Source organism: Pseudomonas sp. B33.4 (genome assembly GCF_034555375.1).
Lineage (GTDB): Bacteria > Pseudomonadota > Gammaproteobacteria > Pseudomonadales > Pseudomonadaceae > Aquipseudomonas.
This window is the reverse complement of record NZ_CP140706.1, coordinates 6,015,344-6,130,027: the sequence shown is the minus strand read 5'-3', so window position 1 is coordinate 6,130,027 and position 114,684 is coordinate 6,015,344. Positions and strand designations below refer to the sequence as shown.

Below are 114,684 nucleotides of genomic sequence, written 5' to 3'. Positions count from 1 at the left end.
GCAATCGTGATCGGCGGTGGCCTGTCGGGTCTGACTGCCGCTTATGAGCTGCAAAACAAGGGCTGGCAGGTCACTTTGCTGGAAGCCAAGCCGAGCATGGGCGGGCGCTCGGGCATGGCCACCAGCGAGTGGATCGGCAACGACAAGACGCAGCCGGTGCTGAACAAGTACGTTTCGACGTTCAAGCTGGGCACCACGCCGGCACCGGAATTCGTGCGTACGCCGGGTTACCTGATCGACGGCGAGTATTTCTCCGCTGCCGATCTGGCAACCAAGCAGCCAGCCACCGCCGATGCCCTGAAGCGCTACCAGAAAACCCTCGACGATCTGGCGCGTTCGATCGACGACCCGCAGAACCCGGCGGCGACCAGTACCCTGCACGCGCTGGACCAGATCACCGTATCGAGCTGGCTCGACAAGCAGAACCTGCCAGCCACTGCGCGCCAGTTGATCAACCAGGACATCCGCACCCATTACGACGAGCCTTCGCGTCTGTCGCTGCTGTATTTCGCTCAGCAGAACCGTGTCTATCGCGGCGTTTCCGACCGTGACCTGCGTGCTTCGCGTCTGGTCGGCGGTAGCCAGGTGCTGGCGCAGGCGTTCGTCAAACAGATCAAGACGATCAAGACCAATTCGCCAGTGTCGGCGATCAATCAGGACAAGGACGGCGTGACCGTCAAGGTCGGCAGTGTTGGCTACCAGGCTGATTACGTCGTACTGGCCGTGCCACTGCGCGCACTGAACAAGATTGCGCTGACCCCGGCACTGGATGCGCAGCATCTGGCCGCGATCAAGGGCACCAACTACGGCTGGCGCGACCAGATCATGTTGAAGTTCAAGACGCCGGTGTGGGAAAGCAAGGCGCGCATGTCCGGCGAGATCTACAGCAACACCGGTCTCGGCATGCTCTGGATCGAGCCAGCGCTGAAGGGTGGCGCCAACGTGGTGATCAACCTGTCCGGCGACAATGCCCGCGTGATGCAGGCGTTTGGCGACAAACAGATGGTCGATCAGGTGCTGATCCGTCTGCACGCGTTTTATCCACAGGCCCGTGGCTCGTTCACCGGTTATGAAATCCGTCGCTACAGCACCGACCCGTCGATGGGCGGCGCTTACCTGGCTTATGGTCCGGGTCAGATCAGCAAGTTCTGGCGCCTGTGGGAGCGTCCGCTGCAACGCGTGACGTTCGCCGGCGAACACACCGACACCTTGTACCCGGGCACTCTGGAAGGCGCGCTGCGCACCGGCCAGCGTGCGGCGAGTCAGGTTGAAGATCTGGCGGCAGGCAAATCGTTCGAGCCAGCCAAAGTGGTTCCGGCCGCTGCAGCGGCAGGCGCGGCGGGTGCCGTGGCAGCGAAGAAGGGCAACTTCTTCAGCAACCTGTTCGGTGGTTCGGATGACGAGAAGAAACCTGAGCCTGTGAAGGCGCCAGAGCCGGCTCCTGCTCCGGTTGCTCCAGTGCCTGCGCCGACTCCGGCACCTGCGCCAGCTCCGGTGGAAGCGCCGAAACCAGCGGCCCCGGTGAAAGCTGAACCTGCGAAGAAAGCAGCAGCCAAGCCTGCGGCGAAGAAGCCTGCTGCGAAAACCGAGGCGAAAAAGCCTGCGGCCAAACCAGCAGCGAAAAAGGCTGAGCCGGCGAAGAAGCCAGCGGCCAAGCCGGCAGCCACCTCTGAGAGCAAGGCGCAGTAAACCTTCGCTCCAGTAAAAAACGCGGCCATACGGGCCGCGTTTTTTTTTGCCAGAAGCGCACTTCAATCCTTCCCGGTGCAGTCTCAAGGCTTACCTTTGTGCAGGACACTTCCCACAAAACAATCGGAACGAAATGATAGCGGGTGCCAGAGCTCCAACTTTATGCTTGAAAAAAATTGGAGGCGTTTGATGAAAACACTTACGGCGATACTTTTATTAGTGACCATTTCCGGTTGTGCCAATGGGCATTTCTTTCCGGGCGGTTATAACGCTGAACTTGCCCATCAATGCAAGATAGATCCATATAGCGCGGATTGCTTGCAACCGCCGTTAGTTTTCACCAACTAATCAATAAAAATAACTATGGCTTGTTAAAAATCCCATTTGAAGAACTCCGTGCCGTTCGGCAACTTTCTGAGCCATCGCTGCTTGGGTTTTCGAATCCGCCCGGGGACAAAACCGAAGCGAGCCCAACGCAGGTTGCCGTTGCGCTGATCGTAGATGACCAGGTTGCCATCGTCTTGCATCGTCAGGTAAGTGTTGTACCACAGCGACTTTTCGAGGCTGTGGGTACTTTCGGCAATCCATAGTCGGCGTCTGGACGGGTCGAAGAGAAATCCGTTATTGCTGACGACAAATTGTAGTGGCTCCCGCATCTTCTTTGGATGCAAAGTTGCACTGTAAGGTTGATTGTTGTCGGCAATCCAGACTACTGCTTCACCTTCTTTTATCACCAGATTGCCATCGCTCTGCAATAACAACCGATATCGACCGTTCTCGGATTGCAGGTATTGGCCCGGAGACATTGTCTGGTTTGGTGGTAACTCGCAAGTGCCACTTGCTTGAAATTGGGTATAACGAAGCGCCATGTTTTTCACCTATTCAATGAATGATTGAGTCATCATTTGATCAGGGGAAAACGGTCAACTAGCGATACATAGTTATTAAATGAATTTTCTTTTTCTGCGAATTTTTTGTGATCACTGCCTGCTCCGCGGCGCGCCGGAGCAGAAGGAGAATCGCGCCCCGTGGTCCGAGCGCCGCGCGCGAAAATCGCCTTTAATCTTTCCTTAACGCGTCACTTCCAGACTCTTGATCGTATTTCTCGATATTTCAAAGCGAAATTTTCCGCTTTAATTCGATAGATAACTCGCTAGTCTTGGTTCGCAGTTCTCACAGGATTTGGGCAATGCAGCTACGTAACTCTTCTTCGCGCTATGGTTGGGTCAGCATCTTCATGCACTGGGGTGTGGCGCTGGTGGTCTTCGGACTGTTCGCGCTGGGCCTGTGGATGGTCGGGCTGGATTACTACAGCAGCTGGCGCAAAGAAGCGCCGGATCTGCACAAGAGTATTGGCCTGGTGTTGCTGGTCGTGATGGTGTTGCGGGTGCTGTGGCGCTTTATCAGCCCACCACCGCCGACGCTGCAAAGCTACAGCCGCATGACCCGGATCGGCGCCAAATTCGGCCACGGGTTTCTGTACCTGGCGCTGTTCGCTGTGATGCTTGCCGGTTACCTGATTTCCACCGCAGACGGTGTCGGGATCCCGGTGTTTGGCCTGTTTGAAGTTCCTGCACTGGTTTCCGGGCTACCGGATCAGGCAGATACCGCTGGGGTGATTCATCTCTGGCTGGCGTGGGCACTGGTAATTTTTTCCGGCCTTCATGCGTTGGCAGCATTGAAGCACCACTTTATCGATCGTGATGCGACCCTGACGCGAATGCTCGGTCGCAAAGCCTGAAATTCAACCTCGACTCAAAGGAAAAGAAAGCATGTTGAAAAAGACTCTGGCCGCTCTGGCAATCGGTTCTGCACTGCTCTCGGCTGGTCAGGCCATGGCTGCGGACTACAAAATCGACAAGGAAGGCCAGCACGCCTTCGTTGACTGGAAAATCAGCCACCTGGGTTACAGCTTCATCCACGGTACTTTCAAAGATTTCGACGGTACTTTCTCGTGGGATTCGGCCAAGCCTGAAGCCAGCAAGATCTCCGTTGATGTGAAAACTGCCAGCCTGTGGTCGAACCACGCTGAACGTGACAAGCACATCGCCAGCAAGGATTTCCTCGACGTGGGCAAGTTTGCTGATGCCAAGTTCGTCTCCACTGCCGTTAAATCGACCGGTGAAAAGACTGCTGATGTGACTGGCGATCTGACCCTGCACGGCGTGACCAAGCCGGTGACCTTCAAAGCCACGTTCAACGGTGAAGGCGAGGATCCATGGGGCGGCGAGCGTGCTGGCTTCAATGCCAAGACCACCCTCAACCTGAAAGATTTCGGGATCAAGGGCCCAGGCCCTACCTCGCAAACTGCGGATCTGGACATCTCGCTGGAAGGCGTGAAAGTTAAGTAACTTTCGCTCGCCACACAAAAACGCCCCCGGTCGAAAGGCCGGGGGCGTTTTTTATTGCCCGTCACAACACAATTCCCCCTGTAGGAGCTGCCGAAGGCTGCGATCTTTTGATCCTGGCTTTTTGCAGATCAAGATCAAAAGATCGCAGCCTTCGGCAGCTCCTACAGAAAGCGGGTTTGAGTCGCCCATAAAAATGCCCCGGCTCTTTCGAGGCGGGGCATTTTTCACTGCAGCGTGAAATCAGCGATTGCGGGTCAGCAAGGCTGGTTTTTCGCCACGCGGGCGGCTTGGCAGTTGATCGAGCTGCTCAGGCGTCGGGAAGCGGTCGGCTTTCGATTCCTTGTGCATGATCTTCGGCCCGGTGCTGCGCGGGTTCTGTACGGCTGGCTCGCTGCGTGGCTGATCGTCACGGGCCGGGCGACGGTTGCGCGACGACGAGGAGGACTCGTCGCGACGACCCGACTGACCATCACGCGGTGCGCCGTTGCGCGGGCCGCTGCGTTTTGCCGGCGGCGTGCCGGTGCTCGAACCGTTGCTGTTGCGCGGACCGTTCTGGCGACCTTGCGACTGACCGCCGCGTGGTGCGCCGGAACCTGCGCCTGCGCCCTGAGCCGGTGCGCCTGGACGACGACCACGGCCGCCAGCAGGAGCCGGCTTCGGTACGTAATCAACGCGGTTACCGAAGTTATCGATATCGTCGTCGAGGAACTCGTCCGGTGCGCGATCAGCTGCCGCACGTGGCGGCTGGCTCGGACGCTGTTCGCGGGCTGGGGTGCCTTCGCGCGGTTTCTGCTGACGGGCAGGACGCTCGCCGCGTTCACCGGCCGGTTTTTCCTTGCCCTTGTCTTTGCCTTTGTCTTTACGACCGCCGCCACCGCCGCCGCCATTCGGGCCGTCGCCGCGTGGGCCACGTGGATTGCGCGGGTTGCGCACGTCCGGACGCTCGCGCACTTCCGGCTTCTCGGCTTCAATGGTGCTCGAATCGAAGCCCATCAGGTCGCCGTCGGCGATTTTCTGCTTGGTCATGCGTTCGATGCTTTTCAGCAGTTTTTCTTCGTCCGGTGCGACCAGCGAAATCGCCTCGCCCGAACGACCGGCACGGCCGGTACGGCCGATACGGTGGACGTAATCTTCATCGACGTTCGGCAGTTCGAAGTTGACCACGTGTGGCAATTGATCGATGTCCAGACCGCGTGCGGCGATGTCGGTGGCAACCAGAATGCGTACCTGGTTGGCCTTGAAGTCGGCCAGCGCTTTGGTGCGCGCGTTCTGGCTCTTGTTACCGTGGATCGCCACAGCCGGCAGGCCGTGCTTGTCCAGGTACTCGGCCAGACGGTTGGCGCCGTGCTTGGTGCGGGTGAACACCAGCACCTGTTCCCACGCGCCAGCGGTGATCAGGTGTGCCAGCAGCGCACGCTTGTGGCTGGCCGGCAGACGGAACACGCGTTGTTCGATGCGCTCGACCGTGGTGTTCGGCGGCGTCACTTCGATGCGTTCCGGGTTGTGCAGCAGCTTGCCGGCGAGGTCGGTGATGTCCTTGGAGAACGTCGCCGAGAACAGCAGGTTCTGACGCTTGGACGGCAGGCGCGCGAGCACTTTCTTCACGTCGTGCACGAAACCCATGTCGAGCATGCGGTCGGCTTCGTCGAGGACGAGGATTTCCACGTGAGACAGGTCAACGCTGCCCTGGCCACACAGATCGAGCAAACGACCCGGGCAGGCAACGAGCACGTCGACGCCACGGGACATGGCCTGAACCTGCGGGTTCATGCCGACGCCGCCGAAGATGCAGGCGCTGACGAATTTCAGGTCACGGGCGTAGATCTTGAAGCTCTCGTGTACCTGGGCCGCGAGTTCGCGGGTCGGGGTCAGGACCAGTACGCGCGGTTGGCGCGGGCCATGACGCTGGGATTTGTCCGGGTGACCGTTGGGGAACAACCGCTCCAGGATCGGAAGGGCGAAACCGCCGGTTTTACCGGTACCTGTCTGTGCCGCAACCATCAGGTCGCGACCTTGCAACACGGCGGGAATGGCCCGCTGTTGCACCGGAGTAGGCTCGGTATAGCCCGCATCTTCGATGGCGCGGACTAAAGCCTCGGAGAGACCGAGGGAAGCAAAGGACATGAGTAATCCTGTTTTAGTTAGGGCTTGGCCCAATGGGAGTCTTGCCTGGCGCGAATGGCGTTTAAGAGGACGCAATCCCGTCCGGTCCTGCTGCGGTTCCGAAGGCACGTCTGGAGCGCTCGCGCGGGCTGCAAAGCTGCGCTGTAGCGGGTCGAGAGGCCTGTTACGGTTCCGGGCGTCCGGGCGTGAGCCTGGCGGGAACGCCGGAGTATAACAGAGCAATCACTGCGCGCTGCTTTCCTGCTGCTCAACGGTTTTGCTGTTGGCGGTGGCTGAATTCATTGAAGGGCTGCTGGCGGGGGCGGCGCCGTAGCGTGCGCTCAGCTCGGCGTAGGCTGGTTCGCGCTTGAAGCGCTTGAGTTCGGCGCCAAACCGCTGCACCAATAAATCCATGCCGGCATTGCGCCGAACCGCCAGAAACTGGCTTTGGCGGCTAATGACGGTAGGGTTTTCAGTGATCTGATCGCGAATGTTCAGCTCATCGAGCAAATGCTGGCCGACGCGGCGATCAGTGATCAGCAAGTCGATACGTCCGCGCACCAATTTGCCGAAGTTGGCTTCGTGGGTCGGTGCCGGTTCTCGGTTAAACAGCGTCGACTCGCGAAAATCCGGGCTGTATAGATAGCCCGGCGAAGTGCCGATGGTCAGGCCTTTGAGTTCTTCCAGTTTGCTGAACGGGTGCGGCCTGTCGTTGGCGTAGAACATCACGAACTCGACGTCCGACAGCGGCTCGCTTGGGTAAAGCAGGGTCGCGTCGCGTTCATCACTGTGAAAAATATCCAGTGCACCGTCGGCCTGACCGGTTTCAAGCATCGACAGGCAGCGCTTCCACGGCAGGAATTGCCATTCGACTTCAATGCCCAGTCGCTTGAAGACGATGGCTGTGGTTTCGTAGTCGAGCCCGAGGTTCTTGCCGCCTTCTTCATACACGTACGGCGCCCACGGCTCGGTGACAATACGTAGCTTCTCGCCCCTAGCGGCGAAGCTCAGGCAAGCAAAAACCAGCACGGCGAATAACTGCGTGATCAAAGGCATGGCTTGAGATTACGACGAGAAACGCGAAAGAGCCAGAAAGTGCCTGCACAAGCTCTGTTTCGGGCCTTTAAACGCAAAAAATCGCAACTTCAACAACCCTTGTAGGAGCTGCCGAAGGCTGCGATCTCTTGATCTTGCTTGTTGCTTTCAGCTTGAAGCTTGCAGCTGCTTCAACGCGGTAACTTCAGGTTATTCCAGATCGCCAGACTAGGCTCAGCCTGGTTCATGGAATAAAAATGCAGCCCCGGTGCGCCGCCCTGCAACAGACGCTCGCACATCTCGCTGACGACTTGCTCGCCAAAGCGCTGAATGCTTTGCGTGTCATCGCCGTAGGCTTCCAGTTGCTTGCGGATCCAGCGCGGGATTTCCGCACCGCAGGCATCGGAGAAGCGCGCGAGTTTGCTGTAGTTGGTGATCGGCATGATCCCCGGCACGATCGGCAGATCGACACCCTGCGCCTGCAAACGGTCGACGAAGTAGAAGTAACTGTCGGCGTTGAAGAAGTACTGGGTGATCGCGCTGTCGGCGCCAGCGCGAGCCTTGCGCACGAAATTGGCGAGATCGTCTTCGTAGTTGCGTGCTTGCGGATGCATCTCCGGGTAAGCGGCAACTTCGATGTGGAAATGATCGCCGGTTTCTTCACGAATGAATTCCACCAGTTCATTGGCGTGACGCAGCTCACCGCTGGTCATGCCCATGCCGGACGGCAGATCACCGCGCAGGGCGACGATGCGCTTGATGCCAGCAGCCTTGTACTCGTTCAGCAGGCCGCGCAGGTCGTCCTTGCTGTCGCCGACGCACGACAGGTGCGGTGCGGCCGGTACTTTGACTTCGCTTTCCAGTTGCAGAACGGTGTTGAGGGTGCGATCACGGGTCGAACCACCAGCGCCATAGGTGCAGGAGAAGAAATCAGGGTTGTAAGTGGCCAGCTGACGGGCAGTGGCGAGCAGTTTTTCATGCCCAGCATCGGTCTTGGTCGGGAAGAACTCGAAGCTGTAGCGACGGTCTTGAGACATCGGAGGGGACCTCCAGCCACAAGCTGCAAGCTACGAGCTGCAAGAGGAGCGGAGGTGCGCTGATCTCTTGTGCAAGTAGCCTGTAGCCTGACGCTGTTTTGAAATGATGGCAGAGCCTCAGGCTTCGCACGGCAAGTCCGGCTTTTGACCTCGCTTGCCGCTTGAAGCTAGAAGCTCGCAGCTGCTCTTAACTTAGTAGCGGTAAGCGTGCGGCTTGAACGGACCTTCGACGGTGACGCCGATGTAGTCAGCCTGTTGCTTGGTCAGTTGCGTGACCACGCCGCCGAAGCCGCGAACCATTTCCAGAGCTACTTCTTCGTCGAGTTTCTTCGGCAGTACTTCAACGGTCAGACGCTCGGCTTTCTGGGCTGGCGACAGGTCGGCGTACTTCTGGCCGAACAGGAAGATCTGCGCCAGAACCTGGTTGGCGAACGAGCCGTCCATGATGCGGCTTGGGTGACCAGTGGCGTTGCCCAGGTTGACCAGACGGCCTTCGGCCAGCAGGATCAGGTAGTCATCGTTCTGAGCGTCGAAAGCGCCAGCGCCGGTACGGTGGATCTTGTGTACCTGTGGCTTCACTTCTTCCCATGCCCAGTTCTTGCGCATGAAAGCGGTGTCGATTTCGTTGTCGAAGTGACCGATGTTGCAGACAACAGCACGCTTCTTCAGCGCTTTGAGCATGTTCGCGTCGCAAACATTGACGTTACCGGTGGTGGTCACGATCAGGTCGATCTTGCCCAGCAGCGCTTTGTCGATGCTCGCTTCGGTGCCGTTGTTGATACCGTCGATGAACGGCGAAACCAGTTCGAAACCGTCCATGCAAGCTTGCATGGCGCAGATCGGGTCAACTTCGGAGACCTTAACGATCATGCCTTCCTGACGCAGGGACTGAGCGGAGCCCTTGCCCACGTCACCGTAACCGATGACCAGCGCTTGCTTGCCGGACAGCAGGTGGTCGGTACCGCGCTTGATCGCGTCGTTCAGGCTGTGACGGCAGCCGTACTTGTTGTCGTTCTTGGACTTGGTCACCGAGTCGTTGACGTTGATGGCCGGGATTTTCAGCTCGCCCTTGGCCAGCATGTCCAGCAGACGGTGTACGCCGGTGGTGGTTTCTTCGGTCACGCCGTGTACGCGGTCCAGTACTTGTGGGTACTTGTCGTGCAGCAGCTGAGTCAGGTCGCCGCCGTCGTCGAGGATCATGTTGGCGTCCCATGGCTGGCCATCCTTCAGGATGGTCTGCTCCAGGCACCACTCGTACTCTTCTTCAGTTTCGCCTTTCCAGGCGAAAACCGGGATGCCGGCAGCAGCGATAGCGGCAGCAGCCTGATCCTGAGTGGAGAAAATGTTGCAGGACGACCAGCGTACTTCGGCACCCAGGGCAACCAGGGTTTCGATCAGCACGGCAGTCTGAATGGTCATGTGGATGCAGCCGAGGATCTTGGCGCCTTTCAACGGCTGTTCGCCGGAGTACTTGCGACGCAGACCCATCAGAGCCGGCATTTCCGATTCGGCGATGATGGTTTCGCGACGGCCCCAGGCAGCCAGGGACATGTCGGCAACTTTGTAATCGTTAAAATCTGCAGGCGTGATAACAGCGCTCATGAAGAGCCTCCATTCGTAATGTATGCGAATGGGCGCCGTTGTGCGTTTAGTGTCTGGCCTGAGCCAGTCAACGCCCCATCCGAGCCTGACAGGTTGAACCTGCTGCAGCGCCCCTCGGACAGGTGGCGGGAAAACGGTATCAATTGAAGATGACCGTTTTGAAACGGTGGCGATTATAGCTTTCTTTGAGCTGCGAGTGGCAAGCCGCAAGCGACAAGTAACAGCGGCTCGGCTTTTACTTGCAGCTTGTCGCTTGCAACTTGAAGCTGGGGGAGTAAACCTAATGCCCAAACACCTCGGAGTCCGTCCCCCATGAATTTCCACACCCGCAAATGGGTAAAACCCGAAGACCTCAACCCCAACGGCACCCTGTTCGGCGGCAGCCTGCTGCGCTGGATCGACGAAGAAGCGGCGATTTACGCCATCGTCCAGTTGGGCAATCAGCGCGTGGTGACCAAGTACATTTCCGAAATCAACTTCGTCAGCGCCTCGCGCCAGGGCGACATCATCGAACTGGGCATCACCGCCACCGAGTTCGGCCGCACCTCGATCACCCTGACCTGCGAAGTGCGCAACAAGATCACTCGCAAAAGCATTCTGACGGTTGAGAAAATGGTGTTTGTGAACCTCGGCGAAGACGGCTTGCCGGCGCCGCACGGCCGCACTGAAATCAAATACGTCAAAGACCAGTTTCAGGAAGATGAATTAGTTACCAAGTGACATTGGCGGCGCGCCCTTCGCGAGCAGGCTCGCTCCCACAGGTATAGCGTGAACCTGTGGGAGCGAGCCTGCTCGCGAAAGCGCTTTCAAAATCACCGAAGAATCATCTGACCACTGAACAGTCGTGAGCCGCGGGAGTCGTAGCTAAACACCACCCCCCACGGTTGCCACGCCATGACCACCCCCACCGACGGCAAAACCCCCGACCTCTCGGCCAAAGAACAGCACGAAGTCGAGAAAAGCCAGCCGCCCCGCGCGGCCGTCCTGCATGAAATCATCCGCTCTCAAGGCGATCAGGAACTGGAGCGCAGCATCGCCGCACTCTGGTGGTCGGCGCTGGCGGCCGGGTTGACCATGGGCCTGTCATTGATGGGCATGGGTTTACTCAATTCACGCCTGCCCGAGGGCGACGAATTCAAGGTGATCGCCAGTTTCGGCTACTGCGCAGGCTTTCTTGCGGTGATCCTCGCACGCCAGCAGTTGTTCACCGAAAACACGCTGACCGCCGTGCTGCCGGTCATGACCAAACCAACGATGCGGAATTTCGGCCGCCTGATCCGCCTGTGGACCGTGGTGTTGGTCGGCAACCTGTGTGGCACGATTCTGGTGGCGTACGTGATGCTCGAGTTGCCGATATTCGACACCAAGACTGACCACGCCTTCCTCGAGATCGGCCGCAAGGTCATGGAAAACCATGCCAGCCAGATGTTCGCCAAGGGCATCGTTTCCGGCTGGATGATCGCCACCATGGTCTGGATGATCCCTTCCATGGAGAGCGCGAAGATGTGGATCATCATCCTCATCACCTATTTCATGGCACTCGGCGATTTCACTCACATTGTGGTGGGTTCGGCGGAAGTGTCGTATCTGGTGTTCGCCGGCGAACTGCCGTGGAGTGATTTCTGGATGGTCTTCGCCGGCCCCACGCTGGCCGGGAATATCATTGGCGGTAGTTTTATCTTTGCGCTGATCAGCCACGCGCAGATTCGCAGTGAAAGCGGGAAGCCGAAATCCAGCGGCCCTGATGAGGATCAAGGCGAGTCGAAGAAGGATTCAGAACGTTGAGGCGTGGCCGTTGAAAGTGCCGCGCACAATGCGCTGATCATGTTTGGCCGATCGGTCTGGGCCGGGCTGATCAGCGCAATCTCCCGGTCATAGCGATCACTGCCAATCTGGCTCACCGCGCATTGATGGCCCCATTGCTCAAAACCGGACCAATAGGGCACCAGGCTCACGCCCATGCCGCCCGTCACGAGCATGGCAATGGTTTCCAGTGCATCCAGATCGACCAGCGACGTGGGCGTCAGTTCATGGTCCGCCAGATACTGCTCGGCGTGCCGTCCGCCCCATGCGTCCGGGTCGTAGCGGATGTAGGGCTGGCTCGTCAGTTGTGCGGGGATGCTCAGCGCGGACTTTTCCTTTGACAGAAACACCAGCGGCTCCTTGCGCAGGGACACCGCTTGCAGCGCTTTGGGCAACTCGAACGGCGGCATCACGAGGATCGCCGCATGCACTTCCCCTGAGAGCAGCGCCTGATACAACGACCGCGATGTTCCCGGAACGATCACTGGCGTCAGCCCAGGCGCCAACTCGGTCAATGTGCGCAGTGTTCCCGGCAACAGCCCGGTCAAAACGGTGGAAATCGCGCCTATGCGCAACTGTCCCGTCAGCCCTGCGACGTCGGCATCTCCCGCCAGTAACGCCACTTCGCGAACGATGCGTTTGGCCCGGGGCAGTAAATCGAGGCAGGCCTGGCTCGGCTTGGCAGCATGGCCCACACGGGACAACAGCTCAAAGCCGAGTTGCCGTTCGAGCGCGAGAATGCGCTGACTGATCGCAGCAGCCGTCAGTCCTTCAAGGCGCGCAGCATGGGCGATCGAGCCGCATTCGACGACGGTGATCAGGCTCTTTAAATATCGCGTGTCCATAAATAATGCTTTCGATAGCAGTAAGAATTACAGGCTATCTCTTTTGATCGAAACCGCACAGTCTTCAACCATCCCGCTGTTTCCGTCGTCCGGTGATCGTCAGGAGTTCCTTATGCAGTCGATTTTTCATCTCGCTATGCACGTCCGTGACTTGCAGGCTTCCCGCGATTTTTATGGAGGTTTGCTGGGGTGTAAAGAAGGTCGCAGTACCGACACGTGGGTCGATTTCGATTTTTTCGGCCATCAATTGTCGTTGCACTTGGGCGAACCCTTTGCGGTCAGCAATACCGGGAAAGTCGGCGAGCATGACGTGCCGATGCCCCATCTCGGCGTGATCCTCGAGATGTCGGACTGGGTCGCGTTAAAGGAGCGCTTGATCGAAGGCGGAGTGCAATTTGTGCTTCGTCCACACATTCGTTTTCCCGGAGAGCCCGGTGAGCAGGCAACCATGTTCTTTCGCGATCCTGCCGCAAACCCCATCGAGATAAAGGGCTTCACTGACTTGCAGGCAGTTTATGCACAATTTTAATCAGGCAGACGCCACCGCCATTGCTGAGCGGGTTCGTTCGCAGGCCGTGAGCCCCGAGACCGTCGCCGAGCATTTCCTTGACTGTGTCGACGCGCATGAACAGGACATAAAAGCGTTTGTTTCGTTCGACCCGGACGCAGTTCGCAGCCAGGCCCGGCATCTGAAAAACAGCGGCGCAAAAGGCTTGCTGGCGGGTGTGCCCGTGGGCGTCAAAGACATCTATGACAGTGCGGATCATCCCACTCGTTTTTACTCGCCGATCTATGAGGATAACCGTCCTTCGCGTGACGCCCATGTCGTCACGCTTCTGCGCCAGGCCGGGGCGGTGATCATGGGCAAAACCCACACCACCGAATTCGCTTACATGCACACCGGGCCAACCCGCAATCCGCATCATCTCGACAGAACTCCGGGAAGTTCCAGTGCCGGCTCGGCAGCGGGGATGGCGGCCGGTTTTTTTCCGCTCGCATTGGGCACGCAGACCGCCGGGTCATTGATCAAGCCGGCCTCCTACTGCGGTCTGTACGCGTTCAAACCCTCGTACGGGCTGGTTTCACTGGAAGGGGTAAAGCCATTGGCGCCGAGTTTCGACACGGTGGGGTGGTATGGCCGCTCGGTGCGCGATCTGGAGCTGATGGCGCAAGTCTTGATCTCCGGTCTCCCGCCGCTTGCTCACGAACAGAGCGTTTGCACGTTCGGCTTCTGTCGTACGGCGCGTTGGGATCAGGTCGATGAAGAGGTGGCCGCAGCGCTGGAAGCTGCTGTTGAAGATTTGCGCTCGGCGGGTCATCAAGTGAGCGAGGTGGTGCTGCCTGAGGCGTTTGCGTCGGTATTCGATGATCATCTGTTGATCAACGATTGCGAGGGCGCCCGATCACTGGCCAAAGAGCTGCAAGCGCACCCTGACCAACTCAGTGAGGAATTGTTGGCCATGATCGAGCGCGCCCGTCTGACGACGTGGGCGCAAGAGTCAGCGGCGAAGAAGCGCTTGGCAACGTTAGCCGCTGTGCTGGAGCCGATATTCCAACCGTTTGACGCCTTGTTGGGTGCGAGCTGCGGCATCGTCGCGCCGTTGGGCCTTGGGGCGACCGGGCCTTCGGATTTCAGCAAGTTGTGGATGGCGTTTGGCTTGCCGCAAATCAACCTTCCGCTCGTCCGCAAAACCGGGGCGTTGCCCATTGGCCTGCAAATGATTGGCGCGTTCAGAGCCGACAGCGATCTGTTACACGCTGCCGGGCAGGTTGAGGCAGTGCTGAGCACTGCCCGCCAGACGGCGCCGCAGTGATACGTCAGTGCGCAGATTCAGTCGCAGCTTTCGGCTCATGGCGCGTTGCATGCTTGACCAGTTTGCCGATGGTCAGGCCCTGCAACAGGATCGATGACAGCACCACGATGTAGGTGATGCTCAGCAGCAGGTCACGCTCCGGGCCCAGCGGCAGGGCCAGCGCCAGTGCCACCGAAACACCGCCGCGCAAACCACCCCAGGTCAGAATGCGAATGGTGCCGGCGGGCACTGTGCGCCAGCGCCGTAGCAGCACAATCGCCGGGGCCACGGTGAGCAGGCGCGACAACAGAATCGCCACCGCCAGCAAACCTGCCGCGGCCATGTGCAGCCAGTTGAACGGCAGCAGCAACAGCTCCATGCCGATCAGCGCGAACAGCAGCGCGTTAAGCATGTCGTCGAGCAACTCCCAAAAACCGTCGAGATAACGGCGAGTCATCTCATTCATCGCCAGATTGCGCCCGACGTTACCGATGATCAGACCAGCAACCACCATCGCAATCGGTGCTGACACATGAATCTCGGTGGCCATCGCCGAACCGCCAATGACCAGCGCCAGGGTCAGCATCACGGTGATCTGGTGCTGCTCGATGCTCTTGATCATCCGATAGACCAGGTAACCGATCAGCCCGCCAAACAGCACACCGCCAATCGCTTCGTGAACGAATAGCATCGCGGTGGCACTGATGGTCGGGGTTTCGCCGAGCTGGGCGATACCGAGCAAAACGGTGAACACCACTACGGCGGTGCCGTCGTTGAACAGCGATTCGCCGACGATGGTGGTTTTCAACGGTTTCGAGGCATTGGCGGTACGCAGCACACCAAGCACGGCGATCGGGTCAGTTGGCGAAATCAGTGCGCCGAACAACAGGCAGTAAAGGAAGCTTACGTGCCAGCCGAACAGGGCAAAGATGTAATAGGCGAGGCTGCCGATCACGGTAGTGGCGATCAACACACCGAAGGTTGCCAACAGTCCGATGGGCCAGCGATAGCTGCGCAGGTCGTTGAGGTTGACGTGCAGGGCGCCGGCGAACAGCAGGAACGACAGCATCCAGTTCATCAGCAGATCGCCGAAGTCGATCTGGCCGATCAGTTGCTGTACGCGTTCTTCGAGGCCGGGGTAGCCGAGTACGCTCAGGCCTTGCAGCAGCAGGGAAAACATCAACGCGGTAACCATCACGCCGATGGTCGGCGGCAGGCCGATGAAGCGGAAGTTGACGAAGGTGAGGAGGGTGGTGAGGCAGATGAAAGCGGCGACAAGTTCAAGCATCCGGGGTCCTTTGGATGAGGGGTGAAAGATAGCGCACCGAATCTTTGGTGCAGGGGTTGGATGGGTTGAGTCAGGATCGGGACACAGTTGATGCTGTGATGAGATCAAGAGCCCCCTCACCCCAGCCCTCTCCCTTGGGGAGAGGGGGAAAGGGAGCAGATCTTCAAGTCTTTCAGGGCCTGAGTTCGGCTCTGAAATTTCAGGTCGATGTAACTCGAACATTCAACACGGTCAGTTCCCTCTCCCACTGGGAGAGGGTGAGGGCTAGCCGGACACATTGACCGCAGCAGCGCTGCGACGTTGCAGATAGATGAAAAACAACGCCGTCAGCACCGTCAACACACCGACCAGCGCACCAGTCCAAGGCAAGTCCGCCAGATCCGCGCCACTGGCAACCACCAGTCCACCAATCCACGCACCGGCCGCGTTACCGAGATTGAAGGCGCTCTGGTTCAGCGTCGACCCCAGATTCGGTGCTTCATGGGCCTGATCGATAATCAAAAGTTGCAGGATCGGGCACAGCGCAAAAGCAAAAATCCCCCACAGCACCAGCGTGATCGCTGCCGGTACCACCGAACGGCTGGTCTGGCTGAACGCCGCCAGAATCACCACCACCGCCAGGGCAACACCCACCAGCGAAGGCAACAAACGGCTATCGGCCAAGCGTCCGCCGAGCATGCTGCCGCCGGTCAGACCGACGCCGAACAACAGCAACATCACCGTCACGCCATGCGGACTGACGCCGGTGATGTCCTGCAGGATCGGCGCGATGTAGGTGAACACGCTGAACAGGCTGGTCGAAGCCAGCACGCTCATGCCCAGCGCCAGCAACACGTTGATCTTGCCCAGTACCTTGAATTCGCTGGCGAGGTTGGCCTTGTCCATCGGGATGTGTTTCGGCAGCCACAACCACTGCGCCAGAGCTGCGATCACACCGATTACCGAAACCGCCCAAAAGGTCGAACGCCAGCCGGCATACTGACCCAGCGCAGTGCCCAGCGGCACGCCGAGGACGTTGGCCAAAGTCAGGCCGGTGAACATCATCGCAATCGCCTGGGCTCGTTTGTTCGGTGCCACCAGCCCGGCGGCGACCACCGAACCGATGCCGAAAAACGCGCCATGGCACAGCGCCGTGACCACTCGCGCGGCCATCAGCGTTGCGTAGTTGGGGGCGAGGGCGCAAAGAATGTTGCCGAGGATGAACATCAGCGTCATGCCCAGCAGTGTCGCTTTGCGTGGCATGTTGGCGGTGCCGATCGCCAGAATCGGCGCGCCGAACACCACGCCCAGCGCGTAGCCGGTGATCAATAGACCAGCCTCGGGAATGCTCACGGCAAGGTCGCGGGCAACATCGGGCAGCAGGCCCATGATGACGAATTCGGTTGTGCCGATGCCGAATGCGGCAACAGCGAGGGCAAGCAAGGCGAGTGGCATGCGCAAGGTCTCTGTCGGTAGTCTTGACGCTTTGATCAGGCATACGCAGGCCGACAACCGATCTCCGAGGAGAGCAGGGCAGGCAGGAATTATTGGTATTTTTCTGTGCGCAACTGAGTGCGGCGTGGTCGCTTGCAGTATAAACAGCTGCTGACACATCGCGAATCAATAATCTGACTATTCGGATTTTCACTGTAGGAGCTGCCGCAGGCTGCGATCTTTTGATGTCGCTGTTAAAAATCAAAATCAAAAGATTGCCGCCTGCGGCAGCTCCTACATGGGGACTATAAAAACAAGGGGTGAGACGTGCTGGCGACGGGGTTGGTATTGGTGGCGGCGCTGTTGCATGCGGCGTGGAATACGTTGATCAAGTTCAGTGCCGAACGATTGTTGGTGGTCGCGTGCATGGACACTGTGGCATTGCTGGTTGTCGCTATCGCATTGCCGTTCGTGAATCTGCCGCCGGTGGAAATCTGGCCGTGGATTTTGGCTTCAGCTGCGTTTGAACTGCTCTATCGCTATCTGTTGATTCAGGCATATCGGGTCGGCGATCTGGGCCTGGTGTATCCACTGATGCGCGGATTGTCGCCGTTAGTGGTGCTCGCACTGACTTTGATCTTCGCCGGTGAAGTACTCACCACGCAGCAGATCTTCGGGATCATGCTGATTCCGTTCGGCATGGCCTGTCTGCTTTGGCAGGGTGGCGGTGGCAAACACTTGCCTTGGTCGATGCTGCCAGTGGTGGCGCTCATCGGCCTGTGCATCGGCTGCTACACCTACATCGATGGCCAGGCGCTGAGGCGCTGGTCGCATCCGCTCGATTATCTGGTCTGGGTCACGCTGCTCAGTGCCTGGCCGTTCCCGTTGCTGGCATGGGTCGCCAAGCGTCCGGCGTTCATGCAGTTCTGGCGTGAGCAATGGAAGCTGGGGTTGGCCGTCGGGTTTTGTGTGTTGTTCAGCTATGCTCTGGTGCTATGGGCGATGCAGTTGGGCTCGATTGCCGAAGCGGCAGCGTTGCGCGAAATCAGCGTGATTCTGGTGGTGCTGTTCGGTATGCGCTACTTGAAAGAACCTTTCGGCCGACCGCGGCTCTTAGCCTGTGGGTTGGTGCTGATCGGCATGCTGGTGATGAAGTTCTGACCGCTCGCGAATTCTAAAACCCGAAAAAAGGACGGCGTTATGACGGTGGCTCTGTGGTGTGTGTTGATTGCGATTTTTCTGCCGTATGTCTGCACTGGCGTGGCGAAAACCGTGGGCGGCTACCGGTTGAGTGACAACCACGATCCGCGCGACTTTCTTGAAAGTCTCAACGGTGTGGCCCGTCGGGCGCACGCGGCGCAGCTGAACAGCTTTGAGGTGATGCCGGCGTTTGCAGCGGCGGTGATCGTCGCGCACCTGGTGGGAACCGCGCAGTTGGTGACGGTCAATGTGCTGGCGGTGATGTTTATTACCAGTCGCCTGCTTTACATCATTTGCTACCTGGCGGACTGGGCGATCTTGCGGTCGCTGGTGTGGTTTGTCGGGATGGGGCTGATTGCTTCGTTCTTCTTTGTGTCGGTCTGATTATTTTACTGGTGTTGCTGATGGCCTCATCGCGAGCAGGCTCACTCCTACATTTTGGAATGCGTTCTCCTGTAGGAGTGAGCCTGCTCGCGATAGCTATCTGATTACCTCAGCAGATTCCAAGGCTTACTTCTTCTCTGTATCCGCCACCTGCGGCACTTGCGGCAACGCCGCGCCTTTTGGCCAAAGCATCCAGATCTGCCCTTGCTGTTTCATGTCTCCGGCCAGTTGCCCGGCCGCTTCACCGGTGCCCCAGAACAGATCCGCGCGAACCTCGCCGGCAATCGCGCCGCCGGTATCCTGCGCCGCCACCGGGCGCACCAGTGCAGTGCCATCCGGTTTAGTGGTTGATAGCCACAACAGACTGCCCAACGGAATCACTTTGCGATCCACCGCCGCGCTGTAGCCGGCAGTTAGCGGCACATTCAACGAGCCGCGCGGGCCTTCGTTGCTGTCCGGGTTGCGGGTGAAGAACACGTAGCTCGGGTTACTGCCGAGCAGTTCGGGGATGCGCGACGGATTGGCCTTGGCCCAATTGCTGATCGCGTTCATGGTCACGTCTTCTTTCTTCAGCTCACCCTGCTCGACCAGCCAGCGGCCGATCGGGCGATACGGGTGCCCGTTCTGATCGGCGTAGGCGATGCGCAGCTGTTTGCCGTCCTCGGTCTGAATCCGCCCGGAACCCTGGATCTGCAGGAATTGCAGGTTCATCGGGTCGGTCAGATAAGCCACCACTGGGGCTTTAACTCCCTTCGATTCGATAGTTGCGGCATCGTCGTACGGTTTGAGTACCCGACCTTCAAGGCGACCGCGCAGGCGTTTGCCTTTGAGTTCGGGATAAATGCTGTCCAGCGAGACGATGATCATGTCTTCCGGCACGCCATACACGGGCACATTGGCCGTGTCGGTCGGCGTCAAACTGCCGGGGTAGACCGGTTCGTAGTAACCGGTGATCAAGCCGTTGGGGTTGTCGTTTTCAGCGCGCAGGCCGTAGACGTCGAGATTTTGTTTGAGGAAGGCGCGAATCTCGTCAGCACTTTGCGGCACGTTGGCTGCAGCGGCGCAGGTGTTGCCCCAGACTGCATCAGCCTTGAGCCGGGTGCATGCGCTGCGCCACGAACCGAAGCCAGCGACCAGATCGCTGTCGGACACTGTCGGCAGGGCTTCCCATGTGGCGCTGGAATAAGTGGCCAGCGCGTGGGTTTTTGGCTTGGCAGTATCGCCACCGGTGCAGCCGGCGAGGATCGCCAGCAGTGGAAGCGTGACGAGCAGCGGGTGTCGCCAGGCCTTGAGACGGCTGTTCATGGAGTAGTTCCTGTGTCGGTCGCCCGATTGCTCCATGCGCTCGAACAACCCGTATTTTTAATAGGGCTATTGGTGTTTGGTGGTGACGCGAGGATACTGGCCGCCGAATTCCGTGACCTGAGGCCACCATGACTCTTAAACGCATTTCTGTTGTATTGCTGGCCTGTCTGACCTTGTCCGCCTGTGGCGGTGTCGATCCGAATTCTCCGCTGGGCCAACGCAAAGCGATCTTCAAGCAAATGCTCAAAACCGGCGAAGACCTGGGCGGCATGTTGCGTGGGCGCATTCCGTTCGACGGGCCGAAGTTCGCCGAAGGCGCGGTCAAGCTCGATGCGTTGTCCCATGAACCGTGGAAGCATTTCCCGCAAGTTCGCGAGGAAGATCACACTAGCGCCAAGGACGATGTCTGGAAGCAGCAGGCCCGTTTTCAGGAAATGGCCCGCAACCTTGAAGCGGCCACCGGTGAATTGGTGATCGCCAGTCAGGTTCAGCCTTACAAGGCCAGCAATCTCGGGCCGGCAGTGCAGAAAGTGGAAGATGCCTGCAGCGCTTGCCATAAACAGTTTCGCGATCATTGATGTTTAAAAGATCGCAGCCTGCGGCAGCTCCTGCATTGATCAGGTTAGAAGCTGCCGCAGGCTGCGATCTTTTGATTTTTACTTATCGATTTCGTCCAGCGCGTCCTGCAATTCCTTACGCGACTCGGCGAGTTTGTCTTTGCGCTTGTTGATCTTCTCCGGGTCGCCTTTTTTCATCGCCTTGTCGAGATCAGCCTGACGCTTGCTCACTTCGTGCTTGGCTTCAAGCACCTTGTTTTCGCGTTCTTTCTTCAGGCCGGCGTCGGTGCAGTGCTCAGTCACTTCACTCAGAGCCGTTTCCAGACCCGCCTGCTGGTCGGCATTGCCGCGCGACTTGGCCTGTTCGATCTGGTTCATGATGCCCTGCTTTTTCGCAGCGCAGCCGGTCAGGCCCGGAGCATCTTCGTCGGCCATTACGGGGGCGGCCATCACGCCGCAAAGGGTCAGCATGGCGAGCGGTGCAAGAAATTTCATAAAAGCTCCATGTGCAAAGGCAATCGGGTCGGTCAGGCACTGCGCTGTTGGAGCGCTTGGGCTACCGATGGGTTCCCGGCGCACCGGGATTGCGTAGTCAGAAACCGTCGATTCCGGCGGCACGTAAGGTTTCGCTCAAGGCCAGTACCTGCGGGTCGCGAAAGAATGCGCTCAATTGCGCTGCGCGTCCCGGGCCGATACCGGCTTCGGCCTGCCATTGTTCGGTGTCGCGTTGTGCCAGCGCCTGCCACGAGTCAGGCAGGTGTGCCTGACCGCTTGGCGGTAAGCCCAAGGCTTTGAGCCACTGGGCGAAGGGCCGTTGGCGGGCGCTGTGAAAACTGTGCATCAGGCGTTCGCTGCTGCGCTCGCCGAAGCCGGCAATGTTAGCAAGCTCTGGCGCGTCGAGGGTCAACCAATCCAGCAGGTTGTTCACACGGCGTGTTTCGAGAAGTTTCTCCCAGGTTCCGCGACCGACATGTTGCATTGCCAGTCCTTGTTTGCCACTGAGCCAGGTCAGGCGCGCGAGAAACTGGTTTTCGCAGCCGGGGGTGGGTTGCCAGCAGCTCAAGCTGTGAAAGTGGTCGGCGTTGGGGATGTTGAGGTTTGTGCGTTCGGCGGCGCGCAGCACCACGCTGTCGAGCCGTGGAATGGTCAGGCCGGCGAGGCTGATTGCCACTTGGTCACCGGGGCGGATATCCAGGTCTTGCCAGCGTTTGAAGGAACTGGCGCTGACCCGTTTGATTTCCCGGTCATCGAGCATGACGGGTTTGAGTTCGAGTACTGGCGTGATACGCCCGGTGCGCCCGATCTTGAAGGTGACCTTGCGCACTTCGGCCAGCGCTTGAGCAAAAGGATACTTCCACGCAACTGCCCAATACGGAGCGCGAGCCTGCCAGCGCTCGGCGGGTAGTCGTTGGCTCTGGCGCAATACCACGCCGTCAGTGGCAAAGGGCAGGGGTGAGCGATACCAGTGATCGCGCCATTTCTGTGCGGCAGCAAAGTCGGCGACAGGATGGCTGTACGGTTCAATCGTGGCGAAACCCAGCGTCGCCAACGTGCCGACTCGTTCGGGCAATTGCGCTGGGCCTTGTGGCCAGTCCCAGACAAACAGTCCGATACCGCAGGCTTGCGCGGCATCCAGGGTTTTGCGTCCCATCAGTCCTGCGACGGTGGAGCGAGCGTTAACGCTGCCGGATCGAGCTTGCACGTGCTCATTCAAGCGCCAGTAGAGTTCGCCCTGCACCAGCATATCCAGCGGTTGTGTCAGGCGTTGAGGAATGGCGCCGATCTTCTGCGCTGATGGCGTCCAGTCTTGCCCACGAACCCCGTCACCGCGACTGATGACCTGTTGCAAAACGCCCGCGCGATAAATCAGCGTCACTGCGACGCCGTCGACTTTGGGTTGTATCCAGACGTCCTTGCGATCACGTAGCCAGGCCCCCATGGCCTCATCTTTGTGGATTTTATCCAGGCCGGTATGGGCGATGGGGTGCGCGTTTGAGCCTGAAACTGTGCGCAAAGGATCGGGTGGCGAGGGCAATTTGAAACACGCTCGCCATTCGTTCAGTTGCGCAAGGGATTGGTCGTAGAGTTCGTCGGCAATCAGTGAGCGGCCTTCGCGGTGATAGGCGTCGTCCCATTGGTCTATCTGTTTTTGCAGGGTGGCGATTTCGCTTTTTGCTTGAGTGGCTGGCCGTTGCGGGCAATCGGCGTAGGCATTGAGGGTCGTACAGGCGACGAGGAAAACAGACAGCAGGCGCAGCGTGGCAAGCATCGTGAGCGTCCTTGCTCAAGGGGAATGCTTGAAGGTTAGGCGAAGATATTTACTTCGCCGGATGGGTGTTTTACGGCTTGTTTCTGTGCAGTAAAAAAGCCCCTCACCCTAACCCTCTCCCTGAGGGAGAGGGGACTGACTGAGTGGTTTGTTGAATGTGCATCGACCTGAACGTTCTGAGTTGAACTCTTTGATGCTGGCATGAAAAAGCCCCGCACGGCGCGAACCGTGCGGGGCTTTTTGTACCGCCGGGGGAAGTCTTACAGGCCAGCAGCAGAACGCAGGGCGTCGGCGCGGTCGGTTTTTTCCCAGGTGAACGTGGTGAAGGTGTCTTCGCCAACGGTCTTGGTCTCTGGCGTGCGACCGAAGTGGCCGTACGCTGCAGTTTCCTGGTACATCGGGTGCAGCAGATCGAGCATGGTGGTGATTGCGTATGGACGCAGGTCGAACACTTCACGTACCAGTTTGACGATCTTGTCATCGCTGATCTTGCCGGTGCCGAAGGTGTTCAGCGAGATCGACGTAGGCTGAGCTACACCGATCGCGTAGGACACCTGAATCTCGCAACGCTCGGCCAGGCCGGCTGCGACGATGTTCTTGGCAACGTAACGGCCAGCGTAGGCAGCCGAACGGTCAACCTTCGATGGATCCTTGCCGGAGAACGCACCGCCGCCGTGACGGGCCATGCCGCCGTAGCTGTCGACGATGATCTTGCGACCAGTCAGACCGCAGTCACCTACCGGGCCGCCAATGATGAACTGGCCGGTCGGGTTGATGTGGAACTGGGTGTCTTTGCTCAGCAGTTCGGCAGGCAGCACGTGCTTGACGATCAGCTCCATCACGCCTTCGCGCAGGTCTTTGTACGACACTTCAGGGTTGTGCTGAGTCGACAGAACCACAGCGTCGATACCGACAACCTTGCCGCCTTCGTAACGGCAAGTCACTTGCGACTTGGCGTCCGGACGCAGCCAAGGCAGCAGACCCGATTTACGGGCTTCGGCCTGGCGCTGTACCAGCTGGTGCGAGAATGTAATCGGGGCTGGCATCAAAACGTCGGTTTCGTTGCTGGCGTAGCCGAACATCAGGCCCTGGTCGCCAGCGCCCTGATCTTCAGGCTTGGCACGGTCAACACCCTGATTGATGTCCGGGGACTGCTTGCCGATGATGTTCATCACGCCGCAGGTCGCGCCGTCGAAGCCGACGTCGGAGCTGTTATAGCCGATGTCGAGAATCACGTTACGCACGATCTCTTCCAGATCGACCCAGGCGCTGGTGGTGACTTCACCGGCAACGATAGCCACGCCGGTCTTGACCAGAGTTTCCACGGCAACGCGTGCGTGTTTGTCCTGGGTAATGATGGCGTCCAGCACCGCATCGGAAATCTGGTCGGCGATTTTGTCCGGATGTCCTTCGGACACGGACTCGGAGGTGAAGAGGGAGTATTCGCTCATCTCGATGTTTTCCTGAATTTACCGATGGTGAGTGTCGCCAGCCGGTCGCTGAAAGTGGCGGACCTGGATCTGGAAACCATTACGTAAGCCTACATAGAGGCTGTCCCCGGGAACGAGTCCCGCAGCGGTGGCCCAACGGGCCAAATCGTCCTGTTCAAACCCCAACCACAGATCACCGCAGGCCTCCCTGGCCCAACTCTGGTTGTGGCTACATAACTCTGTCACGAGCAGACTACCGCCCGGTTGCAGCAGGTCGGCCATGTGCTTGAGCGCATCGGCCGGCGCGGCGAAATGGTGCAACACCATGTTCAACACTACGCAATCAGCCTTGAGGCTTGTGCCGTTCAATGCATCGGCCAATTGCAGGCTGACGTTAGCCAGCTGTTCACGTTCACATACCTGACGCGCCAGTTCGAGCATCGCCGGGCTGTTGTCCAGCGCGGTGACGGTGCCGAAGCGCCGCGCCAGTTCCGGCAGAAAAGCACCATCGCCGGGGCCGACTTCAATGGCCGTGGCTGCACCATTGAAGTTCAGTTTGTCGAGCAGGGCCAGCACGCTCTCGCGGTACTGCGGCAGGCCTGCGATCAAGTCTTGCTGGGCACGGAATTTCTCCGCCACCCGGGCGAAAAAGTCCTGGCTGGCGGCGGCACGTTGGCCGTGAACCTGCTCGATGCGCGCTTGCACGTCGTCAGGCAGTGCCAGGTTGTCGACTTCTTCTAACAATGCCGCGTGCAGCTTGCCGCCGAGCAGTTCGGTGTGGGGCAGGGCGCGGCGATAGAAAATCGCGTTGCCTTCACGGCGGGTCGCCACCAGGTCGGCTTGAGCCAGTACCTTCAGGTGATGACTCATGCCGGACTGGCCAATGCCGAAAATCTGCGCCAGCTCCAATACGCCGAACGAGTCGTTGGCCAGCGCGCGCAAGACATTCAGCCGCAACGGATCACCGCCGGCCTTGCACAGGGCCGCCAGCTCGTCGCAATCGTCATGGCGAATGGAAGGCACGCGTAAATTCATAGGGCCGCAGTCTAGAGACGGGGGGAATTCATCGCAAGGCCAATATCAAAAAGTTTTGATATTGCTCGATAAATGGCACTTCTCACGAGACGGTCAACTCTACAAACGAGTAGCGGAAAGGTTTCACCAACAGAAAGCGCCGCTATCCATTGGAAAAACGCCCCCCGATGACTATCTGTCATTGCCCCGAGGCGCTCCGGTGAGGGAAAATGCCCTCCTTTTTTCCGTTTCAATCTATTCACACCCAGGAGATCAGCGATGCCTAGCCGTCGTGAGCGTGCCAACGCCATTCGTGCCCTCAGCATGGATGCCGTGCAAAAAGCCAACAGCGGCCATCCCGGTGCCCCAATGGGTATGGCAGATATTGCCGAAGTGCTTTGGCGCGACTACCTCAAGCACAACCCGAGCAATCCATCGTTCGCCGACCGTGACCGCTTCGTGCTGTCCAACGGCCACGGCTCGATGTTGATCTACTCGCTGCTGCACCTGACCGGTTATGACCTGTCGATCGAAGACCTCAAGCAGTTCCGTCAACTGCACAGCCGCACCCCGGGCCACCCGGAATTCGGTTACACCCCGGGCGTTGAAACCACCACCGGCCCGCTGGGTCAGGGTCTGGCCAACGCCGTCGGTTTCGCCCTGGCTGAAAAAGTCCTGGCGGCGCAGTTCAACCGTCCGAACCACAACATCGTCGACCACCACACCTACGTGTTCCTGGGTGATGGCTGCATGATGGAAGGCATTTCCCACGAAGTCGCTTCGCTGGCCGGTACGCTGGGTCTGGGCAAGCTGATTGCGTTCTACGATGACAACGGCATCTCCATCGACGGCGAAGTCGAAGGCTGGTTCACCGATGACACCCCGAAGCGTTTCGAAGCCTACAACTGGCAAGTGATCCGCAACGTTGACGGTCACGACCCGGAAGAGATCAAGACCGCTATCGAAACCGCGCGCAAGAGCCCGCTGCCGACCCTGATCTGCTGCAAGACCACCATCGGTTTCGGCTCGCCGAACAAACAGGGCAAAGAAGACTGCCACGGCGCCCCACTGGGTGACGCGGAAATCGCCCTGACCCGTCAGGCGCTGAACTGGAACCACGGTCCGTTCGAAATCCCGGCTGACATCTATGCCGAGTGGGATGCCAAGGAAAAAGGTCGCGCGGCCGAAGCCGAGTGGGATCAGCGTTTCGCTGCTTACTCCGCTGCGTTCCCGACCGAAGCCAACGAACTGGTGCGTCGCCTGAGCGGCGAACTGCCGGCCGACTTCTCCGAAAAAGCTTCGGCTTACATCGCTGAAGTCGCGGCCAAAGGCGAAACCATCGCCAGCCGTAAAGCCAGCCAGAACACCCTGAACGCGTTCGGCCCGTTGCTGCCGGAACTGCTCGGCGGCTCCGCTGACCTGGCCGGTTCCAACCTGACCCTGTGGAAAGGTTGCAAAGGCGTCAGCGCTGAAGATGCCAGCGGCAACTACATGTATTACGGCGTGCGCGAATTCGGCATGACCGCAATCATGAACGGCGTCACCCTGCACGGCGGCCTGGTGCCTTACGGCGCGACCTTCCTGATGTTCATGGAATACGCCCGCAACGCCGTGCGCATGTCGGCGCTGATGAAGAAGCAAGTGATCCACGTCTACACCCACGACTCCATCGGTCTGGGCGAAGACGGCCCGACGCACCAGCCGATCGAGCAACTGACCAGCCTGCGTACCACACCGAACCTCGACACCTGGCGTCCAGCCGATGCCGTTGAATCGGCCGTGGCCTGGAAAAACGCTCTGGAGCGTAAGGACGGCCCTTCGGCACTGATCTTCTCGCGTCAGAACCTGCAACACCAGGAACGTGATGCCGGCCAGATTGCCGACATCAGCCGTGGCGGTTACGTGCTGAAGGACTGCGCAGGCGAGCCTGAGCTGATCCTGATTTCGACCGGTTCGGAAGTGGGTCTGGCGGTTCAGGCGTACGACAAGCTGACCGAGCAGGGCCGTAAAGTGCGCGTGGTTTCCATGCCGTGCACCAGCGTGTTCGATGCTCAGGACGCGGGCTACAAGCAAGCCGTGCTGCCGCTGCAGGTCAGCGCCCGTATCGCGATCGAAGCGGCGCACGCCGACTTCTGGTTCAAGTATGTGGGTCTGGAAGGTCGCGTGATCGGCATGACCACTTACGGCGAATCGGCTCCGGCTTCGGCACTGTTCGAAGAGTTCGGCTTCACCCTGGAAAACATCCTGGGTCAGGCTGAAGAACTGCTGGAAGACTGATCCGGAAAAGATGTCGCCTGAGCTGACGTCTTCGCGAGCAGGCTCGCTCCCACTTTGGAATGCATTTCCCTGTAGGAGCGAGCCTGCTCGCGAAAGCGTTGGTTCGGGCAACATCGCACTGCCTGATTCACCACGGTAATCGAGAACCCCATGCCTCAACCGCGTCCCTACAAAGTTGCACTCAACGGCTACGGCCGGATTGGTCGTTGCGTCTTGCGTGCGTTGTTTGAGCGAGGCGAGAAAGCCGGGTTTGAAATTGTCGCGATCAACGATCTGGCGGACATGGCCAGCATCGAATACCTGACACGCTTCGACTCCACCCACGGCCGTTTTCCCGGCGAAGTGCGAGTAGAGGGCGATTGTCTGCATATTAATGGCGACTGCGTGAAGGTTTTGCGCAGTGGCACTCCCGAAGGCATCGATTGGGCGTCGCTGGGCGTCGATCTGGTGCTTGAGTGTTCCGGTGCCTACAACACCCGTGAAGACGGCCAGCGCTTTCTCGACGCCGGTGCGCCACGGGTGTTGTTCTCGCAGCCGATGGCCAGCGAGGCGGATGTCGACGCCACCATCGTTTATGGCGTCAATCAGGATTGCCTGACCGGCAACGAATTGCTGGTGTCCAACGCCTCCTGCACCACCAACTGCGGCGTGCCGTTGTTGCGTTTGCTCGATAAGGCGATCGGTCTCGATTACGTGTCGATCACCACGATTCACTCGGCGATGAACGATCAGCCAGTGATCGACGCCTATCACCACGAAGACCTGCGCCGCACGCGTTCGGCGTTCCAGTCGGTGATCCCGGTGTCCACCGGTCTGGCGCGTGGCATCGAGCGCCTGCTGCCGGAACTTGCCGGGCGAATTCAGGCCAAAGCCGTACGCGTGCCGACGGTCAACGTGTCCTGCCTCGACATCACGATGCAGACCGCCACCGCGACCGACGCCAATGAGGTCAACCGGATCCTGCGCGAGGCCGCCACCAGCGGTCCGCTCAAAGGCCTGCTCGCCTACACCGAGCTGCCGCACGCCAGTTGTGATTTCAACCATGACCCACATTCGGCCATCGTCGATGCCAGTCAGACCCGTGTTTCCGGCCCCAAGCTGGTGAACATCCTGGCCTGGTTCGACAACGAATGGGGTTTTGCCAACCGAATGCTGGACGTTGCAGAACACTATCTGCAAACAGCAACTTCAAAAAAACCGTAGGAAGTGCGACCCATGACCGTGTTGAAGATGTCCGACCTCGATCTGCAAGGTAAGCGCGTATTGATCCGCGAAGACCTCAACGTCCCAGTCAAGGACGGTGTTGTCACCAGCGACGCGCGTATCCTGGCTTCGCTGCCGACCATCAAGCTGGCCCTGGAAAAAGGCGCGGCCGTGATGGTCTGCTCGCACCTTGGCCGTCCGACCGAAGGCGAGTTCTCTGCCGAGAACAGCCTCAAGCCTGTCGCCGACTACCTGAGCAAGGCCTTGGGCCGCGAAGTGCCGCTGGTGGCTGATTATCTCGGCGGCGTTGACGTCAAGGCCGGCGACATCGTGCTGTTCGAAAACGTGCGCTTCAACAAAGGCGAGAAAAAGAACGCCGACGAACTGGCCCAGCAATACGCCGCCCTGTGTGACGTGTTCGTCATGGACGCATTCGGCACCGCTCACCGCGCCGAAGGTTCGACCCATGGCGTGGCCAAGTTCGCCAAAGTCGCCGCTGCTGGCCCGTTGCTGGCCGCTGAGCTGGACGCGCTGGGGAAAGCGCTGGGCGCCCCGGCTCAGCCAATGGCAGCCATCGTTGCCGGCTCCAAGGTGTCGACCAAGCTCGACGTACTGAACAGCCTGAGCCAGATCTGCGATCAACTGATCGTCGGCGGCGGCATCGCCAACACTTTCCTCGCGGCAGCCGGTCACCCGGTTGGCAAGTCGCTGTACGAACCGGATCTGCTCGACACCGCACGTGCCATCGCTGCGAAAGTCAGCGTGCCATTGCCGGTGGACGTAGTAGTCGCCAAAGAGTTCGCCGAAACCGCTGAGGCCACCGTCAAGCTGATCGCTGACGTCGCGGCTGACGACATGATTCTCGATATTGGCCCGCAAACCGCGGCCAACTTCGCTGAACTGCTGAAATCGTCGAAAACCATTCTGTGGAACGGTCCGGTCGGCGTGTTTGAATTCGACCAGTTCGGCAACGGCACCAAAGTGCTGGCCCAGGCCATCGCTGAAAGCTCGGCGTTCTCCATCGCTGGCGGTGGCGACACCCTGGCTGCGATCGATAAATATGGCGTGGCTGAGCAAATCTCCTACATTTCCACCGGCGGTGGCGCGTTCCTCGAATTCGTCGAGGGCAAAGTGCTGCCAGCCGTAGAAGTCCTGGAAAGCCGGGCCAAGGCCTGAGGCCGCCCGTTTGGCCAGGCAAAGGAGTGTTTACATGGTCAAGTCGTTAGCGCTGTTGTTGCTGACCGGTACGCTGGCGGCCTGCGGGAGTAACCCGAAGGCCGAAGCCACGCCGGCGCCGAGCGAGTCGCAGAAGGGCTGCTATCAGGCCGACTGGCAGGCCGAAACCAACCCGGTGCTGAACAAGCGCTCGGGGCCGGACGGCCTGGACAAATACGAGACGCAAACCCCGGCCAAGGAACATGGTTGTCCTTGACGGGTCTGACTCTTTAACTCAGGGCTGGCGGCATGCGCCGTCAGTCGAGGAACACGGATGAAAGGCTTGATCGCCATTGCGGCGTTGGCATTGTTGGGCGGTTGCGCGCAGTTGAACCTGTTTCAGTCGTCTGCCCCGGCGGACAACTGGACCAACTGGACCTGCGACAGCCAGGCCAAGGTGCTGTGGCGTTACGCCGATGCCGGTCAGAAGGAAGTCGACGTTCGACTGGGTGGCGGTGATCAGGTCTATCGCCTGAAAGAAGAGCCGGGCGCCTCGGGCACGCTGTACAGCGACGGCATGCTGGCATTTCACGTCAAGGGAGAGGAAGGCCTGGTGTACTGGGTCGCCACCAATGACCTGATCGGCCGCGGCTGCAAAGCGCAGTAATTGACACACCACAGTTCTAATGTGGGAGCGAGCCTGCTCGCGAAAGCGGTCTGACAGGCACTGCATCAGCGACTGCAAGATTGCTTTCGCGAGCAAGCTCGCTCCCACAGGGGATCTGTGCAGTTCTCAGGATTTTGCTTTATCGAATCACCAGACCGGGCCTCAACCCCCGATCTGCAATCACTTGAATAGCCGCCGCCGCTCCGGCAGGCTGGCACGATTAACGACCCTCAACCGGGAGAGACACACACAATGGCACTTATCAGCATGCGCCAGATGTTGGACCACGCAGCCGAATTCGGCTACGGCGTTCCAGCCTTCAACGTCAACAACCTTGAGCAGATGCGCGCCATCATGGAAGCCGCTGACAAGACTGACTCCCCGGTGATCGTTCAGGCTTCGGCCGGCGCTCGCAAATACGCCGGCGCGCCTTTCCTGCGTCACCTGATCCTCGCCGCGATCGAAGAATTCCCGCACATCCCGGTGTGCATGCACCAGGACCACGGCACCAGCCCTGATGTCTGCCAGCGTTCGATTCAACTGGGCTTCAGCTCGGTGATGATGGACGGCTCGCTGGGCGAAGACGGCAAGACCCCGACCGACTACGACTACAACGTCCGTGTTACCCAACAAACCGTGGCCATGGCGCACGCCTGCGGCGTTTCGGTAGAAGGCGAGCTGGGCTGCCTGGGTTCGCTGGAAACCGGCATGGCCGGTGAAGAAGACGGCATCGGCGCCGAAGGCGTTCTGGATCACAGCCAGATGCTGACCGACCCGGAAGAAGCCGCTGACTTCGTCAAACGCACCCAGGTCGATGCCCTGGCCATCGCCATCGGCACCAGCCACGGCGCCTATAAGTTCACCAAGCCTCCAACCGGTGACGTGCTGGCGATCGACCGCATCAAGGAAATCCACAAACGCATCCCGAACACTCACCTGGTGATGCACGGTTCCTCGTCGGTGCCACAAGAATGGCTGGCGATCATCAACCAATACGGCGGCGACATCAAAGAAACCTACGGCGTCCCGGTTGAAGAAATCGTCGAAGGCATCAAGCACGGCGTGCGCAAGGTCAACATCGACACCGACCTGCGTCTGGCATCCACCGGCGCCATGCGTCGCCTGATGGCCACCAACCCGAGCGAATTCGACCCACGTAAATTCTTCGGCGCGACTGTGACGGCGATGCGCGATGTTTGTATCGCTCGTTATGAGGCGTTCGGCACTGCCGGTAATGCTTCGAAGATCAAACCGATCTCGCTGGAAGCGATGTACCAGCGTTATCTGAAGGGTGAGTTGAACGCCAAGGTTAACTAAGCCTGAGTGTTGAACTGCTTTAAAAGAAACCCGCCGTGAGGCGGGTTTTTTGTGAGCGGTTATGTCGCCTGACGAAGTCATCTAAAAGTAAGAGCAACCCATAATGCTTCGGATATTAAGCTGATCTCGCTGGAGGCTATATACCAGCGTTATCTGAAGGGGCGGCTAAGTGTAAGGTTAACTGATTCATCCTGTTTCATAGGTAATGAAGGATGTCAGCCTTTTGTGAATTTGATTCCATAGGTCTGGCCTGCATTCTGCCCGCCTGCTTTAACGGTAACTGTACCTTCCAAGTAACTATCGGTTCCATCAGATGATTTCATGGCAATAGTCAGAGAACTCGGGCCATGGTTGAGCTCATCTCTATTTTTGGCGTCTGATTTCGCTTGGAGAGTAAAGGCCCTGGTGGGCTTTGTATAGGTGCCAGTGACGACGAAGTCAAGTCCCCAATAGTCCATGTAGCCTTTGCTTATGTTGCCATTTTGCTGGACTAAATCGTCGAATTTGAGTGTGGCGGCATGCTCCTCGCTGGCGTTAAATACGAAGCCATTGTAAGTTTTCATGATGTTTACCTTCTGTGTGTTCAAGTATTAAAGTCAAATAGGTTGTCTCGTATTACGTCGATGAGATTAGGTGAGAAGTTGTTGCAGGTAACCTGTAATAAATGACAGGTTTTAATATTTTTCGCTATAAGGGTTCTGGTTTTTTAATAAAGTAAGGAAGTGGCAAAAGGAGGCAATGTCAAATTGGTCGATTTGTTTGATTAAGATCTCGGTGAAATCGCAAAAAAAAAGGGGCGGATTTATTTATCACGATTCCGTTCCCTTTTTTGTGTCTTTGTCCCCTTTTATTCGCTTGTATCGTGTCAGTCCCGCTAGATCGGCAAGCTGCGCCTGCGTCAGGCCACGATTTATACGTTTTTCGTGTAGTTGAATACCGAGACGGGTGATTAAAGGAGAGTCATTCCATGTTGCGCTCGTCACATTTTGATGTCGATGTTGCGTATGCGGAACATTTAGTCCATTTGGCTTAAGAAACCCGCCATGAGGCGGGTTTTTTGTGGGCGGTTATTCCTTTAGTTCGACATGATCCAGTGCCTGATTCACCGCCAGTTCTCCAAGCATGACCACCTGCGCGATGCCCAGTGCGGTCTTGCGGTGTGAGGTGTCGAGCATGGCGGCGAAGTTGTTGAGCATTTCGCTGGCTGAGCCCAGGGTTTCGCTGGCGTTGGCCAGCAGCGATTCGGTGTTGTACTTCGGGTTGGCGAGGTACATGGGCTCGGGTTTATGCGTGCTGGCCATGATGAAGGCGGAGGGTTTGAGGTAATGGTCGAGGGCGCGTTCGGCGGCGTCGTTGAGTTTTTTGGAATCGAGGGATTCGTAGGGGGATGCGGGATCTGTTTCTGGCGGGTGTGGCGTTGATTTTGTCATTTGCTCGAAACCTGATTGGAGTGCCCCCGCTTTGGCTACTAAATCAAAGTGGAGGCAACTGTACGCAGGTTAGTAGACCGGGGTTTCGAGCAAGCCGGCGCACCCGAAGGTGCCCTGCGCACAGCTACCATCAAGCGCAGGTATGGGAATACCTGACTGACAGATGCTTGTGCACAACGCTTGAAACCACGGGCTACTAAACCCGATCACTGGAAATCAGTGACGCGAATCAAGTTACCGATGGCCCGCCAGGCGCACAAGCCGGCGGATTCTGGCGTAGCGGTAGGCAACGACGCAAGGTGTTGTAGGCATCCGGAAGTAACCGCCGACAGATCTAAACAGCACTGTTTAAAGGTAGGAGCTGCCGAAGGCTGCGATCTTTTGATTTTGTCTTTTCAGAATCAAGAACAAGATCAAAAGATCGCAGCCTTCGGCAGCTCCTACCGTGGGGATTGGGTTATTTGTCGTGATCGATGTCGAGTTTGGAGAAGGTCACTTGCCCACCCTCACTCGTATACCCGGTGTTGTCCTGCACATAAACCCCAGCCTTGAAGTACAACGGCTTGTTGCGCCAGGTCGCACTTATCTGTGAATCCCACTGATATCCCGCCGCACTGACACCCAACGCACCGCCGGGGCTGAGGTGGATGAGGTAGTTGAATTCGCGATCCAGTTTGATCCCGGTGGCGAGGGTGATGACGCGGCTCTCGTCGTCATCCGGATGCATGCGTACCTTGATAACCAAGTTGCCGGTCTCGGTTTTGGTCTTGTACTGGTATTCAAGTTTGACCATCGGCTTCTGGCTTTCATAAGCATGAATCTGGCCGATGACGATCTTGCCGGAGCTCGGCACTTTGTTCACCGTGAGGGTCGCGCGCAGCAGGTTGTCGGCGTCCGGGTAGTACCAGTTGCGCAGGGTGCCGTTGCTGTAGGTTTCACGCAGTTCGGTGCGCGGATAAATGGCGTTTTCGGTTTTTGACCCGGTAACCGGTGACCAGAAGAACAAGGTGCCGGTGTCGGAATGGAAGTACTGATCTTTGAAGCCGTTCACCAGTTTGGAGGTTTCGACGGTGTATGGCGGGCTGCCAACGGGAACGCTGAGGTTCCAGGTTGCGAGATCGATCATGTCGGTTCTTCCACTCAAGTTTCACTGCACGTACGTGCCAGAAGCTCTAGCCCGCACGTTTGGGGGCGGCCTTTATAAGCGCAGAGGGATTTTTTGTTAACGCCCGTTTGGCAGATGATTGACGTCAACATCCTGTCGAAATGCCATCTCTACCGGTTTCCGGGGGCTTCAGCGGTGACCGTTAGTCGGCAAATTCACCCTTTGGTTAAATGATGGCCTGATGACAGCTTCTGCTTTCTTGGATCCAGTACTAGAGTGAAGGCTCAGTATGTGTGCGGTTTTTACTGGAAACCGACCAAAAGTCCCGACAAGAGAAGCAGCATGGAATGCGCGCAACCCCCGCCAGGTGAAGGCAGCTCTGTCCTTTTGATCGTTGATGATTACCCTGAAAATCTGATCAGCATGCGCGCGTTGCTGCAGCGTCAGGATTGGCACGTCCTCACCGCTGCCTCCGGTTTCGAAGCGCTCAATATTTTGCTCTCGCATGATGTCGACCTGGTGCTGCTGGATGTGCAGATGCCCGGCATGGACGGCTTTGAAGTGGCGCGCCTGATGCGTGGCAGCCAGCGCACGCGCCTGACGCCGATTATCTTTCTGACCGCCAACGAGCAATCCCAGGACGCCGTGATCAAGGGCTACGCCAGTGGCGCGGTGGATTACCTGTTCAAACCGTTCGACCCACAGATCCTCAAGCCCAAAGTGCAGGCGTTGCTGGAACACCAGCGCAATCGCCGCGCGCTGCAGCGCCTGAGTCATGACCTGGAAGTGGCGCGCGCCTTCAATGCTTCGGTACTGGATAACGCCGCCGAGGGGATATTGGTGGTGGGCGAGGATGGTTTGATCCGTTTCGCCAACCCGGCGATTTCGCGGTTATTGAATGCTCCGGTAAAGGAGTTGGAAGGTCAGGAGTTTCTCGATTTTCTACAGAAACCGCACATTCCGCTGTGGGCCGATTCCGAGTTTTATGCCAGCTACAAGCGTGGCGAAACGCTAAGGCTGCACGATGCCTTGCTGCGCACCGCGCCCGGCCAGCAGGTGCCGGTGGCCCTGTCCTGCGCGGCGTTGCCCACCGAACAACACGCGATGGTGGTGACCGTGCTGGACATGTCGGTGGTGCGTCACTTGCATCAGCAACTGGAATTTCAAGCAGTGACCGACCCACTGACCGGGTTGCTCAACCGTCGTGGCTTCTACCAGACCGTGGAAAATCTGCTTCTGCGTGGTGAGCGCAGTGATAGCAGTTGGGTGTTGCTGTATCTGGATCTCGACGGCTTCAAACGGGTCAACGATTCACTCGGTCACGACGTCGGCGATCGGGTGTTGCGCTGGGTCTCCGAGCAATTGAAGGCCTGTCTGCGGCCATTCGACATTCTGGCGCGCATGGGCGGCGATGAATTTACCGCGCTGCTGGATCTGGAATTCCCCGAGCAAGCGGCGAAGATTGCCGAAAAACTCATTGAGCGGGTGTCGATCTGTCAGCAGATCGAAGGGTTGGACATCGCCTTGGGCGCCAGTATCGGCATCGCCACTTATCCGGACTGCGGTTCGAACCTCGACGGATTGCTGCGCGCATCCGACATCGCCATGTATGAAGCCAAGCGCGCTGGCCGCCAGCAATACCGTTTCTACGATCACGAAATGAATGGCCGTGCGCGCTCGCGGCTGATGCTCGAGGAAAGCGTGCGCAGCGCCATTGAGAACCGTGATTTCAATCTGGTCTATCAGCCGCAAGTGGCCATCGACACGGGGCAGATTCGTGGTTTCGAAGCCTTGCTGCGTTGGCAGCACCCGAGCGTCGGCGATGTGCCGCCGGGATTGTTTTTGCCATTGCTGGAGGAGGCGCGGCTGATCAGTCGTCTCGGCAGCTGGATCTATCATCGCGGCGCCGGCCAGCGCAAAGCCTGGGAAACCCTGTTTGCCGAAGATCTGGTGCTGGGCGTGAGTTTGAGCAACACCCAGTTCAGTCTGCCGAATCTGGTCACAGAGTTGCGGCAAGTCATGGAGCGACATGCCTTGCAGCCTCGGCAGCTGGAAGTCGAGGTTACCGAAGAAGCGTTGATGCAAAACCCCGACGAGACCCGCAAGCAGTTGCGCTTGCTGCGCAATCTCGGCGTGCGCGTGGCGCTGGACGATTTTGGCTCCGGGCCGTGTTCGCTGGCGCATCTGCGCGATCTGGAGCTGGATACGCTCAAGCTTGATCGCCATCTCATTGCGCGATTGCCGGACTCGAAACGCGACGCCTCACTGGTCAGCACGGTGATCAGTCTGTGCAAACAATACGGTTTGCTGGTGATCGCCGAAGGGGTGGAAACCATCGAGCAATACCAGTGGCTGCAAGCTCACGGCTGCGAGTACGTGCAAGGCTTCCTTGTGGCGCGGCCATTGGTTGCCGAAGACGCCGCAAGTTTTGCCGAACCGTTTGACTGGAGCGCGCTGCCCGGTTGAATTCGCTACACTGGCGGACCTTTTTCGAACCGTGTCGCTTGTCCATGACTGTGTTGAAGTACCTCCAGGCCTATCCCGCGCCATTGCAGGATCAGGTGCGCCAACTGATCGCCGAAGGGCGTCTGGGTGAATACCTGAATCAGCGCTATTCGGGGCGACACGACGTGCAGAGCGACAAGGCCTTGTACAGCTACGCGCTGGACCTGAAACAGGAATACCTGCGCAACGCGCCGGCCATCGACAAGGTGCTGTTCGACAACCGCCTCGACCTGACCCACCGCGCCCTCGGTCTGCACACCACGGTTTCACGGGTGCAGGGCGGCAAGCTCAAGGCCAAGAAAGAGATTCGTATCGCCTCGTTGTTCAAGGACGCCGCGCCGGACTTTCTGAAAATGATCGTCGTGCATGAACTGGCGCACTTCAAGGAGTCGGATCACAACAAGGCGTTCTATAAATTGTGTGAGCACATGCTGCCGGGGTATCACCAGGTCGAGTTTGATCTGCGCGTGTACCTGACCTGGCGGGATATGCAGGCTTAACAGTACGCAACCAGGAAGGTGTGGATGGACGTCAGCAAGACCAAAAGTAGTTTCTACCGCCGCTTGTATGTGGCGTACCTGATCGACAGCGGTCTGGCGCCGAGCGTGCCGACGCTGACCGAAGTCACCGGCATGCCGCGGCGCACGGCGCAGGACACGATTGCGGCGTTGGCGGATCTGGATATCGTCTGTGAGTTCGAGCAGGAAGAGGGCGCGCGTAATCACGCCGGGCGCTATCGGATTCGTGAGTGGGGGGCGATTGATCGTGGGTGGATCGAGCGTAATTTGCGGCAGATCAAGGCTGTTCTTGAGTATCCCTGAAAAGAGCCCCTCACCCTAGCCCTCTCCCGGAGGGAGAGGGGACTGATTGGGGGATATTGGAGAGATACGCCGACGTGAGCGAATTGCTGTGAATCCATAATCGACGCGGTTTTTCAGGTCGATGTCTGACGCAAGACGATAAGGTCAGTCCCCTCTCCCACTGGGAGAGGGCTAAGGTGAGGGCTGTTCAGGCACGACGCATCCCAATGTGTGGAATGTCATCCTCCAGATATTCCTCACCCGCCACGACAAACCCATACTTGCCGTAATACCCCTGCAAATGCGCCTGCGCCGACAGATAGATCGGCACCTGCGGCCAATGCTTTTCGGCCTGCTTCAGCGCCTGCTCCATCATTTCGTGCCCCAGCCCTTTGCCACGCCCCTGCGGTGCGGTAATGACGCGGCCAATTACCACATCACCGCCCTGGGATTCCGGATCCAGCAGGCGCAAATACGCCATCAACTGGTCATCCTCCCAACCCATCAGGTGATAGGTATCGCCTTCCAGATCCTGACCGTCGAGGTCCGGATAAGCGCATTTCTGCTCGACGACGAACACGTCCGAGCGCAGCTTCAACAGCGCGTACAGCTGTTCCTTGCCCAGATCACTGTGATGTTTGCAGACCCATTCGATTGTCATGTGCCGATTCCTTGAACGTGTCGCCCGATACTAAGCGCCTGCGGCAAAGATGTCTTTATGGCGTAAGAGTCTGTGACAAAGGTCAAAATGCCATCATTCCTTTCTCGCAGCCTCGGCGACTTTGTGTAATCTGCAGGAGAGCGCTGTGCACTGGCTGCAATGAGCTAATGTTAGGGCCTGGGTTTTGCCGGTAAGGGGCCTTGGGGTTTTGACTGAAAACATGCTGGGCAACTTGCCCGCTAAGGATTTTCAAGCATGCCGCGTTTGCATCGAGCCTTTGCTTTGATCGGATTGCTCTTGCTGGCTCAGACCGCCGCAGCGGAGAAGCTGCGGCTGGTGTTTGATATCTGGCCACCCTTTACCGACGACACCCTGGTCAACGGCGGACTGGCCACCGATATTGTCAGCACCGCGCTGGCCCGGGCCGGTTATGCCAGCGGTTACGAGCAGGTGCCTTGGGCGCGGGCGCTGCTTGGCGTTGGCGAGGGCCGTTACGATGTGTTAGTCAACGCCTGGTACAACGACGAGCGGACCAGACTCGGGCAGTTTTCCGGGGAATACCTGCTCAACCGCATCCGCTTTCTCAAGCGCAAAGACACACCACTCGACTATTCCAATCTGCAGCAACTGCACACTTATCCGATTGCGGTGGTGCGCGGCTACGCCTATTCGGCGCCGTTCGATGCCGACACGGCGCTGCAGAAAGTCCCTGTGCATAACTTCGCCATGGCCGTGCGCATGCTCGCGGCGGATCGGGTCAAGCTGACGCTGGAAGATGAGTATGTGGCGAAGTATTACCTGGCGCGAGAATCAGCCAGGGTGCGCAACTCGGTGGAGTTTTTGCCCAAGCCGTTGAGTGAGAACAGCCTGCACATTCTGGTCAGCCTGAAGAATCCGCAGCATGAGCAGATTGTCGCGGGGTTTGATAAGGCGATTGCGGCGATGAAGGCGGATGGGAGTTATGACAAGTTGCTTCGCCAGCATGGGATGTGAAGGCTGATCCAGAATCCTCTGTGTGGCTGATGTCCCTATCGCGAGCAGGCTCACTCCTACAATTTGAAATGCGTTCCCCTGTAGGAGTGAGCCTGCTCGCGATGACGCCCTGTCAGCCGCCGCTGATTTCTGAGCTGTCCTTGATCAGATGCGCCGCCAACGTGCGCAACGGTCCGAGTTGCCGGCAGATCAACGCCAATTGCGTCTGCACCAATCGCTGACCCTCATCGATCTCATCAGGCATCTGTTCCAGTTCATTGGCCAGCGCTTCTTCTTCATCACTCTGAATCGCCACCGGCTGCTTGTTCGCCAGCCCTTGGGCGATTTCGTCGATGCTCGTTGCCAGCTTCACCCCGGCACCATCAATCAAATGCTCACGCACATCCGCCGGCAACTGGGTCTCGCGATGCGCGCCCAGCCCTGACAGATAACTCAACAAGGTGTGCGACAACACCAGAAAGCGGAAGCCGACATCCGCTTCCTTCCGGAAATGCCCCGGCTCCATGAGCATGTTCGCCAGCGTCGTCGACAGCGCTGCATCGGCGTTGTGCGCGTTGCGCCGGGCCAGACGATAGGCGAGGTCATCGCTTTTACCAGCGGCGTATTGCTGCATGATCTGGCGCAGGTAGATGCTGTTGCAGGTCAGGGTGTTGGCCAGCACTTTGTTCAGCCGTCGGCCCTGCCAGTCCGGCAGGAACAGGAACACCGTCAGGCCGGCAATCAGGCTGCCCAGCAGCGTATCGAACAGGCGTGGCAGGAACAGTCCGTAACCGTCGCCCACCTGGTTGAAGCAGAACAGCACCATGATGGTGATCGCTGCAGTCGCCAGGGTGTAGCGCGTGGTGCGGTTGGTAAAGAACACCACGCCGGCGGCGATGGCGAAACACGACTGCACCAACGGGCTCGGGAACAGATCGAACAGCGCCCACGCCACGGTCAGGCCGATGGCGGTGCCGAAGATCCGTTGGCCGAGCTTGCGCCGGGTCGCGCCGTAGTTCGGCTGGCAGACGAACAGGGTGGTGAGGATGATCCAGTAACCCTGCGACGGGTGAATCAAATGCACCATGCCGTAGCCGATACTCAGCGCCAGTGGCAGGCGCAGGGCATGACGAAACAGCAACGACGTTGGCGTCAGTTGCGTGCGCAAACGAATCCAGACGTCCTTGAGGTTGCGCGGTGAGCGGTCGAGCAGGCTGCTGTCTGTCGCATCGGCCAAGGCATCCGGATTGCTCGCGTCGCTGAGCAAACGGTCGAGGGTGCCGAGGTTGGCCGCCAGTGCGCGCAACGAACGCAGCAGTCCGCGCCACGCCGGGTTGCTCTGGATACGCAAGTGTTCGAGGGAGGCGTCGAGGTCGCTCAGGGCTTCGGCGAAACTCGCGTCATAAATAAATGGCTGGCGCATCTGGATCGATTCGGCCAGTGCGCGGCAGGCTTTGCCTTGCTGGCGCAGCAGACGCTGGCAGCGGAACAGCACGTCACTGTGGAAGAACGCTTCGGCCAGCGCGTTGTAGGGATAGTGCGAGGAGCTGGCGCGCTCGTGGATATCTTGAGCGAGGAAGTACAGCTTCAGGTAGCGGCTGACTTTCGATCCGGGGCGGCCGTTGCCGACCCGATGCAGAATGATTTCCTTGGCACTGTTCAGCGCCGCCACCACGCGACCGTTTTGCTGGGCCAGTTCCAGCCGCCGGGCTTCGACGTCCATCTGCCGGATCGGCTCGAACAGCGAGGATTTCAGCTTCAGGTAAAACCCCAGCTCACGGAACAACCGCGCCAGACTCTGCTGCACCGGCTGGTTGGAAAACAGCGCCTGCCACACTACCGAGAGCAAGCCGTACCACGCCGCACCGGCGACCAGCAGCATCGGTTCGTGCCAGAAATCGGTGACCGCGCCACCGCGCTGATCAACGCCGATCATCGTGTACACCGACAGAATCAACGTTGCCGAAGCAATCGCGCCATAACGCTCGCCGAGCGCACCGAGCATGGTCAGGCCGAAACTGGCCAGCGCCAGGGCGATGGCAAAGACGATGGGGTAGGGGAAGAGCAATTCCACCGACAGCGCGGCGATGCTGAAACACACCAGCGTCACCGCGAGGGCGTTGAGGCGGCCCTGCCAACTGTCGTCGGTCTCGGCCAGGGCGCTGGCGATAATCCCCAGGAACAACGGGATCAGCAGGCCCATTTCATCCTGATACCAACACAGCGCCATGCTGCCGGTCAGGGCGATGAACACCCGCACGCTGTAGCTGAATTTATCCAGCGCCCACAGGCGCCGCAAAGACTGACGAAACGAGGTCGAGGACATGAAGTGCGAAGGCCTTCCGAGGCGATGCCGCTAAATTGAGCCAGTAATGACGCCGACGCAATGGCGCCGATCACATCTGACAGCAAAAAGTGTTCCTTACTGCATCACACATAACAACTGTAGGAGTGAGCCTGCTCGCGATAGCTGTGTGTCTGTCACCAAATTAGTGGCTGACACACCGCTATCGCGAGCAGGCTCACTCCTACAGGGTTTTGTATTTGGCCTTGAGTTAAGCGTACTGCGCGGCGGCGTAGCCGGAGGCCCAGGCCCACTGGAAGTTGAAGCCGCCCAAGTGACCAGTGACATCGAGCACCTCGCCGATGAAGTACAGGCCAGGGCTTTTCAGCGATTCCATGGTCTTGGACGACACTTCGCGGGTATCGACGCCACCGAGTGTTACCTCGGCCGTGCGATAACCTTCAGTCCCCGCCGGCACGACTTTCCAGCTGCCGAGCTTGTCGGCGATTTCCGCCAGCTCAGCGTGGGTGTATTGCTTCATCGGTTTGGACACGAACCAGTTGTCGGCCAGCAGATTGGCCATCTTCTTGGTGAAGATTTCACCCAGCAGGGTTTTCAATTCACTGTTCGGGCGCTCGGCCACTTGCTGTTGCAACCAGCTCGCCGCGTCGTGATCCGGCAGCAGGTTGATCTCCACCGTATCGCCAGATTCCCAGAACGAGGAAATCTGCAAAATTGCCGGACCGCTGAGGCCTCGGTGAGTGAACAGGATGTTCTCGCGAAAGCTCTGATCGTTGCAGCTGACCAGACAATCCACCGACGTCCCGGACAGCTCGGTGCAGAGTTCCTTGAGCTGATCGGTGATGGTGAACGGCACCAGCCCTGCGCGGGTCGGCAGCAATTCATGGCCGAACTGCTTGGCCACTTGATAACCAAAACCGGTGGCGCCCAGCGTCGGGATCGACAGCCCGCCGGTGGCAATCACCAGCGACTGGCACTGAACCTGTCCGAGGGTAGTGTCGAGCAGGTAACCGCTCTCGACTTTCTCGATGGTCTGGATCGACGTGTCGAGGTGCAGCTCGACACCGGCCTGATCGCACTCGGTCAGGAGCATTTCGAGGATGTCGCTGGATTTGTTATCGCAGAACAACTGGCCGAGTTTTTTCTCGTGGTACGGCACGGCGTGTTTGCCGACCATGCCGATGAAATCCCACTGGGTGTAGCGCGCCAGTGCGGATTTGCAGAAGTGCGGGTTCTGCGAGAGGAAATTGCTCGGCTCGGTGTACATGTTGGTGAAATTGCAGCGGCCACCGCCCGACATCAGGATTTTCTTGCCGGCCTTGTTCGCGTGGTCGAGCAGCAACACCTGACGCCCACGCCCGGCGGCGGTCAGTGCACACATCAACCCAGCGGCGCCAGCGCCAATGATCACGACTTCGGTAGAGCGCAAAACGGTGTCCTCTGAAATGTCACCACAAAACGAACTGTAGGAGCTGCCGCAGGCTGCGATCTTTTGATCTTGCTCTTTAAAAACAAAGTCAAAAGATCGCAGCCTGCGGCAGCTCCTACAGGGGAGTTACGTTGTTCTTACAGGATACGTACGCGCAGCGAACGGCCCTTGATCTTGCCGTCGTTCAGACGCTGCAAGGCCTGCATGGCCACGGTGCGGTCAACGGCTACATAAGCCTGGAAGTCGAAGATCGCGATCTTGCCAACCTGTGCACCGGGAATCCCGGCATCGCCAGTCAATGCACCCAGAATGTCGCCCGGACGAACCTTGTCTTTACGACCGGCACCGATGCACAGCGTGGTCATCGGCGGTTGCAGCGGGGCCAGGCCCTGAGACTTGAGGTTATCGACCTGATCCCAGTTCAGCGGCGACTTCTGCAGTTGCTCGATGGCTTGTGCACGGTGCGCTTCACCCGGAGCAACCAGGCTGATGGCGATGCCTTTCTCGCCAGCACGACCGGTACGGCCAACGCGGTGAATATGAATTTCCGAATCGCGCGCCAGTTCGACGTTGATCACCATGTCCAGTGCATCGATGTCAAGACCACGGGCGGCAACGTCGGTGGCAACCAGTACCGAAGTACTGCGGTTGGCAAACATCGCCAGCACCTGATCGCGGTCACGCTGTTCCAGATCGCCATGCAGGCCGACGGCGGAAATGCCTTTGGCGGTCAGGTGATCGACGGTTTCCTGCACCTGCTGCTTGGTGAAGCAGAACGCCACGCACGACGCCGGACGGAAGTGGTGCAGGACTTTCGTCACCACGCCCATGCGATCTTCCGGGGAAATCTCGTAGAAACGCTGCTCGATCTGCGTGTCATCGTGGAACGCTTCGGCTTTCACCGTTTGCGGATCACGCATGAATTTCGACGCCAGTTGCTTGATGCCCACCGGGTAAGTCGCGGAGAACAGCAGGGTCTGACGACGCTCCGGGGTCTTGACGATGATGTCTTCGATGGCGTCGTAGAAACCCATGTCGAGCATGCGATCGGCTTCGTCGAGGATCAAAGTGTTCAGACCATCCAGCACCAGCGAGCCTTTGCGCAGGTGCTGCTGGATGCGGCCCGGGGTGCCGACGATGATGTGCGCGCCGTGTTCCAGCGAAGCGATCTGCGGGCCGAAGGACACGCCGCCGCACAGGGTCAGGACTTTGATGTTGTCTTCGGCACGGGCCAGACGACGGATTTCCTTGGCGACCTGGTCGGCCAGCTCGCGCGTCGGGCAGATCACCAGGGCCTGGCAACCGAAGTAGCGCGGGTTGATCGGATTGAGCAGGCCGATGCCGAACGCGGCGGTCTTGCCACTGCCGGTCTTGGCCTGGGCGATCAGGTCCATCCCCTTGAGGATCACCGGCAAGCTCTGCGCCTGGATCGGCGTCATCTGGGCATAACCGAGGGATTCGAGGTTAGCCAGCATGGCGGCGGACAGCGGCAGAGTATTAAAAGCGGTGGCGATGGTGGTCACGGGACTGGCCTGCAAAACAAAATGTCGCGCAGTGTAGCAGCCCCGTGCCACTTTCTTCGAAAGTTCTGGACGAACAGTGGTTAATGTTCGATGTGTTCTTCCGGGCGTTTGGCGCGGCGGCCGTCTTCTTTCGACAGTTGCGAGAAGATCGTCGCAGCGAGCATCGCCATGATGCCGACGGTGACGAAGGTCAGCTGGAACGCGCCGAGCACGGTTTCCACGCCATCGTTGCCGACCTCAGCGGTAAACCCACCGAGCAATGCACCAGCGCAGGCAACGCCAAGACTCAACGACAACTGCGCGACCACCGAGAGCAAGCTGTTGCCGCTGCTGGCGCTCGCATCGTCGAGGTCGATCAGGGTCACGGTGTTCATCGCCGTAAATTGCAGCGAGTTGATCGCGCCGAGAATCGCCAGCAAACACAACAGCAGCCAGTACGGCGTCTGCTCGCTGACCAGGCCCATGCTCGCCAGCATGATCCCCAGCGCCAGCGTGTTGCCGGTGAGGACGATGCGATAGCCGAGCCGTTCGATCAGCGGTCGCGCCACCCACTTGGCGATCATCGCCGCAGCCGCCAGCGGCAGCATGCTCATCCCCGCTTGCGACGGTGAGTAGCCCAGCGCCACTTGCAGCAGCAACGGCACCAGAAACGGCAGCGCACCGCTGCCCAGACGGGCGAACAGATTGCCGAGAATGCCGACGGCAAAGGTACGGGTCTTGAACAGCGACGGTGCGAACAGCGGGTTTTCGATGTGCCCGGCGCGCAACCAGTACGCCGCCAGACAGGCCATGCCACCGAACAGCAGCAACATTACGCGCAGGTGCGGCAGGTGCAATTCGCCGAGGCCTTCCATGGCGATGGTGATCAGAATCATCGCCGCGCCGAACAGCAGGAAACCCAGACTATCGAAGCGCGTGCGCTCGGTGCCGCGCAGGTCGGGAATGAATTTCCACACCGCGTAGCAACCGATCACGCCGACCGGCAGGTTGATCAGGAAGATCCAGTGCCATGTCAGGTATTCAACCATCCAGCCGCCCATGGTCGGGCCGATCAGCGGGCCGAGCAGGCCGGGTATGGTGATGAAGCCCATGATTCGTACAAGTTCGGATCTAGGATAGGCGCGCAGCACCACCAGTCGCCCGACCGGCAGCATCAGCGCACCGCCCAGGCCCTGAATGACACGGGCGCCAATCAGCATGCTCAGGCTGCTCGACAGCGCGCAGAGCAGTGAGCCGAAGCTGAACAGCAGGATCGCGCCGAAGAAGATTTTCTTGGTACCGAAGCGGTCGGCGATCCAGCCCGACGCCGGAATCAGCAAGGCCACGGTGAGCATGTAGGCGATGATCACGCCTTGCATGCGCAACGGGTCTTCGGCGAGATCGCGAGCCATGGCCGGCAGCGCGGTGTTGAGGATGGTCCCGTCGAGGGACTGCATGAAGAAAGCGATAGCGACGACCCACGGCAACCAGCGGGCGGTGATGGCGTCGAGAGGCGGGCGGTTGGGCATGGAACCTCTGAGAGTGTGGGTCAGGCGGAACACTACACTGTGGGAGCTGGCTTGCCAGCGATGAGGGCGGCAGATTCAACATCGTTTTCGTCTGAAAGTCCGCCATCGCTGGCAAGCCAGCTCCCACAGGTGTTGCAGCTTTGCGGTATTACAGGGTCAGGGTCAAACGGCTCACCAGCGCCCCCGGCAGCAACGCCGACGAGGTATTGCGCTGGCTGTACGTACTCGCCGACAGCAGCAACTCACGCTCGGCGGTCAACGCTTCCAGCTGCGAACCGAGCAGGCTGTAAGCGCTGTCATCGAAGCGCATGGTGCTGACCGGCGCCTGGATCTCGCCGTTCTCGACCCAGAACGTCGCGAAGCGGGTCATGCCAGTCATGCGCGCCGCCGGCTGATCCGAGTAGTTCAGGTACCACAGGTTGCTGATGTACAGCCCGGTGCCCAACTGCTTGAGGATCTCTGCTTGCGACAGATCACCCGCCGCCATGTTCAACGCACTCGGCATTTCACCACCGCCGGCGCCGTTGGCGGTCAGCCCGTATTCGGCGGCACTGCGCGAGCCGACCAGTTGATCACCGGCCTTGCCTTCGACGATCAGCCGCAGATCGCTGCGCGGATAACCTTCGCCGGAAAACGCCGGGCTCAACGATTCGCTGACTTTCTCATCCAGCGACACCAGCGGACTGAACGTCTGATCGCCGACATACAGCTTCTGCAACGGGCTGCTCTTGCTCGCGATCGACTGCGCCGAGAAACCGCCCCAGCTCAGCATACCCATGATTTCTTCCAGCGCTGCCGGTGCCAGGTACGCGCGGTATTGCCCCGGCGCCAGGGTGCGCAGCGGGCGACCGAGAAACTCCAGTTGCTCGCGCGCCTGAGCAAAGCGCTTGGCAAAACCTTCGCTGCTCCAGTCGTGCCCGGCGTAGCTGGCTTTCACCGCTTCACCGTTCTCGTGAAACAGGCTGAAATCGAAGTTGAAGCTGTTGGCCTGATGCCAGCCGAACGCCCCCGAAGAACTGGCGAAACCACGACTGATCGGACCGGCAGCATAAAATCCGACCAGATCCAGACCTTCAGCGGCAGCGCAGATTTCATCGACAACCTGTTCGGTATCCGGCAGCGGATGCTCCTGCACGTTCTGGCTCTGCCAGCCGTTGTGATTGAGCAGCAAGTACGGATCCTGCGGCAGCAGCGGCAGGGTTTCGCGCAGTTGTTGCAGGCCTTCGGCGAGGCGTTGCAGATCGCCTTCCTGATCACCGGACAAAGTGACCTGCAGGTCGGCGTGACGCCCGTCGTTGATCAGCTTCAGAACGATGTTGGCTTGCTGTACTTGCCCGGCCTGACGCACCTTGGCGTGATTGAAACGCACGAACGCCGAGGATTCGGCGGCGTAGCTGAGGGTGAACTGCTCCGGCTCGCGCACGCTGTCGCGCAGCCAATTGACCATGACCTTGAAGGCGTCGGACTGACTCTTCGAAATGCTCATCAGGCGTCTCCCCCAAACACATCAACGTTGCTGAATACGCAGGCCGGCGAAGCGTGGCCGACGCGGATCACCTGGTTCGGTTCACCCTTGCCGCAGTTCGGCGTGCCCAGCACCTTGACGGTGTTGGCGTCGCCGACGGCGCGCAGGCTTTTCCAGAAGTGCGCGGAAATTGCCCGGTAGTTCGGGTTTTTCACCACGCCTTTGAGTTCACCGTTCTCGATCAACTGGCCCCATTCACAGCCGAACTGGAATTTGTTGCGCGCATCGTCAATCGACCACGAACGGTTAGTGCTCATGAGAATGCCGTGCTCGATGCCTTCGATCAGTTTGTTCAGTGGCTGATCGCCCGGTTCGATATTGAGGTTGGCCATGCGGTCGATCGGCGGCCGGTTCCAGCCACAGGCGCGGCTGTTGGCGACGCCATCGAGACCGGCGCGGAACTGCGACAGTGCACCACCCAGTGGACGCAGCAGCAAACCATCGCGGATCAGGAATTGTTTGCTGGCCTTGGTACCGTCGTCATCGTGGCCATAGCTGGCGAGTTCTTCGGGAATGCCCGGATCGAACGTTACGTTGAGCAGTTTCGAGCCATATTGCAGGCTGCCGAAGTCGCTGGCTTTGACGAAACTGGTGCCGGCGTAATTGCGCTCGTCGCCGAGGATGCGGTCGAGTTCCAGAGGATGGCCGATGGATTCGTGGATCTGCAGCATCATTTGATCGGGCATCAGCAGCAGATCGCGCGGGCCTTGCGGGGTGTTCGGCGCGAGCAGCAGTTGCAATGCCTGGTCGGCGACTTGCGGGCCGGCACCGATCAGGCCGCAGCGGCTGATCACGTCAGCGCCGCCCTGTTGGCCGAAGTTCTCGCGGCCAAGGCTGCGGGTCTGGCTGTCGTTGCCGTCGTATGCCGTGACGTCGAGACCCGGGTAGACGAAGCGCTGGGCCTGGCGCAATTCGGCCCCGGCGCTGCTCAGGTAGATCTGTTCGACGTGAGTGATGCCGATGCTCACTTGCCAGTTCACCAGGCGCTCATCCTTTGGCACCGAGGCGGATTCCGCGCCGAGCAGCTCGAAACATTCGCTCAGGGACGGAAAGGCTTGTTCGAGATTGGGTGAAAAGTAATCAGCGCGGTCGCTGGACACCGGCTGATCACGCAGGTCGAGCAAAGCGTGCGGCTTGAGCCGGCGGGCTTGCAGTTCGGCGCGTTCAAGCGCGGCTTGCAGACCTTGTTGCGACAGGTCGTTGGTCGCCGCGTAGGCCTCAACGCCATTGACGCGCACGGTGAGCATCGCGCCTTCGTCGCGTCTCAGGCTCGGCGGCTCGGCGACATTCTTGCGCACCGACAGATATTGCCCGGACTCGCGTACATACCGCAGGGAAAAAAACTCAGCGCCCGTGCGCAAGGCAGCAAAGCGCTGCTTGAGCTGGGGGTGGAAATCGAACATTCGGGAACCTCCTTGTCAGGGGGAAGCGGTAGAGCAGCGGCGGGGAGGGGGTGAAACGGTTGCGCGAGGTCTAGAGTAGGCCTGCGTGGGGGTAGGATCAAGTGAAGAGGGGGTGTAGGAGGATTTACTGTGCAGCGAGGGAATTTGTGCTGAATGCTAGGGCCTCATCGCGAGCAGGCTCACTCCTACAGTTAATCTCCAGTGTTCACATAATGTGTGTTCACTGGAGATCCTTGTAGGAGTGAGCCTGCTCGCGATCAGCCTTGATGCGGTATCAAGTCTTACTGAGCAACCGGGGTGATATCACGCATCGGCTTGCCCTTCACCGGCGCATCGCCCGCGACATAGTAAGCAGCGGTACTGCGCGGCAGCGGCTGGCGGCCACGGATCTTGTCGGCGATTTTCTCGGCGATCATGATCGTCGGCGCGTTCAGGTTACCGGTGGTGATGATCGGCATGATCGAGGCATCGACCACACGCAGGCTCTGCATGCCGTGCACGCGACCTTCGCCATCCACTACGGCCATCTCGTCGGTGCCCATCTTGCACGAGCAGGACGGGTGGAACGCCGTTTCGGCGTGCTCGCGGATGAACTTGTCCAGCTGCTCATCGGTTTGCACTTCGATGCCCGGGCTGATTTCGCGGCCACGGAAAGCGTCCAGCGCAGGCTGTTGCATGATTTCACGGGTCAGGCGGATGCCGTCGCGGAATTCCTGCCAGTCTTGCTCGGTGGCCATGTAGTTGAACAGGATGCTCGGGTGCTGGCGCGGGTCTTTCGACTTGGCCTGGATGCGACCACGGCTCGGCGAGCGCATGGAACCCATGTGCGCCTGGAAACCGTGCTCTTTCACACCGTTGCTGCCGTTGTAGTTAATCGCTACCGGCAGGAAGTGGTACTGGATGTTCGGCCATTCGAATTCCGGACGCGAACGGATGAAACCGCCGGCTTCGAACTGGTTGCTGGCGCCGATGCCGGTGCCGTTGAACAGCCACTCGGCACCGATGGCCGGCTGGTTGTACCAGAGCAGCGACGGGTACAGCGAAACCGGCTGAGTGCAAGCGTATTGCAGGTACAGCTCAAGGTGATCCTGCAGGTTTTCACCGACGCCCGGCAGGTCGTGAACCACCGGGATGTCGAGCGACTTCAGCAGTTCGGCCGGGCCGACACCGGAGCGCTGCAGAATCTGCGGCGAAGCGATGGCGCCGGAGCACAGCAGCACTTCTTTACGCGCTTTGACTTCAACGCGCTCTTCGGCGTCGCCGACCAGATAACGCACGCCAACGGCACGCTTGCCTTCAAACAGGATCTTGTCGGTGAGGGCGTGGGTGACGATGGTCAGGGTCGAACGCTTCTTGGCGACGTCGAGGTAGCCACGCGCGGTGGAAGCACGACGACCGTTCGGCGTTACCGTGCGGTCCATCGGGCCGAAGCCTTCCTGCTGGTAACCGTTCAGGTCTTCGGTGCGTGGGTAACCGGCTTGTACGCCAGCTTCAACCATGGCGTGGAACAGCGGGTTGTTGCCAGCCTTCGGCGTGGTCACGCTGACCGGGCCTTCGCCACCGTGGTAGTCGTTCGGGCCGATGTCGCGGGTTTCGGCTTTGCGGAAGTACGGCAGGCAGTCGAGGTACGACCAGTTTTCCAGGCCCGGCAGTTTCGCCCAGCCGTCGTAGTCCATGGCGTTACCACGGATGTAGCACATACCGTTGATCAGCGAAGAACCGCCGAGGCCTTTGCCGCGACCGCATTCCATCCGGCGACCGTCCATGTGCGGCTCGGCGTCGGTTTCGTAAGCCCAGTTGTAGCGACGACCTTGCAGCGGGAACGCCAGGGCGGCCGGCATTTGCGTGCGGAAGTCGAAACGGTAGTCCGGGCCGCCTGCTTCAAGCAGCAGAACGGTGACGCCGGCGTCTTCAGTCAGACGGGTCGCCAGGGTGTTACCGGCCGAGCCGGCACCGATGATGATGTAATCGAATTCTTGGGACATTGAATGCACCCTCTTTAGATGTGGTCAGGTCGGGCCTGACGAGTGCTTTGCACTCGATTCGCGAGCGGGCTCGCTCCCACAGGAGACACTGCTCCAATGTGGGAGCGAGCCTGCTCGCGAAGACGGCCTCGCGAGCAATACAAGACTCGGGTCTTAGAACACCGAGACGTAATCGCCCAGCTCGACCTGTACCGATTTGATGCGGGTGAAATTGTTCAGCGAGCTGATGCCGTTTTCACGGCCAACACCCGACTGCTTGTAGCCGCCGACCGGCATTTTTGCGTCGGACTCGCCCCAGGCGTTGATCCAGCAGATACCGGCTTCCAGTTGATGAATCACGCGGTGCGCGCGGTTCAGATCTTTGGTGACGATACCGGCGGCCAGGCCGAAGTCGGTGTCGTTGGCGCGGCGGATCACTTCTTCTTCGGTCTCGTAGGAGAGGATCGCCATCACTGGGCCAAAGATTTCTTCACGAACGATGGTCATGTCGTCGGTGCAGTCGGTGAACACGGTCGGAGCCACGAACGCGCCTTTGGCGAATTCGCCGTCGGTCAGACGGTCGCCGCCGCACAGCACGCGGGCGCCTTGTTCTTTACCTTTGGCGATGTAGCCCAGCACGCTTTCCATGTGCGCGAAGCTGACCAGCGGGCCGAAGTTGGTGTTCTCGTCTTCCGGGTTACCGACGCGGATACGCGCAACGCGTTCAACGATCTTGGCTTCGAAAGCGGCTTTCAGGTGCGCCGGAACGAACACGCGAGTGCCGTTGGTGCAGACCTGACCGGAGCTGTAGAAGTTGGCCATCATCGCGGTGTCGGCAGCGCGATCCAGATCGGCGTCGTCGCAGATGATCAGCGGGGACTTGCCGCCCAGTTCCATGGTCACGTCTTTCAGCGACGAAGCCGAAGCGCTGGCCATTACTTTCTTGCCAGTGTCGGTGCCGCCGGTGAAGGAGATTTTTTCGATGCGCGGGTGCTCGGTCAGCCAGGTGCCGACTTCACGGCCGCTGCCGGTCAGAACGTTGAACACGCCGTTTGGCAGACCGGCTTCGGTGAAGATCTCGGCCAGTTTCAGGGTGGTCAGCGAGGTGACTTCGCTTGGCTTGAAGATCATCGCGTTACCGGCAGCCAGGGCTGGTGCGGATTTCCACAGCGCGATCTGGATCGGGTAGTTCCACGCGCCGATACCGGCGACAACGCCCAGCGGCTCGCGACGGGTGTAAACAAAAGAGGTGTCACGCAGCGGGATCTGCTCGCCTTCGATCGCCGGCACCAGGCCTGCGTAGTATTCCAGCACGTCAGCGCCGGTAACGATGTCGACGTACTTGGTTTCGGAGAAGGATTTACCGGTGTCCAGGGTTTCCAGGGCAGCCAGTTCATCGTTGCGCTCGCGCAGGATGTCGACGGCGCGACGCAGGATGCGCGAACGCTCCATGGCGGTCATCGCGGCCCAGATTTTCTGGCCTTTTTCAGCAGCGACCACGGCGCGCTCGACGTCTTCCTTGGTCGCACGTTGCACCAGTGCGAGGACTTCACCGTTCGCCGGGTTGATGGCTTCGAAGGTGGCATCGCTGCCAGCGTCGGAGTACGCGCCATCGATGTAAAGTTTTTGCAGTTCGAAACGGGCCATAGTGTCCTCGCAAGTGCATAAGTGGTTGGCGTTGACCACCGCGGTGAGGCTGCGGTGGCGGTTCAGGGGCCGAGCGTTTTCTGTGTGCTCTAGCTCACCTTCTTGGCCAATTGGAAATCCATGTATTCGTAAGCGATCTGTTGCGCCTGCGCCGTGTCGAAAGCGTCTCCCGACAGCGCGCCGCGCAACCACAAGCCGTCAATCAACGCTGCCAGGCCACGCGCGGCGGTGCGCGCATCTTCGAGCGGCAACACACGGCGGAACTCGCAGCACAGGTTGGAATACAGACGGTGATCGTTGATCCGCTGCAACCTGTGCAAAGACGGCTGGTGCATGCTGGTGGCCCAAAAGGCCAGCCAGGTTTTCATTGCCGGGCCATTGACCTGGCTGGCGTCGAAGTTGCCTTCGATGATCACCTGCAGATGCGCCCGTGGGCTGTCATCTGCCAGCGCTTGGCGGCGCAGGGTGACGTTCTCGCTGAGGACGCTCATCAGATACCGCATCGTGGCGGCAATCAGGCCATTCTTGTCCTGAAAGTAATGACTGATGATGCCATTCGAGACACCGGCCAAACGGGCGATCAGCGCAATGCTGGCGTCCCCCATTCCGACCTGATCGACCGCCTGCAAAGTGGCTTCGATCAGTTGTTGGCGGCGGATGGGTTGCATACCGACCTTGGGCATCTTGCACATCTCCTTAGGCCTTCCGAGCGGCGAATCACGCCTATCGGATTGACGGCCAGTCTATTTTGTTTTGATTGAACGTTCAATCAACAAAGAATAAGATCTGCGACAAATCGTCGCTGCCTACAGATTTTTCCTACGTGTAAGTGGCGATAAAACCGACATCCGAAACAGCTCGAAACCTGCGTGGGGCATGGCGCGGTTCGCGATTCGATGGACGTGTTGAAAGGGCAAGACGCTCAGGGCCAGGTTTCGGATGAACGTCCGTCCACCTTCGGCCACGAAAGCGATTCGCAGCGCCATTTCGGCAGGTTCGGGCATTTTTCGGGGTGTCTTTATATCACCCGCCGGTCGGCTGCCAACTAACCGATTGGTCGGGTTCCGTGTTGCCTTGTGTTCTTCTCTCGCACTGCCTGGAGCATTTGTGCCATGAGTTCTGCCTCGCTTATAAAGACCCCGCCCGAGAAGGTGACGGTCAACGGTTGGGTGTTTTACACCTCTACCGCGCTGATTCTGTTGTTGACCGCCATTCTGATTATCGCCCCGCAAGAGGCCGGCAGACTGTTGGGTATCGCTCAGGCCTGGTTGTCGCGCAGCTTCGGCTGGTACTACATGGTGGTCATCGCCGCCTACCTGGTATTTGTCGTCGGTCTGGCGTTTTCCTCGTACGGCAAACTCAAACTGGGCAGCAAGGACGACACCCCGGATTTCAGTTACGGCGCCTGGGCGGGGATGCTGTTCTCGTCGGGTATCGGTATTTCGCTGCTGTACTTCGGCGCATCCGAGCCACTGGATCACTACTTCAACCCGCCGGAAGGTGCCTCGGCCACCAACATGGCCGCGCGTCAGGCAGTACAGCTGACTTTCCTGCACTGGGGCCTGCACGGCTGGGCGATTTACGCACTGGTCGGTCTGGCCGTGGCGTACTTCGCTTACCGTCATAACCAGCCGCTGGCCCTGCGTTCGGCGCTGTATCCGCTGGTGGGCGAGCGTTGGGTCAAAGGCGCGGCCGGTCATGCGGTGGACGGCTTCGGCATGTTCGTGACCCTGCTGGGTCTGGTGACCAACCTGGGGATTGGTTCGCTGCAAGTGTCGTCGGGCCTTGAAAACCTGTTCGGCATGGAACACAGCAACACTAACCTGTTGATCGTGATCATCGTGATGAGCACCGTGGCGACCATCGCTGCCGTGTCCGGCGTGGAAAACGGCATCCGTCGTCTGTCCAACCTGAACATCGTGCTGTTCAGCGGCCTGCTGATTTTCGTGCTGCTGTTTGGCCCGACTTTGCACTTGCTCAACGGCTTCGTGCAGAACATCGGTGACTACCTCAATGGTATCGTGCTGAAAACCTTCGACCTTTATGTGTACGAGGGCGACAACGCCAAGTCCGAGCGCTGGATGGGCCTGTGGACCCTGTTCTACTGGGCGTGGTGGATTTCCTGGGCTCCGTTCGTAGGCATGTTCATCGCGCGTATCTCCCGTGGTCGTACCGTGCGTGAACTGGTCGCTGGCGTGCTGCTGATTCCACTGGGCTTCACCTTGGCCTGGCTGTCGATCTTCGGTAACTCGGCACTGGACCTGGTGATGAACCATGGCGCAGTGGAGCTCGGCAAGACGGCACTGGAACAGCCGTCGATGGCGATCTATCAATTGCTTGAACACTACCCGGCGTCGAAAGTCGTCATCGGTGTGTCGATCTTTGTCGGTTTCGTGCTGTTCCTGACCCCGGCCGACTCTGGCGCGGTGATGATGGCGAATCTGTCCTGCAAGGGCGGTAACGTCGATGAAGATGCGCCGCACTGGCTGCGGATTTTCTGGTCGGTGGTGATCACCCTGGTGACCATCGGTCTGTTGTTCGCCGGTAACTTCGAAGCCATGCAAACCATGGTGGTGCTGGCCGGTCTGCCGTTCTCGGTGGTGCTGGTGTTCTTCATGTTCGGCCTGCACAAGGCGATGCGCCAGGACGTGCAGATCGAACAGGAGCAGGCGCAATTGGCCGAGCGCGGTCGTCGCGGTTTCAGCGAGCGCCTGACGCAACTGGATCTGCAACCGAGCCAATCGGTGGTCCAGCGTTTCATGGACAAGCAGGTCAGCCCGGCGCTGGAAGATGCGACTGCGCAGATGCGTGCGCAGGGTCTGCAAGTGCAGACGCTGCTGGGTAAATCCAAGCGCTGCATGGGCGTGCGCGTGGAGATGGAAGAGGGCAACCCTTTCGTTTACGAAGTGAGCCTGGACGGCTATCTGGCGACCCCGACCGAATCGGCGCAGTCCGATGAAGCGCGCCAGCGTTACTACCGCGCCGAGGTGTATCTGCACAACGGCAGCCAGGATTACGACCTGATGGGCTTCACGCAGGATCAGATCACGCGCGATGTGCTCGATCAGTTTGAAAGCCATCGGCAGCTCCTTGGCCGGGTGTATAGCTAAAGTCAAAAGCTTGCCCTCACCCCAACCCTCTCCCGGAGGGAGAGGGAGCTGACCGAGGTGTCTGGCGTTGTACATCGACCTGAAAGATCGAGTCGATTATGGATTCGGTGAAGCAAGATCAGGTCGGTGTAGATCTGCAGCATCCCCCCGGTCGGTTCCTTCTCCCTCTGGGAGAGGGTTAGGGTGAGGGGCTTTTTCCCTGACCCAATAAAAAAGGGATCGCTCACCGCGATCCCTTTTTTTATCCCGCCTTAACCGAGGTTCTTGCCCAGCAACGCGTGATACAACTCACTGTCGCCAAGAATCCCCACCACATGATTGTCATCGTGCAGCACCAGCTTGTTGCCGGTCTGATAACGAATCTGCAACGCATCGCGCATGCCGATGTTCGAGTCCACCAGCGTCGGCTTGCGCTCCAGGCCCTCGACCGCTTGCCCCGGTGCCCAGTTCTGCAGGTTCAGCACCGAACCATTCTGCCGCGCGCCTTTGATGGTGTTGCCTTCGGCCAGATCCAGCCACGAATCGCCGCCCGGATCCAGGCACACCGAACCGTTGATGCGTTTGCACTTGTCCAGCGTGCGCATCAGGCTGCGACCGCAGAGCACATTGAGCGGGTTGGTGTGCGCCACGAACGTACGCACATAGTCGTCCGCCGGGTTCAGCACGATCTCTTCCGGCACGCTGTACTGGATGATCCGGCCGTCTTTCATGATCGCGATGCGGCTACCCAGTTTGAGCGCCTCGTCGAGGTCGTGGCTCACAAACACAATGGTCTTGCTCAGCTTGCGTTGCAGTTCCAGCAGTTCATCCTGCAGACCCTGACGGATCAGCGGGTCGAGGGCCGAGAACGGTTCGTCCATCAATAGAATGTCGGCGTCCATCGCCAGCGCCCGTGCCAGACCGACACGCTGCTGCATGCCGCCGGAGAGTTCATCAGGCTTCTTGTTGCGCCATTGGGTCAGGCCGACCAGTTCGAGTTTCTCGTCGACGAGCTTCTTGCGTTCCTTCTCCGGGCGACCCTGCATTTCCAGACCGAAACTGATGTTCTCGCGCACCGTCAGCCACGGCATCAGGGCGAACTTCTGAAACACCATGGCGATGCGTTTGGTGCGCATCATTTTCAGCTCGGCCGGGGTGCAGGAGGCGATGTCGATCTGGCGGTTTTCATGCTCGACGAACAGCTTGCCGCGGCTCACGGTGTTGAGGCCGTTGATGCAGCGCAGCAGGCTCGACTTGCCGGAACCGGACAAGCCCATCAGCACGCAGATCTCGCCTTTGTTGATGTCCAGCGTGGCTTTTTCCACGCCGACAATCTGCCCGGTCTTTTTCAGAATCTCGTTGCGCGTCATGCCCTGATCCAGCAGCTTGAGCGCCTCGCGTGGATCCTTGGAGAAGATTACGTCGACGTCTTCGAAGCGAATTATGCTCATGCGTCACCCCCTACTTTGGCGTCGGGTTGTTTGCAGATACGGTCGAGCATGATCGCCAGCAGTACGATCGCCAGGCCCGCTTCGAAGCCCAGGGCGATATCAGCAGTGTTCAGTGCGTTGACCACCGGTTTGCCGAGTCCGTCGGCGCCTACCAGTGCCGCGATCACCACCATCGACAACGACAGCATGATGCACTGGGTGATGCCGGCCGCGATGCTCGGCATGGCGTGCGGCAGTTCGATCCGTGAGAGCAGTTGGCGACGCGAGCAGCCGAAGGCTTTGCCGGCGTCCATCAGTTCTTGCGGGACATCGCGGATGCCCAGGTAGGTCAGGCGGATCGGCGCAGCGATGGCGAACACCACCGTGGAGATCAGGCCCGGGACCACACCCAGCCCGAACAGGGTCAGGGTCGGAATGAGGTAAACGAAGGTCGGTACGGTCTGCATCAGATCGAGTACCGGACGCATTAAAGTGTAGAACATCGGTTTGTGCGCGGCGACGATGCCCAACGGCACGCCGATGACCACGCAGACCAGGGTCGCGAACATGACCTGGGCGAGGGTTTCCATGGTTTCCTGCCAGTACCCCAGATTGAGGATCAGCAAGAAGGAAGCGATAACGAAAGCGGTCAGGCCCCATTTGCGCTGGATGAAATGCGCGAGCAGGGCGATGAGGCCGATCAAGACAAAAGGGTTGAACCAGGTGAGCGCAAACGTCACGCCGTGGATCATCGTTTCCAGGGTCACGGCGATTGCGTCGAACGTGCTGGCGCCGTGTTGCGTCAACCATTCAACGAAGCCCGCGATGTACTGGCCTAGAGGTATTTTCTGATCAATCAGCATGGTAGTGAACGTCCGCATGCAAGGAAATAAACAGCCCGGGTGGGCGAGCCCACCCGGCATAAGCGATTACTGAAGCTTGGCTTTCACGGCCTCCAGGCCAGGTTTACCGTCAATGGTGGTCACGCCAGCGAGCCAGGTATCGAGCACTTGTGGATTCTTTTTCAGCCAGGCTTTGGCGGCCGCGTCAGGCTTCATCTTGTCGTCGAGGATGTTGCCCATCAGTTCGCTTTCCATGTCGACGGTGAACTCCAGGTTCTTCAGCAACTGACCGACGTTGCTGCATTCCGTGGCGTAACCCTTGCGGGTATTGGTCGCCACGGTCGCCGCACCGAAATCGGGGCCGAAGAAATCATCGCCACCGGTCAGGTATTGAATCTTGAAACGCTTGTTCATCGGGTGCGGCGCCCAGCCGAGGAAGACCACTGCTGTGTCGCGTTTTTGCGCGCGATCAACTTGCGAGAGCATGCCCGCTTCGGAAGATTCGACGACTTTGAAACCGGCGGTTTTCAGCCCGAAGGCGTCCTTGTCGATCATGCTCTGGATCAGACGGTTGCCGTCGTTGCCAGGCTCGATGCCGTAGATCTTGCCGTCGAGCTCTTTCTTGAATTTGGCGATGTCGGCGAAGTCATGCAGACCTTTGTCATACAGGGCTTGCGGCACGGCGAGGGTGTACTTGGCGCCCTTGAGGTTGGTGCGCACGGTTTCCACGGTACCGGCGTCGCGGTAAGCCTTGATGTCGTTTTCCATGGTCGGCATCCAGTTGCCGAGGAACACGTCCATGTTCTTGCCGTCGGCCAGCGACTTGTAGGTCACGGGCACGGAGATCATGGTGGTCTTGGTCTTGTAGCCGAGGGCGTTGAGGACAACGGAGGTGGTGGCGGTGGTCGCGGTGATGTCGGTCCAGCCGACATCGGAGAAGTTAACGGTACTGCATTGCGCCGGTTCTGCAGCTTGCGCCAGTAACGGCAGACTCAGCATGGCGGCCAACAACAACGACGGGGAACCTTTCATGGATGGACTCCTTGGTGTTTTTTTTGGCAGTGTTCCGACTGTGGACCACCGCACTTATAGGTTGCGGTTGGATGGCGTTCTGGAGACAGCTCTGTCACGGCGCCTTGCAATCGAGTCATAACGATCATGTACCAGTGAAAATCTGACGCCTACAGGGGGGGTCGTATCCAGTACAGGGATGGTCGTATCTAGTGTCAGTGACGTCGTTTACAGCTTTTTTCAGCCCCGATCAGCCCTCTGCACCGCATAAAAACGGCGAAAAACCGGGACGCAAACGGCGCGGCGCTGGTGGACATGAGTGCGTCGGTGTCAGACGCCGTGCGCTCCGGCAAAAGCCTGATGATGCGGGCATTCCGGCGGATCGCAGCTTGAGCGTAGCAGCTCCGCCAGCGGGCGCTTTTGCGTTCCGGACCGGCATCCTCAGGAGCTCTGCAGCAATGGCTATCAGCGTTTTCGACCTGTTCAAAATCGGCATCGGCCCTTCCAGTTCCCACACCGTCGGGCCGATGCGCGCGGCGGCGTTGTTCGTCGAGTCGTTAAGGGGCAAGCATCAACTGGAACAGGTGCGGCGGATCGAAGTGCAGTTGTACGGTTCGCTGTCGGCAACCGGTATCGGTCACGGCAGCGACAACGCGGTGATCATGGGCTTGATGGGCGAGTGGCCGGACGCAATCGACCCGTCGCAGATCGGCCCGCGCATTCAGGCCCTGCGTGAAACTCACACCCTTTTATTGGATGGTCGTCTGGCGGTGCCGTTTGTCTGGGCGCGGGACATGCGCCTGATCGATGAGAACCTGCCGTTCCACCCCAATGCCATGACCCTTGTTGCCGAGGGCGATCACGGCGAACTGTATCGCGACACCTACTATTCGGTCGGCGGCGGTTTTGTCGTCGATCAAGCGCAGGCGTCGAGCGGCGTTGTCGATCTGGATCGCACTGAATTGCCTTATGACTTTTCCAGCGCGGTTGAACTGCTGGAACTGTGCAAAAACAACAACCTGCGCGTTGCCGAACTGATGATGGCCAACGAGAAGGTCTGGCGCAGCGAAGAAGAGATTCGCGCCGGCCTGATGAAGTTGTGGCGGGCGATGCAGGACTGCGTCGAGCAGGGGCTCAAACACGAAGGCATCCTGCCTGGCGGATTGAATGTACGGCGGCGCGCGGCGAGGTTGCACCGCAGTCTTCAGGAGTTGGGCAAGCCCAATGTGATCGGCTCGACGCTCAGCGCGATGGAGTGGGTCAATCTGTTTGCGCTGGCTGTTAATGAAGAAAACGCGGCGGGTGGGCGCATGGTCACGGCGCCGACCAATGGCGCGGCGGGGATCATCCCGGCGGTGTTGCACTACTTTATGAAGTTCAGTGAAGCGGTGACTGACGCCAACGTGGTCGATTACTTCCTGGGGGCGGCGGCGGTGGGGATTCTGTGCAAGAAGAATGCTTCGATCTCGGGCGCTGAGGTTGGCTGTCAGGGTGAAGTCGGCTCGGCGTGCGCGATGGCGGCGGCGGGGCTGGCGGAGATTCTTGGCGCTACGCCGGAGCAATTGTGCAACGCGGCGGAGATCGGCCTGGAACATAACCTTGGGCTGACCTGCGATCCGGTCGGTGGCCTGGTGCAAGTGCCGTGCATCGAGCGCAATGCGATTGCGGCGGTTAAGGCGATCAACGCGGCGCAGATGGCGTTGCGTGGCGACGGTCAGCACTTTATTTCGCTGGACCGGGTGATCCGCACCATGCGCGACACCGGTGCCGACATGCATGACAAATATAAAGAGACCTCGCGCGGTGGGTTGGCGGTCAGCGCTGTGGAGTGCTGAGACCGCATCGGCCCAATCGCGAGCAGGCTCACTCCTACAGGGGAACGCATTCCAAATGTAGGAGCGAGCCTGCTCGCGATGGGGCCAGACCAGTCAAAACTGCTCACCAAGTGAACACGGACAATAAATCACGCCACCTTTTAGCGCGTCGCAAACAGATAAGAGTCTTTCCCACCTGTTACATACGATCCGCGCCCCTACCGTCCGTCACCCGTGCTTGCGGTGACACTCCCCACAAACTGCGCGCAGGCCAGTTCCCACAAGTGCTACCGATTTGCTCACACGCAACGGGGCAGGGCTTTCACTGTCGCTGATGGCACTTCGAAATACCTTTCGTCGGACGTCTCGTATAGACACGTCGCGACGTCGTTTTCAGGAGTTATTGAACGGCCATCCAATTTCAGGCATGGCAATTGCTCTGTCATAACAAAGCCCGTCTCCCACGCGAGAATGCTGGCAATAACAAGAGCCTCCGCCTGAGGCCATCACCCGCTTTGTGTGAGGAGATACCGCGATGACGTCGTTCAACTCCGGGGCCCAACCCCAGAACCGTGCGCCTCAATCCATCGGCTTTCTGCTGCTGGACAATTTCACGCTGATTTCTCTGGCCTCCGCAGTAGAACCTCTACGCATGGCCAACCAATTGTCCGGTCGCGAGCTGTATCGCTGGAGCACCCTCACCGTCGATGGCGGCCAAGTGTGGGCCAGTGACGGTCTGCAAATCACTCCCGACGCTTCCATGCACAAAGCCCCGCCGCTGGACACTGTGATTGTCTGCGGCGGCATCGGTATCCAACGCACTGTCACCCGCGAACACGTTTCATGGCTGCAAAGCCAGGCACGCCAGTCCAAGCGTCTTGGCGCCGTGTGCACCGGCAGTTGGGCGCTGGCTTGCGCGGGGTTGCTCGACGGTTTCGATTGCAGCGTGCACTGGGAATGTCTGGCGGCGATGCAGGAAGCTTTTCCGCGCGTGGCCATGAGCACGCGACTGTTCACCCTCGACCGTAACCGTTTCACCAGCTCCGGTGGCACCGCGCCGCTGGACATGATGTTGCACCTGATCAGCCGCGATCACGGTCGTGAACTGTCCGCCGCGATCTCGGAAATGTTCGTCTACGAACGCATCCGCAACGAACAGGACCACCAGCGCGTGCCGCTCAAGCACATGCTCGGCACCAATCAGCCGAAATTGCAGGAAATCGTTGCGCTGATGGAAGCCAACCTCGAAGAGCCGATCGATCTCGACGAACTGGCGGTTTATGTCGCCGTGTCGCGTCGACAGCTGGAGCGGCTGTTCCAGAAGTACCTGCACTGCTCGCCGTCGCGTTATTACTTGAAGCTGCGTCTGATCCGCGCCCGGCAACTGCTGAAGCAGACGCCGATGTCGATCATCGAAGTGGCGTCGGTGTGTGGATTCGTCTCCACGCCGCACTTCTCCAAGTGCTACCGCGAATACTTCGGCATTCCGCCGCGTGACGAGCGCGTAGGCTCCAACACCACCCAGCAAGTGGCGATGTTGCCACTGCCGCAGGCAATCGTGATGTCGCCGCTGTCGGGGCCGATGTCGGCGTTGAGTCAGGCGCGCAATGAATCGACGTTTGCCAGCGTAAGGCTGTAAGGCAAAAGATCGCAGCCTGCGGCAGCTCCTACAGGGATATGCGTTCCAATGTAGGAGCTGCCGAAGGCTGCGATCTTTTGATCTGCTGTCAGGCGCTATGGCTTTGCTGATAGTCCGCCAATGCCGGCAGTAATTGTTTGTCGATCGCCTGACGCACCGCCGGCTGGATACTGGCGCCGCTGGTGTACATGTCCTTGACCATCTTGCGCAGTTCAAATGCGCGAACATTATCCAGCCCGCGCACCGCGCACTCGCAAGCCTGATCGGCCGTAGTGCCACTGGGCACTTGAATACCCAACGCCTTGAGCTGGCCCAACAAATCTTCCTGATCGATCAAATCGGCATACATCATGACGCGCATCCTTCTTCGGTAACGGAGGTCGTGGCTCGATTCTGGTAGCCCTGCCGGGGCACGGCAAGGGCGATTTGTCGCAGTGGCTGCGACGGCTATGAACAGGTCGTTTTCGGCTAACTCGCCGCTCAAGGGAGTGGGCACACTGAACTCAGCTTGCAACACGAAGGTTTGGTCACCCTCGCACGGCAGCTCCTCAACAGTAGCTTGAGCCCCGATCCAGTCACGGCTGGTATCGGGGCTTTTTTTGCTTGCTGAAAAGCAAAGATCGCAGCCTTCGGCAGCTCCTACATTGGAATGCCTTTCCCTGTAGGAGCTGCCGAAGGCTGCGATCTTTTTATGGTCTAGCGTTGCAACACCAGAATCCGCGACAACAACTCATCCCGATCGATATAGCAGCCTTGGAAGTGCCGCGCTCCGGTGGCCGGGTCAAACGCATTGCGCGCATGCAGCGTGCGGCGATTATCGAAGCACCACAGCTCTCCGGGATTGAGCCGTTGCATCAGCCGAAACCGTGGCTCGCGCGTCATCGCGATAAACCGCCGATAAGCCCGATATAACAACGGCATCTGCTCCACCGACGTATCAAATGCCCCACGCAAAAAGTTCGCCATACGAATCTCGGCGACCCTGCCCAGGGCATCCAAAGCAATGATCGGCGCCAGGCAGCGATAGTCGCTATGGCGATCCTTGTTGCGAAACTCCACGGGGATTTCACACAGCGCCTTGAATGACTCTGGATCTTCCTGGCGCAACGCATCGGCGATCGCAAATCCATCAACAAAAATACTCTCGCCACCCTCGGCGTCATTCACCAGGCAATGCAGAAATTGCAGCCCCGGTTGCAGCTCGCGAGTCGGCAGATCGGTGTGCAACGGCAGGTTGAAAGCGGTGTAGGCATTGCTGTCGGCATCGGCTTTGGATTGCACGTTGAACAGCACGCCGAAGTTGCTTTCGCGGATAAAGGAAATGCGCTGGGCGATGAGCTTCAGTGAGCCAGGCTCGGTGGGCACGCCGCGTACTTGCGTCAGGCCGATGTCGCGTACGGCGATCAGCCATTGCAGCAGCGCAGCGTTGTCGTTCATCAGTGCCGCGTATTCGAACACCGGCAACTGCATATCGCTGCGCCACAGATAAGGCTTGGGTTTGCCGGCCAAGCGTTCGGCGCGGGACTCATCATCGTAGGCATGGGCGCGCAACCAGCCCGGATCGAAACGGCTGAGATGACCGTCCTGCCAGTCGACGCGCAGGCAGCCATCGGTATCGATGTGCGCGGCTGTCGGTTTCAGGTCTTCAGCGGCATCGACAATCTCGAATACCTGTTCACGGGTGACGCTGTAGACGCACTGCGGACAGGGGCAGTTGTCCCGCAGCCAGACATGGTGGAACGGACTGACGCGACCGTCAGCCCATTCGATGGCAACGCGATCCGCCAGGCTCTGCACGCCACCGAGCGCGCTGATCAACGGAAAAGTACGGAAATCGGCAACAGCGGCAGCGGTGTTCATGGCGGCTCCTTGGATCGATGGATTTACCTTGCAGGTGGCAGCGCGATAACGCGGCCGATGTAAGCGGGAGCGGGCAGGTCTTTTTGCTCGGCGACGATGTCTTGCAGTCGGCTCAAGGTGTCCGGGCTGAACAGCGCCGAGCGCGGGCCGGCGAGGTCGACATGCAACAGCATTTGTTCGTTGCCGGCCAGTTCCTGCGCATCACCGACCTTGTGCAGGCTGTGATAGAGGTGCAGGCGTTTGCTGTCGTGGCCGATGATTTGCGTGCGTACTTCGACTTCGGTGTCGAGCTTCACTTCGTGCAGATAATTGAGGTGCAGCTCGAGGGTGAACAGCGAGTTGCCGCTGGCTTCGCGGTTGTTGCTGTCCATGCCGAGGCGATCCATCAGGGCGTCGGTGGCGTAGCTGAAGATCAGCAGGTAGAAGGCGTCGCGCAGGTGGCCGTTGTAGTCGACCCAGTCGGGGATGATTCTGGTTTGGTAGGTGGTGAGGTGTGACATGGTTTGGGTTCCGGCAGTTGGCAGGTCGTCAGGATCAAGAGCTACCCCTCACCCCAGCCCTCTCCCCCAGGGGGGGAGAGGGGGAAAGGGAGCAGATCGGGGGCCTTTCAAAACTTGAGTTCGGCTTGGTGGTGCAAGTCGGCGTCACTCGAACAATCAACACGGTCAGTCCCCTCTCCCCCAAGGGGGAAAGGGAGCCGATCATCAAGCTTTTCAATTCCTGAGTTCCGCTCGGTGGTGCAAGTCGGCGTAACTCGAACAATCAGCTCGGTCAGTCCCCTCTACCTCTGGGAGAGGGCTAGGGTGAGGGCAGCGATGTCATGCCATACACATCACTCGCTAAACGCCATCCCATGCTTTTCCTTGGTGGTCTTCACCGCCTCCAGCACCGCCAGCAAACAATCATCACGATAGCGCTCCAGCGCCGAAATACTGTGGCGGCCGAGCTGATCACTGGTGCCATCGACCACATCATCAATCAACTTGTCAGTCAGTTCCGGCGCTGGCAGATACGTCCACGGCAACTGCAACGCCGGGCCGAATTGCGACATGAAATGACGCATGCCCGCATCACCCCCAGCCAGCGTGTAAGTCAGGAAAGTCCCCATGAACGACCAGCGCAGACCAGCGCCAAACCGAATCGCATCGTCAATCTCGCCAGTGGTCGCCACGCCGTCATTGACCAGGTGCAGCGCCTCACGCCACAGCGCTTCAAGCAAGCGGTCGGCGATAAAGCCGGGCACTTCCTTGCGCACATGCAACGGGCGCATGCCGAGGGATTCGTAGACTTTCATCGCTGCCTGAACGGCCTCCGGCGCGGTGTTCTTGCCGCCGACCACTTCCACCAGCGGCAACAGATAAACCGGGTTGAACGGGTGGCCGACCACGCAGCGTTCAGGGTGCGTTGAGCTCTCGTAGAACTCGCTCGGCAGCAGACCGGAAGTGCTCGACCCGATCAACGCATTGGGCTTGGCCGCGGCGCTGATTTTGCTGTGCAGATCCAGTTTCAGCTCGAGACGTTCCGGGGCGCTTTCCTGAATGAAGTCGGCATCGCGCACGCACTCTTCGATGGTCGCGACAAAGCGCAGACGATCCTGCGAAGCGCCGGGTGCCAGGCCGTTTTTCTCCAGCGCGCCCCAGGCATTAGCGACGCGTTTGCGCAGTGCTGCTTCGGCGCCCGGTGCCGGGTCCCAGGCCACCACGTCGAGGCCATGGGCGAGGGCGCGAGCCACCCAGCCACTGCCGATGACACCGCTGCCCAGCGCGGCGAAGGTTTTGATTTCGGTGATAAAGCTCATTGGATTTTTCCCGAGTAAGGTGATCCCTGTAGGAGCTGCCGAAGGCTGCGATCTTTTGATCTTGATCTTGAGAAACAAAATCAAAAGATCGCAGCCTTCGGCAGCTCCTACAGGTGAGATTGGGGGCAGTCAGAGCCCATTCTTTGAGCTGAGGGTTAGCCGCGCTGGGTCAGGCCCATTTTCTTGCGGCCCTCTGCCGGGGTCAGCACGCGGGCGCCGAGGCGGCTGAGGATCTCGGTGGCGCGCTCGACCAGTTGGCCATTGGTCGCCAGCACACCTTTGTCCAGCCACAGGTTGTCTTCCAGCCCGACCCGCACGTTGCCGCCCAGCAGCACCGCTTGCGCGGCCATCGGCATCTGCATCCGGCCAATGCCAAACCCGGCCCACACAGCATCGGCGGGCAGGTTGTCGACCATGGCTTTCATCGTGGTGGTATCCGCCGGCGCGCCCCAAGGAATACCCAGGCACAACTGGAACAGCGGGTTATCGAGCAGACCTTCCTTGATCATCTGCTTGGCAAACCACAGGTGCCCGGTGTCGAAAATCTCCAGCTCGGCCTTCACGCCCAGTTCGGTGATGCGCTTGGCGCCTGCGCGCAGTTGCGCCGGTGTGGACACGTAAATGGTGTCGCCATCGCCGAAGTTCAGCGTGCCGCAATCGAGAGTGCAGATTTCCGGTAGCAACGCTTCGACATGAGCGAGTCGGGTCAGCGGGCCGACCAGATCGGTGTTTGGGCCGAACTCCATCGGGTTCTCGCCTGCGCCGATTTCCAGGTCGCCACCCATGCCGGCGGTGAGGTTGACGATGATGTCGACGTCGGCCTCGCGGATGCGCTCCATCACTTCGCGGTACAGCGCTACGTCACGGCTGAACTTGCCGGTCTGCGGATCGCGCACATGGCAGTGCACAACGGTAGCGCCGGCCTTGGCCGCTTCAACGGCGGCAGCGGCGATCTGTTTCGGGGTGACCGGCACGTGTGGGCTCTTGGCGGTCGTGTCGCCAGCACCGGTAAGTGCGCAGGTGATGATGACGTCGTGGTTCATGGTGCGGTTTCCTTCAGGCGTGATGGGTCTGTCCGCAGCCCTTTTTCGGGCTGCGAAGCTTCGTCCGGTTCCCTCTCCCTTCGGGAGAGGGCTAGGGTGAGGGGCTTTTAAATGAAAGGGTTATTTGCTGGTCAGCTGGAGATTTTCAGCGGCCGGTTTGCCATCGAACGTGGTCACACCTTCCAGCCAGCGCTGCTTGTCTTCCGGGTGATCCTTGAGCCATTGCTTGGCCGATTCGAAGGCGTCCTTGTGGTCGAGCAGCGGCTGCATCATCCGGCTCTCGTCTTCGGCGGTGAACGTCAGGTTGGTCAGCAGGCGACCGATGTTCGGGCACTGCTCGGCGTATTTCGGCGCAGTGACGGTCCATACCGTGGCCATGCCTTCGTTCGGGCCAAGGGCGTCTTCACTGCCGGTGAGATAAGTCATCTGCACGTTGACGTTCATCGGGTGCGGCGCCCAGCCGAAGAACACCACGGCCTCTTTGCGGCGCACGGCGCGGTCGACAGCGGCGAGCATGCCGGCCTCACTGGACTCGACCAACTGGAATTTGCCGAGGCCGAACTGGTTCTTGGCGATCATTGCCTTGATCTGCGTGTTGGCGCCCGAGCCTGGCTCGATGCCGTAGATCTTGCCGCCCAGTTCTTTCTGGAACTTGGCGATGTCGGCAAAGGTTTTCAGGCCCTTGTCAGCTAGATAAGTCGGCACCGCGAGGGTCGCGCGGGCGTCTTTCAGGCTCGGTGCGTCGAGGACTTTGACCTGATTGGCGTCGACGAACGGGGTGATGGTCTGGGTCATCAGCGGGTTCCAGTAACCGAGGAACAGGTCCAGGCGCTGATCGCGGATCCCGGCGAAGATGATTTGCTGGGAGGCGCTGGTTTGTTTGGTGTTGTAGCCGAGGCCGTCGAGCAGGACCTGGGTCATGGCACTGGTGGCGATCACGTCGGTCCAGTTGACCACGCCCATGCGTACGTTCTGGCACGAGGCGGGTTCCGCCGCCATGACGCTGGCGCTCAAGAAAGCGGTACCGCTGAGTGCAAGAACACAGCTGCTGATCAGTCGTTTCATGTCGGGTTCCTCGGCAGGTCGTTTATTGTGAGTTCCGGCATCTGTCGTGCCGGTGATGCAAAGTTACGCAGCTATACGCCCATGAAAGCGCACTGCGGCGACTGGCATTTGCACTGTAGCGACCTGTGCCCTTGAACGCCGACGACAATCGGCGTATCAACGAGCCACGCTCCCCTCCCTCTCGTTACCCGCGAATCGAGTGCGCCCATGTCCCAGGATTTCTATTTTCTGCTGATGCCGGGGTTCTCCGCCATCGGCTTTATTTCCGCGATCGAACCGCTGCGCGTGGCCAACCGCTTTCGTGGCGAGCTGTACCGCTGGCATGTGTTGAGTGCTGATGGCGGGGCGGTGTTGGCGAGCAACGGCATGTCGGTCAACGCCGACGCGGCACTGGAGCCGTTGAAGAAAGGCGCGACGCTGCTGGTGGTGGCCGGGTTTGAGCCGCTGAAGTTCGCCACGCCAACCCTGGAGCACTGGTTGCGGCGGCTGGATAACGACGGCGTGACCCTCGGCGCCATCGACACCGGTAGCTTTGTCCTCGCTGAAGCGGGCCTGCTCGACGGTCATCGCCTGACCTTGCACTGGGAAGCCATCGACGCGTTCAAGGAATCTTATCCACAGCTCAGCGTGACCCAGGAGCTGTTCGAGATCGACCGCCGGCGCATCACCTCGGCGGGCGGTACCGCTTCCATCGATTTAATGCTCGATCTGATCGCCCAGGCCCACGGCCCGCAACTGGCGATTCAGGTCAGCGAGCAATTTGTGCTGGGGCGCATCCGCCCGCGTAAAGACCACCAGCGCATGGAAGTCGCCACGCGTTACGGCATCAACAACAAGAAACTGGTGCAAGTGATCGGCGAGATGGAGCAGCACAGCGAACCGCCGCTGACTACGCTGCAATTGGCGGAATCGATCAAGGTGACGCGGCGGCAACTGGAGCGCCTGTTCCGGCTGCACCTGAACGATACGCCGAGCAATTTTTATCTGCGCCTGCGCCTGGAGAAAGCCCGCCAGTTACTGCGCCAGACCGACATGAGCGTGCTCGAAGTCGGCATCGCCTGCGGCTTCGAATCACCGTCGTACTTCACCCGCAGCTACCGCGCCAAATTTGCCCGCTGCCCGCGCGAAGACCGCCGAACCGCCCAGGCCTAAAATCAAAAGATCGCAGCCTTCGGCAGCTCCTACAGGGAAATACATTCCAATGTAGGAGCTGCCGAAGGCTGCGATCTTTTGATCTTGCTGTTAGTTACTTCTTCACCAACGCCGAACACGCAGCCTTGTAAGCCTCATGCTGATACTTGTTCAGCGTCCCCGGCAGCTCGAAATCATGCTTCTTCGCCTGCGCATTGATCGTCTGCGGCGACAACAATGTCACCTCGCACCCATCCAGCAACTGCAAAATCCCTTCAATCTTGAATGTCGTCGGGCCACCAGCAAACTCACCCTTCTTGCTGCGCTTCTTGATCGCAATCCGGTCCACCGAGTTCTCCCGCACAAACGACGCCACCTGCGCCGCAAACAACTTCACGTTGGCCGCCTCGTCATCGTCTTCGAGAGCGATCTTCTTGGTGGCAAGGGGAACGTGGCTCAATGCTGAACCGTCGAGAGCGGCTACGGCGATGATCGCTTCGCTGCCTTTGATTTCGATGCCGCAGATGTTCATGGGCGAGTGACCTTATGAGCGAATTGGATGGCGGTCATGGTGACGCAGTCGGGCGGTCAAGTCACTTCGCGTCGGCGCCCCAACGGTGCAGTACCGCTGGTCGGAAATCGTTGCCGACCTGTAATTTCTGACAGTAGACGGCCTTCCGACTGGCGCCTAGCTTGGTTGTCGGAGGATTGGCACGATTTTGGCCCTTTCTAAACCTAACCTCGCTCAAGGGATTGAAGACATGAAGCTGCGCAAGAACATTCGCTCGCTGACCCCAATCGAAAAAGACAACTTCGTCGATGCCTGTCTCCAGCTCAAACAGTCAGGTCAATACGATGAGTATGTGCACCTGCATCACCAAGTCATGAAGCCCACGGTTTTGCCTCATGAACCAAACGATCCAAACTACCGCAATGGTGCTCATCGGGGGCCTTCGTTCCTGCCATGGCACCGGGCATTTTTGCTGAAGTTCGAAAATGACCTTCAGGCGATTAACCGCTCCATCACGATTCCGTACTGGAACTGGACCGAGGATGCTGCCGATCCGCTCAACTCTCCGGTGTGGGCTGAGGATTTTATGGGCGGTAATGGTGTTGAAAGCGATGAGTGGCGTGTGGCAAACGGTCCGTTTGCTGTTCAAAACGGAAAATGGCCGGTTCCCTCCTATCCGGATGACGATTTGCCAGGTCCAGGTTTGAAGCGCCAGTTCGGCCTGGTCGTGAATACATTGCCGACCCCGGCAGATCTGCAAATGGCCTTGCGTGAAAGTCTCTACGACACGCCGCCTTATGATTCCGGCCCGACTGTGCGCGGTTTCCGAAATCGTCTGGAAGGCTGGATCACCCAGCGCGGCGATCCGCAGGTAACCACCACGGGTTCACAACTGCATAATCGTGTGCACCTCTGGGTGGGCGGCAATATGTTGCCGATGACTTCTCCAGATGATCCGGTGTTCTTCCTGCATCACTGCTTTGTCGACAAAGTGTGGGCAGACTGGCAGGCGCTGATGCTGCAGAGCAACGAGCGTTGGGCGCCGCATTACGCGCCGCTGGTCAATGGTCCGAAAGGACATAATTACGATGATGTGCTTGAGCCGTTTGCGCAGTCTGCTCGGAGTGTGAGCGACATCACTGACTTGGGGTATGAGTATGAGGTGCCCCGTCTGATCCTCGATCATGCGAAACCTCGGTCTCCTTTTCACGACTGATGCTGGCATCGGGTGGCGGTGTGAATGCCTGGCTATTGCAGCAGGCAAACACGCCGTAACCGGCTAAAGCTCAAGCTGCTCAGAGGTGATTCCAAAGGCCGCCGCAATCTTTTCGCGAGTTGCTTTTCGTGGCTTGGACACCGTTTCCTGTTGAGCAAACGCCGGTTGCGAAATGCCCATGCGTTTGGCGACTTCTTCCTGAGTCAGGTTTAGGTATTCGCGCCAGGCACGGATCGGTGTCGCTCCGTCGACCATCCGACTGACCACTTCATGGGGAATCAGATCGGGCTGCATTTTCTGCGCGACATATTGCGCATAGGGAATGACCACGAAGGCCGGTTTGCCCTCGGCGTCGTTGATGATTTGGATGTCAGTAGGTGCGTTCATCGCGTTTTTTGACCTCTTGAATACTGACCACTTTGATTGCGCCGTCCCAGTCGAACATGACCCGATAGTTGCCGACTCGCAGTCGGTAAGCATATTCATGTCCAACCAATGATTTGACGTTGCCGACATTAGGCATGTTAGCGAGCGCCGTGATGGCATCACGAACCTGTCCTTGATGAACGCAGTGCAATTTCAGGAGTTGCTTAACGGCCTTTCGAGTCCAGTGGATGCTGTTCATGGAAGAATATAAGTCTTTTATAAGATTCGCGAATCTTTGCTTATATTTTCAGGGCGGCCAATCAAGAACAGTTGTCAGGATATTGCGTGAAGCGCCCGTAGACCGGGGCTTTCACGCGATAGATGTAGGCGAGGTGGATATGTGTCGTAGGAAGAGAAGAATCACCACGGTGAAAGCAGGAAGCTGTTTCAGCTTTCCTCCGAGCTTCAAGGACTATTCCTGCCCAATCGACTCCAAAAACTCCGACCGCTCATCACTCATCCGCGCCACGCAATCATTCTGCGCAATCGTGAAGGCCTTGCTGCCCGCCGTCGCCGGGAACGCTTCCACCGCACAATCCGCATCCCGTGTCTTCAGCCACTGCTGCTGAGCCGTCTTCATCTTGGCGGTGATGTCCGCCAGTTGCGTCGGGTTCTTGCCGTACGCGGTCTGCATGCGTTCGGTCAGGCTGGCGTAGTTGTCCTTGAGCAGGTCTTCGGCGGTGCTGCGGCTGTAGGTCGAGCATTCCAGGGTCTGGACGTCGTTTTCGACGGCGTCGCAGGGGTTGTTGTCGGACTCTTCGGCGGCGTGTACGCCGGTCGCAATCAAAGCCAAAGCCAGGAAGATCGATTTCATTGTTGTCGCCGCTCTAATCCAGTGGTGTATCCAAGATGCCGGAGATTCTGGCTCAAGCTTGCTGGCTTGAACAGGTAGCTGATCGGAGCGTCCGGCGACCCTTTGTCGCGGATTGACGCTTTCGGCAATTCCCCTGTCGTTTTTGCACCCGGTCGCCCCGGCACCGAGGCATATGCTGGCCCCAAAGCGCCGGCAGACGATTCGGCGCATGAATCGCCAATAAGGGGACGCCTGATGAGCCCAGCCGAATTACACGCCGACAGCATCGTTATCGACGGTCTGATCATTGCCAAATGGAACCGCGAGCTGTTCGAAGACATGCGCAAGGGCGGTCTGACGGCAGCCAACTGCACTGTGTCGGTGTGGGAAGGCTTTCAGGCGACCGTGAACAATATTGCCGCCAGCCAGAAGCTGATCCGCGAAAACAGCGACCTGGTGATGCCAGTGCGTACCACCGCGGACATCCGTCGCGCCAAAGAACAAGGCAAGACTGGCATCCTCTTCGGCTTCCAGAATGCCCACGCCTTTGAAGATCAGATCGGCTATGTCGAGGTGTTCAAGCAGCTCGGCGTCGGCATCGTGCAGATGTGCTACAACACCCAGAATCTGGTCGGCACCGGTTGCTACGAGCGTGACGGCGGCCTGTCGGGTTTCGGCCGCGAGATCGTTGCCGAGATGAACCGCGTTGGCGTCATGTGCGACCTGTCCCATGTCGGTTCCAAGACTTCCGAAGAAGTCATCCTCGAATCGAAAAAACCGGTGTGCTATTCCCACTGCCTGCCGTCGGGTCTCAAAGAGCACCCGCGCAACAAGTCCGATGAGGAACTCAAGTTCATCGCTGACCACGGCGGTTTCGTCGGCGTGACCATGTTCGCGCCGTTCCTCGCCAAAGGCATCGATTCGACCATCGACGACTACGCCGAGGCGATCGAATACACCATGAACATCGTCGGCGAAGACGCCATCGGCATCGGCACTGACTTCACCCAGGGTCACGGCCAGGACTTCTTCGAATACCTGACCCACGACAAGGGCTACGCCCGCCGTCTGACCAGCTTCGGCAAGATCATCAATCCGCTGGGCATCCGCACCGTCGGCGAGTTCCCGAACCTGACCGAAACCCTGCTCAAGCGCGGCCACTCCGAGCGCGTCGTGCGCAAGATCATGGGCGAGAACTGGGTCAACGTCCTCAAAGACGTCTGGGGCGAGTAACGCTGACTCAAGACCGCCGCCGATCTGCCCCCTCTCCTGTGGGAGAGGGCTGGGGTGAGGGCAGCGGTCACCACTGAATCCACTATTTTTTCTGGAGTTAAGTTTCCATGGCCAAGATCGCCCCGCAATTGCCAATCGAAGTCGACAGCGAGACCGGTGTCTGGACCTCCGACGCCCTGCCAATGCTCTACGTACCGCGCCACTTCTTCGTGAATAACCACATGGGCATCGAAGAGGTTTTGGGCGCCGACGCCTACGCCGAGATCCTCTACAAGGCCGGCTACAAATCCGCCTGGCACTGGTGCGAAAAAGAAGCCGAATGCCACGGCCTGGAAGGCGTCGCGGTGTTCGAGCACTACATGAAGCGTCTGTCGCAACGCGGCTGGGGCCTGTTCAAGATCCAGGACATCGACCTCGACAAAGGCACCGCCAGCGTCAAGCTCGAACACTCCGCATTCGTCTACGTCTACGGCAAGGTCGGGCGCAAGGTCGACTACATGTTCACCGGTTGGTTTGCCGGGGCCATGGATCAGATTCTTGAGGCGCGCGGCAGCAAGATTCGCACGGTTGCCGAGCAAGTTTACGGTGGCTCCGAAGAAGGCCACGAAGACGGCTTGTTCACCGTCAAGCCGTTGTAAGTCGAGGAACCCGCCATGGCTTTCGAAGCAATGTTCCAGCCGATCCAGATCGGCAAACTGACCATCCGCAACCGCGTGCTCAGCACCGCGCACGCTGAGGTCTACGCGACTGACGGTGGCATGACCACCGAGCGCTACGTCAAATATTACGAAGAGAAAGCCAAGGGCGGCATCGGCCTGGCGATCTGTGGCGGCTCCTCCGTGGTCGCCATCGACAGCCCGCAGCAGTGGTGGAGTTCGGTCAACCTGTCGACCGACCGGATCATTCCTCACTTCCAGAATCTCGCTGACGCCATGCACAAGCACGGCGCCAAGATCATGATTCAGATTACCCACATGGGCCGGCGCTCGCGCTGGGACGGCTTCAACTGGCCGACCCTGATGTCGCCGTCGGGCATCCGTGAACCGGTGCACCGCGCCACCTGCAAAACCATCGAGCCGGAAGAAATCTGGCGGGTCATCGGCAACTACGCCCAGGCTGCGCGCCGGGCCAAGGCCGGTGGTCTGGATGGCGTCGAATTGTCCGCCGTGCACCAGCACATGATCGACCAGTTCTGGAGTCCGCGCGTCAACAAGCGCACCGACGAATGGGGCGGCACCTTCGAAGGCCGGATGAAGTTCGGCCTGGAAGTGTTGAAAGCCGTACGCGCCGAGGTCGGTGACGACTTCTGCGTGGGCATGCGTCTGTGCGGTGACGAGTTCCACCCGGACGGCTTGTCCCACGAGGACATGAAGCAGATCGCCAAGTATTACGACGACACCGGCATGCTCGATTTCATCGGCGTCGTCGGCTCGGGTTGTGACACTCACAACACCCTGGCCAACGTGATTCCGAACATGAGTTATCCACCGGAGCCGTTCCTGCATCTGGCCGCCGGAATCAAGGAAGTGGTCAAGGTGCCGGTGCTGCACGCACAGAACATCAAGGACCCGAACCAGGCCACGCGCATCCTTGAAGGCGGTTACGTCGACATGGTCGGCATGACCCGCGCGCACATCGCTGACCCGCACCTGATCGCCAAGATCAAGATGGGCCAGATCGACCAGATCAAGCAGTGCGTCGGCGCCAACTATTGCATCGACCGCCAGTACCAAGGTCTGGACGTGCTGTGCATTCAGAACGCGGCGACGTCCCGTGAGTACATGGGTGTGCCGCACATCATCGAGAAATCCACCGGGCCGAAACGCAAGGTGGTCATCGTCGGTGCCGGCCCTGCCGGCATGGAAGCGGCCCGCGTTGCCGCCGAACGTGGCCACGACGTGACCCTGTTCGAGAAGAAAGAATTCATCGGTGGGCAAATCACCACCGCATCGAAAGCACCGCAGCGCGACCAGATCGCCGGCATCACCCGCTGGTTCCAGCTGGAGTTGGCGCGGCTGAAAGTCGATCTGCGTCTGGGTGTGGCAGCGGATGCCGACACCATCATGGATCTGCGTCCGGACGTTGTTGTGCTGGCGGTCGGCGGGCATCCGTATCTGGAACAGAACGAACACTGGGGCGCTGCCGAAGGGCTGGTGGTCAGCAGTTGGGACGTGCTCGACGGCAAGGTCGCGCCGGGCAAGAACGTGCTGGTCTACGACACCATTTGCGAGTTCACCGGGATGTCGGTTGCCGACTTCCTTGCCGACAAGGGCAGCCAGGTCGAGATCGTCACCGACGATATCAAGCCGGGCGTGGCCATCGGCGGTACGTCGTTCCCGACCTACTACCGCAGTATGTACCCGAAAGAAGTGATCATGACCGGCGACATGATGCTGGAGAAGGTCTACCGCGAAGGCGACAAACTGGTCGCGGTGCTGGAGAACGAATACACCGGTGCCAAAGAGGAGCGGGTGGTCGATCAGGTGGTGGTGGAAAACGGCGTGCGTCCGGATGAAGAAATCTACTACGCGCTCAAAGAGGGTTCGCGCAACAAGGGCCAGATCGACGTCGAAGCGTTGTTCGCGATCCAGCCGCAACCTTCGCTGAGCGAGGCGGGCGACGGTTATTTGCTGTTCCGCATCGGCGACTGCGTGGCGCAGCGCAACACCCACGCCGCCATTTATGACGCCCTGCGGCTCTGCAAGGATTTCTAAGGACTTGCACCAAACCCTGTGGGAGCGAGCCTGCTCGCGAATGCAATCTGTCAGTGAAAGATGAGCTGACTGATTCACCGCTTTCGCGAGCAGGCTCGCTCCCACAGTAAAGCGGATCGTGTTTCTCCAGGTTGTACTGGTGGGAGCTTCACCATGTTGAACACCCTTCTTCCAATCCTGTTGTTCGCAGCTATCGGCCTTGGTGTCCTCGGCGCGTTGCGGCGGGTAGCGATGTGGCGTCGGGGCCGGGCCTCGAAGGTCGATCTGATCGGCGGCCTGTTGGCCATGCCCAAGCGCTACATGGTCGATTTGCACCATGTCGTGGCGCGGGACAAATACATCGCCAACACCCACGTGGCCACGGCCGGCGGTGCGGTGGCGTCGATTGTGCTGGCGCTGCTGGTGCACGGTTTCGGCCTGCATAACCGCATCCTCGGTTACGCCTTGCTGCTGATGACGGCGGTGATGTTCGTCGGCGCAATCTTCGTTTATCTGCGGCGGCGCAACCCGCCCGCGCGGCTGTCGAAAGGCCCGTGGATGCGCCTGCCGAAAAGCCTGCTGGCGTTCTCGGCGTCGTTCTTCCTGCTGACCTTGCCGGTGGCCGGGATTCTGCCGGAGAACTTCGGCGGCTGGGTGCTCGCGGCCATCCTCGGGATCGGTGTGCTGTGGGGCGTGTCGGAGCTGTTCTTCGGCATGACCTGGGGCGGGCCGATGAAGCACGCCTTCGCCGGTGCGCTGCATTTGGCCTGGCACCGTCGCGCCGAACGTTTTGGCGGCGGTCGTTCCACCGGTTTGAAGCCTTTGGATTTGAACGATCCGAGTGCTCCGCTGGGTGTTGAGAAACCCAAGGATTTCACCTGGAACCAGTTGCTGGGTTTCGACGCCTGTGTGCAGTGCGGCAAGTGTGAAGCTGCGTGCCCGGCCTACGCCGCCGGCCAGCCGCTGAACCCGAAAAAGCTGATTCAGGACATGGTCGTCGGCCTCGCCGGTGGCACCGACGCCAAGTTTGCCGGCAGCCCGTATCCCGGCAAACCTGTGGGCGAACACAGCGGCAATCCACATGAACCCATCGTCAACGGGCTGGTCGACGCCGAAACCCTGTGGTCGTGCACCACCTGCCGCGCTTGCGTCGAGGAATGCCCGATGATGATCGAGCACGTCGACGCCATCGTCGACATGCGCCGTCACCTGACCCTGGAAAAAGGCGCGACGCCGAACAAGGGCGCCGAAGTCCTCGAGAACCTGATCGCCACCGACAACCCCGGCGGTTTTGCTCCGGGCGGACGGATGAACTGGGCAGCGGACTTGAACCTCAATCTGCTCAGCGAAAAGAAATCCACCGACGTGCTGTTCTGGGTCGGCGACGGTGCCTTCGACATGCGTAACCAGCGCACCCTTCGCGCTTTCGTCAAAGTGCTGAAAGCGGCAAAAGTCGACTTCGCCGTGCTCGGCCTCGAAGAACGTGACAGCGGCGACGTGGCCCGCCGATTGGGCGATGAAGCGACCTTCCAGTTGCTCGCCAAACGCAACATCCAGACCCTGGCCAAATACAGCTTCAACCGCATCGTCACTTGCGATCCACACAGCTTCCACGTGTTGAAAAACGAGTACGGCGCGTTCGACGGCAACTATTTGGTACAGCACCACAGCACCTACATGGCGGAAATCATCCAGGCCGGCGCGCTGAACCTTGGTCAGCACAAAGGCAACAGCGTGACTTATCACGATCCGTGCTACCTCGGCCGCTACAACGGCGAGTACGAAGCGCCGCGCGAAGTACTGCGCGCCCTCGGCATCGAGGTCAAAGAGATGCAACGTTCCGGCTTCCGTTCACGCTGCTGCGGCGGCGGTGGCGGGGCGCCGATCACTGACATTCCGGGCAAGCAGCGGATTCCTGATATGCGCATGGACGACATCCGCGAAACCGGCGCCGAACTGGTGGCGGTGGGTTGTCCACAGTGCACGGCGATGCTCGAAGGCGTGGTCGAACCGCGTCCGCTGATCAAGGACATCGCCGAACTGGTCGCCGACGCATTGCTTGAAGACGCCGCCCCGAGCAAGCCTGCCACCCCGGCCAAACGTGAACCAGCGGAGGCCCACTGATGAGCGATATTATCCGCCGCGACCCGCGCGCCGAATGGATTGCGCGTAACCGTTTGCATCCGCTACACGCGGCCATGCAACCGGCGCAACACAGTTGGATGGGGCCGAACGGCGTCATCCGCAAGAACCTGCATGGCATCGGCTTTATCGGCCCTAACGGCCTCAAACGGATCGACCGCAGCGGCGCGCAACAGGGCGGGGCGGTCAAACGCTCGGCCACGGTTGAAGTGCAATTGCCGCTGCATCAGGTGCCGGCCCCGGCGTACTACATCAGCGTGGTGCCGGACATGGTTGGCGGCCGCTTGAGCAGTCACGACCGTGATTTGCTTGGCCTCGCCCATCAACTCGCCGGCCAGGACGGCGCAGTGTTGGCGGTGGTCTTTGGCGAGCACAAGGAAAACGCTTTCGCCACCGCAGGCGTGGACCGCTTGCTGGTGTTGGAAGGCGAGGAATTCAGCGGTTATGCACCGGAGCAACGGGTGCAAGGTTTGCGCGCTGTGGATAACCAGTTCAATCCACGTCACTGGCTGCTGCCGGACAGCCGCAGCGGTGGTGGTGAACTCGGTCGGCGCTTTGCCGCTGCACTGGGTGAACGCCCGGCGACACGGGTCTGGCAGGTCAAGGATCAGGAATGTATTGGCCGCGCAGGTGCGGGCTTGCAAGACCTCGCCCGGCCCGTCGCACGATTGATTCTGGCGGCGGCGGAATGCGCCGAGCCGGTCAGCGAAACCCGTCATGAAGCACTGCCGGTGGAGTTATCCACAAGCGTCGCGCGCAGCCTGTCGCGGATCGAAGATCTCGGTGCGGTGGCGGTGGACCCGGCGGCGATTCCGATGGCCGAAGCTGAATTCATTTTCTCCGGCGGCAATGGGGTCAAAGACTGGGCGTTGTTCCACGAAACTGCGGCAGCACTCGGCGCTACCGAAGGTGCTTCCCGCGTTGCAGTAGACGATGGCTTCATGGCCCGTGATCGCCAGGTCGGCGCGTCCGGCACCTGGGTCACCGCGCGGGTCTATGTGGCTGTGGGTATCTCCGGCGCGATCCAGCATCTGCAAGGCATTGGCGCTTGCGACAAAGTGGTGGCGATCAACCTTGATCCGGGTTGCGACATGATCAAGCGTGCCGATTTGTCGGTGATCGGCGAGAGCGCAGAGATTCTGCAGGCGTTGATCGAAGCGGTGGCGGCTTACCGCAACGAAGCCAAGCGCGATGCGGCTTAAGGAAACGCTATGAACACGAAAGTTATCAGTCTGGTTTCAATCGGCGCTCACCCGACTTCCGGGCGGCCACGCCGTGCTGATCAGGACGCGCGCGCCGTGGAACTGGGTCTGCAACTGGCTGGGGATAACCTGCAAGTGCTGCATGCCGGTGACGTTGCGGAACCGGCGTTGCGCGCCTATCTGGGCATGGGTCTTGCGCAGATGCATGTGCTGGAGCAACCGGCTGGCGCCGATGCGCTGCCGGCGCTGACCGCATATCTGCGCGATGCCGGGGCGCAGGTGGTGCTGACCGGTAGCCAGGCGGAAACCGGGGAAGGGTCGGGGATGTTGCCGTTTTTGCTCGCCGAAGGTCTGGGCTGGCCGCTGGTGGTGGGGCTGGCGCAGGTCGAGTCGATCAGTGACGGTTCGGCGCTGGTGCTGCAAGCGTTGCCGCGTGGGCAGCGGCGGCGGTTGAAGGTCAAGCTGCCGTTTCTGGCGACTGTGGATAACGCTGCGCCGAAGCCTCGGCAGAGTGCTTATGGGCCGGCGCGACGCGGGGTGCTGGAGGCTGCTGATGTCGAGGTTGTCGATGATGAACTCCTCTCGGTTGCCACTCTGCAACCGGCCAAACCACGGCCCAAACGTCTGAAAGTGATCAAGGCCAAAAGCGGCGCCGACCGCATGAAGGCTGCGACGGCCAAGGCCAGTGGGGGCGGGGGGCAGGTGCTCAAGGGGGTTACCGCACAGGCTGGTGCTGCAGCGATCCTCAAGTTGCTGATTGAAGAAGGCGTCGTCCGCTGAAAAGCCCCTCACCCTAGCCCTCTCCCGGAGGGAGAGGGGACCTTCGGTGGCGTACTCAAGCGTTACATCGACCTGAAAGATTTTCGCGAACTCAAGTTTGGCCCAGCCAAGGTCACCGCATAATTTGCAGGTCACTGTACTTTTCCAATACACCTCGGTCGGCTCCCTCTCCCGGCGGGAGAGGGCTGGGGTGAGGGGGGCGGTTTACCCACAATCCCTGTTGGCGGATCTGTGGATAACGTGTTCGCCCCTCTCTAGACCCCACGGCAATCAAGCCCTGCAGCCCTCCGATCAAAAAACAACCAGCCTAAGTCACGGATTTGCGAGGCTTTTTCGGCAGGATAACTTAGAAAGTTGCCCCCAATCTCTGTTGGCGCTTCTGTGGATAAGATGTTCGCTATCCTCTGAGAGCTATATGAAACACGGCTTTCCGAGATCTGGTCAATTATTGATCAATCTGCGGTTTTGACCGAGTAATTCTCTCTTCAAGCCTGATTTATCAAGGCCTTCAGCGTTTTTCCACAGACGATGCAAAGTTACCCCCGATCTCTGTTGGTGCTTCTGTGGATAAGGTGTTTGCCTTCCGCTGAACGCCACGAGTGGCGTGGCTTGTAGGCTGTTGATTAAAAAGTGATCATTGTGTTTTAAAAACCGTGCTTCTGGATAAGTCACGGTTTTTCTTTGCAAATCAGTGGGATATTTTTCGAGTCATCCACAGTTGTCCCCATTTGCTGTGGGTGGGCGTGTGGATAACTTGTTCGTGGAAGGCTGGCGGGCTTGGTGGGTATGGGGTGTGGGGGGATTGGTCAGAATTTGTGCAATCAAGGTTCAGGGATGTGATGAATGTGAAATAGCTATCGCAAACAGGCTCACTCCTACATGGGAACGCATTCCAAATGTAGGAGTGAGCCTGCTCGCGATGCTTTTTATCCTTGGACAGGCACACCTTTAAGGTAAGGCGCAGGCTCTGCGCCGAGATTGTTCAGCAAGCGCTCGCTGTACCAGTCGACGAAGTTGACCACGCCAAATTCATAGGTCTTCGAATAAGGCCCAGGCTGATAAGCCGTGGAGTTGATCCCGCGCTGGTTTTCCTCAGCCAGACGCCGGTCCTGATCGTTGGTCGCATCCCACACCTGACGCATGCGCTCGACGTCGTAATCCACGCCTTCAACCGCATCCTTGTGCACGATCCACTTGGTGGTGACCATGGTTTCCTGCGCGCTGATCGGCCACACGGTGAACACGATGATGTGGTCGCCCATGCAGTGGTTCCACGAGTGCGGCAGGTGCAGGATGCGCATCGAGCCGAGGTCCGGGTTTTTAATGCGGCCCATCAGTTTCGCGCAGCCCTGTTTGCCGTCGAGGGTCATCGACACGGTGCCCTTGAGCAGCGGCATGCGCACGATGCGGTTGCGCAGGCCGAAACTGGCGTGGGCGTAAGGAATCTTCTCGGCTTCCCAGGCGGCAGCGGAGGCGGCGACGTGATCCTTGAACGCCTGATCGGCGCGCGGGTCGGTGACGTCGTCCCATTCCAGCAGGGTTTTCAGCAGTTCCGGGTGCGACGCGTTGCAGTGGTAGCACTCGCGATTGTTTTCCAGCACCAGTTTCCAGTTGGCCTTTTCCATCAAGGTGGTGGTGATCGCCACCTTGGTGTTCTCCATGTCGTACGGTTCCATGTAATGGTTCAGCGTCGACAGAAAGTCATCGATGGCCGGCGGGTTCTCCGCCAGGCTGATGAAGATGTAGCCGCCGGCAGTCTTCACGTTCACCGGTTTGAGACCGTATTGCTTCATGTCGAAGTCGGCGCCCATTTCGGTGCCGGCGAACAGCAGGCGACCGTCCAGCTCGTACGTCCACTGGTGGTAATGGCAGACCAGTTTGGCGACCTTGCCTTTTTCACTGGTGCACAGGCGCGAGCCACGGTGGCGGCAGACGTTGTGGAAGGCATGCACCACACCCTCGGCGCCTCGGATGACGATGATCGGGTTCTTGCCGATCTGCAGGGTCAGGTAGTTGCCCTTGGCCGGGATCTCGCAGGTCATGCCGGCGATCAACCACTCTTTCTGGAAGATCTCCTGCATGTCGATATCGAACAGCCGCTCGTCGCTATAGAACGGCTGTGGCAGCGAAAACGTCCGCTCGCGCTCCTGGAGCATTTGTGCGGTGGCCTTGCGTGCGGGTTCCAGCGGATCGCCCAGGCTGATTTTTGCGGTGACGTCCATCGATGTAATCCTCAAGGCCATCTGCGTGGCCGGCGAAAGTGGCTGATCAGGTGTGCTGCAACGGGTGCTACGCAAGGTGTAAAGAAGCTGTCTTGGTGTTGGGGCGAGTGTGGGCCCGGCGCTGGGCGGAACCTTATCCATGGGCGACATGGTGCAATCTGTTCCCGACGCGCAACCCCCGGTGGTTGGGGGCTGGTCGCGATAAGTATGCCGATGTCGCGGATAGGTAAACGGACGGTCTGCGCTATACGCAGAATCGCCGACATGAGGCCGACAGTCGGCCGTGGAGAACAGCATGTCCAACAGCTTCCTGAATCCGGTCACCACCCAGACCTGGGCCAATGGCCGACACATCGTCCGTTGCGTCAAAGTCATCCAGGAAACCTGGGACGTGCGCACCTTCTGCTTTATGGCTGATCAGCCGATCCTGTTCTTCTTCAAACCCGGGCAATTCGTCACCCTGGAGCTGGAAATCGAAGGCCAGCCGATCATGCGCTCGTACACGATCTCCAGTTCGCCGTCGGTGCCGTACAGCTTTTCGGTGACGATCAAACGGGTGCCGGGCGGCAAGGTCTCCAACTGGCTGCACGATACGCTGCATGAAGGCCAGGAACTGGCGGTGCACGGGCCGGTCGGGTTGTTCAATGCCATCGACTTCCCGAGCCCGAAAGTGCTGTATCTGAGCGGCGGCGTCGGCATCACGCCGTGCATGTCGATGGCGCGCTGGTTCTACGACACCAACGCTAACGTCGACATGACCTTTATCCACAGCGCGCGCTCGCCGAAAGACATCATTTATCATCGCGAGCTGGAGCACATGGCGTCGCGGATCGACAACTTCAGCCTGCACCTGATCTGTGAAAAGCACGGCCTGGGCGAGCCGTGGGCCGGTTATCGCGGTTACCTGAACCACAAGATGCTTGAATTGATGGTGCCGGACTTCCTCGAGCGCGAAGTGTTCTGCTGCGGCCCGACGCCGTACATGAACGCGGTCAAGCGCCTGCTGGAAGTGGCCGGTTACGACATGTCGCGTTATCACGAGGAATCCTTCGGCGCCACGCCACCGGAAGCGCGTGCCGATGCGGTGGAACAGGCCGAGCAGGCAGCCGATGCGCCAGAAATCGATGCGGCGGATCTGCATCAGGTCGAATTCACCTCGTCCGGCAAGAGCATTCGTGTGGCGCCGGGCGAGACTGTGCATGCGGCGGCGGCCAAGCTTGGCCTGATGATCCCGAAAGCCTGCGGCATGGGCATTTGCGGGACGTGCAAGGTGCTCAAGCTCGGCGGCGAGGTGGAGATGGAGCACAACGGCGGGATTACTGAGGACGACGAGGCCGAGGGGTTCATTCTGTCGTGCTGCAGTGTGCCTAAGGGGGATGTGCGTATCGATTTTTGAGTGGTTCGAATTTTTGCGCACGGCTTGCCCCTCATCCCAGCCCTCTCCCGAGGGAGAGGGAGCCGATTTTTGGGCTTTTCAAAATGTGAGTTCGGCTCTGTATTTCATGTCGGCGTAACTCTGATAAACACCACGGTCAGTCCCCTCTCCCTCCGGGAGAGGGCTAGGGTGAGGGGCTTTTCAGTCGATAAACAAATCCGTCATCAACGCCGCATTACTCCCCGGTTCAAACCGGTAATGCTCAAACTCCGCCACACCGCTCTCACGCAAAACCTCCTCATCAATCAACAACCGCCCGGTAATCTGCCGCCCGCTACTATCCAGAATCACATGCGCCGCATCCGCCATGATCGAAGGTAGGCGCGCCTGCTTGAATGACTCCCGATTGCCCAACTGAAACTCAATCGCCGCCGTGGCAATCATCGTCTGCGGCCACAACGAATTGACACTGATCCCGTAACTGGCAAATTCCTCGCTCATCCCCAGCGTCAACATGCTCATGCCGTACTTGGTCACGGTGTACGGGCTGAACTGCGCAAACCACTTGCTCGCCAGATTCAGCGGTGGCGACAGATTGAGAATATGCCCGGCGGATTTCTTCAGATAGGGCAGGGCGGCTTGGCTGCACAGCAACACCGCACGGGTGTTGATCTGGTGCATCAGGTCGAAACGCTTGAGTTCGATGTGCTGCACACCGGTCAACTTGATCGCCCCGGCGTTGTTCACCAGCGCATCGATCGCGCCGAAATGTTCGTTGGCCTGAGTCAGTGCCCGGCGTACCGCCTCTTCATCACGCACATCCACCTGCAACGCCAACGCCTTGCCGCCCGCCGCTTCGACTTCGGCGGCGACGCTGTGGATGGTGCCGGGCAGTTTGGCGTGGGCTTCGGCGCTCTTCGCCGCAATGACGATATTGGCCCCGTCCTTCGCTGCGCGCAGCGCAATCTCACGGCCAATGCCACGGCTGGCGCCGGTGATGAACAGGGTTTTGCCTTGTAACGACATGCCGATGCTCCTGCTTATTGTTATGTGAGCGGAGGGCTCGACAGACAATGTAGACCAAGGGCAACGCAATCTCTGTAGGAGCTGCCGCAGGCTGCGATCTTTTGATCTTGATCTTAAAAAACAAATCATAAGATCGCAGCCTGCGGCAGCTCCTACAGGGGAGGGTGTGGAGTCAGGTCAGGCGGACATGACTTCGCGGATGTCGCGGGCCAGTTCGCGGACGCGTTCTTCTTCGGTATCCCACGAGCACATGAAGCGTGCGCCGCCCTTGCCGATGAAGGTGTAGAAGCGCCAGTTCTTCGCGGTCAGCGCGGCGATCGCCGGTTCCGACAGTTGCAGGAACACGCCGTTGGCCTGCACCGGGAACATCAGTTCGACGCCGGGAATGTCGCTGACCAGTTCAGCGAGCAATTGCGCGCAGTGGTTGGCGTGGCGTGCGTATTTCAGCCAGGCGTCGTTTTCGAGGATGCCGACCCACGGTGCCGAGAGGAAGCGCATTTTCGACGCCAACTGACCGGCCTGTTTGCAGCGGTAGTCGAAGTCCTCCGCCAGTTTGTGGTTGAAGAACAGGATCGCTTCACCCACCGCCATGCCGTTCTTGGTGCCGCCGAAGCACAACACATCAACACCAGCCTTCCAGGTCAGATCGGCTGGCGAGCAGCCGAGGAAGGCGCAGGCGTTGGAGAAGCGCGCGCCGTCCATGTGCAGGTGCAAGCCCAGTTCCTTGCAAGTGGCGCTGATGGCGCGGACTTCTTCCGGGGTGTAGACGCTGCCGACTTCGGTGGCTTGGGTCAGGGTAACCACACGCGGTTTCGGGTAGTGAATGTCCTGACGCTTGAGCGCGACTTCGCGGATCGATTGCGGGGTGATCTTGCCGTTTTCGGTGCCGGCGATCAGCAGTTTCGAGCCGTTGGAGAAGAATTCCGGGGCGCCGCATTCGTCGGTTTCGACGTGGGCGGTTTCCGAGCAGATCACGCTGTGGTAACTCTGGCACAGCGACGACAGGGCCAGCGAGTTGGCGGCGGTGCCGTTGAAGGCGAAGAACACTTCGCAGTCGGTTTCGAACAGTTGGCGGAAATGATCGGACGCGCGGGCGGTCCATTCATCGTCGCCATACGCGCGCTGGTGGCCGTGGTTGGCCTGCTCCATCGCAGCCCAGGCTTCAGGGCAGATACCGGAGTAGTTGTCGCTGGCGAATTGTTGGCTCTTGTCGGTCATGGCCGGCTTCCGTGGTCGAGACTCTTGTGAAGGCTCGTGGTCAATGAGGGTGCGCACTTTACCGAAGATCTTCCGGGGAGCACACGGGATGTCACGTTCAGGAAATTACCAGTTTGTAGGACGATTATGCACCTGAGCAAACGCGACGGCGCGCTGGATCTGCTCAAGTGGCTCGCACTGCTGAGCATGTTGCTCGATCACCTGCGATATGTCGGGTTCTCCGCCGATTGGCTGTATGTGCCGGGGCGGCTGGCGTTTCCGTGGTTTTGTCTGGCGATGGCGGCGAATCTTTCGCGGGATGGGTCGCGGAAGATGGAGTGGCGTTATCTGGGGTGGCTGTTGCTGTTCAGTGCGGTCAGCGAGATTCCCTATCGGCTGTACATTCCCGAGCCTGATACGTTGAATGTGATGCCGACGCTGGCGCTGGGCTTGCTGCTGGCGCGGGGGTGGCAGGATCCAACGATCATGTCGCGATTGCTGGGCGTTGCTGCGCTGGTGCTGGCCGCCATGTTTCCGGAACGACTGATGTTTGGTTTCTTCGGGGTGTTGCTGCCGTTGGCGATGCTGCTGGTGTTTCGCCGCCCGTGGTATTTCAGCTTGTTGCCGGGTTTGATATGCCTCGCAGCGAATCAGTGGCAAGTGCTTTACGACTCGGCAAGGTTCGGTAGCAGCGTCGCGATCCTTGGCATTGCCATCTGTCTGTTCGCGCCAATGCTCGGATTGTTCCTGTTGCGACATGTGCGACATCTCCAGCCACCGCCGATGCGGCGCTGGGCTTACGGCCTTTATCCCGCGCATTTCCTCCTGCTGCTCGCGGTTCGCCAATTGATCGCATAACCCCTGTAGGAGTGAGCCTGCTCGCGATGGCGGCGCATCAGCCAACATTTGCTTAGCTGGCCCACCGCCATCGCGAGCAGGCTCACTCCTACAGGGGATCTGCGCAGATTCAACAAGCCATTTCCGACCATGTCGTAAACGCACCTTTGCGTGGCGCGCGCAGGCATTTGAGCTGTCTGCGCCGGTCATACCATCGGCATCAAAGGGCACTGCCTTCATTGCCAGTGCCTTACCGAGACGAATGGCGCACAGATGCCGCTGGGAGAGACGCGATGTTCAGCAAGCAAGACCAGATCCAGGGTTACGACGATGCACTGCTGGCGGCGATGAATGCCGAGGAGCAACGTCAGGAAGATCACATCGAGCTGATCGCGTCGGAGAACTACACCAGCAAACGCGTGATGCAAGCGCAAGGCAGCGGCCTGACCAACAAATACGCCGAAGGCTATCCGGGCAAGCGCTACTACGGCGGCTGCGAGCACGTCGATAAAGTCGAAGCGCTGGCCATCGAACGCGCCAAGCAACTGTTCGGCGCCGATTACGCCAACGTCCAGCCGCACTCCGGTTCTTCGGCCAACAGCGCGGTGTACCTGGCGCTGATCCAGCCGGGCGACACCATCCTCGGCATGAGCCTCGCTCACGGTGGTCACTTGACCCACGGTGCGAAAGTGTCGTCCTCGGGCAAGCTCTACAACGCGGTGCAGTACGGCATCAACACCGACACCGGGCTGATCGATTACGACGAAGTCGAGCGTCTCGCCGTCGAATCCAAGCCGAAAATGATCGTCGCCGGTTTCTCCGCTTACTCGAAGACTCTGGACTTCCCGCGCTTCCGTCAGATCGCTGACAAGGTCGGCGCGCTGCTGTTCGTCGACATGGCCCACGTCGCCGGTCTGGTCGCTGCCGGTCTGTACCCGAACCCGCTGCCGTACGCCGACGTGGTCACCACCACCACGCACAAAACCCTGCGCGGCCCACGTGGCGGCTTGATCCTGGCCAAGTCCAACGAAGAGATCGAGAAGAAGCTCAACGCCGCCGTATTCCCCGGCGCTCAGGGCGGCCCGCTGATGCACGTCATCGCCGGTAAAGCCGTGTGCTTCAAGGAAGCGCTGGAGCCAGGCTTCAAGGCCTATCAGCAACAAGTCATCGACAACGCTCAGGCGATGGCCAGCGTGTTTATCAAACGTGGCTACGATGTAGTGTCCGGCGGCACCGACAACCACCTGTTCCTGGTCAGCCTGATCCGTCAGGGCCTGACCGGTAAAGACGCCGACGCCGCCCTTGGCCGTGCACACATCACCGTCAACAAGAACGCCGTGCCGAACGACCCGCAATCGCCGTTCGTGACCTCGGGCCTGCGCATCGGCACCCCGGCCGTCACTACGCGCGGTTTCAAAGTGGCGCAGTGCGAAGTGCTGGCTCTGTGGATCTGCGACATCCTCGACAACCTTGGCGATGCCGATGTCGAGGCAAATGTTGCCAAGAACGTCGCAGCCCTGTGCGCTGACTTCCCGGTTTACCGCTGAGTGTTCTGGAGTAACTGACTATGCAACGCTATTCGGGCTTCGGCCTCTTCAAACACTCCCTCAGCCACCACGAAAACTGGCAGCGCATGTGGCGCACGCCAACGCCGAAAAAGGTCTACGACGTAGTCATCGTCGGCGGCGGCGGGCACGGTCTGGCGACGGCCTATTACTTGGCGAAAGAGCACGGCATCACCAACGTCGCCGTGGTCGAAAAGGGCTGGCTGGGCGGCGGTAACACCGCGCGCAACACCACCATCGTTCGCTCCAACTACCTGTGGGACGAGTCGGCGCACCTCTACGAACACGCGATGAAATTGTGGGAAGGCCTGTCGCAAGACCTGAACTACAACGTGATGTTCTCCCAGCGTGGCGTCTACAACCTGTGCCACACCCTGCAGGACATCCGTGATTCCGAGCGTCGGGTCAGCGCCAACCGCCTCAACGGCGTCGACGGCGAACTGCTCAACGCCAAGCAAGTGGCTGACGAGATTCCGTACCTCGACTGCTCGAAAAATACTCGCTACCCGGTGATGGGCGCGACCGTTCAGCGTCGCGGCGGCGTCGCCCGTCACGATGCCGTGGCCTGGGGCTTCGCCCGTGCCGCCGACGCCTTGGGTGTGGACTTGATCCAGCAGACCGAAGTGATCGGTTTCCGCAAGGAAAACGGCGTGTGCATCGGTGTTGAAACCAACAAGGGTTTCATCGGCGCCAAGCGCGTCGGCGTGGTCACGGCCGGTAACTCCGGGCACATGGCCAAACTCGCCGGTTTCCGTCTGCCGATCGAATCCCATCCGCTGCAAGCGCTGGTGTCCGAGCCGATCAAACCGATTATCGACAGCGTGATCATGTCCAACGCCGTGCACGGTTACATCAGCCAGTCCGACAAGGGCGACCTGGTGATCGGCGCCGGTATCGACGGCTACAACGGCTACGGTCAGCGCGGTTCGTATCCGGTGATCGAACACACCATTCAGGCCATCGTCGAGATGTTCCCGGTGTTGTCGCGCGTACGCATGAACCGCCAGTGGGGCGGCATCGTCGACACCACCCCGGACGCTTGCCCGATCATTTCGAAAACCCCGGTACCGAACATGTTCTTCAACTGCGGTTGGGGCACCGGTGGTTTCAAGGCCACACCTGGCTCGGGCAACGTGTTTGCCGCGAGTCTGGCCAAGGGTGAAATGCACCCGTTGGCCGCACCGTTTTCCATCGACCGTTTCCACAACGGCGCACTCATCGACGAACACGGCGCTGCTGCCGTCGCCCACTAACAGGAGAAATCCCCATGTTGCATATCTTCTGTCCTCACTGCGGCGAACTGCGCTCCGAAGAGGAATTCCACGCATCCGGTCAGGCGCACATTCCGCGTCCGCTCGATCCAGGCGCCTGCACCGACGAGGAGTGGGGCGACTACATGTTCTTCCGCGACAACCCGCGCGGTCTGCACCACGAGCTGTGGGATCACGTCGCCGGTTGCCGTCAGTACTTCAACGTCACCCGCGACACCGTGACCTACGAGATTCTCGAAACCTACAAGATCGGCACCAAGCCGCAATTCACCGACAAGGCTGATACGGCGAAAACAGCCACGACGGCGCTGGGAGAGAAGGTATGAGCCAGACCAATCGCCTGTCCAACGGTGGACGGATCGACCGCAACAAAGTGCTGAGCTTCACCTTCAACGGTCAGAGCTACAAAGGCTTCGAGGGTGACTCGCTGGCCGCCGCGCTGATCGCCAACGGCGTCGACATCATTGGCCGCAGCTTCAAGTATTCGCGTCCGCGCGGGATCTTTGCTGCCGGTGCTGAAGAGCCGAACGCCGTGCTGCAGATCGGCGCGACAGAAGCCACGCAAATCCCCAACGTGCGCGCCACGCAACAGGCGCTGTATCAAGGTTTGGTTGCGACCAGCACCAACGGCTGGCCGAGCGTCAACAACGACATGATGGGTATTCTCGGCAAGGTCGGCGGCAAGCTGATGCCGCCGGGTTTCTACTACAAAACCTTCATGTATCCGCAGTCGTTCTGGATGACCTACGAGAAGTACATTCGCAAGGCTGCCGGTCTGGGCCGTTCGCCGACCGAAGTCGATCCGGACACTTACGACTACATGAACCAGCACTGCGACGTGCTGATCGTCGGTGCTGGCCCTGCCGGTCTCGCCGCTGCTCTGGCTGCTGCGCGCAGCGGTGCCCGAGTGATTCTGGCGGACGAGCAGGAAGAGTTCGGCGGCAGCCTGCTCGATTCCCGTGAAAGCCTCGACGGCAAGCCGGCGATGGAGTGGGTCGCGAACGTCATCACGGAACTGAAAAACACCCCGGACGTGCTGCTGTTGCCGCGCGCCACCGTCAACGGTTACCACGACCACAACTTCCTGACTATTCACGAACGCCTCACCGATCACCTCGGTGACCGTGCGCCAATCGGTCAGGTGCGTCAGCGTATTCACCGTGTCCGCGCCAAGCGCGTAGTGCTGGCGACCGGTGCTTGCGAGCGTCCGCTGGTTTACGGCAACAACGACGTGCCGGGCAACATGCTTGCCGGTGCGGTGTCGACTTACGTCCGTCGTTATGGCGTGGCACCGGGCAAGAAGCTAGTTCTGTCGACCAACAACGATCACGCTTATCGCGTCGCTTTGGATTGGCTCGATGCCAGTCTGCAAGTGGTCGCTATCGCCGATGCGCGCAGCAATCCACGTGGTGCGCTGGTGGAAGAAGCGCGCGCCAAAGGTATTCGTATCCTCACCGGCAGCGCCGTGATCGAAGCCCGTGGCAGCAAGCGCGTGACTGCTGCCCGCGTGGCGGCGATTGATGTTAAAGCGCACGCTGTGACCAGTCCTGGCGAGTGGCTCGACTGCGATGTGGTTGCCAGTTCCGGCGGTTACAGCCCGGTCGTTCACTTGGCTTCGCACCTTGGTGGCAAGCCGACCTGGCGCGAAGACATCCTCGGTTTCGTACCGGGCGAAGCACCGCAGAAACGTGTGTGCGTCGGTGGCATCAACGGCGTTTACGGTCTTGGCGATTCGTTGGCTGACGGTTTTGAAGGTGGCGTGCGTGCCGCCGCTGAAGCCGGTTTCCAGACCGTCGAAGGCGTGCTGCCGAAAGCCCTGAGCCGTCACGAAGAACCGACGCTGGCGCTGTTCCAGGTGCCACATGAAAAGAACACCGCACGGGCACCGAAGCAATTCGTCGACCTGCAGAACGACGTGACCGCTGCAGCGATCGAACTGGCAACCCGCGAAGGTTTCGAGTCGGTCGAGCACGTCAAACGCTACACCGCGCTGGGCTTCGGCACCGATCAGGGCAAGCTCGGCAACGTCAACGGTCTGGCCATTGCCGCCCGTTCGCTGAACGTGACCATCCCGCAGATGGGCACCACGATGTTCCGCCCGAACTACACGCCGGTGACTTTCGGCGCCGTGGCCGGTCGTCACTGTGGGCACATATTCGAGCCGGTGCGTCATACCGCGCTGCATGCCTGGCATGTGAAAAACGGTGCGGAATTTGAAGACGTCGGTCAGTGGAAACGTCCATGGTACTTCCCGAAAAACGGTGAAGACCTGCATGCCGCCGTCAAGCGTGAATGCAAAGCCGTGCGTGACAGCGTCGGCCTGCTCGATGCCTCGACCCTCGGCAAGATCGACATTCAAGGCCCGGATGCCCGCGAGTTCCTCAACCGCGTGTACACCAACGCCTGGACCAAGCTCGACGTGGGCAAGGCTCGCTACGGTTTGATGTGCAAAGAAGACGGCATGGTCTTCGACGACGGTGTGACGGCGTGTCTGGCCGACAACCATTTCGTCATGACCACCACCACCGGCGGCGCGGCTCGCGTGCTGCAATGGCTGGAGCTGTACCACCAGACCGAATGGCCGGACATGAAGGTTTACTTCACTTCCGTCACCGACCACTGGGCAACCATGACCCTGTCCGGGCCGAACAGCCGCAAGCTGCTCAGCGCCGTGACCGACATTGATCTGAGCAACGAAGCTTTCCCGTTCATGACCTGGAAAGAAGGTCTGGTCGGCGGCGTGCCGGCGCGGGTGTTCCGCATTTCGTTCACCGGTGAGTTGTCGTACGAAGTCAACGTGCAGGCCGACTACGCGATGGGCGTGCTGGAGAAAATCGTCGAGGCCGGCAAGCAATACAACCTGACCCCGTACGGCACCGAAACCATGCACGTACTGCGCGCCGAGAAGGGTTTCATCATCGTTGGTCAGGACACTGACGGCTCGATGACCCCGGACGACTTGAACATGGGCTGGTGTGTCGGTCGCACCAAACCGTTCTCGTGGATCGGCCAGCGTGGGATGAACCGTGAAGACTGCGTGAAGGATCAACGTAAGCAATTGGTCGGTCTGAAGCCGATCGATCCGAACGTGTGGCTGCCGGAAGGTGCGCAACTGGTGTTTAACACCAAACAGGCGATCCCGATGACCATGGTCGGCCACGTGACCTCCAGCTACGCACACAACTCCCTCGGTTATTCGTTTGCCATGGGTGTGGTCAAGGGCGGTCTGAAGCGCCTCGGGGAGCGGGTGTTTGCACCGCTGGCCGATGGCAGCGTGATCGAGGCGGAAATCGTTTCTTCGGTGTTCTTCGATCCGAAGGGGGATCGCCAGAATATTTGATGGTTCGGCTCCTGGGGAGTGCAGTTGCACCGCGTTGACTTCATCGCGAGCAGGCTCACTCCTACAGGTGATCGCGTACCCCTTGTAGGAGTGAGCCTGCTCGCGATAGCGGTAGATCTGCCTACACAGGGCTCAAGTCAGAATTCAGCAAAGGTGCTTTATGACCACAGCCAACGTGTACCAACAACGCCCGACCACCGGGGCCAAGGCCGAGTCGTCGCTGCACCATGCCGACCTCGCCAGCCTGGTCGGCAAGGGCCGCAAGAACGCCGGCGTGATCGTGCGTGAAAAGAAACTCCTCGGCCACCTGACCATCCGTGGCGATGGCCACGATGCCGCGTTCGCCGCCGGTGTCCACAAGGCCCTGGGCATCGAATTGCCAGGCGCCCTTAGCGTGATCGTCAAAGGCGAAACCAGTCTGCAATGGATGGGCCCGGACGAGTGGCTGCTGATCGTGCCGAGCGGTGAAGAATTCGCCGCCGAACAGAATCTGCGTGAAGCGCTGGGCGATCTGCACATCGCGATCGTCAACGTCAGTGGCGGCCAGCAAGTGCTCGAACTGAGCGGGCCGAACGTGCGTCAGGTGCTGATGAAGTCGACCAGCTATGACGTGCACCCGAACAACTTCCCGGTCGGGAAAGCGGTCGGCACGGTGTTCGCCAAGTCGCAGCTGATGATTCGGCATACGGCGGAGGACACTTGGGAATTGCTGATTCGCCGCAGCTTCTCAGATTACTGGTGGTTGTGGTTGCAGGATGCATCGGCTGAGTACGGGTTGAGCGTTCAGGCCTGAAAAAGATCAAGAGCTACCCCCTCACCCCAGCCCTCTCCCCCAGAGGGGAGAGGGGGAAAGGGAGCAGATTTGTGTAGTTTTCGAGCCTGAGTTCGACCCGACATTTCAGGTCGGCGTAGTTCGAAACAACACCTCGGTCAGTCCCCTCTCCCTCTGGGAGAGGGCTAGGGTGAGGGAAAAACCTGACACCCCGCACAAAGAACAGGAGTCACCGCACCATGAGCCGCGCCCCAGACACATGGATTCTGACCGCCGACTGCCCCAGCGTCCTCGGCACGGTGGACGCGGTGACGCGTTTTCTGTTCGAGCAGGGTTGCTACGTCACCGAGCACCATTCGTTCGATGACCGCCTCTCCGGACGCTTTTTCATTCGCGTGGAATTCCGCCAGCCCGACGGTTTCGACGAACAATCCTTCCGCGCCGGCTTAGCCGAACGCGGTCAGGCCTTCGGCATGATCTTCGAACTGACCGCGCCGAACTACCGGCCGAAAGTGGTGATCATGGTTTCCAAAGCCGATCACTGCCTCAACGACTTGCTCTACCGTCAGCGCATCGGCCAGTTGTCGATGGACGTGGCGGCGGTGGTCTCCAACCATCCGGATTTGAAACCGCTGGCCGACTGGCACCAGATTCCCTACTACCATTTCCCCCTCGACCCCAACGACAAACCGTCGCAGGAGCGTCAGGTGTGGCAGGTGATCGAAGAGTCCGGTGCCGAACTGGTGATCCTCGCCCGCTACATGCAGGTGCTGTCACCAGAGCTGTGCCGCAAGCTCGATGGCAAGGCGATCAACATTCATCACTCGTTGCTGCCGGGTTTCAAGGGCGCCAAGCCGTATCACCAGGCCTACAACAAAGGCGTGAAACTGGTGGGCGCGACGGCGCATTACATCAATAACGACCTCGACGAAGGGCCGATCATTGCCCAAGGCGTCGAGGCGGTGGATCACAGTCATTACCCTGAGGATCTGATTGCCAAGGGGCGCGATATCGAAGGCCTGACGCTGGCGCGGGCGGTTGGGTATCACATTGAGCGGAGGGTGTTTCTCAACGCCAATCGCACGGTCGTTCTCTAGATCGCTATCGCGAGCAGGCTCACTCCTACAAGGGGTACGCGTTCCAATGTAGGAGCGAGCCTGCTCGCGATAGGGCCATAACAAACAACGCAAAACCAACAAGCAATAACCCGAGCATTTAACGCGCTGCCTGCCTGGGCAACGCGGTTCCATAAAAACAACAGCGAGGTGAAAGCATGTCTGGCAATCGTGGTGTGGTGTATCTCGGCGCGGGCAAGGTCGAAGTACAGAAAATCGACTATCCGAAAATGCAGGACCCGCGCGGTCGCAAGATCGAGCACGGGGTCATTCTCAAAGTGGTTTCCACCAATATCTGCGGCTCCGACCAGCACATGGTGCGCGGCCGTACCACGGCGCAGACCGGTCTGGTGCTGGGCCACGAGATCACCGGCGAGGTGATCGAAAAAGGCTCCGACGTCGAAAACCTGAAAATCGGCGATCTGGTCTCTGTCCCGTTCAACGTCGCATGCGGGCGCTGCCGCTCCTGCAAAGAGCAACACACCGGCGTCTGCCTGACCGTCAACCCGGCCCGTGCCGGCGGCGCTTACGGTTATGTCGACATGGGCGACTGGACCGGTGGCCAGGCCGAATACGTGCTGGTGCCGTACGCCGATTTCAACCTGCTGAAACTGCCGGACCGCGACAAGGCCATGGAGAAAATCCGCGACCTGACCTGCCTCTCCGACATCCTTCCGACCGGTTACCACGGCGCGGTGACTGCGGGCGTTGGCCCGGGCAGCACCGTTTACATTGCCGGCGCCGGCCCGGTCGGTCTGGCGGCTGCCGCTTCCGCGCGTCTGTTGGGTGCGGCGGTGGTGATCATCGGCGACGTCAACACCATCCGCCTGGCCCACGCCAAGGCGCAGGGTTTTGAGATCGTCGACTTGTCGAAAGATGCACCGCTGCACGAACAGATCGCCGCGCTGCTCGGCGAGCCGGAAGTGGATTGCGCAGTGGACTGCGTCGGTTTCGAAGCCCGCGGTCACGGCCATGACGGCGCGAAATCGGAAGCACCGGCCACGGTACTCAACTCGCTGATGGGCGTGGTCCGCGTGGCCGGCAAAATCGGTATTCCGGGCCTGTACGTCACCGAAGATCCGGGTGCTGTGGACGCCGCCGCGAAAATGGGCAGCCTGAGCATTCGCTTCGGTCTGGGCTGGGCCAAGTCGCACAGCTTCCACACTGGCCAGACACCAGTGATGAAGTACAACCGCCAATTGATGCAGGCGATCATGTGGGATCGCATCAACATCGCCGAAGTGGTGGGCGTGCAAGTGATCAGTCTCGATCAGGCGCCGGAAGGGTATGGCGAGTTCGATGCGGGCGTGCCGAAGAAGTTTGTGATTGATCCGCATAAGTTGTTCAGTGCGGCGTAAGGCTTTAAGAAATACGAAAACGGCGCCGTTCAGGCGCCGTTTTTATCGAGCGTTTTTCTACACGACCTTAACTTCTTCCGCTTGCATTCCCTTCTGTCCTTTTGCAGCAACGAAAGTAACAGTCTGACCTTCTTTCAAACTCTTGAATCCGTCCGATTGGATGGCTTTGAAATGGACGAAAAGATCATCGCCTCCGCCCTGAGGCGTAATAAAACCGAAGCCCTTTTCATCGTTGAACCATTTGACTGTACCGGTTTCTCTGTCTGCCATTTCCGTATTTCCTGTTTCGTTGATTGGTTAAATATTTATACAACTGCACAGACTTCAGGGCGTTTGGATTTGCCCTTGTCCAGGGCCAGTTTTATGTCCACTGCGTAGTACTGACCGTTATCCCCGAGCACAAGGTCATAAGTAACCTTCTGCCCCGCTTTGATGTATTTAATGATCGGATCGTCCGGGCTGATGCAAAAGATGATCGGCGGGACATCTGATTCGAGCAGTTGATCGCGCGGACTGCATTGCTTCTCCATCACTGTATCTCCCGTTGAATGACCGTTAATTGCACCTCGCTTTCTTCGAACAATTGACACACCAGCAGCCTATTCCAGCCCGGATCGCTAGACACCTGTCAGATCTGACAGGTGTCTAGTTCTTTTTGAAATATTGATTTTCACGACAAGCAATTAATGACCTAAAAAAACCGCAGCCTTCGGTTGTTTCGGCGGATTGAGATCCTGTGGGAAGTTCGATGCGGGCGTGCCGAAGAAGTTTGTGATTGATCCGCATAAGTTTTTTAGTGCGGCGTAAGGCTTAAGCGCAATACAAAACGGCGACCTCAGGGTCGCCGTTTTTTGTGGGAAGGCAAAGTCAAAAGCTACCCTCACCCCAGCCCTCTCCCCGAGGGAGAGGGGGCCGACCGAGGTGTCTTGCGTCGTATATCGACCTGAAAGATCGAGTCGACTATGGATTCAACGCAAGTCTTTCAAGTCGGTGTATTGCGCAAATATCCCACGGTCAGTCCTCTCTCCCTCTGGGAGAGGGCTAGGGTGAGGGGCTTTGCTTCAAAGGGTCGCCAACGTCCCTTGATACAGCACCTGCCCAGTCGGCTGTCCGGTCGGCGAACCACCTTTAGGCTCAAGACTGACCGCCAGCGCAATCGGTTTACCGATCAACGCTTTCTGCACCTCGCTCAGCTCAACCTTGCCTTTGCCACCCGCCGGAATAACGCCGAGGGAAATCGGTTTGCCGTCAGCCGGAATCGCCCACAGTTCCAGGCTACGATCCGCATCAACCGCCGCCAGCGTCAGCGGCTCGACTTGCAGATAATCCGCATGCGCCTCGACCTTCAGCGCCGGTTGCGCATCGGCTGTCAGCAGCGTGGCGCGGTAGCGGGCGTCGTCGCGGTTGTAAAGCGAGCTGAGGAAGACCAACACCACGATCGAACACAGTGCCGCGGTGACGCGTAACCAGTTCCAGAACGGTCGCTTCTCGGGAACATGCAGCACTTGCGGTTCGATCCGCGCGGTGATGCCATGCCAGACGCGATCGGGCACCGGATGCTCCGGCAGAGATTCTGTGAGACTCACCAGTGTTTCCTGCCATTGCGCCACTTCAGCTCGCAACACCGCGTCGTCCAGCAGCAATTGTTCAAACCGCCGCCGCGCAGGCGCAGCCATCAACCCGATGGCGTAATCGGCGGCGAGGGCGCGGCGCAGGGCAGGGGTCTGGTAGTTCATGATTCAAGGCACCGGCGCAGACGTTCCATGCCACGGCGGATCCACGATTTCACCGTCCCCAGTGGTGTGGCCAGGTGTTCGGCGAGTTCCGTGCACGACAATCCCTGGAAGTAGGCCACGGTGATCGATTGGCGCTGCATGCTTTCAAGGGTATCCAGACAGCGGTTCAACGTCTGAGCCTCGCGGGCGCTGTTCAGTTGGTCGTGAGCGGAGGGACTTTCGTCCGGCAGCGCGTCCTGTTCGAGATCGGTCAATGGCCGGTCACGATGTTTGCGCAACTGGTCGATGGCTTGATTGCGGGTGATGTTGATCATCCAGGTCAGCGGTGCCGACAGGTGCGCTTCGTAGCGCGAGGCGTTGTTCCAGATGCGCACGAAGGCTTCCTGCAGCACCTCTTCGGCCAGATCGGCGCGGCCCATGAAGCGCAGCGCGACGCCATGCAGGCGCGGGCCGACGCTGCGATAGAGCGTTTCGAAGGCGCGACGATCACCCAGTGAACACTGGGCCAACAACTGTCGCAGCTGATCGGCGTCGGCGATGGAAATGACCACTCTCCAGGCAAGGGTGAGCGCGCGAGGGCGAGACTCGGACTGTTCACAGGCTAGTTCAGCGACAGCGGTTGTGCCATTCATCGCGAGGGTGTCCGGGATTTCACGTTTTATATACGCATACCGGATGAAAATGGATGCGCCGCGCCGGAACATGCCGGCGGATACCCGGTCAAACCGGCAGTTTCGCTGCCCAATCAACGGGTGGTTCTCACAGCGCAAGAGGATGTCTGAATGAAGATTTCACGCGGTATTGCCTTGGCTTCACTGATGACCCTTGCGGCCAGCCCGGTATTCGCCGGTTTCAGTCTGGATGACGTGACCAAGGCGGCTTCGAGCATGCAGGGCGGCAACGCGGCCACCGCCGCCGCACCGACTTCGGAAACCGCCGGTCTGCTGCAAGCCGTCACCGGTCTGGGGGTTACCCCGCAGCAAGCCGTCGGCGGCACCAGCGCCATGCTTGGCCTGGCCAAGAACCAATTGAGCAGCACCGATTATTCGCAGTTGGCCAAGGAAGTGCCGGGCATCGATAAGCTGTCGGGCGGTAGCGGTAATCTGGCGGCGTTGAGCGGGTTGCTCGGTCAGTCCGGTAAATCAGCCGGTCTGGAAAACGCCCTGGGCAACGTCAAGGACACCAATGACCTGAACAATGCCTTCGGTGCGTTGGGGATGGACAGCGGCATGGTCGGCCAGTTTGCCCCGGTGCTGCTCAAGTATCTGGGTGACCAGGGCGTTGGCGGCCCGCTGCTGCAAAGTCTGGGTAGCATCTGGGGCGCTGGCACCGGTAGCTGATTCAGCGGCGCTCGCTGCGCAGTTCGGCGATGCGCTGATCTTTCTCGTTCCAGAGCTGGTTGACCCAGTTCTGGACCTTCTCGCGAAACACCGGATCGTTTTCGTAATCGCCCTGCCACAGCGCCGGGGCGAGTTCACGGGTCTTGATGTCGATGATCACGCGCGGCACGTTGCCGCTGATCAAATCCCAGAAGCCCGGGATTTTCGCCTGTGGATAAACCACGGTGACGTCGAGAATCGCATCCAGCTGTTCACCCATCGCCGCCAATACAAACGCCACGCCGCCGGCCTTGGGCTTGAGCAAGTGGTTGAACGGTGATTGTTGCTCGGCACTTTTCGCGGCGGTGTAGCGCGTGCCTTCCAGATAATTCACCACGGTCACGGGCTGACGCTTGAACAGCTCGCAGGCCTGTCTGGTGATTTCCAGATCCTTGCCGGCCAGTTCCGGGTGCTTGGCCAGAAACGCTTTGGTGTAGCGCTTCATGAACGGGTAATCCAGCGCCCACCACGCCAGCCCCAGAAACGGCACCCAGATCAGCTCTTTCTTGAGGAAGAATTTGAAGAACGGTGTGCGCCGGTTGAGCGTCTGGATCAGCGCCGGAATATCGACCCACGACTGGTGATTGCTGATCACCAGATAAGACGTGTCGCCGCGCAGGCCTTCGCCGCCGCGAATGTCCCATTGGGTGGGAATGCACAGACGGAAAATCAGCTTGTCGATCTCGGCCCAGGTCTCGGCGATCCACATCACCGCCCACGACGCGTAGTCGCGCCAGCGGCCCGGTGCAACCAGTTTGAGCAGGGCAAACACCAGCAACGGCCCGATCAGGATCAGGGTGTTGAGCAACAGCAGCAAGGTGACGAAACAGCCGGTGAGCAGGCGGCGCATAAGCAACTCTTTGCAAACGGATGGGCGCGCCATGATAAGCAGCTTCGCGCGGCAGGCCAAATCGGTGGTGACGAATGTTTCACTTTTGGACCGGTATGCTGGTGCCAGATATTGTGTTGAATGTGCTGGCCTCATCGCTGGCAAGCCAGCTCCCACAAGGTTATGTGTTGTTCACAAATATTCAACACGCCCCAAATCCCTGTGGGAGCTGGCTTGCCAGCGATGCGGTTCCACGGGCGAACCAATGACTCAATGGGTGTCTAAAATCCCAGTCTGCCGCCCTCATTTTCCAAGGAAGCCCCTTACGTGAAATCCCTCCTTGCACTGTTTGCCCTCGTCGCCCTGCCGGTCATGGCCGCCGAGCCGACCCTGTACGGGCGCTACGAATACATCGCGCTGCCGGAAATCGGCGGTGAAGTGCTCAAGGCCAAGATGGACACCGGCGCACTGACCGCCTCGCTGTCGGCCAAGGACATCGAGACCTTCACCCGCGATGGTGATGAATGGGTACGGTTCCGCCTCGGGACCAAGGACGCCAGCAACAAGGTCTACGAACACAAGGTCGCGCGGATCAGCAAGATCAAGAGCCGCTCGGACGAAGAGGACGAGGGCGAAAGCACCGAAGTCGCCAAGCGGCCAGTGGTCGATCTGGAGCTGTGCCTGGGCAACGTCAAGCGTACCGTTGAGGTCAACCTGACCGACCGCAGCAACTTCAACTATCCGCTGCTGATCGGTGCCAAGGCCTTGCGCGAATTCGGTGCGGCAGTGAATCCGGCGCGGCGTTTCACGGCCGACAAGCCGGACTGCTAAGTGGTCTCATTGACGTAACGTCAGGCTTGGGGCACCGTTCGCGCACTTAACCCACGGGCTCGGACGCCATGCCTCATATCCTGATTGTCGAAGACGAAGCGGCGATTGCCGACACGCTGATTTTCGCCCTGCAAGGCGAGGGGTTCGGCACCACGTGGCTGAGCCTAGGCGCGGCGGCGCTTGAACATCAGCGGCAAACCCCGGCCGATCTGATCATCCTCGACATCGGCCTGCCGGACATCAGCGGTTTCGAAACCTGCAAACAACTGCGGCGCTTCAGCGAGGTGCCGGTGCTGTTCCTGAGTGCCCGGGATGCCGAGATTGATCGCGTGGTGGGCCTGGAAATTGGTGCCGACGACTATGTGGTCAAGCCATTCAGCCCGCGTGAAGTCGCGGCGCGGGTGAAGGCCATCCTTAAACGCATGGCGCCGCGCCCCACGATTGAAGCCACTTCAGCGCTGTTTCGGGTCGATCCTGAACGTGTGCAAATCAGTTATCGCGGCCAGAACCTGAGCCTGACCCGCCATGAATTCCGCCTGTTGCAATGCCTGCTCGAACAACCCGAGCGTGTGTTCAGCCGCGAACAATTACTTGATGCGCTAGGCGTCGCCGCCGACGCCGGCTACGAGCGCAGCATCGACAGCCACATCAAAAGCGTACGCGCCAAACTGCGGCTGGTGCGTGCCGAGGCCGAGCCGATCCAGACCCATCGTGGCCTCGGTTACAGTTACAGCCCGGGGCACAGCTGATGTCGCTGGGGCTGCGGATCTTTCTGGTGTATGTGCTGTTTGTCGGCCTGACCGGTTATTTCGTGCTCAACACGGTGATGGAAGAAATCCGTCCCGGCGTGCGCCAGTCCACCGAAGAAACCCTGGTCGATACCGCCAACCTGATGGCAGAAATCCTCCGTGACGATTTCAAGGCTGGCACCCTTAGCGAGAACCGCTGGCCCGAGTTGCTGCGTGCGTATGGCGAGCGCCAGCCGCAAGCGACCATCTGGGGCTTGCCGAAAAATCAGGTCAACCACCGCATCTACGTGACTGACGCCAAAGGCATCGTCGTGCTCGATTCCAGTGGCGTCGCGGTCGGTCAGGATTACTCGCGCTGGAATGACGTCTACCTGACCCTGCGCGGTGAGTACGGCGCACGTTCGAGCCGCAGCGATCCGGATGACGCGAGTTCGTCAGTGATGCACGTCGGCGCGCCGATCCGCGATAACGGCAAGATCATCGGTGTGGTCACCGTGGCCAAACCCAACAGCTCATTGCAGCCTTATGTCGATCGCACCGAGCGGCGCTTGCTGTTTTACGGTGCCGGTCTGATCGGACTCGGTCTGCTCTTTGGCGCATTGCTGTCGTGGTGGCTGAGCCGTGCGCTGCACCGTCTGACCGGTTATGCCCAAGCGGTGAGCGAAGGTCGGCGCGTTGAGGTGCCGCATTACCGGGGCGGCGAACTGGAACAGCTCGCCACCGCCCTGGAGCAGATGCGCACGCAACTGGAAGGCAAGGCCTACGTCGAGCGTTATGTGCACACGCTGACTCATGAACTGAAAAGTCCGCTGGCAGCGATTCGTGGCGCGGCGGAGTTGCTGCAAGGCGACATGCCGCCGGTTCAGCGATTGCGCTTTGTCGGCAACATCGACAGCGAAAGTGCGCGGATGCAGCAGTTGATCGAACGGTTGTTGAATCTGGCGCAGGTGGAACAGCGCCAGGGTCTTGAAGAGCGGGTCGCCGTGCCTTTGGCCGTGTTGGTCGATGAGTTGCAGCAAGGGCAGGCGGCGCGGATTGAAGGTAAAAAGCTGCGCATCGAACAGGCGATTGCGGCAGATCTGCTGTTGATTGGCGAGCCTTTTCTGTTGCGTCAGGCGTTGGGTAATCTGCTGGAGAATGCGCTCGATTTCACCCCGTTTCAGGGGCTGCTGCGTTTCAGTGCCGAGCGGGTTGGCGAGCAGACCGAATTTCGATTGTTCAATGAAACGGCGCCGATTCCTGACTACGCCTTGCCGCGTTTGACCGAGCGCTTCTACTCATTGCCGCGACCGGACAGTGGGCGCAAAAGCACCGGGTTGGGGCTTAACTTCGTCGAAGAGGTGGTCAAGTTGCATGGTGGGTCGATGCAGATTCGCAATGTCGAAAACGGGGTTGAAGTGACATTGCGCTTGCCTTGATTCCGTCAAAAGATCGCAGCCTTCGGCAGCTCCTACATAGGGTTGCGTACACCTGTAGGAGCTGCCGAAGGCTGCGATCTTTTGATCTTTCCACACAATCTCCACATTCCCCCCACAAAACCCCCACACCCACTCAGCAGACTCTGCCCATCCAAACAGGGAGAGTCCCATGAACAAGAATCTGACCATCAAGCTCGGCGCCATCGCCGTGCTGATCCTGCTGTTGCTGATCCCGCTGCTGATGATCGACGGCGTCATCGACGACCGTCAGCAGTTGCGCGACGGTGTGCTTGAAGACATCGCCCGCAGCTCCAGCTACAGCCAGCAACTGAGCGGGCCGGTGATGGTGGTGCCGTATCGCAAAGTGGTTCACAACTGGAAAACCAACGACAAAACCAACCAACGCTACGACGAGCCGGGCGAAGAGCGCGGCCGTTTGTACTTCCTGCCGGAGCGTTTCGAGCTCGACGGCCAGGTGCAAACCGAACTGCGTGCGCGAGGCATTTATGAAGCACGGCTGTTCCACGCCGACAACCGCATCAATGGCCATTTTTCATTGCCAGCGCAATTGGGCATCAAAGAAGATTTCACCGATTACCAGTTCGATGCGCCGTTTCTTGCGGTGGGTATCAGCGACATTCGCGGCATCGAAAACGCGCTGAAACTGGAACTTGACGGTCAGCGTCTGGACTTCGTGCCGGGCACCCAGGTCGGCTGGCTCGGCGAGGGTGTGCGAGTGCCGCTGCCGCTGCTCGACACCAGCAAAACCACGGAACTGAGCTTCGGTTTCGATTTGCGCCTGCAAGGCACCGGTTCGTTGCAGGTGCTGCCGGTGGGCAAGAGCAGCAGCGTCAGCCTCACGGCGAATTGGCCGCATCCAAGTTTCATCGGCAATTTCCTGCCGGCCAAGCGTGAGATCAACGATCAGGGTTTCAGCGCCGATTGGCAGACCACGTTTTTTTCCACCAACCTGCAAGACGCCATGAGCCGTTGCGTCAGCGGCAATGATTGCGAGGCATTCAACGGCCGCAGCTTTGGCGTGAGCTTCATCGACCCGGTGGATCAGTACCTGAAGAGTGACCGGGCGATCAAATATGCGCTGCTGTTCATCGTGCTGACGTTTGCCGGTTTCTTCCTCTTCGAAGTGCTCAAGAGTCTGGCCGTGCACCCGGTGCAATACGCGTTGGTCGGTGTGGCGTTGGCGTTCTTTTATCTGTTGCTGCTGTCGTTGTCGGAGCACATCGGGTTTGCCTTGGCGTATCTGTTGTCGGCCAGTGCCTGTGTGTTATTGATCGGGTTTTACGTCTGCCACGTGCTGCGCAGTGTGCGTCACGGTTTGAGTTTTTCGGCGGGATTGGCGGCCCTGTACGGCCTGCTCTATGGCTTGTTGAGCGCTGAGGATTACGCGTTGCTGATGGGCTCGTTGTTGCTGTTCGGTCTGCTCGGTGTGTTTATGGTGCTGACGCGCAAACTGGACTGGTACGGGATCGGGCAGAAGCCGGCGAAGCCGTTGGAGTTTGATGTGGGGGCGATGCAATGAGCGGGTTGCGTGAAGATCAGCGGGAGGTAGAGGTTTTGGTGACACTGATTTTTGCAGCGCTGCCGCCGGAACCGAGGTGGTGCATTCGCGAGCAGGCTCGCTCCCACAGGATTGGTGTTGGAACAGAGATTTCTGCCATAGCCAAAAACAATGTGGGAGCGAGCCTGCTCGCGAAGAGGCCGGACCAGGCGCCGCCGATTTAAGGCTTGGGCATCGTGGCGATCATGGACGGTCGCTGACTCACCTCAAAAAACCAGCTGGCCAATTGCGGGTTGGCCTCACGCCAACCCAGATCCGGGAAGCGCAAATCGAGATAACCCAGCGCACAGGCGACGCTGATCGCCGCCACATCGAAATGGCTGGTCAGCTCGGCGATGGCTTCCTTTTCCAACACAGCTAGGGCGCGACGGATCTTGTCGCGCTGGGCCTCGAGCCATTCATCCCAATGCTTTTCCGGTGCGCGCAGAACCAGTTCATAACGCACCATCACCGACGCATCCATGATCCCGTCAGCCATCGAGGCCAGGGTCAGTCGGCGCCAGCGCGCCGAACCTTCGCGCGGGATCAGCGGATTGCCGACGTGCTGCTGGTCGAGGTATTCGAGGATCACGCGGCTGTCATGGATGACATGGCCGTCGGCCAGACGCAGGGCGGGGATCTTGCCCAACGGATTATCGGCGTTGAGCTCGGCGCTCGGGCTGACCGGGCTGAGCACGCAGTCTTGCAGCGCGACGCGATCCTGCTGGCCGGTTTCGTGCAGCAACACCATCACTTTGCGCACAAACGGGGAGAGCGTGTTGTGGTACAGGGTCATGCTGGGGGCGGACATTGGCAAACCTCGGTGATCGTCGAAGAGCAGGTGGTTAGCCTAGTCAGAACCGCGATGGCTGGCGAGGGAATTTATGGCGCCCATCCGGCCGCCATCGCTGGCAAGCCAGCTCCCACAGGTGTTTGCAGTGAACACACATTTCAGGCCCAGCAGAGATTCTTGTGGGAGCTGGCTTGCCAGCGATGAGGCCATCACCGACAGCACAAAAACTACCTGCGCAGCAACAATCCCCTGATCGCCAGAACGGCCGGAACACCCAGCCCAACCCAGCTCAACGCATCCCAAATCCCATCCCCAAGCAACGCCGCAAACAACCCCGCCGCGCTCAGCAGCGCAATCACCATCGGCGTGCTGAACACCTTCCAGAAACTCGACTGACGCGGCTTCATGCAGACGCCTCCGCCCTTTCCACTACAGGTTTGGCCGCTTTGCGCCGCACCACCCACAGATAAACGCCACTGCCGAGCACAATGATCGTCAGCACATCCAGAGTGGCCCAGAGGATTTTCATCGGCATACCGCCGTAGTCACCGAAGTGCAGCGGTTGCGACATGCCCATGGCGTCCATGTACCACGGCCGTTCGGCCACGGCGGTGACTTGCAGTGTTGTGGCATCGATCAGCACCGGCGTCAGCAAGTGCGAGGTCAAATGCGTGCCGCCTTTCATGAACACCGAGTAATGGTGCTCACTGGAAAAGCGTGTGCCGGGGAAGGCAATGAAATCCGGCTTCATCCCCGGTGCCACTTCGGCGGCGATGTCGAGCAGGCGGGTGGCCGGTGCCAGATGCGTCAGCGGCGGGGCATCGCGGTAAGGTTCGATCAGCGCAGTCAGTGCGTCGTTGCGCCAAGCCGCGATCAACAAGTCGGCGCAAGCGCTGATCACACCGGTCACGCCGACCACCAAGGCCCATGTCAGGGTGACCACGCCGATCAGGTTATGCAGGTCGAGCCAGCGCAAGCGGGTGGATTTATCCTGGCGCACCGTGCCGAACTTCAAGCGGCGCATGAACGGCAAATACAGCACCGTTCCAGACACGATGGCCACGACAAACAGCAACCCCATGAACGCCAACAACAACTTGCCCGGCAGCCCGGCAAACATGTCGACGTGCAAGCGCAGGATGAACAGCATCAAGCCGCCGTTGGCTGAAGGGGTTTCCAGCGCTTCACCGGTGCGCGCATCGAGCATGAAGGTGTGCGACGAGTTCGGTTCGGTGCCGGCGGTTTTCGCCATGATGGTCAGCACGGCATTCGGCTCATCGTCATCGAAGCCGAAATACTGCACGACTTCATCCGGGCGATGTTTCTCGGCGGCCTCGACCAGTTGCGCCAGATTCAGGCGCGGTGTGTCGGCCGGCATTTCGCGCACTTCGGGTGCATCGCCGAGCAGATGTTCGATCTCGTGATGGAAAATCAGTGGCAGACCAGTCAGTGCCAGCATCAGCAAAAACACGGTGCAGACCAGGCTGGTCCAGGTGTGGATGAACGACCAGCGACGAATTGTTTTACTTTTCATTTCATGACCTTCAAAAACACCAAAGCCGTCCGCGAAGGACGGCCTGGTCACAGGGCCTGTTTCAGCTCAGTTGCTTACCACTTGTAAGTGGCACTGGCGACGACGCTGCGCTGGTCGCCGTAGTAGCAGTAGAAACCGTCGCAGGTGGAAATGTAGTCCTTGTCGAACAGGTTGGTCGCGTTGAGTGCCAGCGATGCGCCTTTGAGGCTGTTGTCCAGACGGCCGAGGTCGTAATGCACGCTCGCGTCGAACACGGTGTAGGCATCTGCCTTGCCCAGCCAGGTGTTGGCCTTGTCGCCATAGGTGTTGCCGGTGTACCGCACACCACCGCCAATGCCGAAGCCGTCGAGGACGCCGGCGTGCCAGGTGTAATCGGTCCACAGCGACGCTTGCTGGTTCGGCATCAGTTGCAGGCGATTGCCCTTGTCGACGCCATTCTGCACTTCGGATTTGGCCAGGGTATAGGCCGCGATGACTTTGAGGTTGTCGGTGACATCGGAAACCGCTTCCAGCTCCAGGCCTTTGACTTTCACTTCGCCGGTCTGGCTGGTGATCGAGACGTTGTTGACGAAGGTGTTGACCGAGACGTTCTTCTGGGTCAGCTCATACACGGCAGCGGTCAGCAGGGTTTTGCTGCCCGGTGGCTGGTACTTGATGCCCAGTTCCCACTGCTTGCCTTCGGTTGGTTTGAGCGACTCGGTGGACGAGGCGTCGGCACCGGTGGTCGGCTGGAAAGACTCGGCGTACGACAGGTACGGCACGAAACCGTTGTCGAACACGTAGCTGAGCGCGGCGTTGCCGCTGAAGGCCTTGTCGCGCTGGGTGTTGGTGGCATCGCCCTTGTTGATGAACTGGGTGCTGGTGTGCACCCAGTCTTCACGGCCGCCGAGGGTCAGGCGCCACTGGTCGAGAGCCATCTGATCCTGCACGTACAGGCCGGTCTGGTAGGTCTTCTGGTCGTAGTCGTAAAACGCCGTCGAGCGCGCCGGGCGAACGATCGGCTGACCGTAGATCGGCGTGATGACATTGGTGGGCAGGCCATCACCGAAGATCGAGGTGTAGTTGGTGTTGCTGCGCTGGTGATCCAGACCCAGCAGCAGGGTGTGGCGGATGTCACCGGTGGCGAAGTCAGCCTGGAAGTTGTTGTCCACGGCGAACTGGCTGATGTCTTCATCGACGCTGGTGCTGGTGCGGTTTACATTGCCCTGAGCATCGACTTGCGCGAACGGGTAGGAACCCGGCGTCAGCGACTGGAACGACAGATCCGACTTGGTGTAACGCAGGTTCTGCTTGAACTGCCAGACATCGTTCAGACGATGTTCGAAGGCATAGCCCAGCGCGTAGTAGGTGCGATCGTAATATTCCCAGTCCGGATCACCCAGATTCTTGTGATGGGAGATATCGCCGAACGGTGACTTGATCTTGGTGCCCTGCACCGGCAGGAACTGGCTGGTGATGCCGGTATCGTCGCGGGTGAACTGGCTCAACAGGGTGAGCCTGGTGTCGTCGTCGATGTTCCAGGTCAGGCTCGGCGCGATGTTGTAGCGTTTGTTGTCGACGTGATCGACCTGCGTGCCGCTGTCGCGTACTACGCCGCTGAGGCCGTAGAGAAACTGGCCGGCATCGTCGATCTTGCCGGTGCTGGCGAAGTTGATCTGACGGTGATTGTCGCTGCCGTATTGCAACTGGATTTCGCTGCTGGCTTCGGCGCTTGGGCGACGGCTGACCATGTCGAGCAGGCCACCCGGCGGGGTCTGGCCGTAAACCGAGGAGGCCGGGCCGCGCAGCAGGGCGAGACGGTCGAGATTCCAGGTTTCCTGTTTCGGGTTGGCGTACACACCTTTTGGCAACGGCAGGCCGTCGAGGAACTGGGTCGGCTCGAAACCGCGTACGCGCAACCAGTCGGCGCGGGTGTCGCTGCCATAGCTGCTGGCGGTGATACCCGGCATGTAGCGCACGGCGTCATCGAGGCTGTGCACGCTGCGGTCGTCCATTTGCTGGCGAGTAGCGACGGAAATCGAACGCGGTGCTTCGACCAGCGCGGTGTCGGTCTTGGTGCCGGCGGCAGTGCGGGTGGCGGTGTAGCCTTCGACCGGGCCCCAGGCACTTTCGAGGTTTTCCACGCCGATGACCGAAGTTTCCGGCAGCGCCATGACACCTTCAGGCACGGCAACCAGGGTGTAAGTGCCGGTGCTGCTTTGCTCCAGTTGCAGACCGGTGCCACGCAGCGCCGCGCGCAGGGCGCCAGCCGCATCGTATTGGCCGCTCACCAGGGCCGAGGTCTTGCCCGCTGCCAGCGACGGATTCAGGGACAGGGCAATGCCGCCCTGGCTGGCGATCTGGTTGAGGGTGGTCGACAGGGGCGCCGCCGGCAGGTTGTACGCGCGCACGCTCGACGCTTGTTCAGCGGCGAGCAACGGACTGCTGATCAGCGGCGCACTGAGCGCGATGGCGACAGCCAGCAGACTGGGGCGCAACAAGGTGTCTAGCGAACGGGACATACGGCGGCTCCTGAATGGAAATATTTCTCAATTGCCTGTGTGCCGGATGAAAAGCAAAAAGTGATAGGGCTGGATGAAAATAATTTCGATTTAGGGGAAATAGCGTTGTAGCGGATGACGCCATCGCGAGCAGGCTCACTCCTACAGGGGAACGTATTTCAACTGTAGGAGTGAGCCTGCTCGCGATAGCAATAGCTCAGCCGCCACATCACTCAGGCTTGATATCAGCCTTCGCGACGGTCACCCAATACGGCGTATGCCGCTCGATCTGCACCGGCAGGGTCGGCAGCAGCGCGCTCAAGGCTTTGTCGGTGTCATGCAGCGGGAAACTGCCGGTAATCCGCAGGTCCGCCACGTCCGGCGCCACGCCCAGATGCCCGCGACGATAACGCCCTAGTTCATGCACCAGATCGCCGAGGCGCGCGTTATCCACCACCAGCATGCCGCGCGTCCAGGCATCGGCGCCGGGGTTGAGCGCGACGATCGAACCCAATCCATCACTGCGTAGCAGCACTTGCTGGCCTTCATGGAGAATTTGTTCTTCTGGGTTGGATTGCGGGTGCGCCGCGACCGCCGACTGCAACACACTCAAGCGTGTGCCCTGTTCTTCACGCTTGACCAAAAAACGCGTACCCAAGGCGCGCATGCTGCCTTCACGGGTTTCAACGATGAACGGGCGCGGATCGCCGTGACCGGTCTCGACGAGAATTTCGCCTTCCTGCAACACGATCAGTCGGCGTGTCTCATCGAAACGCACGTCCACCGCACTGTGGGTGTTGAGATTCAGCACGGTGCCATCAGCCAGGCGCACGGTGCGCTGCTCACCGGTCGCGGTGCGCTGATCGGCGAGCCAGTAATCCAGCGGCATAAACCGTTCACTGGCGAACAGCCCCAGACCCGCGATCACCACGACGCTGGCAATACCACTGCCGAACTTGCGCACTCGACGGCGAACACCCTCGCGTGATTGCAGCAAGGCACTGCGAGCCGGGCCTTTGGCGACGCTGAAACGCTGATCGAGCATGCCCAGTTGCTGCCAGGCGCGGGCGTGTTCTTCATTGGCCGCGTGCCATTTGGCGAACTCTTCGCGCTCCAGCGGACTGCTCGAATCGAGGGTCAGTTGCCAGGCAATCGCCGCGTCCAGCACATGGGCCGGCACCGGTCTGGAATTGGCCGGACTCATGTCGGTTCCCCGTACAGGGCGACGTAGCACTGACGAATCCCTTGCGCCAGATACTGACGCACACGCGGCACCGAAACGCCGAGCTTGTCGGCAATCTCGGCATGGCCGAGGCCGTCGAGGCGGTTATAAAGGAAAGCGGCGCGGGCCTTGGTCGACAGTTTGCCGAGCAAGCGGTCGATGGCTTTGAGGTCTTCGAGGATCATTTGCTGTTCTTCCACCGAAGGTTGTTCACCCTCGGGGATCAGCATCAATTCGGTGAGGTAGGCCTGTTCCAGCGCAGCGCGGCGGAAATAGTCGAACAACAAGCCTTTGGCGATCGCCACCAGAAAGGCGCGCGGTTCGCGGGGGGTCAGCATTTCGTCGCGACCGAGCAGGCGCACAAAGGTGTCCTGACTCAGGTCTTCGGCACGCTCTGGGCACGCCACATTGCGCCGCAACCATGCCAGCAGCCAACCGCGATGGTCACGATACATCGCACCGACGAGCTCACTGTTAGGGCTTGGGACTGACGACACCGGACATCACCGATTGGGAAATGTTAACTAACGCGAATTGTTCGCGATTGTGGCAGAGGTGGGAATGGTTAGCAATTGGCCACTGGTCGGGTGGGCGTTTAAAGGCGGGCCCTCACCCTAGCCCTCTCCCAGAGGGAGAGGGGACCGATCGGAGGATATTCTGGAGGTACACCGACCTGAGCGATCTTCAGTGAATCCATAATCGACTCGGTCTTTCAGGTCGATATAAAGCGTCAGACACTTCGGTCGGCCCCCTCTCCCTCCGGGAGAGGGCTGGGGTGAGGGTGCTTCTAAAAAGAAGGCGCCTGCTGCCGCCGCTTCCACTGACTCAACCGCTGCTGCAAATTCAACGGGCTATGAATCTGCTGCCCCCGCGCCCGGCTAAACAGAATCAACGCCAGCTCCGCCGTCGCCAATGCATCGGCACTCGCGTTATGCCGCTCGAACACTTCGAGCTTGAACCAGTCGATCCACTCATCTAGGCCGGCCTCACGAATGTGCGCCTGCGGACACACCAGCGGTGCAATGTCGGCGACATCAAGAAACACCTGCTGCAACTTGTGCCCCAGATGCTCCTTCAACGCACGTCCAAGCATGTGTTGGTCGAACGGCGCATGAAACGCCAGCACCGGGCTGTCTCCGACAAACTCCATGAACTCCAACAGTGCCTCGGCCGGTTCACTGCCCGCCGCAATCGCATTCGGCCCCAGACCGTGAATCAACACGCTGGGGCTGAGCTTCAATTCGCGACACTGCAGCGTGCGTTCGAACTGCTGGCTGAAGTCGATCGCGCCATCCTCGATCACCACCGCACCAATCGACAACACACGATCCTTGTTCAGATTCAGCCCGGTGGTTTCCAGATCCAGCACCACCCAGCGCTGTTCGCGCAGCGTGCATTCGCTCAGCTCGGTGATCGCCGGCAGCTTCGCCAGACGCTGCTGTAAATCCACCGGCACCACCGCACTCGCCGGGCGTAGCCACGAAAACAGACTCATAGCTGATACCGCAAGGTCAGGCTGCTTTGCAGGCGCTGGGCCTGGCGCAGGGATTCACGCAGGATGCGCCGGTCGAGGTGATTGAGGCTGTCCGGGTCTACGCGGTTGGAATAGGGCAGATTCTCGCGAGTCTGCAACTGATGCTGCTGCATGCGCGTCTGCTGAATGAAGTGATAGGCCTCTTCATACGCCGCGCCATCCAGGCGCTCGATGACTTCTTTCTCGACCAACTGACGGAAGCGCTCAAGGGTGTTGTTGGCGTCGATGCCGTTGGCCAGCGCCAGCAGTCGCGCGCCATCCACGAACGGCGTCAGCCCCTGCACCTTGAGATCCAGTGTGGCTTTCTCGCCGTTCTTGCGCGCCAGCACAAACTCACGGAAACGTCCCACCGGTGGACGATTGCGCAGGGCGTTTTCGGCCATCATGCGCTGGAACAAACGGTTGTCGCCGACCTGATCGAGGATGCCTCGGCGCAGTTGTTCACAGCCTTGTTCATCACCCCAGACCACGCGCAAGTCGAAATAAATGCTCGACCCGAGCAGATTCTCCGGCGTCGCCTCACGAATAAACGCCGCAAAGCGTCGCGCCCATTCCGCTCGCGACAGACATAGCTCGGGGTTGCCGGCCATGATGTTGCCCTTGCACAGGGTGAAGCCGCACAGCGCCAGACTCTGGTTGATCTGCTGCGCAATCGGCAGCAGCTTGCCGCGAATCTCCGCTGCATGTGCTGCGTCCCGCGCGTCGAACAGAATGCCGTTGTCCTGATCGGTGTGCAGCGTTTGCTCGCGGCGGCCTTCGCTGCCGAAACACAGCCAGCTGAACGGAATGCCGGGGTCGCCTTTTTCCGCGAGGGTCAGTTCGATCACGCGGCACACGGTGTGATCGTTGAGCAGGGTAATGATGTGGGTGATCTGCGTCGAAGAGGCACCGTGAGCGAGCATGCGTTCGACCAGTTGGCCGATCTCGCCGCGCAGACTCACCAGTTGTTCGACACGCTGAGCGCTGCGAATCGTCCGCGCCAGATGCACCAGATCGACCCGTTGCAGTGAAAACAGATCGCGCTCGGAGACCACGCCGCACAGGCGTTGATCCTTGACCAGGCAGACATGCGCGATGTGCCGCTCGGTCATGGCAATCGCCGCATCGAAGGCACTGTGATCCGGCGAAAGATAAAAGGGCGAACGCGTCATGTGGCGTTCGATGGCTTCGCTGAAATCACCAACACCTTCAGCCACCACATGGCGTAAATCGCGCAGGGTGAAAATTCCCAACGGCGCCTTGTGTTCATCCACGGCGACGATGCTGCCGACCTGTTGCTCGTGCATCAATCTCACCGCTTCCCGCAACGGCGTGTCGGGGCTGCAGGTCACCGGGTGACGCATCGCCAGTTCGCCGAGTCGGGTGTTCAGCGAGTATTGCGTGCCGAGGGTTTCCACGGCTTTCTGCTGCACTTGCTGATTGACCTGATCGAGCAGACTGCTGACCCCACGCAAGGCGAAATCGCGGAATGTGCTGGAAAGGGCGAACAGTTTGATGAACGCCAGTTTGTTCAGTTGCAGACAGAAGGTGTCTTCGCCGGCTAGGTGCTCGGTGCGCGTCGCGCGTTCGCCGAGCAGTGCTGCCAGCGGAAAGCATTCGCCGGTGGTGATTTCAAACGTGGTCTCGGTGCCGGGTTTGGTGATGTGCTGACGTTCGCCGACCACCCGGCCCTGCTTGACGATATGAAAGTGTTCGACCGGGCCATCGGCGGGTTTGATGATGCTCTCGCCCTGAGCGTAAAAGCGCAGTTGGCATTGCTCCACCAGATACGCGAGGTGGGCGTGTTCCATCTGATTGAAGGGCGGGAAGCGCTGGAGGAATTGCAGGGTGCCCTGAATGTTCTGCAATACCGCGGTTTTCCCTGCCTGGGTGAAGGCGTCCGCTTTACTCATAACCATTACCGCAGTCTTTTTTGAATTGTTGTTGTCGGATCGTTGCGGCCATGGTCGACCCCTACGGACAGGGTGCCCATTGGACGTAAGTCTATGTTTTGCCACCATTGGCGCAGTTTCGGAGATGCCCTACGCAAACAGTCGGAAATTCCCTGGTTTACCCCCTTGGGAAAAAATCCGACGAAGTGCACATTGAAGCTCTGCCCAGCGATGTCTGACCACTTGCCAAGGGATTGTTTTGAACATTTAGAGAACGCCATGTCCGACCACGATATTTTGAGCGATGCCGAGCGGGAAGCGCTCAGTGCAGTCATGCTCGAACCTGATCTGCCGCCGCAGCGTGTATTGATCGTTGACGACGACAAGGATGCTCGTGAGCTGTTGTCGGAGATTCTTGCGTTGGATGGCATTCGTTGCAT

General features: G+C 59.5%; 101 protein-coding genes, 1 pseudogene and 1 riboswitch (2 of these 103 only partly in view). Of the genes and pseudogenes, 46 read left to right on the top strand and 56 right to left on the bottom strand.

What is annotated here, in order from left to right; genetic code table 11:
- Positions 1-1,689, top strand: the 3' portion of a protein-coding gene (locus U6037_RS27170; RefSeq protein ID WP_322845120.1) for a flavin monoamine oxidase family protein. 81 nt of this gene lie to the left of the window's left edge; 1,689 of the gene's 1,770 nt are visible here — the last part of the coding sequence; its start codon lies off the left edge, out of view; the stop codon is at positions 1,687-1,689.
- A gap of 371 nt (positions 1,690-2,060) precedes the next feature.
- Here the strand turns inward: U6037_RS27170 and U6037_RS27165 are convergent, their stop codons facing one another.
- Positions 2,061-2,558 (bottom strand): hypothetical protein, encoded by a 498-nt coding sequence (locus U6037_RS27165; protein ID WP_322845119.1) that lies wholly within the window; start codon positions 2,556-2,558, stop codon positions 2,061-2,063.
- A gap of 320 nt (positions 2,559-2,878) precedes the next feature.
- Between U6037_RS27165 and U6037_RS27160 the strand changes: the two genes are divergently transcribed.
- On the top strand, positions 2,879-3,430 hold the full coding sequence (locus tag U6037_RS27160) for a cytochrome b (RefSeq protein ID WP_322845118.1): 552 nt from the start codon (positions 2,879-2,881) through the stop codon (positions 3,428-3,430).
- Positions 3,431-3,461: 31 nt separating this feature from the next.
- Complete coding sequence (locus U6037_RS27155; protein ID WP_322845117.1) at positions 3,462-4,040, top strand: YceI family protein; 579 nt, start codon at positions 3,462-3,464, stop codon at positions 4,038-4,040.
- Positions 4,041-4,280: 240 nt separating this feature from the next.
- Here the strand turns inward: U6037_RS27155 and U6037_RS27150 are convergent, their stop codons facing one another.
- From U6037_RS27150 to ahcY, 4 genes are all read right to left on the bottom strand, one after another.
- A complete protein-coding gene (locus tag U6037_RS27150; RefSeq protein ID WP_322845116.1) occupies positions 4,281-6,164 on the bottom strand; it encodes a DEAD/DEAH box helicase in 1,884 nt (627 codons plus the stop codon).
- Positions 6,165-6,386: 222 nt separating this feature from the next.
- Complete coding sequence (locus tag U6037_RS27145) at positions 6,387-7,199, bottom strand: substrate-binding periplasmic protein (protein ID WP_322845115.1); 813 nt, start codon at positions 7,197-7,199, stop codon at positions 6,387-6,389.
- Between the two features lie 170 nt (positions 7,200-7,369).
- Complete coding sequence (gene metF, locus U6037_RS27140) at positions 7,370-8,215, bottom strand: methylenetetrahydrofolate reductase [NAD(P)H] (RefSeq protein ID WP_064388104.1); 846 nt, start codon at positions 8,213-8,215, stop codon at positions 7,370-7,372.
- Between the two features lie 192 nt (positions 8,216-8,407).
- Positions 8,408-9,817, bottom strand: coding sequence for an adenosylhomocysteinase (gene ahcY / locus U6037_RS27135; RefSeq protein ID WP_105709344.1), 1,410 nt, complete (start codon positions 9,815-9,817; stop codon positions 8,408-8,410).
- A gap of 23 nt (positions 9,818-9,840) precedes the next feature.
- A riboswitch (S-adenosyl-L-homocysteine riboswitch) is annotated at positions 9,841-9,939 on the bottom strand.
- A gap of 190 nt (positions 9,940-10,129) precedes the next feature.
- Here ahcY and U6037_RS27130 point away from each other — a divergent pair.
- Entirely contained in the window at positions 10,130-10,537 is a 408-nt protein-coding gene (locus U6037_RS27130; RefSeq protein WP_016984776.1) for an acyl-CoA thioesterase, read from the top strand.
- Between the two features lie 174 nt (positions 10,538-10,711).
- Positions 10,712-11,602, top strand: a complete 891-nt coding sequence (locus U6037_RS27125; RefSeq protein ID WP_322845114.1) for a formate/nitrite transporter family protein — start codon at positions 10,712-10,714, stop codon at positions 11,600-11,602.
- Here the strand turns inward: U6037_RS27125 and U6037_RS27120 are convergent.
- A complete protein-coding gene (locus tag U6037_RS27120) occupies positions 11,569-12,465 on the bottom strand; it encodes a LysR family transcriptional regulator (RefSeq protein ID WP_322845113.1) in 897 nt (298 codons plus the stop codon). The two genes, U6037_RS27125 and U6037_RS27120, sit on opposite strands and share 34 nt — an antisense overlap.
- 112 nt (positions 12,466-12,577) lie before the next feature.
- On the opposite strand from U6037_RS27120, the gene U6037_RS27115 reads away from it, so the two are divergent.
- Together U6037_RS27115 and U6037_RS27110 are read left to right on the top strand one after the other, a co-directional pair.
- The gene (locus tag U6037_RS27115; protein WP_322845112.1) at positions 12,578-12,994 is read left to right on the top strand and encodes a VOC family protein; all 417 of its coding nucleotides are present in this window, start codon (positions 12,578-12,580) and stop codon (positions 12,992-12,994) included.
- On the top strand, positions 12,981-14,279 hold the full coding sequence (locus U6037_RS27110; RefSeq protein WP_322845111.1) for an amidase: 1,299 nt from the start codon (positions 12,981-12,983) through the stop codon (positions 14,277-14,279). Before U6037_RS27115 ends, U6037_RS27110 begins: the two co-directional genes overlap by 14 nt.
- Positions 14,280-14,283: 4 nt before the next feature.
- Here U6037_RS27110 and U6037_RS27105 read toward each other — a convergent pair whose 3' ends face one another.
- Positions 14,284-15,546: a sodium:proton antiporter gene (locus U6037_RS27105; protein ID WP_322845110.1), complete on the bottom strand. Its 1,263-nt coding sequence runs from the start codon at positions 15,544-15,546 to the stop codon at positions 14,284-14,286.
- A gap of 264 nt (positions 15,547-15,810) precedes the next feature.
- Positions 15,811-16,980, bottom strand: a complete 1,170-nt coding sequence (locus U6037_RS27100; RefSeq protein ID WP_322845109.1) for an MFS transporter — start codon at positions 16,978-16,980, stop codon at positions 15,811-15,813.
- Between the two features lie 306 nt (positions 16,981-17,286).
- Here U6037_RS27100 and U6037_RS27095 point away from each other — a divergent pair, with 306 nt between their 5' ends.
- Both U6037_RS27095 and U6037_RS27090 read left to right on the top strand, forming a co-directional pair.
- Complete coding sequence (locus U6037_RS27095) at positions 17,287-18,120, top strand: EamA family transporter (RefSeq protein ID WP_122596555.1); 834 nt, start codon at positions 17,287-17,289, stop codon at positions 18,118-18,120.
- Between the two features lie 39 nt (positions 18,121-18,159).
- Positions 18,160-18,543: an MAPEG family protein gene (locus U6037_RS27090; RefSeq protein WP_322845108.1), complete on the top strand. Its 384-nt coding sequence runs from the start codon at positions 18,160-18,162 to the stop codon at positions 18,541-18,543.
- Between the two features lie 126 nt (positions 18,544-18,669).
- On the opposite strand, the gene U6037_RS27085 is transcribed toward U6037_RS27090, so the two are convergent.
- Positions 18,670-19,848, bottom strand: a complete 1,179-nt coding sequence (locus U6037_RS27085) for a murein transglycosylase A (RefSeq protein WP_322845107.1) — start codon at positions 19,846-19,848, stop codon at positions 18,670-18,672.
- A gap of 128 nt (positions 19,849-19,976) precedes the next feature.
- Here U6037_RS27085 and U6037_RS27080 point away from each other — a divergent pair, with 128 nt between their 5' ends.
- Positions 19,977-20,426 (top strand): c-type cytochrome, encoded by a 450-nt coding sequence (locus U6037_RS27080; RefSeq protein ID WP_108225099.1) that lies wholly within the window; start codon positions 19,977-19,979, stop codon positions 20,424-20,426.
- A gap of 78 nt (positions 20,427-20,504) precedes the next feature.
- On the opposite strand, the gene U6037_RS27075 is transcribed toward U6037_RS27080, so the two are convergent.
- The 4 genes from U6037_RS27075 to U6037_RS27060 form a co-directional block, all read right to left on the bottom strand.
- On the bottom strand, positions 20,505-20,900 hold the full coding sequence (locus U6037_RS27075) for a DUF1090 domain-containing protein (protein ID WP_322845106.1): 396 nt from the start codon (positions 20,898-20,900) through the stop codon (positions 20,505-20,507).
- 97 nt (positions 20,901-20,997) lie between these two features.
- Positions 20,998-22,674, bottom strand: coding sequence for an NAD-dependent DNA ligase LigB (gene ligB, locus U6037_RS27070; RefSeq protein ID WP_322845105.1), 1,677 nt, complete (start codon positions 22,672-22,674; stop codon positions 20,998-21,000).
- A gap of 260 nt (positions 22,675-22,934) precedes the next feature.
- Positions 22,935-24,125, bottom strand: coding sequence for a methionine adenosyltransferase (metK, locus tag U6037_RS27065; protein WP_016987231.1), 1,191 nt, complete (start codon positions 24,123-24,125; stop codon positions 22,935-22,937).
- Between the two features lie 18 nt (positions 24,126-24,143).
- Positions 24,144-25,139, bottom strand: a complete 996-nt coding sequence (locus U6037_RS27060; RefSeq protein ID WP_322845104.1) for a metalloregulator ArsR/SmtB family transcription factor — start codon at positions 25,137-25,139, stop codon at positions 24,144-24,146.
- Between the two features lie 258 nt (positions 25,140-25,397).
- Between U6037_RS27060 and tkt the strand changes: the two genes are divergently transcribed.
- The 6 genes from tkt (at position 25,398) to fba (ending at position 31,737) form a co-directional block, all read left to right on the top strand.
- Positions 25,398-27,395, top strand: a complete 1,998-nt coding sequence (gene tkt / locus U6037_RS27055; protein ID WP_016987233.1) for a transketolase — start codon at positions 25,398-25,400, stop codon at positions 27,393-27,395.
- 150 nt (positions 27,396-27,545) lie between these two features.
- On the top strand, positions 27,546-28,598 hold the full coding sequence (gene epd / locus U6037_RS27050) for an erythrose-4-phosphate dehydrogenase (protein WP_322845103.1): 1,053 nt from the start codon (positions 27,546-27,548) through the stop codon (positions 28,596-28,598).
- Positions 28,599-28,610: 12 nt separating this feature from the next.
- Entirely contained in the window at positions 28,611-29,774 is a 1,164-nt protein-coding gene (locus tag U6037_RS27045; RefSeq protein ID WP_007913753.1) for a phosphoglycerate kinase, read from the top strand.
- A 34-nt stretch (positions 29,775-29,808) separates the two neighbouring features.
- Positions 29,809-30,030, top strand: coding sequence for a hypothetical protein (locus tag U6037_RS27040; RefSeq protein ID WP_007913756.1), 222 nt, complete (start codon positions 29,809-29,811; stop codon positions 30,028-30,030).
- Positions 30,031-30,087: 57 nt separating this feature from the next.
- On the top strand, positions 30,088-30,420 hold the full coding sequence (locus U6037_RS27035; RefSeq protein ID WP_322845102.1) for an MliC family protein: 333 nt from the start codon (positions 30,088-30,090) through the stop codon (positions 30,418-30,420).
- 252 nt (positions 30,421-30,672) lie between these two features.
- A complete protein-coding gene (gene fba / locus U6037_RS27030; RefSeq protein WP_008081027.1) occupies positions 30,673-31,737 on the top strand; it encodes a class II fructose-bisphosphate aldolase in 1,065 nt (354 codons plus the stop codon).
- Positions 31,738-31,952: 215 nt separating this feature from the next.
- Here the strand turns inward: fba and U6037_RS27025 are convergent, their stop codons facing one another.
- From U6037_RS27025 to U6037_RS27015, 3 genes are all read right to left on the bottom strand, one after another.
- Positions 31,953-32,300, bottom strand: coding sequence for a hypothetical protein (locus U6037_RS27025; protein ID WP_322845101.1), 348 nt, complete (start codon positions 32,298-32,300; stop codon positions 31,953-31,955).
- A gap of 504 nt (positions 32,301-32,804) precedes the next feature.
- Positions 32,805-33,167 (bottom strand): DUF6124 family protein, encoded by a 363-nt coding sequence (locus tag U6037_RS27020; RefSeq protein ID WP_007913768.1) that lies wholly within the window; start codon positions 33,165-33,167, stop codon positions 32,805-32,807.
- A 457-nt stretch (positions 33,168-33,624) separates the two neighbouring features.
- Positions 33,625-34,293: a polysaccharide lyase family 7 protein gene (locus U6037_RS27015; protein WP_034153613.1), complete on the bottom strand. Its 669-nt coding sequence runs from the start codon at positions 34,291-34,293 to the stop codon at positions 33,625-33,627.
- A gap of 321 nt (positions 34,294-34,614) precedes the next feature.
- On the opposite strand from U6037_RS27015, the gene U6037_RS27010 reads away from it, so the two are divergent.
- Genes U6037_RS27010 through U6037_RS27000 form a run of 3 tightly spaced genes read left to right on the top strand, consistent with a single transcriptional unit; the run spans position 34,615 to position 37,598 of the window.
- On the top strand, positions 34,615-36,738 hold the full coding sequence (locus U6037_RS27010) for a putative bifunctional diguanylate cyclase/phosphodiesterase (protein WP_322845100.1): 2,124 nt from the start codon (positions 34,615-34,617) through the stop codon (positions 36,736-36,738).
- A gap of 44 nt (positions 36,739-36,782) precedes the next feature.
- The gene (locus tag U6037_RS27005) at positions 36,783-37,277 is read left to right on the top strand and encodes a M48 family metallopeptidase (RefSeq protein ID WP_322845099.1); all 495 of its coding nucleotides are present in this window, start codon (positions 36,783-36,785) and stop codon (positions 37,275-37,277) included.
- A gap of 24 nt (positions 37,278-37,301) precedes the next feature.
- Positions 37,302-37,598 carry a winged helix-turn-helix domain-containing protein gene (locus tag U6037_RS27000; protein WP_007913779.1) on the top strand — a complete coding sequence of 99 codons (297 nt, stop codon included), beginning with the start codon at positions 37,302-37,304 and terminating at the stop codon, positions 37,596-37,598.
- Between the two features lie 187 nt (positions 37,599-37,785).
- Here the strand turns inward: U6037_RS27000 and U6037_RS26995 are convergent, their stop codons facing one another.
- Entirely contained in the window at positions 37,786-38,238 is a 453-nt protein-coding gene (locus U6037_RS26995) for a GNAT family N-acetyltransferase (protein ID WP_038358715.1), read from the bottom strand.
- A 255-nt stretch (positions 38,239-38,493) separates the two neighbouring features.
- On the opposite strand from U6037_RS26995, the gene U6037_RS26990 reads away from it, so the two are divergent.
- Complete coding sequence (locus tag U6037_RS26990; RefSeq protein ID WP_322845098.1) at positions 38,494-39,231, top strand: substrate-binding periplasmic protein; 738 nt, start codon at positions 38,494-38,496, stop codon at positions 39,229-39,231.
- A 112-nt stretch (positions 39,232-39,343) separates the two neighbouring features.
- Here U6037_RS26990 and yccS read toward each other — a convergent pair whose 3' ends face one another.
- The 9 genes from yccS to betI all read right to left on the bottom strand — a co-directional run bounded on the left by yccS (position 39,344) and on the right by betI (position 53,197).
- Positions 39,344-41,536: a YccS family putative transporter gene (gene yccS / locus U6037_RS26985; RefSeq protein WP_322845097.1), complete on the bottom strand. Its 2,193-nt coding sequence runs from the start codon at positions 41,534-41,536 to the stop codon at positions 39,344-39,346.
- 229 nt (positions 41,537-41,765) lie between these two features.
- Positions 41,766-42,944 carry an NAD(P)/FAD-dependent oxidoreductase gene (locus U6037_RS26980; RefSeq protein ID WP_095121437.1) on the bottom strand — a complete coding sequence of 393 codons (1,179 nt, stop codon included), beginning with the start codon at positions 42,942-42,944 and terminating at the stop codon, positions 41,766-41,768.
- 137 nt (positions 42,945-43,081) lie between these two features.
- Positions 43,082-44,467: an ATP-dependent RNA helicase DbpA gene (gene dbpA, locus U6037_RS26975; RefSeq protein WP_122594732.1), complete on the bottom strand. Its 1,386-nt coding sequence runs from the start codon at positions 44,465-44,467 to the stop codon at positions 43,082-43,084.
- 80 nt (positions 44,468-44,547) lie between these two features.
- A complete protein-coding gene (gene mdtD, locus U6037_RS26970; RefSeq protein ID WP_095121436.1) occupies positions 44,548-45,975 on the bottom strand; it encodes a multidrug transporter subunit MdtD in 1,428 nt (475 codons plus the stop codon).
- 148 nt (positions 45,976-46,123) lie between these two features.
- Positions 46,124-47,461 (bottom strand): TldD/PmbA family protein, encoded by a 1,338-nt coding sequence (locus U6037_RS26965; RefSeq protein WP_322845096.1) that lies wholly within the window; start codon positions 47,459-47,461, stop codon positions 46,124-46,126.
- Entirely contained in the window at positions 47,461-48,903 is a 1,443-nt protein-coding gene (locus U6037_RS26960; protein ID WP_322845095.1) for a TldD/PmbA family protein, read from the bottom strand. Before U6037_RS26960 ends, U6037_RS26965 begins: the two co-directional genes overlap by 1 nt.
- 281 nt (positions 48,904-49,184) lie before the next feature.
- A complete protein-coding gene (gene betA, locus U6037_RS26955; RefSeq protein ID WP_322845094.1) occupies positions 49,185-50,888 on the bottom strand; it encodes a choline dehydrogenase in 1,704 nt (567 codons plus the stop codon).
- 153 nt (positions 50,889-51,041) lie between these two features.
- Positions 51,042-52,514 carry a betaine-aldehyde dehydrogenase gene (gene betB / locus U6037_RS26950; protein ID WP_322845093.1) on the bottom strand — a complete coding sequence of 491 codons (1,473 nt, stop codon included), beginning with the start codon at positions 52,512-52,514 and terminating at the stop codon, positions 51,042-51,044.
- 89 nt (positions 52,515-52,603) lie between these two features.
- Positions 52,604-53,197, bottom strand: a complete 594-nt coding sequence (betI, locus tag U6037_RS26945; RefSeq protein WP_053124587.1) for a transcriptional regulator BetI — start codon at positions 53,195-53,197, stop codon at positions 52,604-52,606.
- 486 nt (positions 53,198-53,683) lie between these two features.
- Between betI and U6037_RS26940 the strand changes: the two genes are divergently transcribed.
- The gene (locus tag U6037_RS26940; RefSeq protein WP_322847367.1) at positions 53,684-55,624 is read left to right on the top strand and encodes a BCCT family transporter; all 1,941 of its coding nucleotides are present in this window, start codon (positions 53,684-53,686) and stop codon (positions 55,622-55,624) included.
- A gap of 251 nt (positions 55,625-55,875) precedes the next feature.
- On the opposite strand, the gene choV is transcribed toward U6037_RS26940, so the two are convergent.
- The 3 genes from choV to U6037_RS26925 all read right to left on the bottom strand — a co-directional run bounded on the left by choV (position 55,876) and on the right by U6037_RS26925 (position 58,907).
- Positions 55,876-57,054, bottom strand: a complete 1,179-nt coding sequence (gene choV / locus U6037_RS26935) for a choline ABC transporter ATP-binding protein (protein ID WP_034153601.1) — start codon at positions 57,052-57,054, stop codon at positions 55,876-55,878.
- Positions 57,051-57,896 (bottom strand): choline ABC transporter permease subunit, encoded by an 846-nt coding sequence (gene choW / locus U6037_RS26930; protein WP_128614048.1) that lies wholly within the window; start codon positions 57,894-57,896, stop codon positions 57,051-57,053. Before choW ends, choV begins: the two co-directional genes overlap by 4 nt.
- 66 nt (positions 57,897-57,962) lie before the next feature.
- Complete coding sequence (locus tag U6037_RS26925; RefSeq protein WP_038363126.1) at positions 57,963-58,907, bottom strand: choline ABC transporter substrate-binding protein; 945 nt, start codon at positions 58,905-58,907, stop codon at positions 57,963-57,965.
- A gap of 437 nt (positions 58,908-59,344) precedes the next feature.
- Between U6037_RS26925 and U6037_RS26920 the strand changes: the two genes are divergently transcribed.
- Both U6037_RS26920 and U6037_RS26915 read left to right on the top strand, forming a co-directional pair.
- Positions 59,345-60,721 carry an L-serine ammonia-lyase gene (locus tag U6037_RS26920; RefSeq protein ID WP_322845092.1) on the top strand — a complete coding sequence of 459 codons (1,377 nt, stop codon included), beginning with the start codon at positions 59,345-59,347 and terminating at the stop codon, positions 60,719-60,721.
- 514 nt (positions 60,722-61,235) lie between these two features.
- Positions 61,236-62,339, top strand: coding sequence for a GlxA family transcriptional regulator (locus tag U6037_RS26915; protein WP_007949927.1), 1,104 nt, complete (start codon positions 61,236-61,238; stop codon positions 62,337-62,339).
- Positions 62,340-62,427: 88 nt separating this feature from the next.
- Here U6037_RS26915 and U6037_RS26910 read toward each other — a convergent pair whose 3' ends face one another.
- The 6 genes from U6037_RS26910 to U6037_RS26885 all read right to left on the bottom strand — a co-directional run bounded on the left by U6037_RS26910 (position 62,428) and on the right by U6037_RS26885 (position 68,105).
- Positions 62,428-62,691 (bottom strand): hypothetical protein, encoded by a 264-nt coding sequence (locus U6037_RS26910; RefSeq protein ID WP_016983943.1) that lies wholly within the window; start codon positions 62,689-62,691, stop codon positions 62,428-62,430.
- Between the two features lie 344 nt (positions 62,692-63,035).
- Positions 63,036-64,199: a gamma-butyrobetaine dioxygenase gene (locus tag U6037_RS26905; RefSeq protein WP_322845091.1), complete on the bottom strand. Its 1,164-nt coding sequence runs from the start codon at positions 64,197-64,199 to the stop codon at positions 63,036-63,038.
- Positions 64,200-64,222: 23 nt separating this feature from the next.
- Complete coding sequence (locus U6037_RS26900) at positions 64,223-64,699, bottom strand: thioesterase family protein (RefSeq protein ID WP_322845090.1); 477 nt, start codon at positions 64,697-64,699, stop codon at positions 64,223-64,225.
- Between the two features lie 332 nt (positions 64,700-65,031).
- The gene (locus U6037_RS26895) at positions 65,032-65,997 is read right to left on the bottom strand and encodes an L-carnitine dehydrogenase (protein WP_102900073.1); all 966 of its coding nucleotides are present in this window, start codon (positions 65,995-65,997) and stop codon (positions 65,032-65,034) included.
- Between the two features lie 155 nt (positions 65,998-66,152).
- On the bottom strand, positions 66,153-67,040 hold the full coding sequence (locus U6037_RS26890) for a 3-keto-5-aminohexanoate cleavage protein (protein ID WP_093429893.1): 888 nt from the start codon (positions 67,038-67,040) through the stop codon (positions 66,153-66,155).
- Positions 67,041-67,160: 120 nt separating this feature from the next.
- Positions 67,161-68,105: a choline ABC transporter substrate-binding protein gene (locus U6037_RS26885; protein WP_322845089.1), complete on the bottom strand. Its 945-nt coding sequence runs from the start codon at positions 68,103-68,105 to the stop codon at positions 67,161-67,163.
- Between the two features lie 207 nt (positions 68,106-68,312).
- Between U6037_RS26885 and U6037_RS26880 the strand changes: the two are divergent.
- Positions 68,313-69,312: pseudogene (locus U6037_RS26880) on the top strand (GlxA family transcriptional regulator).
- A gap of 39 nt (positions 69,313-69,351) precedes the next feature.
- Here the strand turns inward: U6037_RS26880 and U6037_RS26875 are convergent.
- A complete protein-coding gene (locus tag U6037_RS26875; protein ID WP_322845087.1) occupies positions 69,352-69,768 on the bottom strand; it encodes a DUF3010 family protein in 417 nt (138 codons plus the stop codon).
- Between the two features lie 229 nt (positions 69,769-69,997).
- Here U6037_RS26875 and U6037_RS26870 point away from each other — a divergent pair, with 229 nt between their 5' ends.
- On the top strand, positions 69,998-70,963 hold the full coding sequence (locus tag U6037_RS26870; protein ID WP_322845086.1) for a tyrosinase family protein: 966 nt from the start codon (positions 69,998-70,000) through the stop codon (positions 70,961-70,963).
- Positions 70,964-71,026: 63 nt separating this feature from the next.
- Here the strand turns inward: U6037_RS26870 and U6037_RS26865 are convergent, their stop codons facing one another.
- The 3 genes from U6037_RS26865 to U6037_RS26855 all read right to left on the bottom strand — a co-directional run bounded on the left by U6037_RS26865 (position 71,027) and on the right by U6037_RS26855 (position 72,203).
- Positions 71,027-71,350: a helix-turn-helix domain-containing protein gene (locus U6037_RS26865; RefSeq protein WP_095050258.1), complete on the bottom strand. Its 324-nt coding sequence runs from the start codon at positions 71,348-71,350 to the stop codon at positions 71,027-71,029.
- The gene (locus U6037_RS26860) at positions 71,334-71,588 is read right to left on the bottom strand and encodes a type II toxin-antitoxin system RelE/ParE family toxin (RefSeq protein WP_322845085.1); all 255 of its coding nucleotides are present in this window, start codon (positions 71,586-71,588) and stop codon (positions 71,334-71,336) included. Before U6037_RS26860 ends, U6037_RS26865 begins: the two co-directional genes overlap by 17 nt.
- A 213-nt stretch (positions 71,589-71,801) precedes the next feature.
- On the bottom strand, positions 71,802-72,203 hold the full coding sequence (locus U6037_RS26855) for a lysozyme inhibitor LprI family protein (RefSeq protein WP_322845084.1): 402 nt from the start codon (positions 72,201-72,203) through the stop codon (positions 71,802-71,804).
- 234 nt (positions 72,204-72,437) lie between these two features.
- On the opposite strand from U6037_RS26855, the gene U6037_RS26850 reads away from it, so the two are divergent.
- From U6037_RS26850 to U6037_RS26825, 6 genes are all read left to right on the top strand, one after another.
- Positions 72,438-73,415: a dipeptidase gene (locus tag U6037_RS26850; protein ID WP_027610650.1), complete on the top strand. Its 978-nt coding sequence runs from the start codon at positions 72,438-72,440 to the stop codon at positions 73,413-73,415.
- 107 nt (positions 73,416-73,522) lie between these two features.
- Entirely contained in the window at positions 73,523-74,053 is a 531-nt protein-coding gene (locus U6037_RS26845) for a DUF5943 domain-containing protein (RefSeq protein ID WP_053124559.1), read from the top strand.
- A gap of 15 nt (positions 74,054-74,068) precedes the next feature.
- Positions 74,069-76,129 (top strand): dimethylglycine demethylation protein DgcA, encoded by a 2,061-nt coding sequence (dgcA, locus tag U6037_RS26840; RefSeq protein ID WP_322845083.1) that lies wholly within the window; start codon positions 74,069-74,071, stop codon positions 76,127-76,129.
- 153 nt (positions 76,130-76,282) lie between these two features.
- Complete coding sequence (dgcB, locus tag U6037_RS26835) at positions 76,283-78,232, top strand: dimethylglycine demethylation protein DgcB (RefSeq protein WP_322845082.1); 1,950 nt, start codon at positions 76,283-76,285, stop codon at positions 78,230-78,232.
- Positions 78,232-79,452: an electron transfer flavoprotein subunit alpha/FixB family protein gene (locus U6037_RS26830; RefSeq protein WP_322845081.1), complete on the top strand. Its 1,221-nt coding sequence runs from the start codon at positions 78,232-78,234 to the stop codon at positions 79,450-79,452. The genes dgcB and U6037_RS26830 overlap by 1 nt, the downstream gene beginning before the upstream one ends.
- Positions 79,453-79,461: 9 nt before the next feature.
- The gene (locus tag U6037_RS26825; protein WP_322845080.1) at positions 79,462-80,232 is read left to right on the top strand and encodes an electron transfer flavoprotein subunit beta; all 771 of its coding nucleotides are present in this window, start codon (positions 79,462-79,464) and stop codon (positions 80,230-80,232) included.
- Between the two features lie 441 nt (positions 80,233-80,673).
- Here the strand turns inward: U6037_RS26825 and U6037_RS26820 are convergent, their stop codons facing one another.
- Both U6037_RS26820 and gbcA read right to left on the bottom strand, forming a co-directional pair.
- Complete coding sequence (locus tag U6037_RS26820; protein ID WP_322845079.1) at positions 80,674-80,904, bottom strand: hypothetical protein; 231 nt, start codon at positions 80,902-80,904, stop codon at positions 80,674-80,676.
- 254 nt (positions 80,905-81,158) lie between these two features.
- Entirely contained in the window at positions 81,159-82,454 is a 1,296-nt protein-coding gene (gene gbcA / locus U6037_RS26815; RefSeq protein WP_008083155.1) for a glycine-betaine demethylase subunit GbcA, read from the bottom strand.
- Positions 82,455-82,749: 295 nt separating this feature from the next.
- On the opposite strand from gbcA, the gene gbcB reads away from it, so the two are divergent.
- Complete coding sequence (gene gbcB / locus U6037_RS26810) at positions 82,750-83,850, top strand: glycine-betaine demethylase subunit GbcB (protein ID WP_007911227.1); 1,101 nt, start codon at positions 82,750-82,752, stop codon at positions 83,848-83,850.
- Positions 83,851-84,030: 180 nt separating this feature from the next.
- On the opposite strand, the gene U6037_RS26805 is transcribed toward gbcB, so the two are convergent.
- On the bottom strand, positions 84,031-84,855 hold the full coding sequence (locus U6037_RS26805) for an NAD(P)-dependent oxidoreductase (RefSeq protein ID WP_322845078.1): 825 nt from the start codon (positions 84,853-84,855) through the stop codon (positions 84,031-84,033).
- Positions 84,856-85,032: 177 nt separating this feature from the next.
- Complete coding sequence (locus U6037_RS26800; RefSeq protein ID WP_038363178.1) at positions 85,033-86,073, bottom strand: low specificity L-threonine aldolase; 1,041 nt, start codon at positions 86,071-86,073, stop codon at positions 85,033-85,035.
- A gap of 126 nt (positions 86,074-86,199) precedes the next feature.
- On the opposite strand from U6037_RS26800, the gene U6037_RS26795 reads away from it, so the two are divergent.
- The 8 genes from U6037_RS26795 to fdhA all read left to right on the top strand — a co-directional run bounded on the left by U6037_RS26795 (position 86,200) and on the right by fdhA (position 96,310).
- Positions 86,200-86,910, top strand: a complete 711-nt coding sequence (locus tag U6037_RS26795) for a TraX family protein (RefSeq protein ID WP_322845077.1) — start codon at positions 86,200-86,202, stop codon at positions 86,908-86,910.
- A gap of 272 nt (positions 86,911-87,182) precedes the next feature.
- The gene (locus U6037_RS26790) at positions 87,183-88,436 is read left to right on the top strand and encodes a serine hydroxymethyltransferase (RefSeq protein WP_102900090.1); all 1,254 of its coding nucleotides are present in this window, start codon (positions 87,183-87,185) and stop codon (positions 88,434-88,436) included.
- Positions 88,437-88,456: 20 nt separating this feature from the next.
- Positions 88,457-89,707, top strand: coding sequence for a sarcosine oxidase subunit beta (locus tag U6037_RS26785; protein ID WP_003206307.1), 1,251 nt, complete (start codon positions 88,457-88,459; stop codon positions 89,705-89,707).
- Between the two features lie 14 nt (positions 89,708-89,721).
- Positions 89,722-90,051: a sarcosine oxidase subunit delta gene (locus U6037_RS26780; RefSeq protein WP_016986286.1), complete on the top strand. Its 330-nt coding sequence runs from the start codon at positions 89,722-89,724 to the stop codon at positions 90,049-90,051.
- A complete protein-coding gene (locus U6037_RS26775) occupies positions 90,048-93,065 on the top strand; it encodes a sarcosine oxidase subunit alpha (RefSeq protein WP_322845076.1) in 3,018 nt (1,005 codons plus the stop codon). The genes U6037_RS26780 and U6037_RS26775 overlap by 4 nt, the downstream gene beginning before the upstream one ends.
- Before the next feature lie 160 nt (positions 93,066-93,225).
- Entirely contained in the window at positions 93,226-93,858 is a 633-nt protein-coding gene (locus U6037_RS26770) for a sarcosine oxidase subunit gamma (protein ID WP_322845075.1), read from the top strand.
- Between the two features lie 218 nt (positions 93,859-94,076).
- On the top strand, positions 94,077-94,934 hold the full coding sequence (gene purU / locus U6037_RS26765; protein ID WP_008086918.1) for a formyltetrahydrofolate deformylase: 858 nt from the start codon (positions 94,077-94,079) through the stop codon (positions 94,932-94,934).
- 176 nt (positions 94,935-95,110) lie between these two features.
- Complete coding sequence (fdhA, locus tag U6037_RS26760; protein WP_008086916.1) at positions 95,111-96,310, top strand: formaldehyde dehydrogenase, glutathione-independent; 1,200 nt, start codon at positions 95,111-95,113, stop codon at positions 96,308-96,310.
- Between the two features lie 57 nt (positions 96,311-96,367).
- Here fdhA and U6037_RS26755 read toward each other — a convergent pair whose 3' ends face one another.
- The 4 genes from U6037_RS26755 to U6037_RS26740 form a co-directional block, all read right to left on the bottom strand.
- Entirely contained in the window at positions 96,368-96,580 is a 213-nt protein-coding gene (locus tag U6037_RS26755; protein ID WP_322845074.1) for a cold-shock protein, read from the bottom strand.
- 35 nt (positions 96,581-96,615) lie between these two features.
- A complete protein-coding gene (locus U6037_RS26750; RefSeq protein WP_322845073.1) occupies positions 96,616-96,840 on the bottom strand; it encodes a hypothetical protein in 225 nt (74 codons plus the stop codon).
- A gap of 531 nt (positions 96,841-97,371) precedes the next feature.
- The gene (locus U6037_RS26745) at positions 97,372-98,046 is read right to left on the bottom strand and encodes an anti-sigma factor domain-containing protein (protein WP_322845072.1); all 675 of its coding nucleotides are present in this window, start codon (positions 98,044-98,046) and stop codon (positions 97,372-97,374) included.
- Positions 98,043-98,678 (bottom strand): RNA polymerase sigma factor, encoded by a 636-nt coding sequence (locus tag U6037_RS26740; protein WP_322845071.1) that lies wholly within the window; start codon positions 98,676-98,678, stop codon positions 98,043-98,045. Before U6037_RS26740 ends, U6037_RS26745 begins: the two co-directional genes overlap by 4 nt.
- A 150-nt stretch (positions 98,679-98,828) precedes the next feature.
- Here U6037_RS26740 and U6037_RS26735 point away from each other — a divergent pair, with 150 nt between their 5' ends.
- Complete coding sequence (locus U6037_RS26735) at positions 98,829-99,386, top strand: DUF2780 domain-containing protein (protein ID WP_007909995.1); 558 nt, start codon at positions 98,829-98,831, stop codon at positions 99,384-99,386.
- A 1-nt stretch (position 99,387) separates the two neighbouring features.
- Here the strand turns inward: U6037_RS26735 and U6037_RS26730 are convergent, their stop codons facing one another.
- Positions 99,388-100,275: an acyltransferase gene (locus U6037_RS26730; protein WP_322845070.1), complete on the bottom strand. Its 888-nt coding sequence runs from the start codon at positions 100,273-100,275 to the stop codon at positions 99,388-99,390.
- A 306-nt stretch (positions 100,276-100,581) separates the two neighbouring features.
- Between U6037_RS26730 and U6037_RS26725 the strand changes: the two genes are divergently transcribed.
- The 4 genes from U6037_RS26725 to creD all read left to right on the top strand — a co-directional run bounded on the left by U6037_RS26725 (position 100,582) and on the right by creD (position 104,792).
- A complete protein-coding gene (locus U6037_RS26725) occupies positions 100,582-101,085 on the top strand; it encodes an ATP-dependent zinc protease (RefSeq protein WP_007909997.1) in 504 nt (167 codons plus the stop codon).
- 68 nt (positions 101,086-101,153) lie between these two features.
- The gene (creB, locus tag U6037_RS26720) at positions 101,154-101,834 is read left to right on the top strand and encodes a two-component system response regulator CreB (RefSeq protein ID WP_322845069.1); all 681 of its coding nucleotides are present in this window, start codon (positions 101,154-101,156) and stop codon (positions 101,832-101,834) included.
- Complete coding sequence (gene creC, locus U6037_RS26715) at positions 101,834-103,252, top strand: two-component system sensor histidine kinase CreC (protein WP_322845068.1); 1,419 nt, start codon at positions 101,834-101,836, stop codon at positions 103,250-103,252. Before creB ends, creC begins: the two co-directional genes overlap by 1 nt.
- A 169-nt stretch (positions 103,253-103,421) precedes the next feature.
- Positions 103,422-104,792: a cell envelope integrity protein CreD gene (gene creD / locus U6037_RS26710; RefSeq protein ID WP_322845067.1), complete on the top strand. Its 1,371-nt coding sequence runs from the start codon at positions 103,422-103,424 to the stop codon at positions 104,790-104,792.
- A 199-nt stretch (positions 104,793-104,991) separates the two neighbouring features.
- Here creD and U6037_RS26705 read toward each other — a convergent pair whose 3' ends face one another.
- The 8 genes from U6037_RS26705 to U6037_RS26670 form a co-directional block, all read right to left on the bottom strand.
- Entirely contained in the window at positions 104,992-105,621 is a 630-nt protein-coding gene (locus tag U6037_RS26705) for a glutathione S-transferase (protein WP_322845066.1), read from the bottom strand.
- A 209-nt stretch (positions 105,622-105,830) separates the two neighbouring features.
- Positions 105,831-106,010: a hypothetical protein gene (locus U6037_RS26700; RefSeq protein ID WP_322845065.1), complete on the bottom strand. Its 180-nt coding sequence runs from the start codon at positions 106,008-106,010 to the stop codon at positions 105,831-105,833.
- The gene (locus tag U6037_RS26695; RefSeq protein ID WP_322845064.1) at positions 106,007-107,137 is read right to left on the bottom strand and encodes a PepSY-associated TM helix domain-containing protein; all 1,131 of its coding nucleotides are present in this window, start codon (positions 107,135-107,137) and stop codon (positions 106,007-106,009) included. The genes U6037_RS26700 and U6037_RS26695 overlap by 4 nt, the downstream gene beginning before the upstream one ends.
- Positions 107,138-107,211: 74 nt before the next feature.
- Entirely contained in the window at positions 107,212-109,638 is a 2,427-nt protein-coding gene (locus tag U6037_RS26690; protein ID WP_322845063.1) for a TonB-dependent siderophore receptor, read from the bottom strand.
- Positions 109,639-109,846: 208 nt separating this feature from the next.
- Positions 109,847-110,821, bottom strand: coding sequence for a FecR family protein (locus U6037_RS26685; RefSeq protein WP_322845062.1), 975 nt, complete (start codon positions 110,819-110,821; stop codon positions 109,847-109,849).
- Positions 110,818-111,294, bottom strand: coding sequence for an RNA polymerase sigma factor (locus U6037_RS26680; RefSeq protein ID WP_322845061.1), 477 nt, complete (start codon positions 111,292-111,294; stop codon positions 110,818-110,820). Before U6037_RS26680 ends, U6037_RS26685 begins: the two co-directional genes overlap by 4 nt.
- A 332-nt stretch (positions 111,295-111,626) precedes the next feature.
- The gene (locus tag U6037_RS26675) at positions 111,627-112,334 is read right to left on the bottom strand and encodes a 3'-5' exonuclease (protein WP_322845060.1); all 708 of its coding nucleotides are present in this window, start codon (positions 112,332-112,334) and stop codon (positions 111,627-111,629) included.
- Complete coding sequence (locus U6037_RS26670; RefSeq protein WP_322845059.1) at positions 112,331-114,271, bottom strand: putative nucleotidyltransferase substrate binding domain-containing protein; 1,941 nt, start codon at positions 114,269-114,271, stop codon at positions 112,331-112,333. Before U6037_RS26670 ends, U6037_RS26675 begins: the two co-directional genes overlap by 4 nt.
- Positions 114,272-114,523: 252 nt before the next feature.
- On the opposite strand from U6037_RS26670, the gene U6037_RS26665 reads away from it, so the two are divergent.
- Positions 114,524-114,684, top strand: partial view of a response regulator gene (locus U6037_RS26665; protein ID WP_322845058.1) — the 5' portion only. The gene runs 286 nt beyond the window's last position; only the first 161 of its 447 coding nucleotides appear in the window; the start codon lies at positions 114,524-114,526; the stop codon falls past the right edge of the window.

What these genes read in the sequence shown, in the direction of transcription:
- tkt (WP_016987233.1), top strand. Translation starts at nt 25,398, where the DNA reads ATGCCTAGCCGTCGTGAGCGTGCCAACGCCATTCGTGCCCTCAGCATG.
- U6037_RS27000 (WP_007913779.1), top strand. Translation starts at nt 37,302, where the DNA reads ATGGACGTCAGCAAGACCAAAAGTAGTTTCTACCGCCGCTTGTATGTG.
- U6037_RS26685 (WP_322845062.1), bottom strand. Translation starts at nt 110,821, where the DNA reads ATGAGTCCGGCCAATTCCAGACCGGTGCCGGCCCATGTGCTGGACGCG.
- choW (WP_128614048.1), bottom strand. Translation starts at nt 57,896, where the DNA reads ATGCTGATTGATCAGAAAATACCTCTAGGCCAGTACATCGCGGGCTTC.
- U6037_RS26870 (WP_322845086.1), top strand. Translation starts at nt 69,998, where the DNA reads ATGAAGCTGCGCAAGAACATTCGCTCGCTGACCCCAATCGAAAAAGAC.
- U6037_RS27125 (WP_322845114.1), top strand. Translation starts at nt 10,712, where the DNA reads ATGACCACCCCCACCGACGGCAAAACCCCCGACCTCTCGGCCAAAGAA.
- U6037_RS26770 (WP_322845075.1), top strand. Translation starts at nt 93,226, where the DNA reads ATGACCACAGCCAACGTGTACCAACAACGCCCGACCACCGGGGCCAAG.
- U6037_RS26855 (WP_322845084.1), bottom strand. Translation starts at nt 72,203, where the DNA reads ATGAAATCGATCTTCCTGGCTTTGGCTTTGATTGCGACCGGCGTACAC.
- U6037_RS26705 (WP_322845066.1), bottom strand. Translation starts at nt 105,621, where the DNA reads ATGTCCGCCCCCAGCATGACCCTGTACCACAACACGCTCTCCCCGTTT.
- U6037_RS26860 (WP_322845085.1), bottom strand. Translation starts at nt 71,588, where the DNA reads ATGAACAGCATCCACTGGACTCGAAAGGCCGTTAAGCAACTCCTGAAA.
- U6037_RS27110 (WP_322845111.1), top strand. Translation starts at nt 12,981, where the DNA reads ATGCACAATTTTAATCAGGCAGACGCCACCGCCATTGCTGAGCGGGTT.
- U6037_RS27120 (WP_322845113.1), bottom strand. Translation starts at nt 12,465, where the DNA reads ATGGACACGCGATATTTAAAGAGCCTGATCACCGTCGTCGAATGCGGC.
- U6037_RS27035 (WP_322845102.1), top strand. Translation starts at nt 30,088, where the DNA reads ATGAAAGGCTTGATCGCCATTGCGGCGTTGGCATTGTTGGGCGGTTGC.
- purU (WP_008086918.1), top strand. Translation starts at nt 94,077, where the DNA reads ATGAGCCGCGCCCCAGACACATGGATTCTGACCGCCGACTGCCCCAGC.
- U6037_RS27075 (WP_322845106.1), bottom strand. Translation starts at nt 20,900, where the DNA reads ATGAAATTTCTTGCACCGCTCGCCATGCTGACCCTTTGCGGCGTGATG.
- U6037_RS26750 (WP_322845073.1), bottom strand. Translation starts at nt 96,840, where the DNA reads ATGGAGAAGCAATGCAGTCCGCGCGATCAACTGCTCGAATCAGATGTC.
- U6037_RS26895 (WP_102900073.1), bottom strand. Translation starts at nt 65,997, where the DNA reads ATGAGCTTTATCACCGAAATCAAAACCTTCGCCGCGCTGGGCAGCGGT.
- U6037_RS26785 (WP_003206307.1), top strand. Translation starts at nt 88,457, where the DNA reads ATGCAACGCTATTCGGGCTTCGGCCTCTTCAAACACTCCCTCAGCCAC.
- U6037_RS26825 (WP_322845080.1), top strand. Translation starts at nt 79,462, where the DNA reads ATGAACACGAAAGTTATCAGTCTGGTTTCAATCGGCGCTCACCCGACT.
- U6037_RS26795 (WP_322845077.1), top strand. Translation starts at nt 86,200, where the DNA reads ATGCACCTGAGCAAACGCGACGGCGCGCTGGATCTGCTCAAGTGGCTC.
- mdtD (WP_095121436.1), bottom strand. Translation starts at nt 45,975, where the DNA reads ATGCCCAACCGCCCGCCTCTCGACGCCATCACCGCCCGCTGGTTGCCG.
- U6037_RS26960 (WP_322845095.1), bottom strand. Translation starts at nt 48,903, where the DNA reads ATGTTCGATTTCCACCCCCAGCTCAAGCAGCGCTTTGCTGCCTTGCGC.
- U6037_RS26875 (WP_322845087.1), bottom strand. Translation starts at nt 69,768, where the DNA reads ATGAACATCTGCGGCATCGAAATCAAAGGCAGCGAAGCGATCATCGCC.
- U6037_RS27090 (WP_322845108.1), top strand. Translation starts at nt 18,160, where the DNA reads ATGACGGTGGCTCTGTGGTGTGTGTTGATTGCGATTTTTCTGCCGTAT.
- U6037_RS26790 (WP_102900090.1), top strand. Translation starts at nt 87,183, where the DNA reads ATGTTCAGCAAGCAAGACCAGATCCAGGGTTACGACGATGCACTGCTG.
- U6037_RS26805 (WP_322845078.1), bottom strand. Translation starts at nt 84,855, where the DNA reads ATGTCGTTACAAGGCAAAACCCTGTTCATCACCGGCGCCAGCCGTGGC.
- U6037_RS27130 (WP_016984776.1), top strand. Translation starts at nt 10,130, where the DNA reads ATGAATTTCCACACCCGCAAATGGGTAAAACCCGAAGACCTCAACCCC.
- U6037_RS26965 (WP_322845096.1), bottom strand. Translation starts at nt 47,461, where the DNA reads ATGAGCATTTCGAAGAGTCAGTCCGACGCCTTCAAGGTCATGGTCAAT.
- U6037_RS26740 (WP_322845071.1), bottom strand. Translation starts at nt 98,678, where the DNA reads ATGAATGGCACAACCGCTGTCGCTGAACTAGCCTGTGAACAGTCCGAG.
- U6037_RS26670 (WP_322845059.1), bottom strand. Translation starts at nt 114,271, where the DNA reads ATGGTTATGAGTAAAGCGGACGCCTTCACCCAGGCAGGGAAAACCGCG.
- U6037_RS27155 (WP_322845117.1), top strand. Translation starts at nt 3,462, where the DNA reads ATGTTGAAAAAGACTCTGGCCGCTCTGGCAATCGGTTCTGCACTGCTC.
- U6037_RS26775 (WP_322845076.1), top strand. Translation starts at nt 90,048, where the DNA reads ATGAGCCAGACCAATCGCCTGTCCAACGGTGGACGGATCGACCGCAAC.
- U6037_RS26910 (WP_016983943.1), bottom strand. Translation starts at nt 62,691, where the DNA reads ATGATGTATGCCGATTTGATCGATCAGGAAGATTTGTTGGGCCAGCTC.
- U6037_RS27165 (WP_322845119.1), bottom strand. Translation starts at nt 2,558, where the DNA reads ATGGCGCTTCGTTATACCCAATTTCAAGCAAGTGGCACTTGCGAGTTA.
- U6037_RS26780 (WP_016986286.1), top strand. Translation starts at nt 89,722, where the DNA reads ATGTTGCATATCTTCTGTCCTCACTGCGGCGAACTGCGCTCCGAAGAG.
- ligB (WP_322845105.1), bottom strand. Translation starts at nt 22,674, where the DNA reads ATGCTTGCCACGCTGCGCCTGCTGTCTGTTTTCCTCGTCGCCTGTACG.
- U6037_RS26700 (WP_322845065.1), bottom strand. Translation starts at nt 106,010, where the DNA reads ATGAAGCCGCGTCAGTCGAGTTTCTGGAAGGTGTTCAGCACGCCGATG.
- U6037_RS27010 (WP_322845100.1), top strand. Translation starts at nt 34,615, where the DNA reads ATGGAATGCGCGCAACCCCCGCCAGGTGAAGGCAGCTCTGTCCTTTTG.
- dgcB (WP_322845082.1), top strand. Translation starts at nt 76,283, where the DNA reads ATGTTGAACACCCTTCTTCCAATCCTGTTGTTCGCAGCTATCGGCCTT.
- U6037_RS26925 (WP_038363126.1), bottom strand. Translation starts at nt 58,907, where the DNA reads ATGAAAGGTTCCCCGTCGTTGTTGTTGGCCGCCATGCTGAGTCTGCCG.
- creC (WP_322845068.1), top strand. Translation starts at nt 101,834, where the DNA reads ATGTCGCTGGGGCTGCGGATCTTTCTGGTGTATGTGCTGTTTGTCGGC.
- U6037_RS27085 (WP_322845107.1), bottom strand. Translation starts at nt 19,848, where the DNA reads ATGAACAGCCGTCTCAAGGCCTGGCGACACCCGCTGCTCGTCACGCTT.
- U6037_RS27005 (WP_322845099.1), top strand. Translation starts at nt 36,783, where the DNA reads ATGACTGTGTTGAAGTACCTCCAGGCCTATCCCGCGCCATTGCAGGAT.
- gbcA (WP_008083155.1), bottom strand. Translation starts at nt 82,454, where the DNA reads ATGGACGTCACCGCAAAAATCAGCCTGGGCGATCCGCTGGAACCCGCA.
- U6037_RS27150 (WP_322845116.1), bottom strand. Translation starts at nt 6,164, where the DNA reads ATGTCCTTTGCTTCCCTCGGTCTCTCCGAGGCTTTAGTCCGCGCCATC.
- U6037_RS26885 (WP_322845089.1), bottom strand. Translation starts at nt 68,105, where the DNA reads ATGAAACGACTGATCAGCAGCTGTGTTCTTGCACTCAGCGGTACCGCT.
- U6037_RS27145 (WP_322845115.1), bottom strand. Translation starts at nt 7,199, where the DNA reads ATGCCTTTGATCACGCAGTTATTCGCCGTGCTGGTTTTTGCTTGCCTG.
- U6037_RS26695 (WP_322845064.1), bottom strand. Translation starts at nt 107,137, where the DNA reads ATGAAAAGTAAAACAATTCGTCGCTGGTCGTTCATCCACACCTGGACC.
- U6037_RS26845 (WP_053124559.1), top strand. Translation starts at nt 73,523, where the DNA reads ATGGCCAAGATCGCCCCGCAATTGCCAATCGAAGTCGACAGCGAGACC.
- epd (WP_322845103.1), top strand. Translation starts at nt 27,546, where the DNA reads ATGCCTCAACCGCGTCCCTACAAAGTTGCACTCAACGGCTACGGCCGG.
- U6037_RS26800 (WP_038363178.1), bottom strand. Translation starts at nt 86,073, where the DNA reads ATGACCGACAAGAGCCAACAATTCGCCAGCGACAACTACTCCGGTATC.
- metK (WP_016987231.1), bottom strand. Translation starts at nt 24,125, where the DNA reads ATGAGCGAATACTCCCTCTTCACCTCCGAGTCCGTGTCCGAAGGACAT.
- betA (WP_322845094.1), bottom strand. Translation starts at nt 50,888, where the DNA reads ATGTCCCAAGAATTCGATTACATCATCATCGGTGCCGGCTCGGCCGGT.
- U6037_RS27105 (WP_322845110.1), bottom strand. Translation starts at nt 15,546, where the DNA reads ATGCTTGAACTTGTCGCCGCTTTCATCTGCCTCACCACCCTCCTCACC.
- U6037_RS26730 (WP_322845070.1), bottom strand. Translation starts at nt 100,275, where the DNA reads ATGCGCCGCCTGCTCACCGGCTGTTTCGTCACCTTGCTGCTGTTGCTC.
- U6037_RS26850 (WP_027610650.1), top strand. Translation starts at nt 72,438, where the DNA reads ATGAGCCCAGCCGAATTACACGCCGACAGCATCGTTATCGACGGTCTG.
- fba (WP_008081027.1), top strand. Translation starts at nt 30,673, where the DNA reads ATGGCACTTATCAGCATGCGCCAGATGTTGGACCACGCAGCCGAATTC.
- U6037_RS26755 (WP_322845074.1), bottom strand. Translation starts at nt 96,580, where the DNA reads ATGGCAGACAGAGAAACCGGTACAGTCAAATGGTTCAACGATGAAAAG.
- U6037_RS27080 (WP_108225099.1), top strand. Translation starts at nt 19,977, where the DNA reads ATGACTCTTAAACGCATTTCTGTTGTATTGCTGGCCTGTCTGACCTTG.
- gbcB (WP_007911227.1), top strand. Translation starts at nt 82,750, where the DNA reads ATGTCCAACAGCTTCCTGAATCCGGTCACCACCCAGACCTGGGCCAAT.
- U6037_RS27160 (WP_322845118.1), top strand. Translation starts at nt 2,879, where the DNA reads ATGCAGCTACGTAACTCTTCTTCGCGCTATGGTTGGGTCAGCATCTTC.
- U6037_RS26680 (WP_322845061.1), bottom strand. Translation starts at nt 111,294, where the DNA reads ATGTATCGTGACCATCGCGGTTGGCTGCTGGCATGGTTGCGGCGCAAT.
- dgcA (WP_322845083.1), top strand. Translation starts at nt 74,069, where the DNA reads ATGGCTTTCGAAGCAATGTTCCAGCCGATCCAGATCGGCAAACTGACC.
- metF (WP_064388104.1), bottom strand. Translation starts at nt 8,215, where the DNA reads ATGTCTCAAGACCGTCGCTACAGCTTCGAGTTCTTCCCGACCAAGACC.
- ahcY (WP_105709344.1), bottom strand. Translation starts at nt 9,817, where the DNA reads ATGAGCGCTGTTATCACGCCTGCAGATTTTAACGATTACAAAGTTGCC.
- U6037_RS27025 (WP_322845101.1), bottom strand. Translation starts at nt 32,300, where the DNA reads ATGAAAACTTACAATGGCTTCGTATTTAACGCCAGCGAGGAGCATGCC.
- U6037_RS27015 (WP_034153613.1), bottom strand. Translation starts at nt 34,293, where the DNA reads ATGATCGATCTCGCAACCTGGAACCTCAGCGTTCCCGTTGGCAGCCCG.
- choV (WP_034153601.1), bottom strand. Translation starts at nt 57,054, where the DNA reads ATGAGCATAATTCGCTTCGAAGACGTCGACGTAATCTTCTCCAAGGAT.
- U6037_RS26690 (WP_322845063.1), bottom strand. Translation starts at nt 109,638, where the DNA reads ATGTCCCGTTCGCTAGACACCTTGTTGCGCCCCAGTCTGCTGGCTGTC.
- U6037_RS27040 (WP_007913756.1), top strand. Translation starts at nt 29,809, where the DNA reads ATGGTCAAGTCGTTAGCGCTGTTGTTGCTGACCGGTACGCTGGCGGCC.
- U6037_RS26900 (WP_322845090.1), bottom strand. Translation starts at nt 64,699, where the DNA reads ATGTCACACCTCACCACCTACCAAACCAGAATCATCCCCGACTGGGTC.
- betI (WP_053124587.1), bottom strand. Translation starts at nt 53,197, where the DNA reads ATGCCCAAGGTCGGTATGCAACCCATCCGCCGCCAACAACTGATCGAA.
- yccS (WP_322845097.1), bottom strand. Translation starts at nt 41,536, where the DNA reads ATGTCCTCGACCTCGTTTCGTCAGTCTTTGCGGCGCCTGTGGGCGCTG.
- creB (WP_322845069.1), top strand. Translation starts at nt 101,154, where the DNA reads ATGCCTCATATCCTGATTGTCGAAGACGAAGCGGCGATTGCCGACACG.
- U6037_RS26990 (WP_322845098.1), top strand. Translation starts at nt 38,494, where the DNA reads ATGCCGCGTTTGCATCGAGCCTTTGCTTTGATCGGATTGCTCTTGCTG.
- U6037_RS27060 (WP_322845104.1), bottom strand. Translation starts at nt 25,139, where the DNA reads ATGAATTTACGCGTGCCTTCCATTCGCCATGACGATTGCGACGAGCTG.
- U6037_RS26995 (WP_038358715.1), bottom strand. Translation starts at nt 38,238, where the DNA reads ATGACAATCGAATGGGTCTGCAAACATCACAGTGATCTGGGCAAGGAA.
- betB (WP_322845093.1), bottom strand. Translation starts at nt 52,514, where the DNA reads ATGGCCCGTTTCGAACTGCAAAAACTTTACATCGATGGCGCGTACTCC.
- U6037_RS26905 (WP_322845091.1), bottom strand. Translation starts at nt 64,199, where the DNA reads ATGAACACCGCTGCCGCTGTTGCCGATTTCCGTACTTTTCCGTTGATC.
- U6037_RS26920 (WP_322845092.1), top strand. Translation starts at nt 59,345, where the DNA reads ATGGCTATCAGCGTTTTCGACCTGTTCAAAATCGGCATCGGCCCTTCC.
- U6037_RS26865 (WP_095050258.1), bottom strand. Translation starts at nt 71,350, where the DNA reads ATGAACGCACCTACTGACATCCAAATCATCAACGACGCCGAGGGCAAA.
- U6037_RS26890 (WP_093429893.1), bottom strand. Translation starts at nt 67,040, where the DNA reads ATGAACCACGACGTCATCATCACCTGCGCACTTACCGGTGCTGGCGAC.
- U6037_RS26915 (WP_007949927.1), top strand. Translation starts at nt 61,236, where the DNA reads ATGACGTCGTTCAACTCCGGGGCCCAACCCCAGAACCGTGCGCCTCAA.
- U6037_RS27045 (WP_007913753.1), top strand. Translation starts at nt 28,611, where the DNA reads ATGACCGTGTTGAAGATGTCCGACCTCGATCTGCAAGGTAAGCGCGTA.
- fdhA (WP_008086916.1), top strand. Translation starts at nt 95,111, where the DNA reads ATGTCTGGCAATCGTGGTGTGGTGTATCTCGGCGCGGGCAAGGTCGAA.
- U6037_RS26675 (WP_322845060.1), bottom strand. Translation starts at nt 112,334, where the DNA reads ATGAGTCTGTTTTCGTGGCTACGCCCGGCGAGTGCGGTGGTGCCGGTG.
- U6037_RS26735 (WP_007909995.1), top strand. Translation starts at nt 98,829, where the DNA reads ATGAAGATTTCACGCGGTATTGCCTTGGCTTCACTGATGACCCTTGCG.
- U6037_RS26830 (WP_322845081.1), top strand. Translation starts at nt 78,232, where the DNA reads ATGAGCGATATTATCCGCCGCGACCCGCGCGCCGAATGGATTGCGCGT.
- U6037_RS27115 (WP_322845112.1), top strand. Translation starts at nt 12,578, where the DNA reads ATGCAGTCGATTTTTCATCTCGCTATGCACGTCCGTGACTTGCAGGCT.
- U6037_RS27100 (WP_322845109.1), bottom strand. Translation starts at nt 16,980, where the DNA reads ATGCCACTCGCCTTGCTTGCCCTCGCTGTTGCCGCATTCGGCATCGGC.
- creD (WP_322845067.1), top strand. Translation starts at nt 103,422, where the DNA reads ATGAACAAGAATCTGACCATCAAGCTCGGCGCCATCGCCGTGCTGATC.
- U6037_RS27020 (WP_007913768.1), bottom strand. Translation starts at nt 33,167, where the DNA reads ATGACAAAATCAACGCCACACCCGCCAGAAACAGATCCCGCATCCCCC.
- U6037_RS26745 (WP_322845072.1), bottom strand. Translation starts at nt 98,046, where the DNA reads ATGAACTACCAGACCCCTGCCCTGCGCCGCGCCCTCGCCGCCGATTAC.